Annotated in this window: 99 protein-coding genes and 1 tRNA gene (2 of these 100 running past the window's edge); 42 read left to right on the top strand and 58 right to left on the bottom strand. The window is 72.8% G+C overall.

Annotated elements, in window-relative coordinates; genetic code table 11:
• The 3 genes from NQZ70_RS41100 to NQZ70_RS41090 all read right to left on the bottom strand — a co-directional run.
• Window positions 1-294: the beginning of a hypothetical protein gene (locus tag NQZ70_RS41100; RefSeq protein WP_129579091.1), read on the bottom strand. 363 nt of this gene lie to the left of the window's left edge; 294 of the gene's 657 nt are visible here — the first part of the coding sequence; its start codon is at window positions 292-294; the stop codon falls past the left edge of the window.
• A 254-nt stretch (window positions 295-548) separates the two neighbouring features.
• A complete protein-coding gene (locus tag NQZ70_RS41095; RefSeq protein WP_129579090.1) occupies window positions 549-2,126 on the bottom strand; it encodes a protein kinase domain-containing protein in 1,578 nt (525 codons plus the stop codon).
• Complete coding sequence (locus NQZ70_RS41090) at window positions 2,120-3,052, bottom strand: hypothetical protein (protein ID WP_237244516.1); 933 nt, start codon at window positions 3,050-3,052, stop codon at window positions 2,120-2,122. Before NQZ70_RS41090 ends, NQZ70_RS41095 begins: the two co-directional genes overlap by 7 nt.
• Window positions 3,053-3,763: 711 nt before the next feature.
• Between NQZ70_RS41090 and NQZ70_RS41085 the strand changes: the two genes are divergently transcribed.
• Window positions 3,764-4,606 carry a hypothetical protein gene (locus NQZ70_RS41085; protein ID WP_129579088.1) on the top strand — a complete coding sequence of 281 codons (843 nt, stop codon included), beginning with the start codon at window positions 3,764-3,766 and terminating at the stop codon, window positions 4,604-4,606.
• Window positions 4,607-4,613: 7 nt separating this feature from the next.
• Here NQZ70_RS41085 and NQZ70_RS41080 read toward each other — a convergent pair whose 3' ends face one another.
• A complete protein-coding gene (locus tag NQZ70_RS41080) occupies window positions 4,614-4,901 on the bottom strand; it encodes a hypothetical protein (protein ID WP_129579087.1) in 288 nt (95 codons plus the stop codon).
• 143 nt (window positions 4,902-5,044) lie between these two features.
• The gene (locus tag NQZ70_RS53585) at window positions 5,045-5,353 is read right to left on the bottom strand and encodes a DUF6968 family protein (protein WP_129579086.1); all 309 of its coding nucleotides are present in this window, start codon (window positions 5,351-5,353) and stop codon (window positions 5,045-5,047) included.
• Between the two features lie 1,340 nt (window positions 5,354-6,693).
• Here NQZ70_RS53585 and NQZ70_RS41075 point away from each other — a divergent pair.
• The 3 genes from NQZ70_RS41075 (at window position 6,694) to NQZ70_RS41065 (ending at window position 8,563) form a co-directional block, all read left to right on the top strand.
• Window positions 6,694-7,536, top strand: coding sequence for a hypothetical protein (locus NQZ70_RS41075; protein ID WP_129579085.1), 843 nt, complete (start codon window positions 6,694-6,696; stop codon window positions 7,534-7,536).
• Window positions 7,537-7,702: 166 nt separating this feature from the next.
• Window positions 7,703-8,293 carry a Uma2 family endonuclease gene (locus NQZ70_RS41070; protein WP_129579084.1) on the top strand — a complete coding sequence of 197 codons (591 nt, stop codon included), beginning with the start codon at window positions 7,703-7,705 and terminating at the stop codon, window positions 8,291-8,293.
• Between the two features lie 132 nt (window positions 8,294-8,425).
• Entirely contained in the window at window positions 8,426-8,563 is a 138-nt protein-coding gene (locus NQZ70_RS41065; RefSeq protein ID WP_237244515.1) for a hypothetical protein, read from the top strand.
• 25 nt (window positions 8,564-8,588) lie between these two features.
• Here NQZ70_RS41065 and NQZ70_RS41060 read toward each other — a convergent pair whose 3' ends face one another.
• The 6 genes from NQZ70_RS41060 to dnaB form a co-directional block, all read right to left on the bottom strand.
• Entirely contained in the window at window positions 8,589-9,650 is a 1,062-nt protein-coding gene (locus tag NQZ70_RS41060; protein WP_129579083.1) for a hypothetical protein, read from the bottom strand.
• The gene (locus tag NQZ70_RS41055; RefSeq protein WP_129579082.1) at window positions 9,647-10,690 is read right to left on the bottom strand and encodes a hypothetical protein; all 1,044 of its coding nucleotides are present in this window, start codon (window positions 10,688-10,690) and stop codon (window positions 9,647-9,649) included. Before NQZ70_RS41055 ends, NQZ70_RS41060 begins: the two co-directional genes overlap by 4 nt.
• A gap of 29 nt (window positions 10,691-10,719) precedes the next feature.
• Window positions 10,720-11,481: a hypothetical protein gene (locus NQZ70_RS41050; protein WP_207217612.1), complete on the bottom strand. Its 762-nt coding sequence runs from the start codon at window positions 11,479-11,481 to the stop codon at window positions 10,720-10,722.
• A 480-nt stretch (window positions 11,482-11,961) separates the two neighbouring features.
• Window positions 11,962-14,814 carry a CehA/McbA family metallohydrolase gene (locus NQZ70_RS41045; protein WP_129579081.1) on the bottom strand — a complete coding sequence of 951 codons (2,853 nt, stop codon included), beginning with the start codon at window positions 14,812-14,814 and terminating at the stop codon, window positions 11,962-11,964.
• A gap of 38 nt (window positions 14,815-14,852) precedes the next feature.
• Window positions 14,853-15,281, bottom strand: coding sequence for a hypothetical protein (locus NQZ70_RS41040; RefSeq protein WP_129579080.1), 429 nt, complete (start codon window positions 15,279-15,281; stop codon window positions 14,853-14,855).
• 200 nt (window positions 15,282-15,481) lie between these two features.
• Complete coding sequence (gene dnaB / locus NQZ70_RS41035) at window positions 15,482-16,984, bottom strand: replicative DNA helicase (RefSeq protein ID WP_129579079.1); 1,503 nt, start codon at window positions 16,982-16,984, stop codon at window positions 15,482-15,484.
• Between the two features lie 342 nt (window positions 16,985-17,326).
• Here dnaB and NQZ70_RS41030 point away from each other — a divergent pair, with 342 nt between their 5' ends.
• Window positions 17,327-18,322, top strand: a complete 996-nt coding sequence (locus tag NQZ70_RS41030; RefSeq protein WP_261344325.1) for a PfkB family carbohydrate kinase — start codon at window positions 17,327-17,329, stop codon at window positions 18,320-18,322.
• Window positions 18,323-18,479: 157 nt separating this feature from the next.
• On the opposite strand, the gene rplI is transcribed toward NQZ70_RS41030, so the two are convergent.
• The 6 genes from rplI to NQZ70_RS41000 form a co-directional block, all read right to left on the bottom strand.
• Window positions 18,480-18,932 (bottom strand): 50S ribosomal protein L9, encoded by a 453-nt coding sequence (rplI, locus tag NQZ70_RS41025; protein WP_061629313.1) that lies wholly within the window; start codon window positions 18,930-18,932, stop codon window positions 18,480-18,482.
• Window positions 18,933-18,942: 10 nt separating this feature from the next.
• Window positions 18,943-19,263, bottom strand: a complete 321-nt coding sequence (rpsR, locus tag NQZ70_RS41020; protein WP_012239546.1) for a 30S ribosomal protein S18 — start codon at window positions 19,261-19,263, stop codon at window positions 18,943-18,945.
• A 2-nt stretch (window positions 19,264-19,265) separates the two neighbouring features.
• On the bottom strand, window positions 19,266-19,805 hold the full coding sequence (gene rpsF / locus NQZ70_RS41015; RefSeq protein ID WP_129579077.1) for a 30S ribosomal protein S6: 540 nt from the start codon (window positions 19,803-19,805) through the stop codon (window positions 19,266-19,268).
• A gap of 112 nt (window positions 19,806-19,917) precedes the next feature.
• Entirely contained in the window at window positions 19,918-20,589 is a 672-nt protein-coding gene (pth, locus tag NQZ70_RS41010) for an aminoacyl-tRNA hydrolase (protein WP_020740022.1), read from the bottom strand.
• A gap of 138 nt (window positions 20,590-20,727) precedes the next feature.
• Window positions 20,728-21,414: a 50S ribosomal protein L25/general stress protein Ctc gene (locus NQZ70_RS41005; protein WP_129579076.1), complete on the bottom strand. Its 687-nt coding sequence runs from the start codon at window positions 21,412-21,414 to the stop codon at window positions 20,728-20,730.
• Window positions 21,415-21,618: 204 nt separating this feature from the next.
• Window positions 21,619-22,563: a ribose-phosphate pyrophosphokinase gene (locus NQZ70_RS41000; protein ID WP_165374417.1), complete on the bottom strand. Its 945-nt coding sequence runs from the start codon at window positions 22,561-22,563 to the stop codon at window positions 21,619-21,621.
• 175 nt (window positions 22,564-22,738) lie between these two features.
• On the opposite strand from NQZ70_RS41000, the gene ribF reads away from it, so the two are divergent.
• The 3 genes from ribF to NQZ70_RS40985 are packed head-to-tail and all read left to right on the top strand — an operon-like array spanning window position 22,739 to window position 27,158.
• Window positions 22,739-23,740: a riboflavin biosynthesis protein RibF gene (ribF, locus tag NQZ70_RS40995; protein ID WP_129579074.1), complete on the top strand. Its 1,002-nt coding sequence runs from the start codon at window positions 22,739-22,741 to the stop codon at window positions 23,738-23,740.
• Window positions 23,741-23,789: 49 nt separating this feature from the next.
• A complete protein-coding gene (locus NQZ70_RS40990; RefSeq protein WP_129579073.1) occupies window positions 23,790-26,120 on the top strand; it encodes a tetratricopeptide repeat protein in 2,331 nt (776 codons plus the stop codon).
• Window positions 26,121-26,177: 57 nt separating this feature from the next.
• The gene (locus tag NQZ70_RS40985; protein WP_129579072.1) at window positions 26,178-27,158 is read left to right on the top strand and encodes a hypothetical protein; all 981 of its coding nucleotides are present in this window, start codon (window positions 26,178-26,180) and stop codon (window positions 27,156-27,158) included.
• 9 nt (window positions 27,159-27,167) lie between these two features.
• Here NQZ70_RS40985 and NQZ70_RS40980 read toward each other — a convergent pair whose 3' ends face one another.
• The 3 genes from NQZ70_RS40980 to NQZ70_RS40970 all read right to left on the bottom strand — a co-directional run bounded on the left by NQZ70_RS40980 (window position 27,168) and on the right by NQZ70_RS40970 (window position 30,532).
• Window positions 27,168-28,097, bottom strand: coding sequence for a hypothetical protein (locus NQZ70_RS40980; protein ID WP_129579071.1), 930 nt, complete (start codon window positions 28,095-28,097; stop codon window positions 27,168-27,170).
• A 31-nt stretch (window positions 28,098-28,128) separates the two neighbouring features.
• Window positions 28,129-29,553, bottom strand: a complete 1,425-nt coding sequence (locus NQZ70_RS40975; protein WP_129579070.1) for a protein-disulfide reductase DsbD — start codon at window positions 29,551-29,553, stop codon at window positions 28,129-28,131.
• Between the two features lie 64 nt (window positions 29,554-29,617).
• Window positions 29,618-30,532 (bottom strand): tetratricopeptide repeat protein, encoded by a 915-nt coding sequence (locus NQZ70_RS40970; RefSeq protein WP_237244513.1) that lies wholly within the window; start codon window positions 30,530-30,532, stop codon window positions 29,618-29,620.
• Window positions 30,533-30,722: 190 nt separating this feature from the next.
• Here NQZ70_RS40970 and NQZ70_RS40965 point away from each other — a divergent pair, with 190 nt between their 5' ends.
• From NQZ70_RS40965 to NQZ70_RS40935, 7 genes are all read left to right on the top strand, one after another.
• On the top strand, window positions 30,723-31,103 hold the full coding sequence (locus NQZ70_RS40965; protein ID WP_129579069.1) for a hypothetical protein: 381 nt from the start codon (window positions 30,723-30,725) through the stop codon (window positions 31,101-31,103).
• Window positions 31,091-31,435, top strand: a complete 345-nt coding sequence (locus NQZ70_RS40960; protein ID WP_129579068.1) for a hypothetical protein — start codon at window positions 31,091-31,093, stop codon at window positions 31,433-31,435. The genes NQZ70_RS40965 and NQZ70_RS40960 overlap by 13 nt, the downstream gene beginning before the upstream one ends.
• A 214-nt stretch (window positions 31,436-31,649) precedes the next feature.
• Window positions 31,650-32,756, top strand: coding sequence for a hypothetical protein (locus NQZ70_RS40955; RefSeq protein WP_237245731.1), 1,107 nt, complete (start codon window positions 31,650-31,652; stop codon window positions 32,754-32,756).
• A 79-nt stretch (window positions 32,757-32,835) separates the two neighbouring features.
• On the top strand, window positions 32,836-34,491 hold the full coding sequence (locus NQZ70_RS40950) for a DUF2254 family protein (RefSeq protein WP_129579067.1): 1,656 nt from the start codon (window positions 32,836-32,838) through the stop codon (window positions 34,489-34,491).
• Between the two features lie 195 nt (window positions 34,492-34,686).
• A complete protein-coding gene (locus NQZ70_RS40945; RefSeq protein WP_129579066.1) occupies window positions 34,687-36,387 on the top strand; it encodes a serine/threonine-protein kinase in 1,701 nt (566 codons plus the stop codon).
• Between the two features lie 609 nt (window positions 36,388-36,996).
• Window positions 36,997-37,569, top strand: coding sequence for a hypothetical protein (locus NQZ70_RS40940; protein WP_129579065.1), 573 nt, complete (start codon window positions 36,997-36,999; stop codon window positions 37,567-37,569).
• 203 nt (window positions 37,570-37,772) lie between these two features.
• On the top strand, window positions 37,773-39,350 hold the full coding sequence (locus tag NQZ70_RS40935) for a carboxypeptidase-like regulatory domain-containing protein (RefSeq protein WP_129579064.1): 1,578 nt from the start codon (window positions 37,773-37,775) through the stop codon (window positions 39,348-39,350).
• Between the two features lie 211 nt (window positions 39,351-39,561).
• Here the strand turns inward: NQZ70_RS40935 and NQZ70_RS40930 are convergent, their stop codons facing one another.
• Window positions 39,562-41,166: a helicase HerA domain-containing protein gene (locus tag NQZ70_RS40930; RefSeq protein WP_237244512.1), complete on the bottom strand. Its 1,605-nt coding sequence runs from the start codon at window positions 41,164-41,166 to the stop codon at window positions 39,562-39,564.
• Window positions 41,167-43,204: 2,038 nt separating this feature from the next.
• Window positions 43,205-43,642 carry a hypothetical protein gene (locus NQZ70_RS40925; RefSeq protein WP_237244511.1) on the bottom strand — a complete coding sequence of 146 codons (438 nt, stop codon included), beginning with the start codon at window positions 43,640-43,642 and terminating at the stop codon, window positions 43,205-43,207.
• A gap of 935 nt (window positions 43,643-44,577) precedes the next feature.
• Between NQZ70_RS40925 and NQZ70_RS40920 the strand changes: the two genes are divergently transcribed.
• Together NQZ70_RS40920 and NQZ70_RS40915 are read left to right on the top strand one after the other, a co-directional pair.
• Complete coding sequence (locus tag NQZ70_RS40920; RefSeq protein WP_129579062.1) at window positions 44,578-45,030, top strand: nuclear transport factor 2 family protein; 453 nt, start codon at window positions 44,578-44,580, stop codon at window positions 45,028-45,030.
• A 129-nt stretch (window positions 45,031-45,159) separates the two neighbouring features.
• Window positions 45,160-46,032 carry a sulfurtransferase gene (locus tag NQZ70_RS40915; protein WP_129579061.1) on the top strand — a complete coding sequence of 291 codons (873 nt, stop codon included), beginning with the start codon at window positions 45,160-45,162 and terminating at the stop codon, window positions 46,030-46,032.
• A 69-nt stretch (window positions 46,033-46,101) separates the two neighbouring features.
• On the opposite strand, the gene NQZ70_RS40910 is transcribed toward NQZ70_RS40915, so the two are convergent.
• The 4 genes from NQZ70_RS40910 to cobT are packed head-to-tail and all read right to left on the bottom strand — an operon-like array spanning window position 46,102 to window position 49,733.
• Window positions 46,102-47,235, bottom strand: a complete 1,134-nt coding sequence (locus tag NQZ70_RS40910) for an arginase family protein (protein ID WP_129579060.1) — start codon at window positions 47,233-47,235, stop codon at window positions 46,102-46,104.
• Window positions 47,236-47,257: 22 nt separating this feature from the next.
• Window positions 47,258-47,866 carry a histidine phosphatase family protein gene (locus NQZ70_RS40905; protein WP_129579059.1) on the bottom strand — a complete coding sequence of 203 codons (609 nt, stop codon included), beginning with the start codon at window positions 47,864-47,866 and terminating at the stop codon, window positions 47,258-47,260.
• Window positions 47,867-47,883: 17 nt separating this feature from the next.
• Window positions 47,884-48,651, bottom strand: a complete 768-nt coding sequence (locus NQZ70_RS40900; RefSeq protein ID WP_129579058.1) for an adenosylcobinamide-GDP ribazoletransferase — start codon at window positions 48,649-48,651, stop codon at window positions 47,884-47,886.
• The gene (cobT, locus tag NQZ70_RS40895; protein WP_129579057.1) at window positions 48,648-49,733 is read right to left on the bottom strand and encodes a nicotinate-nucleotide--dimethylbenzimidazole phosphoribosyltransferase; all 1,086 of its coding nucleotides are present in this window, start codon (window positions 49,731-49,733) and stop codon (window positions 48,648-48,650) included. The genes NQZ70_RS40900 and cobT overlap by 4 nt, the downstream gene beginning before the upstream one ends.
• Before the next feature lie 196 nt (window positions 49,734-49,929).
• Here cobT and NQZ70_RS40890 point away from each other — a divergent pair, with 196 nt between their 5' ends.
• The 3 genes from NQZ70_RS40890 to NQZ70_RS40880 are packed head-to-tail and all read left to right on the top strand — an operon-like array spanning window position 49,930 to window position 54,082.
• Window positions 49,930-50,670, top strand: a complete 741-nt coding sequence (locus NQZ70_RS40890) for a hypothetical protein (RefSeq protein ID WP_129579056.1) — start codon at window positions 49,930-49,932, stop codon at window positions 50,668-50,670.
• Window positions 50,667-52,766: a TonB-dependent receptor gene (locus NQZ70_RS40885; protein ID WP_165374416.1), complete on the top strand. Its 2,100-nt coding sequence runs from the start codon at window positions 50,667-50,669 to the stop codon at window positions 52,764-52,766. The genes NQZ70_RS40890 and NQZ70_RS40885 overlap by 4 nt, the downstream gene beginning before the upstream one ends.
• Complete coding sequence (locus NQZ70_RS40880) at window positions 52,763-54,082, top strand: hypothetical protein (protein WP_129579054.1); 1,320 nt, start codon at window positions 52,763-52,765, stop codon at window positions 54,080-54,082. Before NQZ70_RS40885 ends, NQZ70_RS40880 begins: the two co-directional genes overlap by 4 nt.
• A 156-nt stretch (window positions 54,083-54,238) precedes the next feature.
• Here NQZ70_RS40880 and NQZ70_RS40875 read toward each other — a convergent pair.
• A tRNA-Ala gene (locus NQZ70_RS40875) sits at window positions 54,239-54,311 on the bottom strand.
• A 177-nt stretch (window positions 54,312-54,488) separates the two neighbouring features.
• A complete protein-coding gene (locus NQZ70_RS40870; protein ID WP_129579053.1) occupies window positions 54,489-55,658 on the bottom strand; it encodes an acyl-CoA dehydrogenase family protein in 1,170 nt (389 codons plus the stop codon).
• Window positions 55,659-55,957: 299 nt separating this feature from the next.
• On the opposite strand from NQZ70_RS40870, the gene NQZ70_RS40865 reads away from it, so the two are divergent.
• From NQZ70_RS40865 to NQZ70_RS40850, 4 genes are read left to right on the top strand one after another with little or no spacing between them, the layout of a single operon-like run.
• Window positions 55,958-57,007, top strand: coding sequence for a RimK family alpha-L-glutamate ligase (locus tag NQZ70_RS40865; RefSeq protein ID WP_129579052.1), 1,050 nt, complete (start codon window positions 55,958-55,960; stop codon window positions 57,005-57,007).
• Window positions 57,004-57,759 (top strand): enoyl-CoA hydratase/isomerase family protein, encoded by a 756-nt coding sequence (locus NQZ70_RS40860; protein WP_129579051.1) that lies wholly within the window; start codon window positions 57,004-57,006, stop codon window positions 57,757-57,759. The genes NQZ70_RS40865 and NQZ70_RS40860 overlap by 4 nt, the downstream gene beginning before the upstream one ends.
• A gap of 2 nt (window positions 57,760-57,761) precedes the next feature.
• Window positions 57,762-60,953, top strand: a complete 3,192-nt coding sequence (locus tag NQZ70_RS40855; protein ID WP_272826594.1) for an AAA family ATPase — start codon at window positions 57,762-57,764, stop codon at window positions 60,951-60,953.
• A gap of 30 nt (window positions 60,954-60,983) precedes the next feature.
• Complete coding sequence (locus tag NQZ70_RS40850; protein ID WP_129579050.1) at window positions 60,984-61,556, top strand: AAA family ATPase; 573 nt, start codon at window positions 60,984-60,986, stop codon at window positions 61,554-61,556.
• 62 nt (window positions 61,557-61,618) lie between these two features.
• On the opposite strand, the gene NQZ70_RS40845 is transcribed toward NQZ70_RS40850, so the two are convergent.
• Window positions 61,619-62,359, bottom strand: coding sequence for a Uma2 family endonuclease (locus NQZ70_RS40845; RefSeq protein WP_129579049.1), 741 nt, complete (start codon window positions 62,357-62,359; stop codon window positions 61,619-61,621).
• 20 nt (window positions 62,360-62,379) lie between these two features.
• Complete coding sequence (locus NQZ70_RS40840; RefSeq protein WP_237244509.1) at window positions 62,380-63,579, bottom strand: AAA family ATPase; 1,200 nt, start codon at window positions 63,577-63,579, stop codon at window positions 62,380-62,382.
• Between the two features lie 59 nt (window positions 63,580-63,638).
• Between NQZ70_RS40840 and NQZ70_RS40835 the strand changes: the two genes are divergently transcribed.
• Entirely contained in the window at window positions 63,639-64,355 is a 717-nt protein-coding gene (locus NQZ70_RS40835; RefSeq protein ID WP_237244508.1) for an RNA ligase family protein, read from the top strand.
• A gap of 176 nt (window positions 64,356-64,531) precedes the next feature.
• Here NQZ70_RS40835 and NQZ70_RS40830 read toward each other — a convergent pair whose 3' ends face one another.
• The 3 genes from NQZ70_RS40830 to NQZ70_RS40820 all read right to left on the bottom strand — a co-directional run bounded on the left by NQZ70_RS40830 (window position 64,532) and on the right by NQZ70_RS40820 (window position 67,232).
• Window positions 64,532-65,287: an alpha/beta fold hydrolase gene (locus NQZ70_RS40830; RefSeq protein WP_129579047.1), complete on the bottom strand. Its 756-nt coding sequence runs from the start codon at window positions 65,285-65,287 to the stop codon at window positions 64,532-64,534.
• Between the two features lie 51 nt (window positions 65,288-65,338).
• Window positions 65,339-66,388: an RNA polymerase subunit sigma-70 gene (locus NQZ70_RS40825; protein WP_129579046.1), complete on the bottom strand. Its 1,050-nt coding sequence runs from the start codon at window positions 66,386-66,388 to the stop codon at window positions 65,339-65,341.
• A 145-nt stretch (window positions 66,389-66,533) separates the two neighbouring features.
• Window positions 66,534-67,232 carry a DNA-binding protein gene (locus NQZ70_RS40820; RefSeq protein ID WP_237244507.1) on the bottom strand — a complete coding sequence of 233 codons (699 nt, stop codon included), beginning with the start codon at window positions 67,230-67,232 and terminating at the stop codon, window positions 66,534-66,536.
• A gap of 305 nt (window positions 67,233-67,537) precedes the next feature.
• Between NQZ70_RS40820 and NQZ70_RS40815 the strand changes: the two genes are divergently transcribed.
• Entirely contained in the window at window positions 67,538-68,284 is a 747-nt protein-coding gene (locus NQZ70_RS40815) for a hypothetical protein (RefSeq protein ID WP_129579045.1), read from the top strand.
• Window positions 68,285-68,384: 100 nt separating this feature from the next.
• On the opposite strand, the gene NQZ70_RS40810 is transcribed toward NQZ70_RS40815, so the two are convergent.
• On the bottom strand, window positions 68,385-68,819 hold the full coding sequence (locus NQZ70_RS40810; protein ID WP_129579044.1) for a YciI family protein: 435 nt from the start codon (window positions 68,817-68,819) through the stop codon (window positions 68,385-68,387).
• A gap of 9 nt (window positions 68,820-68,828) precedes the next feature.
• Window positions 68,829-69,509, bottom strand: a complete 681-nt coding sequence (locus NQZ70_RS40805) for a dihydrofolate reductase family protein (RefSeq protein WP_129579043.1) — start codon at window positions 69,507-69,509, stop codon at window positions 68,829-68,831.
• Window positions 69,510-69,943: 434 nt separating this feature from the next.
• Here NQZ70_RS40805 and NQZ70_RS40800 point away from each other — a divergent pair, with 434 nt between their 5' ends.
• Complete coding sequence (locus NQZ70_RS40800) at window positions 69,944-72,445, top strand: glycoside hydrolase family 3 C-terminal domain-containing protein (RefSeq protein ID WP_129579042.1); 2,502 nt, start codon at window positions 69,944-69,946, stop codon at window positions 72,443-72,445.
• Window positions 72,446-72,490: 45 nt separating this feature from the next.
• On the opposite strand, the gene NQZ70_RS40795 is transcribed toward NQZ70_RS40800, so the two are convergent.
• Window positions 72,491-73,843 carry a sigma 54-interacting transcriptional regulator gene (locus NQZ70_RS40795; protein ID WP_129579041.1) on the bottom strand — a complete coding sequence of 451 codons (1,353 nt, stop codon included), beginning with the start codon at window positions 73,841-73,843 and terminating at the stop codon, window positions 72,491-72,493.
• Window positions 73,844-74,534: 691 nt separating this feature from the next.
• On the opposite strand from NQZ70_RS40795, the gene NQZ70_RS40790 reads away from it, so the two are divergent.
• The 5 genes from NQZ70_RS40790 (at window position 74,535) to NQZ70_RS40770 (ending at window position 80,795) form a co-directional block, all read left to right on the top strand.
• Complete coding sequence (locus NQZ70_RS40790) at window positions 74,535-76,367, top strand: serine/threonine-protein kinase (protein WP_207217611.1); 1,833 nt, start codon at window positions 74,535-74,537, stop codon at window positions 76,365-76,367.
• 7 nt (window positions 76,368-76,374) lie between these two features.
• Entirely contained in the window at window positions 76,375-77,292 is a 918-nt protein-coding gene (locus NQZ70_RS40785; protein ID WP_129579039.1) for a hypothetical protein, read from the top strand.
• On the top strand, window positions 77,289-78,251 hold the full coding sequence (locus NQZ70_RS40780) for a tetratricopeptide repeat protein (RefSeq protein ID WP_237244506.1): 963 nt from the start codon (window positions 77,289-77,291) through the stop codon (window positions 78,249-78,251). Before NQZ70_RS40785 ends, NQZ70_RS40780 begins: the two co-directional genes overlap by 4 nt.
• A gap of 459 nt (window positions 78,252-78,710) precedes the next feature.
• Window positions 78,711-79,781, top strand: coding sequence for a kelch repeat-containing protein (locus NQZ70_RS40775; protein WP_165374414.1), 1,071 nt, complete (start codon window positions 78,711-78,713; stop codon window positions 79,779-79,781).
• A gap of 78 nt (window positions 79,782-79,859) precedes the next feature.
• On the top strand, window positions 79,860-80,795 hold the full coding sequence (locus NQZ70_RS40770; RefSeq protein WP_129579036.1) for an alpha/beta hydrolase: 936 nt from the start codon (window positions 79,860-79,862) through the stop codon (window positions 80,793-80,795).
• 67 nt (window positions 80,796-80,862) lie between these two features.
• On the opposite strand, the gene NQZ70_RS40765 is transcribed toward NQZ70_RS40770, so the two are convergent.
• The 4 genes from NQZ70_RS40765 to NQZ70_RS40750 all read right to left on the bottom strand — a co-directional run bounded on the left by NQZ70_RS40765 (window position 80,863) and on the right by NQZ70_RS40750 (window position 85,879).
• The gene (locus NQZ70_RS40765) at window positions 80,863-81,465 is read right to left on the bottom strand and encodes a PDZ domain-containing protein (RefSeq protein ID WP_129579035.1); all 603 of its coding nucleotides are present in this window, start codon (window positions 81,463-81,465) and stop codon (window positions 80,863-80,865) included.
• A 197-nt stretch (window positions 81,466-81,662) separates the two neighbouring features.
• Entirely contained in the window at window positions 81,663-83,261 is a 1,599-nt protein-coding gene (locus tag NQZ70_RS40760) for an FAD-binding oxidoreductase (protein ID WP_237244505.1), read from the bottom strand.
• Between the two features lie 286 nt (window positions 83,262-83,547).
• On the bottom strand, window positions 83,548-85,161 hold the full coding sequence (locus NQZ70_RS40755; protein ID WP_237244504.1) for a SulP family inorganic anion transporter: 1,614 nt from the start codon (window positions 85,159-85,161) through the stop codon (window positions 83,548-83,550).
• Window positions 85,162-85,210: 49 nt separating this feature from the next.
• Entirely contained in the window at window positions 85,211-85,879 is a 669-nt protein-coding gene (locus NQZ70_RS40750; protein WP_129579033.1) for a carbonic anhydrase, read from the bottom strand.
• Between the two features lie 260 nt (window positions 85,880-86,139).
• On the opposite strand from NQZ70_RS40750, the gene NQZ70_RS40745 reads away from it, so the two are divergent.
• Window positions 86,140-86,325 (top strand): hypothetical protein, encoded by a 186-nt coding sequence (locus tag NQZ70_RS40745; RefSeq protein WP_129579032.1) that lies wholly within the window; start codon window positions 86,140-86,142, stop codon window positions 86,323-86,325.
• 213 nt (window positions 86,326-86,538) lie between these two features.
• Here the strand turns inward: NQZ70_RS40745 and NQZ70_RS40740 are convergent, their stop codons facing one another.
• From NQZ70_RS40740 to aroA, 11 genes are all read right to left on the bottom strand, one after another.
• Complete coding sequence (locus NQZ70_RS40740; protein ID WP_129579031.1) at window positions 86,539-86,964, bottom strand: HIT family protein; 426 nt, start codon at window positions 86,962-86,964, stop codon at window positions 86,539-86,541.
• Between the two features lie 135 nt (window positions 86,965-87,099).
• The gene (locus NQZ70_RS40735; protein WP_237244503.1) at window positions 87,100-88,041 is read right to left on the bottom strand and encodes a hypothetical protein; all 942 of its coding nucleotides are present in this window, start codon (window positions 88,039-88,041) and stop codon (window positions 87,100-87,102) included.
• An 87-nt stretch (window positions 88,042-88,128) separates the two neighbouring features.
• Window positions 88,129-89,076, bottom strand: a complete 948-nt coding sequence (locus NQZ70_RS40730; RefSeq protein ID WP_129579029.1) for a hypothetical protein — start codon at window positions 89,074-89,076, stop codon at window positions 88,129-88,131.
• 300 nt (window positions 89,077-89,376) lie between these two features.
• Complete coding sequence (locus NQZ70_RS40725) at window positions 89,377-90,843, bottom strand: AI-2E family transporter (protein WP_129579028.1); 1,467 nt, start codon at window positions 90,841-90,843, stop codon at window positions 89,377-89,379.
• Window positions 90,840-91,388: an HIT domain-containing protein gene (locus NQZ70_RS40720; RefSeq protein WP_129579027.1), complete on the bottom strand. Its 549-nt coding sequence runs from the start codon at window positions 91,386-91,388 to the stop codon at window positions 90,840-90,842. The genes NQZ70_RS40725 and NQZ70_RS40720 overlap by 4 nt, the downstream gene beginning before the upstream one ends.
• A gap of 167 nt (window positions 91,389-91,555) precedes the next feature.
• On the bottom strand, window positions 91,556-92,113 hold the full coding sequence (locus NQZ70_RS40715; RefSeq protein WP_165374413.1) for a hypothetical protein: 558 nt from the start codon (window positions 92,111-92,113) through the stop codon (window positions 91,556-91,558).
• A 194-nt stretch (window positions 92,114-92,307) separates the two neighbouring features.
• Window positions 92,308-94,113 (bottom strand): 30S ribosomal protein S1, encoded by a 1,806-nt coding sequence (locus NQZ70_RS40710; RefSeq protein WP_257792742.1) that lies wholly within the window; start codon window positions 94,111-94,113, stop codon window positions 92,308-92,310.
• A gap of 170 nt (window positions 94,114-94,283) precedes the next feature.
• Window positions 94,284-95,420 (bottom strand): hypothetical protein, encoded by a 1,137-nt coding sequence (locus NQZ70_RS40705; RefSeq protein ID WP_272826582.1) that lies wholly within the window; start codon window positions 95,418-95,420, stop codon window positions 94,284-94,286.
• Window positions 95,421-95,424: 4 nt separating this feature from the next.
• Window positions 95,425-96,390: a hypothetical protein gene (locus NQZ70_RS40700; protein ID WP_129579025.1), complete on the bottom strand. Its 966-nt coding sequence runs from the start codon at window positions 96,388-96,390 to the stop codon at window positions 95,425-95,427.
• Complete coding sequence (gene cmk, locus NQZ70_RS40695) at window positions 96,374-97,213, bottom strand: (d)CMP kinase (protein WP_237244501.1); 840 nt, start codon at window positions 97,211-97,213, stop codon at window positions 96,374-96,376. Before cmk ends, NQZ70_RS40700 begins: the two co-directional genes overlap by 17 nt.
• Before the next feature lie 32 nt (window positions 97,214-97,245).
• On the bottom strand, window positions 97,246-98,613 hold the full coding sequence (gene aroA / locus NQZ70_RS40690) for a 3-phosphoshikimate 1-carboxyvinyltransferase (protein ID WP_129579024.1): 1,368 nt from the start codon (window positions 98,611-98,613) through the stop codon (window positions 97,246-97,248).
• Between the two features lie 158 nt (window positions 98,614-98,771).
• On the opposite strand from aroA, the gene NQZ70_RS40685 reads away from it, so the two are divergent.
• Entirely contained in the window at window positions 98,772-99,674 is a 903-nt protein-coding gene (locus tag NQZ70_RS40685) for a nucleotidyltransferase domain-containing protein (RefSeq protein WP_237244500.1), read from the top strand.
• Window positions 99,675-99,741: 67 nt separating this feature from the next.
• Window positions 99,742-100,020: a cupin domain-containing protein gene (locus NQZ70_RS40680; protein WP_129579022.1), complete on the top strand. Its 279-nt coding sequence runs from the start codon at window positions 99,742-99,744 to the stop codon at window positions 100,018-100,020.
• Between the two features lie 40 nt (window positions 100,021-100,060).
• Here NQZ70_RS40680 and NQZ70_RS40675 read toward each other — a convergent pair whose 3' ends face one another.
• Entirely contained in the window at window positions 100,061-101,770 is a 1,710-nt protein-coding gene (locus NQZ70_RS40675; protein WP_129579021.1) for a CotH kinase family protein, read from the bottom strand.
• Window positions 101,771-102,012: 242 nt separating this feature from the next.
• On the opposite strand from NQZ70_RS40675, the gene NQZ70_RS40670 reads away from it, so the two are divergent.
• Genes NQZ70_RS40670 through NQZ70_RS40655 form a run of 4 tightly spaced genes read left to right on the top strand, consistent with a single transcriptional unit; the run spans window position 102,013 to window position 103,977 of the window.
• Entirely contained in the window at window positions 102,013-102,318 is a 306-nt protein-coding gene (locus NQZ70_RS40670) for a helix-turn-helix transcriptional regulator (protein ID WP_129579020.1), read from the top strand.
• 57 nt (window positions 102,319-102,375) lie between these two features.
• Complete coding sequence (locus tag NQZ70_RS40665) at window positions 102,376-102,849, top strand: ArsI/CadI family heavy metal resistance metalloenzyme (protein ID WP_129579019.1); 474 nt, start codon at window positions 102,376-102,378, stop codon at window positions 102,847-102,849.
• Entirely contained in the window at window positions 102,833-103,552 is a 720-nt protein-coding gene (locus tag NQZ70_RS40660; protein ID WP_129579018.1) for an MIP/aquaporin family protein, read from the top strand. Before NQZ70_RS40665 ends, NQZ70_RS40660 begins: the two co-directional genes overlap by 17 nt.
• A complete protein-coding gene (locus NQZ70_RS40655; protein WP_129579017.1) occupies window positions 103,549-103,977 on the top strand; it encodes an arsenate reductase ArsC in 429 nt (142 codons plus the stop codon). The genes NQZ70_RS40660 and NQZ70_RS40655 overlap by 4 nt, the downstream gene beginning before the upstream one ends.
• A gap of 56 nt (window positions 103,978-104,033) precedes the next feature.
• Here NQZ70_RS40655 and NQZ70_RS40650 read toward each other — a convergent pair whose 3' ends face one another.
• Together NQZ70_RS40650 and NQZ70_RS40645 are read right to left on the bottom strand one after the other, a co-directional pair.
• The gene (locus tag NQZ70_RS40650) at window positions 104,034-104,480 is read right to left on the bottom strand and encodes an MBL fold metallo-hydrolase (protein ID WP_165374412.1); all 447 of its coding nucleotides are present in this window, start codon (window positions 104,478-104,480) and stop codon (window positions 104,034-104,036) included.
• Between the two features lie 686 nt (window positions 104,481-105,166).
• A complete protein-coding gene (locus NQZ70_RS40645; RefSeq protein WP_129579015.1) occupies window positions 105,167-105,991 on the bottom strand; it encodes a hypothetical protein in 825 nt (274 codons plus the stop codon).
• 518 nt (window positions 105,992-106,509) lie between these two features.
• Between NQZ70_RS40645 and NQZ70_RS40640 the strand changes: the two genes are divergently transcribed.
• The 3 genes from NQZ70_RS40640 (at window position 106,510) to NQZ70_RS40630 (ending at window position 109,824) form a co-directional block, all read left to right on the top strand.
• On the top strand, window positions 106,510-107,481 hold the full coding sequence (locus tag NQZ70_RS40640) for a hypothetical protein (protein ID WP_165374411.1): 972 nt from the start codon (window positions 106,510-106,512) through the stop codon (window positions 107,479-107,481).
• The gene (locus NQZ70_RS40635; RefSeq protein WP_129579014.1) at window positions 107,475-108,896 is read left to right on the top strand and encodes a protein kinase domain-containing protein; all 1,422 of its coding nucleotides are present in this window, start codon (window positions 107,475-107,477) and stop codon (window positions 108,894-108,896) included. Before NQZ70_RS40640 ends, NQZ70_RS40635 begins: the two co-directional genes overlap by 7 nt.
• A gap of 436 nt (window positions 108,897-109,332) precedes the next feature.
• Entirely contained in the window at window positions 109,333-109,824 is a 492-nt protein-coding gene (locus NQZ70_RS40630) for a hypothetical protein (protein WP_237244499.1), read from the top strand.
• Here the strand turns inward: NQZ70_RS40630 and NQZ70_RS40625 are convergent.
• From NQZ70_RS40625 to NQZ70_RS40610, 4 genes are all read right to left on the bottom strand, one after another.
• The gene (locus NQZ70_RS40625) at window positions 109,794-110,969 is read right to left on the bottom strand and encodes a hypothetical protein (protein WP_129581871.1); all 1,176 of its coding nucleotides are present in this window, start codon (window positions 110,967-110,969) and stop codon (window positions 109,794-109,796) included. The two genes, NQZ70_RS40630 and NQZ70_RS40625, sit on opposite strands and share 31 nt — an antisense overlap.
• Before the next feature lie 65 nt (window positions 110,970-111,034).
• Window positions 111,035-111,556, bottom strand: coding sequence for a hypothetical protein (locus tag NQZ70_RS40620; protein WP_129579011.1), 522 nt, complete (start codon window positions 111,554-111,556; stop codon window positions 111,035-111,037).
• 25 nt (window positions 111,557-111,581) lie between these two features.
• Complete coding sequence (locus NQZ70_RS40615; RefSeq protein ID WP_237244498.1) at window positions 111,582-112,673, bottom strand: hypothetical protein; 1,092 nt, start codon at window positions 112,671-112,673, stop codon at window positions 111,582-111,584.
• A gap of 26 nt (window positions 112,674-112,699) precedes the next feature.
• On the bottom strand, window positions 112,700-113,240 hold the 3' portion of the coding sequence (locus NQZ70_RS40610) for a hypothetical protein (protein ID WP_129579009.1). It continues 134 nt past the right edge of the window; the window shows 541 of its 675 coding nt (coding positions 135-675); the start codon falls outside the window, past its right edge — the gene reads right to left on this strand; the stop codon is at window positions 112,700-112,702.

Genomic DNA, 113,240 nt, shown 5'->3' with positions numbered 1-113,240 from the left:
GGGATCGGGTGCGATGCACGTCAATCCGCCGAAGTCGGCAAAGTCGCCTTCGACCCACGGGCAAGCGCGCGCAAATATCCCGATAAGTGGCGGCGGGGTGAGCTGCTGCGAGGGCTCGCACCGGTGCGCCACCGCTGGCGGGTTGAGTGTGATTGAAGCGAGCTCCTCATCCGGGACGAGCGGATCGGCCTTGATGCACTCCCCTCGTTGGTACGTTGCGGTGTCGAACTTGACCGAGATCCCTTCGTCTGCGCATAGAGCCGCCTCGTGGGCCACAAACTCGGACGGCAACACGCATCGGGCAGGTCCACAGCTGCACGTCCCGCACTCTTCCTGAGGGCTCGCAGACACATCGGCCCATCCGTCCCAGTAGTCCAGCCGGCCCCGGGGACATGGTGGAGGGTTCGGGTCCGAACCAGACCAAAGCAGCACCGAGTGATCCTCGGTTCGGGGTACGGGAATTTCGAGGCCTTCACCGCAACCGAGCAGCGCAGCCGCACCGAGGGCAAAGTAAGATGTTGATCGCATCGTGAACCCCTCCCCCTCGCTCAGTATTGGTGCTTCCCGCAAACGAGGAACCCGTCACAGACATCGCCGTCCTTCGACGGCGTGTTCATGGCCTGCCGCGTGACCGCGTCCTTTCGGTTCGTGACGGAGCGAGGCGCGACGGGCGGCGGCGCTTGCGGTGCATCGGACGGCCGCGGGGGAGGCGGGATGGTGGCTCGGACGGCTGCGCCCTGAACGAGCCGCGCCAGGTGCGGCGCTGCGACGCTGCGGGGGGGCTGCTCCCACCGGAGGAGGAGCGCTCCCGAGCTCCCGAGCAAGAAGGCGAGCGCGAGCACGGCACCGAGCCGGCGCGCGGGGGAGCGTCGCTCAGGGGTGCCGCTTGAACGCGGAGGGGCCGAGGGCGTCGGCGCTACCGGCAGCACCGGAGAACACGGAGGGGTCGAGGGCGCCGGCGCTACGGGCGGGCTCGGATCGAGCAAGATCGGAGCGAGGTCCGGTAGGTCGGGCGCCGAGGGCAACGGCGGTGCGACTGGAGGCGCGTTGGTGGCGTGGTCCCGCGCGTCCCGCGGCGGTACGGCGCTCTTGAGCGTGTCGGGCGTGTCGGGAGGTCGTGGCGCGGCGAGCGGCGGCGCGCTGGTGACGTCGCCCCGCGGCGGCATCACGCTCTTGACCGTATCGGGCGCTTCGGAAGGGCGCGGCGTGGGGAATTCGCTGGCTCGTCCCCCCGCCTCACCCGAGGCGAACGGCTTCGCCTCGTCCTCCTCCACGGAGATCGGCGCTCCCTCGGCCGGCTCGCACCGAGCGCCGGACGGCTCCGCGAAGATGGCCGCGTGGGGAAGCTCCGGCGGTCCGCCGAGCTCTTCCCACGCGCGCGCGAAGGGAGCCAGGACAGAGAGCACCTTGCCGATGCTCGGCTGCCGCCGCTTGGGGTTTTCCTCGAGGGCCGTCTGGATCACGGCCTGAAGCAGCGGAGGGAGACCGCTGGGAAAGCTCGGGGGCATGGTCCACGGCGAGAGGGCGCGCTTGCACAAGAGCTCGTACATGAGCGTGCCGAAGCCGTAGACGTCCGCGCGGGGTCCCAGCCGACCCCCGGAGAGGAGCTCCGGCGGTGCGTACCCGTACGGGTCGTGACGCGCTTGTTCCGCGCCGAGCTGAAAGAGACGGACAAAGCCGAAGTGTGTGATCGCGGTTCGGCCATCGCCTACGACGAAGACCCGGTCCGGACTGAGGGCGCCGTGGATGACGGAGAGCTCATGAGCGCGCGCGAGGCAGCGCCCGACGTCGATCAGCACCTGGAGAGCATCCGGCCCGAGCTCGCTCCCGCGCGCAGCGTCGAGGAGCGGGACCGCGTCGCCGAGCACGGGCGACGCTGCCCACGCGACGGAGCCGCTCACCCCGCCGTAGAGCACGGGGACGACCTCCGGTACCTCGCCTGCGAGGCGCTGCAGGCGCGCGAGCTCCTCGGCGAACATGTCCTCGTCGAGGCGCGCGCCTTCGCGGAGGTGCAACCAGACGAGAGCTCCCGTGTCGCCGACCTGCCGCGCGAGGAAGTGACGGACAAGGCCGCGCTCCTCGTTGAGCAGCTCGTGGCCTTCCCAGAGCTCGCCGACGGCTACCATACGAGCTTGACCTCCGCGCCGGCGCCTCGCGGGCGGATCTCGGCCTTCCGCGGCCAGACGACGTAGACGATCGTCGCGGCGCCGAGCGCTGCGCCGGCGACGAGCGCAGCCGAGCCGAAGCCACGGAACAGGCTCGCTCGACTGTTGGCCGCGTGGGCGTCGTCGTGAAAGCGGCGGAACTGCGCGCTGCTCGGGCGCATCGAGCCGTCGGTCATGCGAGCCACCTTGGAGGCCGCTTCGCTCTCCGCGGCGTCGCCGGCGACGTGAAGCCCGAAACCCGCGCCGAGCAGGGCCGCCGAGGCGGCCGCGCCAGAGCCGATGATCCAGGGGTTCGACCTGGAGCGCGCCGGCGCGACCGGAGCCGGTACAGGGGCTCTCGAGGCGGCCGCCTTCGGGGTCTCGAAGGCGAGCGAGACGCGCCGCGAATCGCGCGCCGCCACCTTCACGAGCGCATGGGCCACCTGCCCCTGCTCGCCCATCGCCGTGATCTCGTGCTGTCCAGGCGTGACGAAGACCGGGCCGCCCGCGCTCACCTCGCGGCCGTCCACGAGCAGCCGCGCCGTGCCCGGCGGGGGGCTGATGTGGAGCTCGGCCACCCGCTGACGAACCGCCGCCAGGGCGGCGTGCCTCACCTCGTAGCGGCGGCGCTCGATGTCGCTGGTCGGCGCGGGCATCTGATCGACGCACGTCTCGAGCTCGGCCGCGGCCTCCTCGAGGCGGTCGAGGCCGAGATCGAACAAGCCGAGCTGGCAGACGGCCATGGTCATGGGCTTGAGCGCGTTGACCCGCGCCCAGAGCTCGCGGGCGCGAGCGAGATCGAGCCGCTTGGCGGCCTTCTCCGCCTCGTCGATGAGCTCCTGGACCTCACGGTCCCGCGCAGAAGGGTCCGCGGCCGCGGCCTGGAGGGGGAACGTGGAGGCAAGCAAGACGGCCAGCGCCGCCGCTTGCCGAAGAGGGTCCCGTAGAAGAGGAGCACGCACGGTTCACCTCGGCGCAAACGAGGGGGACCACGACGCCACGCTGGCCCATCCGGCGCGGCGTCGCCTTTCTACCACCGCGACGACACAGTCGAGCGCGCAGAAGCGCCGCGCGTTTCGCATGAGGGTCGCGCTGTGCATTGCGATGGCGCGCGGAAATTTCTCACCTTCAGTCGCGAAAAGCTCCGCGGCAGGAGCCGTCACCCGTCGCTGTCGTGCTCGCGCGAGGGGGCGTTGCTGTGCAAAGGACTCGAAGGCAAGCGCGATCGCGCTGGGCGCAGGGCGCACCGCACGCAGGGAGGCTCCCGCCCCGCGCGGTTCACAGCCGGTCGCTCGGATGCCCGCGGCGGGGTCTCGACCAACCGGGAGGCTCCTCGGGAGCCGGTGGACTGGTCGGGACCGCTTCGTTTGTATGAAAAAATTCAATTTCTTTGGTTGGGACCTTCATTCAGACCTGAAAAGATCCCCCCGCGATGGTTGGCGACCTCGCCTCGGCCTCGTAACGAGCGCCGGGATTGGTCGAGACCTCCGTGGCATCTCCTTTTGGGCCGGCCGGATTGGTCTCGAGCCGTCGGAAACCGGCGGGTCGCTTGACGGGCTCGTCCGCCTCGCCGTCTCCTTGCCGGACACGCTGTACCCCGGTCAAGGAGGTCGACTGCGATGTTGAAGCACCTGATGATCGAAGAGATGGTGGCGCTCGTGTCCCCGTGGGTCGAGAACGCGCAACGGAAGCGGCTGTTCCTCTCGATCCCCGAGATCACCGGCCTGCACCCCAAGGTGGTCTCGGCCCACGAGGCCGTGCTCGCGGTGCGGCCGAGCAAGGCGGGGCCGTCGGCCCAGATGAGCGCTTTGAACGACGAGCTCGGGCGAGTCGACGTGCGCCATGATCACCTCGCCAGGGCCGTGTGCTGGGGCATCGACGCGCACCGCGAGCATTGCCTCGGAGCGGACCCTCCGGAGAGAGAGCGCGCCGCGACCTGCGACCAGGTGCTGGCGAAGCTGTTTCCGGGCGGGCTCAACATCATCAAGGCGTCGCCGACCGCAGAGGCGGGCAACACCGCGCGGATCGCCCGGCTCCTCGACGAGGAGCCGTCGATCGGCGAGTTCCTGAAGGGGATCCCGGCGCCCGGGAAGACGACGCTGCTCCACACGACGCAGCGGTGGATCAAGGCGGGCAAGGAGCTCGAGGCGATCGAGCACCGCCGGGACGAGCTCGCCGCGAAGGAGAAGACGGCGCCGGTGACCAAGGCGACGATCGCCGCCGCACGCAGCCAGTGGTTCCGAGCCGTGTCCGCGGTGCTCGCCAACCTGGAGCTCTCCGATGCGCCGGCCGAAGCGATCGAGACGATCCGCGGGCCCGTGCTGAAGGCATCGGAGCGGGCAGGCAAGCGGTATGGCGGGGCGGCCGCGGGCGAGGGGGCGAGCCTGGAGGAGCCGGGGGAGACGGCGGCGGGTGAAGAAGAAGAGGAAGCGGGCGCCGGGGGCGGCGAGCTCGTGAGCTGAGCCGCCCCTACACGCGCGGGGCGAGCATGCGGAGCTTGATGCCGCGGATGTCCACAGGCTCCGCCAGCTCGGTGCACACGCTCTTGGTCGTGAGCGTCTGGGTCAGCACGAGATCGCTGCACGCCCGGTCGCTGTAGTACGAGAACTCCATCGAGCACGGCTCCCCATCGAACTCGCATTCGCACCAGCCGCAGCCGGAGACGCGCCTGTACATGCCGAGCTTCTCCGGGAACTCCGACGGACAGGAGTGAGCCAGGACGTCGTCCGGCCCCACAATCGCACCGTCGGCCGTCATGGCGACGCAGTGCCGAAAGCCGTCGGAGAGGACACGGGGGTCGACGAGGCACATGGGTAGGCCGGGGTAGCGCCCACAGCTGTACTCCAGAGGCTGGCGCGCGTTGCAGCGGCGTGCCTTCCGTTTCCAGGTCGCCCCCGGGCTCACGACTTCGAAATGTCGATCTCGGGGAACCCGACACAATCCATTTCGAACCGCGAGAGCCGGCCAAATGCTTCATACTTGGATAGCATCGTTGGGATCAAGTAGAGCGCGCCATAGAGCGCCTGAAATGCATCGAAGCCGGCCCCATGGGACTTATGGGTGTCCCCCGCCCCAGTGACCTCTACGTCAGCTTCCCAGCACAGGGCGGCTGGCCTGTGCTCGGGCGCCCAGACTCGTACCTGGATGTTTTCTTGGCTCCCGTTCGGTAGTGTTAGCGTGAGGGTGCGTTCTGCGATCGGGTCCGGCATGACGCCCCAGCTAGCGCACTCGTTGGCGGTGTCAAGTAGCCGAGCTCAGCAGGAGCTCAGGCACTTCTTCCGCCCATTGTCACGCGCCTGTTCACAGATGTTCCTCAGGAGGAAGGGCGAGCGCTCTTCACAGTAAAGATCCCATCGGCTCGATAGCGCGAGGCATGCAGCAGGGCAGCTGGAACGACACTTGTTGTGGCCTGCGGCTCGACCTTGCATGTGCTCCCGCAGGCACAGAATCGTGTCCCCGCGCGTCATGTACTCGGTTGAGCCAGCCGCTCCACACATGAGCTGCCAGATGTCGGCCCCATCGTCTACCGCATCTTCGCACCTCCCTCGTGTGGCTCGAATTTCCATGGGTTCAGCTGTGATACTACTCTCATTATCAAGAGCAGCCTCCGAGCCCGGTGTCGGGTCCAGCGCGCACGCGGAAATGGAACAGCAAACTATGGCGATGGTGATGGTGTCGATTGTTCGCATGCCGCGGCTGTTGCGATCGGCGTGCCGGGTTGAAATGTGCTTCCGTGAGGCGAACCCACAGGGCCACGCTTGGCCCAGGCATGAAAAGCTAGTCGAAGTCGAAATCCGCAAGAATGCCGGCCGCGGCGCCGGTGCTCCAGGAACTCGACACCGGGCCGCGGTGCTGGCGTTCCAGGAGCTCGACGGCGGGCCGCGACGCTTCTACCTGGCGGGGATGACCCTCTCGCGCTCCAAGAGCTCGACGGCGGCCGCGGCGCGCTGGTGCCCAGGAGCTCGCCGTCCACCTGGTCGAGCTCGGCTCGTCGGTGAGACGAGCAGCTCGAGGCGCGAACTCCGGGCGTCGCCATCCGGCGGCTGTAGAGATCGAGGCGCCCGTCGGCGCGAGCACGAGGCCGGTGACGTTCACCTGGTCCAACGGGTCATGGTCGGGCACATAGGCCGCAGGCCACGCGAGCGCGGCCACAGCGTCGACGTGCACGTCAGCGCGTTCGGGAACGACGCCTCGGACGTTCCTGACCCTCTCCGGCCGATCCTTCGGATGCCCCCGCATGGTCTCGAGCACGCGCGGAGGCTCTTCCGAAGCCGGCGGACAGGTCGAGACCTCACCATCTGTATGAAAAAAATCAAATCTTTTGATCGAGACCAATGCGGCCGGCCGAAAAGATCGCCCGCGGTCGATCGCGACCTCGCCTCGCCCTCGCAACGAGCGCCGGGATTGGTCGAGACCTCCGCGGCGCCTCCTTTTCAGCCGCCCGGGTTGATCTCAATCCGTCGGAAACCGGCGGATCGCTTGACGGGCTCGTCCGCCTCGCCGTCTCCTCGCTGGACATGCCGTACCCCGGTCAAGGAGGTCGACTGCGATGTTGAAGCACCTGATGATCGAAGAGATGGTGGCGCTCGTGTCCCCGTGGGTCGAGAACGCGCAACGGAAGCGGCTGTTCCTCTCGATCCCCGAGATCACCGGCCTGCACCCCAAGGTGGTCTCGGCCCACGAGGCCGTGCTCGCGGTGCGGCCGAGCAAGGCGGGGCCGTCGGCCCAGATGAGCGCTTTGAACGACGAGCTCGGGCGGGTCGACGTGCGCCATGATCACCTCGCCAGGGCCGTGTGCTGGGGCATCGACGCGCACCGCGAGCATTGCCTCGGAGCGGACCCTCCGGAGAGAGAGCGCGCCGCGACCTGCGACCAGGTGCTGGCGAAGCTGTTTCCGGGCGGGCTCAACATCCTCAAGGCGTCGCCGACCGCAGAGGCGGGCAACACCGCGCGGATCGCCCGGCTCCTCGACGAGGAGCCGTCGATCGGCGAGTTCCTGAAGGGGATCCCGGCGCCCGGGAAGACGACGCTGCTCCACACGACGCAGCGGTGGATCAAGGCGGGCAAGGAGCTCGAGGCGATCGAGCACCGCCGGGACGAGCTCGCCGCGAAGGAGAAGACGGCGCCGGTGACCAAGGCGACGATCGCCGCCGCGCGCAGCCAGTGGTTCCGAGCCGTGTCCGCGGTGCTCGCCAACCTGGAGCTCTCCGACGCGCCGGCCGAGGCGATCGAGACGATCCGCGGGCCCGTGCTGAAGGCCTCCGAGCGGGCCGGCAAGCGGTATGGCGGTGCGACCGCGGGCGAGGGGGCGAGCCTGGAGGAGCCGGGGGAGACGGCGGCGGGTGAAGAAGAAGAGGAAGCGGGCGCCGGGGGCGGCGAGCTCGTGAGCTGAGTCGGCCCCGCCAGCGCTGCGAGCCCGGGGCGCTGGCGACGGCCAGGGGCGGCGAGGGGAAGGGTCGACGCGCTGCGCCGCGTGCCCGGCCAGCGCGGTGCTCGCCGCGTGGCGCGACCGCCGTTGCCGCCTTGCCTGCCGGCGCGCCGCCGGGCAGGCTTCGCCCATGGGCGAGCCCGCCGAGAAGCAGCGCCGCGCCACATACGCCGACCTCGAAGCCGTCCCGCCGAACAAGGTGGCGGAGCTCATCGGGGGCGTGCTCCACGTCATGCCCCGGCCGGCGCCGCGGCATTCCAGGGCTGAGAGCGCACTGCAGGGGGAGCTCTTCGGCCCGTTCGACCGCGGCCGCGGTGGGCCCGGCGGCTGGACCCTCTTGGTCGAGCCCGAGCTCCACTTCCCCGATCCGGGCGCGCCGGGCGAGATCGACGCGGTCGTGCCTGACCTCGCCGGCTGGCGGCGCGAGCGCATGCCCGAGCTGCCCGAGACGGCCTACTTCGAGCTCGCCCCGGACTGGATCTGCGAGGTGCTGAGCCCGTCGACCGAGGAATATGACCGCGACGAGAAGTTGCCGATCTACGCGCGCGAGGGCGTGCGGTACGCGTGGCTGGTCGACCCGATCGCGCGGACGCTCGAGGTCTACGTGCTCGGCGCGGATCGCCGATGGGGGCCGGCGGTTGTCCACCGCGACGCCGCGCGCGTCCGCGCCCAGCCCTTCGCTGCCATCGAGCTCGATCTCTCGGTGCTCTGGGCGAAGTAGCTGACCGCTCCGCTGGCGGCGCGCTCGGGCAGCACCGCTGCCACGCGTTCAGCCGGAGCTGCTTCATGACGCCCTCTCCAACCTGGAGCTCTCCGACGCGCCGATCGAGGCGATCGAGGCTCCGCGGGGCCCGTGCTGAAGGCCTCCGAGCGGGCCGGCAAGCGGTATGGCGGGACGGCCGCGGGCGAGGGGGCGAGCCTGGAGGAGCCGGGGGAGCCGGCGGCGGATGAAGAGGAAGCGGGCGCCGGGGACGGCGAGCTCGTGAGCTGAGCCGCCGCTGCGGGCGCCGGCGAGATCAGCCGCCGAGCGGCTTGCAGCAGAACGTCTGGCCCCACCCGGGCTCGATCTTCTCGCCGAGCCCCACCCGCCCGCGATCGATGCAGTCCCCATGGCCCTCCGCGAGCAAGCGGAGCTTGATGCCGCCCATGGCCGCGGGCTCCGCCAGATCGATGCAGACGCTCTCGGTCGTGGGCGTATGGGTCAGCAAGAGCTCGCTGCACGCCTGGTCGCGGTAGAACGAGAACTCCATCGAGCACAGCTCCCCGTCGGACTCGCAGTCGCACGTGCCGCAGCCGGAGACCCAGCGGTACATGTCGAGCTTCTCCGGGAGCTCCGGGGGACAGGGGGCATCCGTGATGCTGGGCTCCGCGGGATTGTTTGTGACGTTCACGGCGGCGCAGAGCCGAAAGCCGTCGGAGAGGACACGGGGGTCGACCAGGCACGTGGGTACGTTGGGATTGCTTCCACAGCTGTACTCCCGAGGCTGACGCGCCCAGCAGCTGCGCGCCTTCCGTTTCCAGGTCGCCCCCGGCTGGAACAGGTCGTCTCTCGACGTGCACGCAGGAAGGACGTCGTACCAGGGGACGGTCACGCTGCTCGTCACGTAATCCTCCATCGGCTCGCACACGTCCCAGGGGGGGTACAGATGCCACTCACCCCGGTACTCATCGGCCTCCTCGCAACTGTCGGCGCTCCTCCTGAAGCGCACGGATCCACCGGCGCAGTCGTCGCGCTCGCACCGGCACGGCGGGCAGCTCGGGTCGTCCTGGAGATCCAGCCACCAGTCCAGCTCGTGCTCCAGCCCGTATTCCTCACAGCTGGGTTCCTCGCCCTGCTTGCCGACCCACACGATGTGCGTGGCGGCGACCCCGAGCGTGTCCACCACTTCGTCCTCGAGGCAGTGGCCGGGACACGGCTCGCAGCGCTCTTCGCTGAAGCACCTGCGCTCACGCCCGCAGCTCGACCCGAGCAGCGCGCCGGCGATCCCCAGCAGCGCGCAGACCGCCGTCGTCGGCAACCAGCGCCGTCGCGCGCGTCCTCGATTCCGGGCAGCAGGCTGGATGCTGGTCTGGCTCATGGCGTGATGGGCTCCTCGATGCAGCAATAGGTCAGGCGATCCACCGGCGTCCGGTCCCGCACGGGCTCACCTCCCGACGCCTCGCAGGTGCCGGGCGCGTTGGTGACCCACTCGGCGCGCATGCTGCCGAGCGAGAAACCAGCGCTCGGATCGGCGCAGCCGCCTTCTTCGTTGACGATGACGGAGGCGATCTCCCGGCCGCACGCCGCGTCGGCGTAGGTCGACACGAGCGCCTCGCACACGCTGGGCTCGGTGGCGGTACACGCGCACGGCGAGCAGACGCCGTCGTCGTGGCCCAGGTACCACGTGTGCGCCTTCGGGTATTCGTTCGGACACCGGAGCTTCTCGTCATCCGCGCCCGCCGTCACCTGGACGCACCTCTTGAACGCGGGCGTCGGTCGCTTGTGGAACCTGGGGAAACACACCTCCCCCGACCCATCCCCGCACGCGCCTTCGTAGAAAGAGCCCGCGCAGAGCTTGGCGTGGTGCTTCCAGGGCGACCCCAGGCTGCCGCTGCGGGGCACGATCGCCTCGACCGGCGCGCACGGGACCGCGGTGGCCGGCGCGACGGCGACGGATCCGACCTGCTCGGGCGGGATCGGGGCCGTATCCACGCAAGCGCCGTCCCAGCCGGCCGGGGCGTCGAACGGCGTCCGCGTCTCCGGAGCCCCGTCCTGGCACATGTAGAGCGAGCTGGCCGTCACCCCGGCCGGCAGCTCGCACGCCGGCTGCGAGCAGGCACACGGCGCGCAGCCCGGCGCCGGATCGAGGCCGCCGTACAGCAGCAGGCCCCCCTCGCTGGCGTCCGGCGGACACGGCGGCGGCTCCTCGTCGATGCTGCCCTCCCAGAGGAGAACGGGCTTCGGGTGGACCCTGCTCAGGTCGACGGGCAACGGCACGCACTCCCCGGCGCAGAACGCTCCCGCCGGGCCCTTGCAGGTCACCGTCTCGTCGCACGCCTCGCCGGTGTCGCCGCAGGCGCTCGCCAGCGCGAGTCCCGACACGGCCAACCCCATCCCCACGAGCACACGATGATGCATCCCCTCCTCTCCTTCCCGGCGCGCGGCGCCTACCAGACGCCCGCGACCGCCACGCCACCTCCGCCGGCCGCGATGAGCGGGCGCACGGCGACGCGGGGAGGCGAAGGCGGCGAAGGGGCCCACCAGAGCGACGAGAGCGCCACCGCGCCGAAGACCCCGCCCGCGATGAAGCTCGCCCAGGCCGCGCCCCGCAGCGTGTCGCGAGCCGAGAGCGTGTCCTCGAGCGCTTTGCACGGGAGGGTGACCTCGCTGGCCGCTTTGTAGAGGCAGCCGCCGCGCCCGTAGTCCCGCCGGATGGCGTCCGCCTGCGCCTCGGCCTCGTCGTCGCGCACCCCGGCGGCGACGGCGAACCCCGCCCCGAGCGCCGCACCGGCGAGCGCCAGCGACGCGCCGGCGATGCGGAGATTGCGGCCCGAGTGGTCGGGAGCCGGCGGCGTCGCGCGGACGATCACCACGGGCGGCGGCGGTTTCGGGAGGGGATGGAGCACCAGCGGGAAGATCGTCTCGGTGCCGACATAGTTTTCGAAGCGGACCGTCTGGGTGACATGCCCCTCGAGAGAGCCACGGGCCTCGTGGGTACCGGGGGTCACGTAGAACTGATAACTCGCCTGCCCACGGCCGATGAACTTGCCGTCCACGAAGATCTCCGCCTCGTCGTGGCTGACCATGATCTCGACGCGGATGGCGTCCTTCTCCGCCAGGCGTAGTCCTTCGTTGAAGCGCCGCTGCTCCGCAGGGGAGAGCGCTCTGGGATCGCGCAGCGCGCGCAGCAGATGGTTCGCCGCGTCCACAGGCCTGCGGAGCGCCAGCTCGCAAAGCCCGAGCTCCCCCTCGATGGCAGGGCGCGGCGCCGCAGCGAAGGCGGCGCGATACGCCGCCTCCGCCTCCCGCCATCGGCCGGCTCCGCGCGCGGCGCGTGCACGCCGAAGCGCGTCCGCTGCCGGATCAGGCGCCGCAGAGCGCGGCTCGGCGACAGGCTGCGCGGACGCCGCGGGCGCTGTGACAAGGAGGAGTGAGACCAAGGGAAACAGCAGGAATTGCCTTGGATCCATGCCGCGCGAGCCTAGGCATGCAGATGTCAGCGGAGCAACACGCCGCGGATGGATGGGGAATGATTCTTTTTGCGTGCCAAGAACGATTTCGAAGCGAAGACGGACCGATGCACGTAAGCCTGCGCATTCGGCTCAGTCGACGGCCAGTTGCAGCAGCGCGCGTAGCCCCTTCACGCGGGGCTACGTTGCCGTGCCGGGCGCGCCACGGAGACCGCCGCGCTACGGCGCCGCCGCTCGGCCGAGGGACCGGCCGTCGCCGTCGGCGTCGATCCAGAGCGGCGCCGTCATCGCGAACGGCAGGATCTCGCCCGGATCCCCGGTGAGCACCGGCTCGAGCGGCCGCCGCCCCCGGACGATCGCCACCACGAAGGTGTCCTCGACGACGGCGATCACACCGCGCCCGCCCTTCCCGCCCCGCCCGTCGCCGCCCGCCCCTCCGACGCGGGCGCCCGGCCGCGCCGGCCCTCGCCCGCCGCCGCCCGTTCCAAGCACCACCGGGATCTCGACCTCATCGACGAGCGCGCCCGCAGCCGTGGTGCGCGCGCCCTCCAGCGGAATCGCCTCGCCGCTCGCGACGCCGCCCACCAGCACATGCAGCTCGCGCGCGTCGACCCAGGGCGCGCGCTCGACCCGGATCGAGAGCCTCAGCGGCCCTCCGCGCGCCCCGCGCCGCACCGAGGCGACGCCCCCCTGGCGCGCCTCGCCGAGGCGCATCGTCACGAACGGCCCGTTCGTGATCACGACGTCGCGCCGCCGCCGCAGGCCCGCGACGAGGTCCCCCACGTCGAGCCGCCCCGGATCGTCGCTCCCCACCGCGACGTACGTGCGCGGCGCCCCCGCCTCCGCGCCGTGCAGCCCGTGCGTGTCGCTCGTCGCCGTCGGCGTGACCGGGCGGGACGCGCGGAGCAGCGCCCAGAGCTCCTCCAGCGCCCGGTCCCGCGCGGCCACCTCGCGCCCGGTCCACACCTCGAGCGCATCCGCGCCACCGCCGTCCCCGACGAGCTGCGCGAGCTGGCGCGCTCCCTCCTCCGGCGCGCCCTCCGGCGCTCCGGAGCCGTGCAGCGGCGAGCCGCCGCCATGGCGCCGGCTCACCTGGACGACGCGCTCCCCGGGCAGCGCGCGCACCTCGCGGAGCATCTCGCCCGCGGTCTCGTCGACCCACCGCAGCGCGCCCTCGCGGGGCGCGGCCGCCTCTCCGCCGAGCGGGAACATGCTGAGGCTCCCGAGCCCGGCGCCGCCCCGGCCGCTCGTGAGCTCCACGCCCGGCAGCATGCGCAGCTGCGCGTCGAGCTGCAGGGCGGCGACGTCCGGCTGGAGATCGGCGGCGAGGTTGTGCTCGGTCGCCACCGCGCACTCCACGCCCTCCGCCGCGCTCCAGGCGAGCCGCACCGCCGAGGGGACGCCCGCGTCGGCGCTCCGCGCCGTGTGCTGCCGCAGGTCGCACGCGATGTAGCCCGACGTGTCGACCACCCGCTGGAGCGTGAGCTCGAGCGGCGACCGCGCGCCTTCGGCGATGTCGACCGTCGCCTCGGCGAGCGCGTACTCGGGCCCGCGCGAGGCGACGACCCGGATGCGCCCGGGCGGCAGGGGCAGATGGAGCTCGCCCGCGAGCGCGAGCCGGGGCGGCGATACGGCCTTGCCGGTCGCGGCGTCGAAGAAGCCGACCTTCGCCGGCATGAGCGGGCCGAGGAGGCCCGGGGCCGCGGCGGGCGCCGGGGCCGCGGCGGGCGCCGGGGCCGCGGCGGGCGCCGGGGCGCCGCGCTCCTCCACCCGGAGATCGAGCTGGCCGACGCCGGACAGCGCGAGCCGCGCCGGGGCGATCTCGCCGGCGCGGATCCGGACCCGCGCGGTCCCCAGCGCGCGGCGGCCGCTCCCCTCGAAGCCGACGAGGTAGAGGCCGGGCGGCGCCTCGACGGCGAGCGGCTCGCGCTCGCCGGTCCGCATCCACAGGTCGAGCGCGCCGGCGGCCGGCGCGGCGCCCCCCTCGGCGACCGGCGTCAGCGTGGCCCGGCCGGCGATGGGCCGGAGCGGCGCGCCGCGGGCGTCCACGAGCTCGAGCGCGACCCCGCCGGGCGCGCCCCCGCCGAGGAAGAAGAGCTCCGTCGCGACGGCGAGCGCGTCGCCGCGCGGCGTGATCGCGAGGATCCGCTGGTACGCGGCGCGCCCGCCCGGCGGCAGCGCGGCCTGCCGCGCGAACGTCGCGTCGCTGAAGCCCGCGCCGCCGCGCGCGTGGATCAGCCCGCCGCCCGCCGGGACGAGCGCGTACGCGACGCGGGATCCGACGCCGGCCAGGTACGGCGCCTCGTGCTCGCCGCGGAGCCCAGGCGCCGCGCCGGGCGCGACGTGCTCCGCCGCGCCCCAGTGGACGACGTCGCCGAGATCGAGCGCCTCGCTCGGGCGGTCGCCGTCGTTCCGGAGCGACGTCGCGATCACGACCGCCCGGCCGCTCGGCGCGAGCGTGTAGCGGGTCGTGACGGAGAGCGCGCCGCCCTCGAGCTCGCGCCCGCGCACCACGCCGCGCGCCTCGATCCACGCCGCGCCGCCCTCGCCGGCGCCCGTCGCGATGTCGCGGTAGACGACCTGCCGCGGCGGCGCGCCGAGCCGCGGGACGATCTGCCCGAGCTCGTCGCTGCGCTCCCGCGCGTCCGCCGCGTCGATGAGGTGGCCGCCGCCCTCGGCGAGGCCCGTCCCCGGGCCGAGCTGCTCGATCACCACCGCGATCTCGTCGTTCTCGAGCACGTAGTCGCCCGGCCGCCCCGCCGCGAGCGGCCCCGAGAGCGCGTCCGCGGGCGCCGCGATCCGCCGGACGCGCGCAGGCCGCGCCGCGACCGCGTCGCCCGGGCAGAGCTCGCCCTGCTCGCCGCCGCCGTGCCCCCACCGGCAGAGCATGCCGAGCCGCTCGGCCGCGCCGGAGGACACGGCGACGCTGCCGCCCTGCACCGGCGGCGCGCAGGCGGCCGCGGCGAGCGCGAGCGCGGCGAGCCCGGTGCGCCGCGGCGCGCGGGGCGCGGCGCGACGAGCGCGCAGGAGGCTGGCAGGGGGGCGACGGGGCGTCTCGATCGAGCGGATCATCGGTGCTGTTCCGATGCGTGGCCGCGGCGCCGCTTGGGTCAGGAGCGCTCGGTGGCGAGGACGACGAGGGAGGCGATCCCCAGGCCGACGCCGAGCGCGCGGCGGGCGGTGAACGCCTCGCCGAAGAGCAGCGGCGCGAAGAGCGCGGCGAGCGCCACGCCGCCGGCGAACACCATCGGCCCGGTCGCGGACACCGGGCCGTCCATCCGGAGCGCGGTGAAGACGAGCGTGGTCACCCCGCTGATGAACAGGCCAGAGGCGCACGCCCAGAGCACCCCCGGCGCCGTCGGAGGCGCCTCCGCGCCCGGGCGGAGGACGAGCAAGACGAGGATCCCGGCGGCCGCGGTGCCCTCGACGCACAGCGCGCCGAGGGCGTCGCCGACGCGGCCCGCCGCCGCGCGCAGCATCAGGTAATGGCCTGCCATGCAGACCGCGGCGAGGAGGGCGGGGACGTACCAGACGGACATGCCGCGCACACTAGCGCGGTTTTCGCCCGTCGCTGGCACATGCGTTCCAGAGCGGCGGCCACCCGCTTCGGATACGGGTCCAGCTCGGCGTTTTCGGCGCGGAAGCGCACTCCGGTGCGCTGAGCACCGAAAACGTCGAGCTGGACCCGTATCCGAAGCGGGTGGCCGCCGCTCTCGCAGGAGGCCCTCCGGACGGCGGGCTACTCGTCGTCCACCATGTCCGGGTAGTCGCCGGGCGCGAGGTTGTCGAACCTCGTGCACGACGAGGTGAACCGCGTGAGCACCTTGCCCGTCGGCCCGTTGCGCTGCTTGGCGACGATGAGCTCCGCGATGCCTTTGCTGTTGGTGGTCTCCGGGTTGTAGTACTCGTCGCGGTAGATGAAGATGATGTTGTCGGCGTCCTGCTCGATGGCGCCCGACTCGCGGAGGTCCGACAGCTGAGGGCGCTTGTCCTTGGTGGTCCGGGTCTCGACCGCGCGGTTCAGCTGGGAGAGCGCGATGACCGCCACCTTGAGCTCCTTCGCGAGCTGCTTGAGCCCGCGGGAGATCTCGCTGATCTCCTGCTCGCGGCTGCTCACGCCGTCGCGCCCCTTCATGAGCTGCAGGTAGTCGATGACGACGAGCCCGACGCGCCGCCCCGAGTTGCCGTCGCTCGGCGGCCGGTCGTACTCGGCCTGGATGCGCCGCACCTTGGCGCGCAGCTCGAGCAGGCTGATCGCCGGCGTGTCGTCGATCCAGATGGGCAGGGTCGACAGGAAGGACGCGGCCTCGGTCAGGCGGCGCCAGTCGTCGGGCTGCAGGAAGCCCTGGCGGAGCTTGCCGACGTCGACGCGGCCCTCGCTGCAGACCATACGTGTGGCGAGCTGCTCGCGCGGCATCTCGAGCGAGAAGACCGCGGCGCCGAAGCCGGGCTCGTGCCGCTCGATGCCGTGCCCCGCCTGGTCGGGGCCGGGGGAGCTCACCGTGCGCGGCGACGCCACGTTCACGGCGAGGTTGAGGACGAACGACGTCTTGCCCATGCCGGGGCGCGCGGCGACGATCGAGAGGTCGCCGTCGTGCAGGCCGGCCGTCTTGGCGTCGAGCTTCTCGTACCCGGTCGAGATGCCCGTGATGCGATCGCCGCGCTCCGCGGCCGCGGTGATCTGCTCGAACGCGGCCTTGAGCACCTGGGCGATCGGCTGCGTCGACGTCCCCTGCGGCGTGCGCGCGAGCTGGTAGACCGCCTGCTCCGCCCCGTCGATGAACTCCTGCACCACGCCGACGTCGCCGTACCCCTCGGCCGCGACGCGCTGGCACGTGGCGATGAGCTGGCGCACGCGCCACTTCTCGTAGACGACGCGCGCGTGCGCGCCGACGTGCGCGACCGCCGGCGTCGCGTCCGCGAGCTGGGCGAGGTACGCGGCGCCGCCCACCTGGGCGAGGCGCTCCCGGTCGCGCAGCCAGGAGGCGACCGAGACGATGTCGATCGGCGTGCCGCCGGACGCGAGCTCCTGCGCGGCCTCGTAGATGCGGCTGTTCGCCTCGCTGTAGAAATGCTCCGCCTTCAGGATCTCGAGCACCCGATCGAGCGCGTCGCGGTGCAGCAGGATGGCCGACAGCACCGCCGCCTCGGCGTCGAGGTCGTGCGGCGGTACCCGTCCGGCGACGATGGGAGGCTCGATCCTCTGGGGCCGCTGGCCGCGGCGCTCCATCATTCTCATCATCCGTGCATCTCCTCCCCACCGATTGCCCCCATCCCGCCCCGAGCTTTTCCACAGGCGCCGAAATGGGCGACGCCCCGAAGGCGCAGCGGTCCTTCGGGGCGTCGGGTGCAGGGTCGAGTTCCGTCTATCAGAACATGGGCCGCGCTGAGAAAGATTTGTGTTTGCATTGCAGTGAGCGTTCGTGCGGTGGGCATCTCAATGCAGGTTCCACGTTCGAGGGGCGCTCCGCCGCGCCGCGCCGCGGGGGCGCGGCGCGGTGAGGCGCCGCCAGCGGCGGCGAGGTATGGAAATTGAGCAACCCCGGTCTCATCGCCATTTCCTTTCCCGCTTGACTCAGCTGCGATGACGCTTCGCGCCCGGGCATGCGCCGTCGCGGGAGCCGCCATTGTGGATCACAAAACGCGTCAAACAAGGATTGAACCCACCGAGGTGATCTGCGTGGGTGAAGCGCTGTGGGACCTGTACGCGCCGGAGGGCATTCCGCTCGAGCGGGCAAAATTGCTGCGCCGCGTACCGGGGGGCGGCGCGGTGAACACCGCGATGGCGCTCGCCCGGCTGGGCGTCCCGTCGGGGGTGTGCGCCGCGCTGGGCGACGACGCCCTGGGGCGCGGGCTCAGGGACGAGGTCGCCGCGGCCGGCGTCGATGTGGGGCGGCTCGCGCTGGGCGCGGCGCGCACCGGGCTCATGCTCGTGGCGATCGCGCGGGGCGAGGCGCGCTTCGCCGGCTACCGGCAGGGCGAGCTCGAGGCGCGCGAGCTCGCCGCGGCGCTGCCCGCGCGATGGCAGACCCGGGTCGTGCACTTCACCGGGATCGCGCCGGTGCGCGGGGCGATCGGCGCGATCGCGCGGGCGGCCGCGGGCGCCCGCCGCGAGGGGTGCGCGGTCTCGATCGACGTCAACGCGCGCCCGCGGATGTGGCCGCGCGGCGGGCGCGCCGCGGCGCCTGCGGGGGCGGGCGCCGGGACGGGCGACGGCGTGCGCGGCTGCTTCCGGCTGTTCGCGCAGGCGGATCTCGTGAAGTGCAGCACCGGCGATCTCGAGGTGCTGGGGACGACGGCGCGCGCGCTCCGCGAGCGGCTCCGGCCCGAGGCGACGCTGGTCGTCACGGACGGCGCGCGGGCGACGCTCGTGCTCGGCCCCGAGGGCGAGCGCGCGGTCGCGCCGCGCCCGGTGCGGCCGCTCGATCCGACGGGCGCGGGCGACGCGTTCTGCGCCGGGATGCTGGCGAGCCTCGCCTGGGAGGCCCGAGCGCGGTGGGCCGATCCGGCGCTCATGCTGCGCGCCGTGGCGCGGGGGCACGACGTCGCGCGGGCGTGGGTGAGGCGGAAGCGCGGGTGAGGCGGAAGCGCGGATGAGGCGGAAGCGCGGGCGAGCCGCGCGTAGCGGGCGAGGTGGAAGCGCGGGCGAGCCGCGCGTGGCGGGCGAGGCGGAAGCGCGGGCGAGCCGCGCGTGGCGGGCGAGGTGGAAGCGCGGGCGAGCCGCGCTTCCGGGGACGCTACTTCGCGGCGACCGTGACCTCGACCGACGCCGTGATGGACGGGGCGAGGCGGAGCGTCACGGTGTGGGCGCCGAGCGTCTTGATCGTGTCGCTCTCGATGCGGCGCCGGTCGACGCTGAAGCCCTGCGCGGCGAGCGCCTCTTCGATGTCGCGCGCCGTGACCGAGCCGTACAGCTTGTCGCCCTCGCCGACCGGGCGGCTGATGGTCAGCTTCACCTGGTTGAGCTTGGCCGCGAGCTGCTCCGCCTCGGAGCGCGTCTTCGCGGCGCGCGACTCGGCGACCCGCTTCTCGTGCTCGATGCGGGACACGTTCTCGGCGGTGGCGCCCACCGCGAGGCCGCGCGGGATGAGGTAGTTGCGCGCGAAGCCGGGGCGAACCTTCACGAGCTCGCCGCTCTTGCCGACGTTGTGGAGGTCCTCCGTGAGGACCACATGGATGTGGGTTGCCATGATCGACCTCCTACGCCGTCACGGTGAACGGCAAGAGCGCGATGTTGCGCGCGCGCTTGATCGAGAGCGTCACCTTGCGCTGATGGCGCGCGCAGTTGCCGCTGATGCGGCGCGGGACGACCTTGCCGCGCTCCGAGATGAAGTACTTGAGCGCCTGCGGGTCCTTGTAGTCGATGACCAGCGCCTTGTCCGCGCAGTAGCGGCAGACGCGCTTCCGGCCCGTGCGGCGGCGCCCGGGGGCGTCCGCGTTCAGGTCGGGCGTGCGCCCGAAGTCGCGATCGTCGTAGTCAGCGCCGCCGTTGCGGCCCATGTCGTTGTTGCGGCCGTTCATTGTCAGCTCTCCTCCTCGTCGGCGGCGCCTTCCGTCTCGCCCTCTTCAGCCTCGTCGAGGTCGCCCGCCGGGGCCGCCTCGGAGCTGCGGTCGACGCGGCGCTCCGGCTCGATGAGGCCGAGCTGCCGCTCGCGCGAGTCGTCGCGGTCGTCCTCGAGCGGCGCGAGCTCGAGGCGCTCGAACTTCACGTCCTCGTCGGCGACCGTGAGGCTCTGGACCTCGATGTCGTTGCGCACGAGCACCGTCTGGTACTTCAGCACACCGTCGGCGAGGCGCAGGTTGCGCTCGACCTCGGAGACGACCTTCCCGCCCCCGAGGTACTTCAGGTACACGTACACGCCGCGGCGGTGCTTGGCGATGTCGTACGCGAGGCGGCGGCGCCCCCACGTCTCGACCTTGGTCAGACGACCGGCCTCGCGGCTCACGACCTCGGCGAGGCGCGTCCCGATCCGCTCGGCGCCGTCGGCGTCGATGTCGGGTCGCAGGATGTAAATGGTTTCGTACTCTCTGGCGCGCCCGGGCGCCGTTACCTGTCGGCTCATTCTTCGATCTTCCCTCTCGGCCTGTGGCCCCGGGGCGACGCCCCGGAGCGAGGAAAGGAGCAGCTTGCCGAGCGGCGCGAGCGCCGGCTCGACAACCTGTCTCCGTCGAGGATCAGGGCTTCTGCGTCGGGGGGAGGGGACCCCTCTCCCCCTTCGCGGCAGGGGCCGGGTCTGTCGGCCCGTCCCCTTCGCCCTTCTGCCTCTTGCCCGGCTTGGGCCGGGTATTTCGAACGTTCATCGCGGCGTCGAAGCCGCGGGCGGCGACTTCTAGCACACTTTGGACAGCTTGCTTCAAGCAGTCGGGCAGGCCCGCGCGCTCGACCGCGTCGAACCCCGACAGCACGTAGCCCGCGACCTCGCCCCGGTAGCCCGGCGGCGGCCGCCCGATCCCGAGGCGGACGCGCCCGAAGTTGCCCGTCCCGCAGTGCGCGATGATCGAGCGCAGCCCGTTGTGCCCCGCGTGCCCGCCGCCGACCTTCAAACGAACCGTGCCGAACGGCAGGTCGAGCTCGTCGTGCAGCACGATCAGCGAGGACGGCGCGACCTTGAAGAAGGCCATCGCCGGCTGAACGCTGCGGCCCGACTCGTTCATGTAGGTCATCGGCTTGAGCAGGATCGCCGGCTGCCCGGCGATCTCCGCCTTCGCGTGCACGCCCGAGAACTTCTCGCGGAACGGGTCGGCCCGGACCTCGTCGGCCAGCGCGTCGATGGCCATGAAGCCGACGTTGTGCCGGTGAGCGGCGTATTCCTTGCCCGGATTTCCCAGGCCGACCACGAGCAGCATGGCGAGCGGGTTCTGCTGGCTCCCCGGAATCCTTGGGACAGAGGCGGGCTGCGATGCGCGGGGGCGCGGCGCAGGGCGGGGCGGGCCGCGCGCGCCTCGGGGGGCCGAGGCGAGGGGCGGCCCGCGCCCGGTCCGGGGCTACTTCTTGTCCTTCTTGTCGCCCGCGGGGGCGGCGCCGCCCTTGGCGGGGGCAGCCGCGCCGCCGGCAGGCGCAGCGGCCGCTGCCGGCGCGCCGGCAGCCGGCTTCGCCTCGTCCTCGGCGCCGGCCTTCTCGGGCGCGTTGACGACCGCGATCGTCTGCTCGTCGGCGAGCAGGGCCTTCACGCCCTCGGGCAGCGTCAGCCCGCTCGCCTTGTACGACTCGCCCATGTCGAGCTCGGTCACGTCGATCTCGATGAACGACGGGATCTTCTCGGGCAGGCAGCGCACCGGGATCGTGCGGAAGATCTGCTGGAGCACGCCGCCGGTGACCACGCCCTTCGGCTTGCCCACGGTGCGGAAGGGGATGTGCACGTCGACGGGCTGGTCGAGCTTCACCTGGATGAAGTCGGCGTGGACGAGCTCCCGCGAGATCGGGTGGTAGTCGTAGTCGCGCACCATGACGGTGAGCGTCTCGCCGTTCTCGATGGCGAGCTCGACCACGGAGTTCTTGCCGTGGTCGGAGCCGAGCACCTGAAGGAGCGCCTTCGGCGAGACGGCGACCGACAGCGGCGCGAGCTCGCGCCCGTAGGCGATGGCGGGAATCTGTCCGGCGCGGCGCAGGCGGCTCGACGCGCTCTTGCCGCTCTCCTCGCGCCTCGTGGCGTTGAGCTTGATGATCTCCATGACGACGGCTCCAGAAGTGATCCGGAGGCCCGCGGTGCGCGGTCCACTCCGGCGTAGGGTGCGGCGCTATAGCAGAACGAGAAAAGGAAAGTCGAGCCTTCGTCGCCGGGCAGCGGCGTTTTTTGTGGCGGGAGCGCGGGCGACCTGCGCCGCCGGGGTCCCTTTCGCAAGGTTCCGCCGGTTCCGCCGGACGCGCGCCGCCGGTCAGACGAAGAGCGAGCTCACCGAGTCCGAGTGATGGATGCGGCGGATCGCCTCGGCGAGCAGCCGCGCCACCGAGACGACCTTGAACTTACCGGACGCCCTCGCCTCGTCCGAGAGCGGGATCGAGTTCGTCACCACGACCTCGGTGAGGGGGGAGTCCTTGATGCGCTCGACGGCCGGACCGGACAGGACCGGGTGCGTGGCGCAGGCGGCGACGCTCCTGGCGCCCTGCTTCATCAGGGCGTTGGCGGCGTTCACCAGGGTGCCGGCGGTGTCGATGAGGTCGTCGAGGATGAGGCACTGCTTGCCGGCCACCTCGCCGATGATGTTCATGACCTCGCTCTCGTTCGCCCGCTCGCGGCGCTTGTCGATGATCGCCAGCGTGCCCTGGAGCCGCTTCGAGTAGGCGCGGGCCCGCTCGACGCCGCCGGCGTCCGGCGAGACGATGACCACGTCCCTGCCGTAGTGCTCGCGCAGGTGATGGTCGAGCAGCGCCGGCATCGCGAACAGGTGGTCGAACGGGATGTTGAAGAAGCCCTGGATCTGCCCGGCGTGCAGGTCGAGCGCGACGATCCGGTTCACCCCGGCGGCGACGATGAGGTCGGCGACCAGCTTCGACGTGATCGGCGTCCTCGGCGCGACCTTCCGGTCCTGCCGGGCATAGCCGTAGTAGGGGATGACCGCCGTGATCGAGCCGGCCGAGGCGCGGCGGAGCGCGTCGACCATGATCAGGAGCTCCATCACGCTGTCGTTCACCGGCGAGCAGGTGGGCTGCACGACGTAGGTGTCGACGCCCCGGACGTTCTCCTGGATGACGCAGAACGTCTCCCCGTCGGAGAAGCGCGACACGCGCGACTTCCCCATGGGCTGCTCGAGGACCTGACAGATTTCCTGGGTAAGTGCGAAATTGGCGTTGCCGGAGAAGATACTGACTCTCTTGAACACGGCGCGCCTCCAGCCCATTTAGGGGAGCGCGGCTCTATCAGCCGGACATGGGGCCGTCAAGCGGCTCTGTACATCGGACGCTTGGCTGTACATGCGTATCGTGCCGGGCGGCTCCCCTGACCCTGGCTTGCCCACCGGCTTTTCGTTGGGCGGTGCTTCGGGTTAGGTAGCGTCTGTGGAGTATTTTGCTGCCGCCGCTGGCGGGCAGGGCGGGCGCGCCGCGGTCGGGCCGCGGGGCAGCCTCGTCATCATCGGCAACTTCGACGGCGTCCACCGGGGGCACCAGGCGCTGCTCGCCGACGCGGCGCTCGACGCGGAGCGGCGGGGGCTCTCGCCGGTGGCGCTCACGTTCGCGCCGCACCCGGCGAGCGTCCTTGGCCGGACCCCGCCGCCGACGCTGACGGCGCTGCCGCGCAAGATCGAGCTCATCCGACGCGTGCAGCCGGCGATCCGGGTGGACGTGGTGACGTTCGATCGCGCGTTCGCGGCGCAGACGCCGGAGGAGTTCGTGCGGCGCGTGCTGCTCGATCGGCTCGCCGCGCGCGTCGTCCTGGTCGGCGCGAACTTCCGGTTCGGCCACGGGCGCGCCGGCGACTTCACGACGCTCGGGCGCCTCGGCGAGGATCTCGGCTTCGAGACGCGATCGCACCCGCTCGTGGGCGACGCCGAGGGGGCGTGGTCGAGCACCCGCGTCCGCGCGGCGATCGCGCGCGGGGATCTGGAGGCGGCCGAGCAGATGCTGTCGCGCCCGCACATGCTGTCCGGCGTGGTCGCGCAGGGGGCCAAGCGGGGCCGGACCATCGGCTTCCCCACCTGCAACCTCGACGAGATCGAGGAGGCGCTCCCGCCGTTCGGCGTGTACGCGACGCTCGTCGATCGGGTGGCGCCGTCGGGCCGCGCGATCGCGCTCGCCCGCGGCGTGGCGAACCTCGGCGTGCGGCCGACGGTCGAGCCGTCGAAGCAGGCGCGGCCGAACCTCGAGGTGCACCTGTTCGACATCGACGAGGATCTCTACGGCGCGGCGCTGCGGGTGCACCTCGTCGCCCGGCTGCGCGAGGAGCGGCGGTTCTCGGGCCTGCCGGAGCTCAAGGCGCAGATCGCGCGCGACGCCGAGGCCGCGCGCGCGCGGCTCGCGCCGCTCGCCGCGGATCCGGCGGCGGAGGGCGCCTTTCGCTGAGCGGCCGCGCGCCGGTGGGCGCGCGGCGGATGTGGTAGCGTCCACGGCGATGGAGCGCCGGGAGCTCGACGGGCTGACGCGGGAGGAGCTGATAGCGCGCGCCGAGGGGCTCGGGGTGCCGCGGCCGCGCGTGCTCACGAAGGCCGAGCTCGTCGACGAGATCCTGGCGCGCACCGCGCAGGGGGAGCCGGAGCGGGCCCGGCTGCGCGGCTTCCTCGGGCGGGCGCGCGATCTGCTCTCGCGCGTGGTCGAGCGCGGCCTGCACATGCCGGAGACCGCGCGCGCGCTGCGCGGCGAGGCCCCGCCCGAGCAGTGGCCGCCGCCCCCGCCGCCGCCGCGGGCCACGACGACGCTGGCCGAGATCTACGCGTCGCAGGGGCACACGGACCGGGCGATCGCCGTGCTCGACGAGATCCTGGAGCGCGAGCCGCAACACGAGGACGCGCGGCGGCTCCGGGAGCGGCTGATCGAGCAGGCGCAGCGCGCGCAGGGCGAGGGGACGGAGGCGCAAGGCGCAAGGGTGGGGGCTGCGGAGGCGGAGGACGCGGAGGCGGAGGACGCGGAGGCGGAGGGCGCGGAGGCGGAGGGCGCGGAGGCGGAGGAGGCCGAGGCCGAAAGCGCGGATGCGAAGGAGGCCGAGGCCGAAAGCGCGGATGCGAAGAAGACCGGCGTCGAGGCCGCGGAGGAGGCCGGCGTCGAGGCCGCGGAGGAGGCCGGCGTCGAGGCCGCGGAGGAGGCCGGCGTCGAGGCCGCGGAGGAGACCGGCGTCGAGGCCGCGGAGGAGACCGGCGTCGAGGCCGCGGAGGAGACCGGCGTCGAGGCCGCGAAGGACACCGGCGCGAGCGAGCAGCCCGAGGCCCCCATCCCGGGCGAGCAGGATCGTCAGCCCGAGCCCGTTTCCGCGGCTCCCGACCACGAGCCGGCACAGCCGCCGCGAGATCCCTCTCCCCCGGAGGCTCCGCCGCCGGCGGCCATCGCGGAGCGCGTCGTCGCGGGCGCGGCGCCGGGCCTCGCTGCGGCCTTGCAGGACGAGCGCGCGGAGCTCCCGGCGCGGTACGACCTCGACGAGGTCGTCGGCCTCGCGGTCGATCCGGAGACGCTCTACGTCTACTGGGAAGTGCGCCCGCGGACGCTCGCGCGAGCGCGCGCGCGCCGCCCGCGAGGGCAGCTCGTGATCCGCGTGGTCGCGGTGCTCCCGAGCTGGGAGAGGCCGGTGGTCGAGCAGCGGGATCTCGCGATCGACGCGCTCTTCGGCGACATGTTCGTGCGCGACATCCCGGCCGGCTCGCACCTGCGGATGTGCACGGGCTGGCTCGACGGCGACGTGTTCGAGCCCTTCGCGGTGGGCCTCGAGGTCGCTGCGCCGCGCGCGGTGCCGCTCGCGCCGAGGTCGCCCACGCCGGGGCCGGACGCTTCCGCGCAGGCGGCGCCGCAGGACGAGGTCCCGGCGGACCACCCCGCCGGGCCGACGCGCGACGCAGAGCCGCACCTCGAAGGCGCCGGCGGCCATGCGCCGTCCGCGGCGTCCGGCGCGCTCGACGCGGCAGCAGCGTCGCTGCCCACCTCGGGCGCGAGCGGTCAGGCTGGGGAGAGCGCCGCCGCGGCGTACGCTGGGGGCGCGGGCTCCGCGATCGCACCTCCGCCGGCCCCGAGCGCGCCTGCCGTGAGCGTCGCCGCGCCACCCGGGGCGGCCGAGGCAGCGCCCGTCGCCGGCACCGATGTGGCCAGGGCTGCCGCACCCGCGGCCCGCGACATCGCCGCGGAAGCTGCCGCGCCGGCCGCGGGCAGCGACGCCGCTCCCGAAGCCGTCGCGCCAACCCCGCTCGGCGACCCCGCGGCCGACGCCGTCTCGCCCGACCCCGGCGCGGCGATCGCCCCAGGACCAGCGCTCGCCTCGCCCCGCGAGGGGCCGCCCCGCTTCCCCTCGGGCGCGGCGCCGACCGCGGAGGCGCTCGCGCGGGCGGTCGCGGCGACCCGCGAGCAGCCCCTCGAGGGGCCGGCCGCGGCGACCCGCGAGCCGCCCCTCGAGGGGCCGCCCCGCTTCCCCTCGGGGACGGTGCCGACCGCGGAGGCGCTCGCGCAGGCGGTCGCGGCGACCCGCGGCGGGTCGAGCGACCTGCTCCGGGCAGGCGGCGGCAGCGCCTGGCCGGGGCCCGTCGGCCAGCCTCACGCCAGCGAGGCCCTCCGGCGCGCCGGCGCCGAGCGGCCACGGTCCCTCGGCGGTGCGAGCGAGCTGCGCGTCGGCGCCGACCGATCTCGGCCCCCCGGGGGCGCGAGCGAGCTGCGCGCCGGCGCCGAGCGCTCTCGGCCCCCCGGCGGCGGAACCGAGCTGTGGCGGAGCTTCGCCACCGCGGCGCGCCCGCGCTCGGGGAGCCGCTGAGCGAGCCGGACGACCCGTTCACGCAACTGGCGGCGCGCGGCGGTCGACCCAGCTCGCGTGCAACCGAACCACCGATCCCTCGCCACCCCCGTTCTCTCCCTCCTCGGCGCGCTCGCCTGCGCCCTGTCCACGCCCGAGGCGCGCGCCGAGCTCCCCTTCGACGATGAGCCGACCGCGCTCGACCCGCGCGTGGACCGCATCGACGCCGCGCCCCACGAGCTCTGGGCCGCATCCCCGGGGCGCGCGCAGCCGCTCTGGATCTCGCTCCAGCTCGGGCTCGCGCGGCTCGAAGGCGGCGAGCGCTCCCTCAGCGGCATGCTGCTCGCGAGCATCCCCCTGGAGCGGCTCTCCGATCGCCCTGGCGTGCCCCCTCCCTCCACCGTCGCCGAATCCGAGGCGCCGCGGCTGAAGCCTGCTCCTCCGAGCCCACCCCGCGCGGCGCCGGCGCCCGATCCCGCGGGGGCGCCCCCCGCGACGCCTCCCCCACCGCCGCCGGCCGAGGTCGAGCCCGAGCTCCCGCTGCCGGTCCGGGTCACGCCGGCGATGGCCCGCGCCGCCGTCGAGGCGGCGCTGCGGCAGTCGCGCCTGCTCGATCCCGAGGCGCGCATCGACGCCATCGCGTCGCGCGCCCGGACGTCGTCGCTGCTCCCGGAGCTCCGGCTCCGCGTCTCGCGCCTCGTCGACGAGGCGGAGAACCTGGCCCCCACCCAGTACGATCCGGCGCGGAGGACGGCCTCCGGCGGCACGAGCCTCTGGCTCGAGGCGCGCGCGACCTGGCGGCTCGATCGCCTCGTCTTCGCCGACGAGGAGATCGCCCTGGAGCGCCTCCGCCGCGATCGCGCCGAGCTGCAGGCCAAGCTCACGGCCCGCGTGCTCGACCTGCTCTTCGCCTGGCAGCGCGCCGTCGCGCTCTCGGCCGATCCGGGGCGGAGCCCCGAGGAGCGCCGCGCCGCCGCGCTCGCGGCCCTCGAGGCCGAGGCGTCCCTCGACCTGCTCACCGGCGGCTGGATGGCGCGCTGGCGCGCCGCGCGCGAGTGAGGCCGCGCGCTACAGGATGGCCTGCGAGAGCGTCACCTTGCGCCTGCCGGTCCCGGTGTCCCCGTCGGTGTCCGTGACGGTCACCTCGACGTCGACGACCTTCCCGAGCAGCTCGTCGATCGTCCGCTCCCCGTCGAGCCGGAACCGCAGCCCGGCGAGCTTGCAGAAGCCGCCCTCGTCCTGGTCCAGGGTGAAGATGACCCGGAGCGGCTCGATGGCGTAGTCGAGCTCGGGCACGGCGCCGTTCACCACCGTGATCGAGCCGGACTGCCGGAGGTTCTTGAGCCGGATGGCGACGAAGATGTGGTAGCCGCCCTGCGGTCCGGCCTCCACCTGGACCTCGTCGAGATCCTCGAGCGCGAAGTAGTCGGCCTGCCCCTCGCCGACGACGACGACCGGCGCGCCCCCGCCGGCCGGCTTGCAGGCGTCCGGCGCGGCGTCCGCCTTCCACGAGTCGCTGTACGGCTCGAGCCGCCGGGGATCCACGTCGGGGGCGCTGCAGCCGCCGGCCACGCAGGTCCGCGGCGCCGGGCACGTGGGATCCCCGGGCGCGACGACGCACTCCTGCTCGAGGCGCACGCGGAGCAGCAACGTGCGGCCGCCGATCACCCGCGTCGACGCGGCGCGGACGAGCACCGGCCGCTCCGCGTCCTCCGCCCCGAACGCCTCCAGGGAGATCTCCACCGCCGTCCCGTCCTCGAGATCGCGGAAGAAGAGCTCCCTCGGGAAGAACAGCTGCCCGCTCCCGTGCGTCAGCACGTCGTCGCGGAGCAGCTCGCCGCCGGCGCGCAGGACCACGCGCAGCCGATCGAGCTCGGCGCCGGCGCGCAGCTCGCTCGTCAGCCCGATCACCACGGTCCCGGTGGTCGGTCGCGGAGCGCCGCAGCCGGCGAGGACCAGGAAGCAGAGCGCGAGGGCGGCGAGCAGGGCAGGGCGCATCGGCGTGGGCGACCGGGCGGCGGGCGGGGCGCTACTCGATGCCCTCGAGCGCCGCCAGGAACACGTCCGGGCCGACGAAGTCGTTGAAGCGCTTCCGCTCGGCCCCGGTGGAGTCGTAGATCACCACCGTGGGCAGGCCGACGACCTTGTACTTGCCCTTCACCGCGTCGACCTGGGGATCCTCGTCGTCCGTCGCGTCGACCTTCACCGCGACGAAGTGCGCCGCCTTGGCCATGACGCGCGGATCCGAGAAGGTGTCCTTGTCGAGCTGCTTGCAGGCGCCGCACCACTCCGCGGTGAAGTCGACGAGCAGCGGGCGCTTCTCCGCCTTCGCCTTCGAGACGGCCACCGGCTCCTGGTGCAGCCACGTGAGCTGCCGCGGCGCGGCCTCGCCGGCCACCGCCGACGGCACGGGCGAGGCGAGCCTCGGCAGATCCAGGCTCGCGACGAGCAGGAAGCCGCAGGTCACCGTGAGCGCGATCCCGAGCCCCTTGCGGGCCTTCACCCCGACGCCGCCGTCGTCCCAGGACAGGTGCACCGCGCCGAGCACGAGGCCGACCACGACCAGCCCGGCCATCACCGCCATGAACTGCGGCGTGGGCTGCGCGAGCGACGACAGCGCCGGGAACGTCGTCTTCAGGAAATACAGCGCGACGATCAGCATCACGATCCCGAAGAACGACTTCACGCCGAGCATCCACTTGCCGCCCTTCGGCAGCGCGACCGCGAACGCGCCGACGAGCCAGAACGGCAGGCCGAGCCCGATCGCGAAGGTGGCGCCGACGAGCGCCCCGAGGCCGATGCTCTGGGTCTTCCCGATCCAGAGGATGATGCCGGTGAGGACGGGCCCGGTGCACGGCGCCGCGACGAGGCCGCTCACCAGCCCGAGCAGGAACGCGCCGCCGTAGCCGATGCCGCCGACCTGCGAGAGCCGCTGCATCAGCGAATCGGGCAGCGCCATGTCGAACGCGCCGAACATGGAGAGCGACAGCGCGATGAACACCGCCGCGATGCCGACGATGACCCACCGGTTCGAGAGCACGCTGCCGAACAGGCTGCCCGTGAGCGCCGCGACCACGAGCATCGTCGTGAAGAGCACGACGATCCCGAGCACGAAGCTCGTCGAGAGCAGCATCGCCTCGCGCCGGGACTTCGCCTCCCGCGCCCCGAAGATGCTCACCGTGATCGCGATCATCGGGTACACGCACGGCGTGAGGCACGTGAGCAGGCCGCCCGCGAGCGCGGCGAGCCCCGCGAACACCGGGCCCGCCTGGAGGCCGCGGGTGAACAGATCCGGCTGATCCGCGGCCAGGGCGAGCGCGGGGCACGCGAGCACCGAGAGCGCCACGAGCGCCGCGAGCGCGCGCCCGAGCGCCCCGGCCGCGCCGCGCGCGTCGCGTCGACGAACCGCCGGGGCGGCGCCGGCGCTTCCCATGAAACGAGTCGAAGCGGTCATCACGGAGGTTCTATAGCAAAGCGATCGCCCCCGTGCGGCGCGCGGCCGTCCGTTCAGGCCGGCATCAGCGCTTCGGGAGGGACGCCAGCGTCTGGCGCGCGGCCTCGATCTCCCCCGCGAGCGCGATCGCGACCGCGGCCCGCCCCGAGGTGCTCCGCTGGACGAAGGCTTCCAGGTATTTCTTGGCCTCGTCCCAGCGACGGTCGAAGTAAGCCATCTGCCCGAGCACGAAGCGGCCGTACCCCTGGCCCGCCGGCACCTCCGAGAGCCGGTCGATCAGCGCGCCGAGCCCCTCCACCGCCTTGCCGCTCTCGCACTGCACCACGGCGAGGTGCCCCTGGTAGAGCGGCTTGTCCCGCGTGCCCCAGCGCGCCGCGCGCGTGAGCGCGCCGATCGCCTCGTCGTACCGGCGCGCCAGGTGGTACACGCTGCCCAGCGTCCACCAGTGGAACGCCCGCCGGCTCGCCGGCCCCGTGCGCGCCGCCAGCCGGAGGTGCCCCACCGCGCCGTCGATGTCCCCGAGCGCCTGCTTCGCGCGCGCCGCGTCCTGGTGGGCGACGTCGCGCAGCACGCCGAGCGAGAGGACCTGCTCGGCCACCTCGGCCGCCCGCTCGAAGCGGCGCGTCTCGAAGTAGGCGAGGTAGAGCTGGCGCAGCAGCATCGCCTGCGTCGTCCGGTCGAGCGGCCCCCGGAGCGACAGGCCCCGCCGCGCCCAGAGCGCCCGGGAGCGCGGCGTCTCCGCGACCAGCGCCCGCCGCAGCATCTCCTCCGGCGTCAGCGTCTTCGCCGGCGCGCGCCGGCGCGGCGCATTGCTCGGCCGCTTCTCTCGTGGAGCGCCCCGCCCCGCGTCCTCCCCGCCGCCCGCAACGACGCTGCCCGCAACGACTTTCGCCGTCGACTTCGTGCGGCGCCCCCCAGAGCCCGTCCGGACGGATCGAGCGCCGTCCACGCTGTCACCGTGCTCGCTCGCCTTGCGCACAGAAAGCAATCGTAACAGACCTGCACACGCGTTCCAGCAAGACGCGAGGTTTCCATCTTGACTCGGGCCGGCGAGGCTCCGGCGGCCCATGGCCGGGCGTCGGGGCCGGCGGCCGTCGGTTTCCGGCTGGGTTCCGGCCGGGAGCTGGACCCGGTTGCGCCCCACCGGGCGTGGCGCCATCGTCGCGGCCATGCCTCGCCGCCCTGGCTCTACTTCCCTTCTGCGGAGGCGGCGTTCCGTCTCCACGGTCACCGGCTGTCCGCGTCGGGGCCGGGTCCTCTGGCTCGCGTCGTGTCTGGCCCTCGTCGGCGGCGCGTCGCTCGCGGCCGGGTGCGGGCACCCGGCGAGCCGCGACGAGTGCGAGGCCATCTTCAAGCGGAGCGCGGAGATCGAGCTCCGGGCCCAGAACGTCGTCGACCCGAAGGTCGTCGAGGAGCGCACGGCGGCGGTGCGGGACGCCCGCGGCAAGGAGCTCATCGACCGGTGCGTCGGGCGGCGGATCACGGACGCCGCCATGGCGTGCGTCCGGCAGGCGACCACCCCGGAGCAGGTCGATACGTGCCTGGAGTGACGCGGCCGGCGACGCGCGCCGACGTGATGGCGACGCTGGCCATCGTGCTGCTCCTGGTCGGGGTCGTCGCCGGGCGCGCCGCGCTCCGCCGCCTCTCGCCGCGCCCGACCCCCGAGGCGTGCGCCGCGCTCCTCGATCGCTATGTCGAGCTCGCGCTGCGCGCGGCCACGCCTGAGCCCGCCGTGTCCGAGGTGGCCGAACGGCAGGCGATGGCGCGGGCGGCCGCCGGCGAGCGCGGCTTCGTCCGCTGCGAGGCCGACCTCACCCAGACCGAGGTGGCGTGCGCCCTGCAAGCGGGCAACGCGGACGACCTGGAGCGCTGTCTGCCCTGATCCGACGGCCCGCCTCGCTCGGCGTGCGGCGCGGGGCGGAGCCCCGAGAGCGCCAGGCCAGCGGACGACCGGCTCCGACATGCGCCCCCACCGTGAAGGAACGGGGGGCACGTTGCGGATCGTTCCTGGCGCGCCGTGCTGTGATAGTCTCGGCCGTGGCGAGCGCTCCCCGGTGGCGCGATCTCCTCACCTCCCCAACCTCGGATTGCCTGTCGTGAAAGCCCCGTCGCCCTTGCTCGGCTTCAACAACAACGTCCGGCACAAGGGGCGGTTGTTCCACATACAGACCGAGGACTCGGGCATTCGCCACCCGCACATCATCACGCACCTCTTCGCCGACGGCGGGCGCATCCTCAAGACCACGAAGACGTCGTACGCCGAGCACGTCGGCCAGGCCTCGCTCGCCGAGACGGTGCGCGGCATGATGAAGGAGCAGCACAAGGCGATGTTCATCGCCCTGCGCGACGGCCACTTCGACTACCTCTTCGACGACAGCGCCGCGCCGCCCGTCTCGGCCCCCGCGGCCGCGGCGCCCGCCGCTCCCGAGCCGAGCAAGGCCGCGCGGCCGCCGGCCCCGTCGTCGCCCGAGGTCCCGAGCGCGCCGAAGCCGCCCCCGCCGTCCCGGCCCCTCGCGTCGCCCGTCGTGCCGCCCCTCGCGCCCGAGGCGGCGCCGCGCCCGAAGCCGGCCCCCGCGCCGACGCCGCCGCCGAGGCCCGCCGCGCCGCCCGCGAGGCCGGCGGTCGCGCCCGCTGCTGCGCCGCCGGCGCGCGCCGCGGCGCCCGAGCCGGCGCCCGCGCCGGCCAGCGCGCGCCCGCGGCTCGAGCTCGATCCGGTCGGGATCCAGGGGCTCGGCGGCGGCGGGCGCGCGGCCAGCCCGTTCACCGGCAGGGCCGTGCGCCCGGCGGCGCCGGAGATCAAGAAGTCCGAGCCGTCCATCGATCTCGATCTCGACGCGCTCGAGCGCGCCGCGGCCGAGGCGCAGACGCCGTTCTTCCAGCAGATCCAGGACCTCCCGCCGCCGCCCGCGTCGGTGATCGGGCGGCGGTCGGAGTCCGCGGCCTCCGGCGCCGGCGTCTACAGCAACGTCCACCCGGAGCAGCCCTCGCCGCCGCCCGCGGCCCCCGTCGCGGTCGAGCACTTCACGGGCAGCCCCGGCTCCGGCCGCTACGCGGCCTCGCGCCCGGCCAGCATCTTCGCGACGAACCGGCCGCAGGAGGGCGCGTCGATCTTCGGTGAGGATCTCATCAGCGAGAAGTCGCTGGACGAGGTGATCCTCAGCTACCTCGCGGAAGATCTCGACAGCCCGCCGGAGAAGAAATAATCGGGCTGCTGCCTTTCGTGGCGGACGCGTGGGGCAGGCGCGTGGGGGTCAGGCGCGTGGAGCGAGCGGCGGTCACCTGATGAGCTCGGATCGGACCGCAGGGGACGACGAGGGGACGCGCCGCCGCGGCGCGGCCCTGGCCCGCATCTGGCTGCGGCCGATGTCGTATCTGCTCGGCGTCAGCATGGCGACCCTGTCGGTCGTCTACCTGCTCGACATCGCGCGGCACGGGAACGAGCGCCTCCCGATCCGGGAGGTGCTGTTGCACATGTCGCCGAGCGACGCCGAGCACATCATGGGCGGCATCGGCGAGGTCATCGCCGCCATCCTCGGCATCGTCATCACGGTCGCCTCCATCATCGTGCAGCTCGCCGCGAACCGGTACACGCCGCGGATCACCGAGATGTTCTTCCGCGACCGGACGAACATGGTCGTGATGGGGTTCTTCGTCGTCAGCGCGGTGTTCTCGCTGTGGGTCAACTTCTCGATCCGCGTCGGCGAGGGCTCGACCGAGCACGCCTTCGTCCCGACGTACGGCGTCCTCGTCACCATGGGGCTGCTCACCGCGAGCCTGCTCATGATGGCGCCCTACTTCCTGTACGTGTTCGACTTCGTCGAGCCCGACAACGTGGTCGGGCGGATCAAGCGGAGCGGCATCGAGCAGGCGCTGCGCCCCGCGGATCACGAGAGCGACGGCGAGGTCGACGAGCGGCGGGTGACGGCGCTCTCGTCGCTGGAGCAGCTCGCCGACGTGGCGCTCAACGCGATCGACCAGAAGGACAAGGGCATCGCGTCGAAGACCGTCGACTCGCTGTCGGAGCTCGTGGTCGCGTACCTGCCGCACAAGGCGACGCTCGATCCGCGCTGGTTCCAGATCCGCGACCGCCTCGCCAAGGACGCCGACTTCGTGAGCATGAACGCCGAGGCGCTCGGCAAGCTCTCGGCCACGCGGACCTGGCTCGAGTACAAGGCGCTCCGCCAGTTCCTGATGGTCTACCGCGAGGCGCTCACGGCGATGCCCGATCTCATCACGCGCGTCGCGATCGACACGCGCTACATCGGGCAGACCGCCATCGCCGTGGGGGACCGGGCGGCCGTCGCGGTCGTCGTGAAGTTCTTCAACACCTACATGCGCCGCTCGCTCAACGCGAAGGACATCGCCGCGGCCTACAACAACCTGAACCAGTACCGCTACCTCGCCGAGGAGCTGCTCAAGGCGGGCTGGGGGGATCAGGTCCTCGAGATCGCTCGGCATTTCAAGTACTACGCGCAGACGGCCCACGCGATGGGGCTCGCGTTCCTGACCGAGACCGTCGCGTTCGACCTGTGCGTGGTCAACGAGCGCGCGTACGACCTCCACGCACCTGCCCGGGACGAGCTGCTCCAGCTCTTCCTCGAGGTGGACAAGGAGGCCGAGCTCGACCAGCAGGAGCCGTCGCTCCGCGGCGTCCGCAAGGCGCAGGTCAAGCTCGCCACGTACTACCTGCAGAAGGGCGAGGAGGCGCTCGCGCGGCGGATCTACCGCGACATGCGCGACGAGCGGCCCGATCGGCTGCGCTCGATCCGCGCGGAGCTCTTGGCCGTGACGAGCAACGAGTTCTGGGAGATCAACGACCGGGGCGCGGTGTTCGAGTACATCGAGCCCGAGCGGCGGCAGCTCATCCACCGCTTCTTCGAGTGGTTCCCGGCGACGACCATGCGGGAGCCGATCCGCGAGGAGCAGACGCAGGAGTGACGGGGCGTCCGGCGCGCTCGAGCCGGAGCCGGGGCGCTGTACACGCAGGCTGGATCCGCGCCGGGCATCGACGCGACGATTCCTGCGGCGCGCGGGCGGCGATAGGATCGGGCATGCGCTCCCTGCACCCCCTCGACCCAGCGCAGGAGGGCTAGCCTCGACGAACGCCGAGGTCCCGCGCCGCACACACCCGAGATGCCCGCCTCACGCCCGCGTCGCAAGCATGCCGCGTCCGATCCTCCGCCGGAGCTGTTCGCCGGCAAGTACCGGCTCGTCCGGATGCTGGGCAAGGGCGGCATGGGGGAGGTGTGGCTCGCCGAGCAGGAGCAGCCGCCGGGCTCCCTGCGCCGCGTCGCGCTGAAGCGGCTGGCCCCGCGGCCCGAGCTCGGCGACGTGGCGAGGGAGTCGTTCTTCGCCGAGGCGGAGGTGATCGCGCGGCTCGATCACCCGAACGTGGTGCGGCTGATCGAGCTCGGCGACTGCGAGGGCTCCGTGTACCTCGCGCTCGACTACATCGACGGGCCCGCCGTCGATCGCGTGCTCAGGAAGGTGGGCGCGCTCTCGCCGCGCGCGGTGGCGTACCTCGGCCGGGAGATGGCGAGGGCGCTCGAGGCGGTGCACAGCCTGCGCGAGGCCGACGGGCGGCGCTACGCGGTCGTCCATCGCGACGTCTCGCCCTCCAACATCTTGATCGCGCGGGATGGCCGCGTTTGCCTGACCGACTTCGGCGTCGCGCGGATCCCGGGCCTCGCGGGCGAGCAGGCCGACGGCGCCGTGTTCAAGGGCAAGCTCCCGTACATGCCCCCGGAGCTCGCGCGCGGCGAGCCGTTCGACGGGCGCGCGGACGTGTTCTCGCTGGGGCTCACGCTCCTCGAGGCGCTGCTCGGCAGCCGGGTGCGCAAGGCCGACACGCAGGCGCAGCTGATCATGCGCGTCGCGTCGACGCCGGTCCCGCGCGCGCGCGAGCTCTTGCCCGACCTGTGCGCGCCGCTCGCGGACGCGCTCGACGCGGCGACCGAGTTCCGCGTCGACAAGCGCATCGCCAGCGCGGGCAAGCTGGCCGAGGAGCTCGAGCAGGTCCTCCGCGGGATGGGGCAGGGCGCCGAGCACGAGGCCAGGAGCGAGCTGAAGGAGCACGTCGAGGCGTACATCGCGCGGGCGGGCTCGCTGAGCGGCGCCGGCTGCTACGCCTCGCCGTCGCTCCCGCCGGCGAGCGGGCCGGGGCAGAGCTCGCCGGATCTCCTGGGGAGGGCGCTGTCGGGCGTGCCGGACGCTGCGTCCGGGGATCGCCCGTCGGGCCGCCCGTCGGCGCCGGACGCGCGGCGGAGCGCGCCGTCGCTCCGCGGGAGCGGCGCCCCGCGTCCGCCCGGCGCCGCGAAGGGCTCGCTCTCGGTGCAGTACCTCGATTTCGACGGCCCGGAGGACACGCCGCCGCGCCCGCGCGCGCTCGCGGCGTCGACCACGCCGGAGGGCGAGCTCCAGCGGAGCCGCGCCGCGGCGGAGGCCTCGGGCGGCGCGGCGGCGGCGCAGAAGACCGGCAGGGCGAGCGCGGCGAGCAAGGCGAGCGCGGCCGGCAAGGCGAGCGCGGCCGGCAAGGCGAGCGCGGCGAGCAAGGCGAGCGCGGCGAACGCGGCGAGCGCGGCGAGCGCGGCGAACGCGGCGAACGCGGCGAGCGCGGCGAACGCGGCGGGCGCGGCGAGCGCGCCTGCGGGGGCGAGCAGCCTGGCCGGGGTGTCCGCGGCGCGCGGCAGCGAGGAGATCGCGCCGGACGTCGCGCCCGAGAGCGGCGGGCTCACCGCCGAGCAGCTGCGGCGCAAGCGGAGGATCTTCTTCGCGGGGCTGTTCGTGCTGGGGGCGATCGCGACGATCCGCCTGCTCGCCGTTTCCGGTTGCTAGAGCGCCGACCGATATCCAGGTGCGGTGTAGGTACTAGGGCACAAGGTCGGTTCGTGGTTCGGGCGGTTCCGGCGGTGTACCGCGCGGCCCGGAGACCCGCCCGCAACGTCGAGGACGTCGCGCAGTCACGTCGGTGCGGCTCACGCAAGCGGGAACATAGCTCGAGGTACGTACGCCGCGATGATTCCGACCGCCTACCACCTCACGTCACGCGCATGCGATCCGACCTCGGAGAAAGAAATTTGACCGCAGAGCCACAGAGAGCGCCAAGGACGCACAGTGTTTAATCGCTCCTTTCCTCGGTGCCCTTCATGTCTGCATCTCCAATTGTTTCTCGCTGTCTCTGCTTTTGGGCCGACAACGGCAGCTCTCGCGGGTAGTTGGGCCGATACGTCCGGACGTGATGCGGCGGTGTTACCGCGCGGTCGATTCCACATGACAGACGCGCCCATCGGCGACGGACACCGCACATCCCTGACAATCTTCGGGAAGTGACTATATTGGAAAGCGCTTCGAACGGGCACTTCGCGAAGAAAGCCCTTGCGCTGGATCGTCTGTGGAACATGATGGGCCTCGTTGTCGCCGGACTGGCGCTAATTGGAGGTAATCATGAAGAAGATCCTTTCTCTGTCGCTTTGCGTCCTCGGCACTGTTGCGATCTCCGGCAATGCCATGGCGATCGATGTCAACAGGGCGCAGAACGTGACGCTCAGCTGGGACGATATCGAGGTCGAGGTGGGGAGGCTCGAGTTCAATCACTCGGCCTTCCGCTATGTCGATCTCTCCGCGCAGATCGGCAGCGATTTCGAGGCGTGCGAGATCGCGGTCAAGTGGATCGACGGCGGCGCCGCTGCGTTCCAGCAGAGCACCACGCTCTTCGTTGCCGAGAAGCTGACCTCGGGGAAGTTCGACTGCAACAACGACTTCGCTCCGCAAAACAAGACCACCGTGATCATCCTCTCCCCTCTGCACCGTAACCGGAACTTCGGGTTCGACATCTCGAAGCAGGTCCAGCCTGTCCTGGCGCTGTTCGCGGGGGAGTCGAGGGTCAACGGCGCCCTCACCGGCGCGATCACAGAGCGTCTGGCTGCCGGCGTTCAGGTCGACTTCGACTTCTTCACCACGCCTGCGCCTCTCACCGGGACTGAGCCTTCCGAGCCGTCTGAGCCTTCTGAATCGTGATCGATGCCTTGCCCGGACCGAGGCGCTGCGTAAGGCGCCCTCGGTCCGGGCGCGCTTCCTTGCACCGGACGACAGGACTGCTCGACCCGAGCCGGTCCTGACGGCAGACGCCGCCGGCGATCGCCGGCGGCGCTGAGCATTATTTACCAGGCACAAGGCGCGCGATCGCGGCCCTTCCTGGGCACGTTACCTGGAGAGAACACATGCAACCATGCAGCGTAAGGGATAAGCGTTCGCGAAAGGTCCCTGGCAAGGCCTGGCTCCTCGGCGGGCTCGTGCTCCTGGCCAGCGCCGTCTTCCTCATGGCTTGGCGCAACGACGAAGCGGCCCCCGCCAGGGCGCACGCCGTCGAGGGCGCGAAGGGCCGCTCCACCTATCGCAATCGTGCCCTCTTGCCGCCTCCGCCCGCGCCCAAGCAGGCCTCGGCGCCGAAGCCGACGATCTCCGGGTACGTCTTCAGCACCGAAGGCGATCCGGTCGCGGGAGCGACGGTCATCGCCATGACCTTTCAGACTGCGGGCAATCTCCTGTCGACGGCGGGCTCCGCCCAGAGCGACGAGCGTGGGCGCTTCCAGCTCGCCCTCCCGGAAGGGACGTACCAGCTCAGCGCCACCATGGAGGGATATGGCTCGACCTCGGCCCCGGCGCACAGCGGCGCGACGGTGAGCCTGGTGCTCCCGAAGAGCGGGGCGGTCATCGGGCATGTCTACGATGAGCGCAAGGAGCCTGTACGCCGCTTCACCATCACGGCCGTCACCTCGCTTCCCGAGATGCTCCCGGCGCCGCCGCCGCTCTGGACCAAGACGTTCGATAGCCCTGACGGCTCGTTCCGCGCGGACCAGTTCCCGAACTGGGCGGTGTTCCTCAAGGTGACCGCCGCCGGTCGCGCGCCGTCGTTTTCTCCGGCGCTCACCGTGGAGCCCGGGGAGACCAAGGAGGTGGATATCTCGCTCTCGAGCGGGTGCACCCTGGTGGGGAAGGTGGAAGATAAAACGGGCCTCCCGCTGCCCGACGTGCTCGTCGACGCGGAGTCGCGCCTGGGCGCCGGCTCGAACAGCGAGCTGTCCATGGCGTCGGCAGACGCGGTGCAGCAGGCGATGAGCGAGATGGATGGCGGCTTCCGCCTGGAGCATGTTCCCATGGGCGATGTCCGGGTTCGCGCGTACGACGGCGCCAACGCGGTGACCACGCTCTCGCTGAAGATCACGGAGTGCGACAAGCTCGATCCGATCAAGGTGGTCATGTCCCCCGGAGGCGGCATCGCTGGCGTGGCGCGCCGGGCCGATGGTTCACCGCTCTCCGGCGCGCGGCTCGTGCTCCACGGTCGCGCCACCGGGTTCGTGGAGAACGTGAGCGACGCCGACGGGCGCTTCCGCTTCGAGGAGCTGCCGACCGGCATGGCGCGCCTCGAGCTGCGCTACGGCGAGCAGTCGATGATGCGGCCCGTCCGGGTCAAGGATGGGGAGATCACCGAGCTTGAGCTCAACCTTTACGAGGAAGGCACGGGCGAGATCCGCGGGCACGTCACCGCGCGGGACAAGCCCCTCGCCGGAGTCAAGCTCATGGTCACCGGCAAGCATGGGCAGAAAGGAGGGGTCAGCGTCTACTATCCGGTGACCGACGAGGCCGGCGACTACCGCGTGCCATCGCTCCCCGATGGGGGGTACGTGATCACCGCATTGTCCACGATGGAAGGCGAGGTGGCGCACGTCAACGCCGGCGGCGTGACGACGGTGAATCTGGATGTGTCGACGAAGCCTGCCTCGGGGGATACGAAGTGATGCGTTGCAGGACGCTCCACCGACGCTCTCCGCTCCGTCGCTCGCGCACGCCGAGCACGCGGCGCGAGCAGCGCCATCACCTGCGATACTGACGACGGCTGCGACCGCGGCGGCAATCGCGGTGCCGGGCAATGCTGCTATGCACGCCGCCGCGGGCGCGCTGCGAGCGCGGCCGGGCAGCGGCGAGGGCGTGAGCCGGCGTCGTTCCCCGTCAGCCGCTCTGCAGCGCGCGAAGCACGGCCGCCTCGTTCAGCGCGTGACGGCCGCCCTGGACCGAGGCGAATCCCGCGTGGGCGAGCGCGGCGAGCGCGCGCGCGGCGCGCCGGATCTCGACCTGGCTGCGCGAGCCGCCGCGCGCGGCGAGCTCCTCCGCGGTCAGCGCCGCGCCGCCGGCGAGCAGCTTCGCGGCCAGGGCGACGTGCGGCGCCGAGCGGGGCGAGCGCCGCCGCGCGTGGCTCCTCGCGGCGCTCACCAGCCGCTGGACGCCGCGCGCCTGGAGCAACGCCGCGGGCGGCATCGCGAGATCCCGGAGCGACGGCGAGGCCGGCCTCGCGGCGACCTTCACGGCCGTGCCGCCCGGCGCCGGCGCGAGCGGGGCCGCGGGCGACGCAGGGAGGTGGCTCCGCGGCGCGCCGGGAGCGGGAGTCGCCAGCGCGCGGGGCGCGGGCGCGGGGAGCGCGCCGGGAGCGGGCGCGGCGTGCGCGCTGGGAGCGGGCGCGGCGTGCGCGCCGGGAGCGGGCGCCGCCTGCGGGCGCGCGCCGTCGCTCTGGCCGGCGCGCGCCACGATCTCGTTCTGGATCACCACCTTGACCACGCCGGCGACCTGCAGCGCCGTGCGCAGCCGTCCGGCCTCGGCCTCGGCCGCCCTGCGCGCCTCGTCGGCCTGCTCGAGGTGCTGCTTGAGGCGGCGGATCTCGGCCCGCAGCGCGGCGCTCGGATCCGGCGCCGGCGGGCGCGCGAGCTCGCCCGCGAGCGCCTCGCGCAGCTCGTCGATGAGCGTGGTCAGCGCGGCGTCGGCGATCCGCGGCGCGCCGCCGGCCTCGCCGGTCCAGCTCGGCGCGTCGCCGCCGTGGGCGGTGTGGCGGGCGCGCCAGCGCTCGAAGCGGCCGGCGGCGGGCAGGTAGAACTCGCCGGACGGGAGCGCGCGGAACTCCTCGAACGGGTGGCCGTCGACGAGCGCCTTCACCGCGTCGTAGTCGCGCTCGATCTCGAAGCCGCCGATCGCCGGGAAGTTGAGCTGGCTCATGAGCTCCTTCGAGACGGCCTGCGTGCGCTGGCTCGCGACGACGAGGAGGACGCCGCGCTTGCGGCCCTGCTTGGCGAGGCGGTGCAGGATCTCCGAGGTGAGCGACGCGCCCGATTGCGGGGCGAAGAGGTGCACCTCCTCGACCACGACGGCCGCCGGCGCGCGGCGCTCGGACAGGAGCGCCCAGAGCCGCTCGAGGAACGGGAGCGCGGCCTCCTGCTGGGCGCGGCTCGTCGGCTGGTCGGACAGGTCGACGACGAGGCCGAGCCCTTCGTCGAGCACCCGCGCGAGCGCGAGCTCCGCCGCGCGCTCGCGGGGCGAGAGCGGCAGGTCCGCGTGGGCGCCGCCGAGGACGAGCGCGCGGAACCGCTCCCGCAGCGTGTGGAGCTCCCCCTCGGGATCGATCGCGACGACGGGGATGCCGGCCGCGAGCAGCTCCTCGCAGAAGACCCCGACGCCGAAGCTCTTGCCGCGCCCGGACGAGGCCCAGATGCCGACGCGCAGGCCGGTGCGCGCGTAGTCGGAGAGATCGAGTCGGTAGCCGTCGCAGAGGGAGAGGATGGGGCTCAAGGGGTCGCCTCCCGGGGGGGCTCGGGGCTGGTCGCGCTCGCGGGTGAACTGTAGGCGAGCGCGGCGGGGCGGGCGAGCCGGGCAGGCGGCATCGCACGGAAGCGGCGGGCGCGCGGCCGGGGCCCGCGGCCGGCATCCTCGAAGGGGCGACCGCGCGTTCGAGGCACGCAGCGGGCCGGGGTGGCGTTCCGGGGTGGCGTTCCGCCGTCGGCGCTGCCTCGACCGCCTGACCACAGCGGCGGTCCGAAGCAGCTGCGGCGCCGGCAGGGGGTCGCCCCCCCCGGGCGACCAGGCGCGATGCCAGGCGAGGCGGGGGGTCGCCCCCCCTGGCCAAGGAGCAGCGCTTCACGGAGCTCGTGAAGCACTGCGACGCCGCGATCGAGCACGACTTTGTCAATGGCAGTTCGCCCGTCCGAATGCTGCTGCGATGATGTTCGTGTGCGGCTCCGCTCCGCGGGCGCCTGCGCTCCCAGCGCCCGCGCCGCGAGGATCGAGCTCGCTATTCATCGGACTCCTGGGTGGGGCGCTCTCCAAGACGCTGGAGGCGCTGCCCCGAGGGGCCACCCACCACGACCCAGGGGGCCGCCGGGTCGTACGCCGTAGCGCCCCATACCGGCAGCGGCGGTCCTTGAGCGATCTCAGCAAGACCGTGTCGCTTTATTTCATCACCGATAGCCGTCAACCTATAGCGAGCCTCTAGCATAGGTGGCCTGTCCGTCCTATAGGGCACACTCTCCAGTGCGGCCTCAGCCCCACGGTGCTCGGCCCACTGGCGCAGCCGCATGGCAAAATAGCAATCGCTGATGCGTATCATCCAATAATTTAGCAGCTCTGCGCCAGCCGGCGAGCGGTGCATCAATACATCCACGGGCGTCGACCAGTCTTCGCCGAGACACGAGAATAAGAGCTCGTCAATCCGAGATGGGGTGAGCGTGCAGCCGTCCACCCGAGGAAAGAATGCCGCTTGGTGGGTGCCCAGCTCTACGAGATCCTTCCGTGCTCGAACTGCGTGCCCTCCCTCGGTGGACAGGACCGGAGACCGACCGGATACCTTTCGCCAAGAGCGCCCCATATGCTGGACGCGCGTCCGAGATAGAGCGCGCGCGTCGTCCAGACCGCGGCGCGCGTCAGCCGGCTTCACGTGGACGAACCCACGGCTAAACCCATCCTCCGGCGCATCTCCCAGGACGACGATGTCGAGATCCGGGCGCTCGGGCCGATAGCGGAGCCTCCATGCGCAGAGCGCCCACAGCATCAGCCTATCGCTCCACAACCCGGACGTCCATACGACGGTTCTCTGCCGTGATTTCAACGCATTCATAACATCGTGAAATCGTGAGCGAAATTGCGTTCTTTCCCGCCCTTGAAGGTTCCAATAATCGCACCGCAGCGCGCAATGGTCTTCGGGGTCGGACGCGCACGGCCCTTCCAGCATATTATCGCGCACGAAACGTACAGGAAGGCGAAGCCCGCGCCGCACCGCTCTCCGAATGTCCTCATTTGTGGCGATGTGTATCGTCATTGAAACCTCAAAATAGACACTTTTTGCAGTCCGGCGATGGAGGATCCCCGGACTCGCACCGCCTAAAGCAGGCCCGACACTTCGTGCCATCGCTTCCAGAGCCTGGTCTTGCACAAGACCACGGACCGTGGTTTATGCAATCCTGATACTTCTCATCGCAGCTGCGATTGCTTGTCTGCTCGCAGTCGGCCCGACAGCTCAAATAGGTTGCGTGCGCGCTGTCCTGACATGCCCGTCGTTGCGCTTCGTCATCCGTTTTCCCACACTGAGCCGATGCGTCCTCGTAGTCCGCCTGGCACTTCTCGTTGCATGGGCTCTCGGCCGCGATGTTGCAGACGGCAGGAGGTGCATCCAGGCCGTCTCGCGGCTCCGGAGGAGCATCCCCGAAGCCGCCGGCCCCGCTCGGGAGGATGATGCCGCCGCCGGCCCCGTCCGATCCCTCACCGCGGAGATAACACTCGCCCATGTCGAAATTACAAGCGATCAGGGCAAAACATGGAATGAGAAAGACTTTCTTCACTTGGAGCTCCCCCCGAATCTCCAGATGGGTCCAGCGGTGACCATCACGACCAAGCTGCCGGGAAGAACGAGGCTGCTCCCGCCGGCCCAGTCCACGTTGGCGCTCATGGATGCGCCGAACCGCCCGGCAAAGTACCAGTCGGATTGGGCGCGACCACCTGGAGCGATCCCCATCACTCGGTCGCAGAACACCGCACCGCATACAGGCATCACGTAAATCGACAGGGACGGGCCGATGCTGACGTTGCGTGTCTCCGTCACGTACCCGAGAGTGACCGCCGTCCGGTCGTAGAACCCTACCCGTGAGCCCGGAACGATGCTGAACATGTTGTGAACGTCGATCCGAAAGTCCTTCTCCCTGCGCCAGAGCACCCCGACGAACGGGCTCACCGCGAGCTTGGGCTCGGTCCCGATCTGGATCCCACCCACGCTCACGCCGCCGCTGAATTCGGAAGCCGCTGCGGGCGCCTGGGCAACGATGAGCGCGCAGGCGCAACCCCACCGTGCGAACGCGGTTGTTCGCGTGGACGACCGGAACCCCATGCTCCCCCCGACCGTTCTGGATGCTCTGATACGATCCTTGAGCGATAACGGGGCGTCAAGGGGGGGAAGGTTCGGGCGCTGACAAAATCCGCGGCGCGGTCATCACACCGTGCCGCTATCATTGTCGGGTACGCCGGCAGGACGGCCTACCTCGCGGTAGAGCCCGAGCGCCGGTGGGGCTCCGCGAGCGGCTGAGCTCCGGCGCTGTTCTGCCCTGCGATTGGTGGCGCGGGCGCCATTCGGGAACCCAGCAATTCCGGGTGCTTGGACGTAAAGGCTCGCAAGCGAGCCTCGTTCGCACGCCGTGGTGCCCAATCAAGATACCCAAACGAGGAACGAGGCCGATGGGTATGATGTTCTCCGGTTTTCGACGCCGCCGGAAGCGGGTGCTCCAGCAGCGAGCCCGCACGGCGCGGCATGAAAGCCCGCACGGCACGGCATGAAGCCCGCTGCGGAGACCGTTCGAATCCGCTGAGAGTGGATCCCGGACGGACACCGGGATGCATCGATCGCCGTCGGGTATCATCCTTGCCGGGGACGTCAGCAGAGCGACTCATCGAGCGGGGTCCGCCGCCGTCACTCGTCGACTGGGGCCGAGGTCGCGCCGCGCGCGCCGAAGGGCAGGAGCTACTGCATGTCAGAGCCAGCCTGCGATGGCTCATTTCCCTAGCCCAGAACGACCTTGATCCCGGCGCGCCGCCAGGGGTACGACGCAGGAACCCCCATGAGCGCGCCACCACGTCCCCACGACCGCCGACCCGGGCTGGCCGGGCGGTCCGTGCGAGTTGCACGAGGGGCGCGGCGCCTGCCGAAGAAAGGACCCGTCCATGTCCGAAGATCTGAAGGATGAGCGAGAGATCCGGAGCGTCATCACCCGTGTCGCTCACAACCTCGACCGGCGGCGCTGGGTCGAGCTCCGCGGCTTCTATGCGGATGTGGTATTGAACGATTTCTCGTCGCTCCTCGGAGGCGAGGCGCTCGCGCAGAAGGCCGACGACCTGCTGGCGTCCTGGAAGAAGTTCCACGGCGCCATCGATGCGTCGCAGCACTTCCTCGGCCCGATCGACGTCGAGGTGAGCGGGAAAGAGGCCTCCGCCGAGTGCCACGTGCGCGCTTACCACCGGTTCGCGCGCGCGCCGGGCGGCGAGGAGTGGATGGTCGCGGGGCACTACCGCTATGGGCTGATCCGGGAAGAAGGCGGCTGGAAGATCAAGCAGGTGACATTCGAATTCGCATACCAGAACGGCAACACGAACATGTTCGCGGAAGCGAGTCAGTAACGCCGGCTGCTCCGCGCTTCGCCGGCGCCGGGAGGTGGCCGGCCCGCGGGCGAGCGCGACCCGGCCACGCGCCTCGGGGCGCTCGATCGCGAGCCCCGCCGGCGGCCGCGCAGCGCTACCCTGCCGCGCATGCGCGACCCCCTCCCCGTGCCCCCAGGCCCCCTCGTCGATGTCCCCTGGCTCGCAGCGCACGCCGGCGATCCCCGCGTCCGCGTGGTCGACTGCCGCTGGTATCTCAGCGGCCGCCGCGGCGCCGACGAGTACGCCCGCGGGCACATCCCGGGCGCCGTCCACCTCGACGTCGACGCCGACCTCGCCGGTCCGGCGCAGGCCGGCCCCGGGCGCCACCCCCTGCCCGACGCAGCGGCGTTCGCGCGCGTGCTCGCCCGGATCGGCGTCGCGCCGGATTCGCTGGTCGTCGGCTACGACGACGCGGGCGGCGCCATCGCGGCCCGGCTCTGGTGGCTGCTGCGCTACTTCGGCCATCCGGGCGGGCGCGTGCTCGACGGCGGGCTAGAGGCGTGGACCTCGGCGGGGCACCCGCTCTCGACCGACGCGCCCGCGATCGCGCCGGCGCCGCCGATGGAGCTCGCCGGCGGCGGCGCCCCGGTCGCCGACAAGGCGGCCGTCGACCGGCTGCGCCGCGAGCGGTCGGCGGTGATCCTCGATGCGCGCGCCCGCGAGCGCTACGAAGGGCAGACCGAGCCCGTCGACGCGCGCCCGGGCCACATCCCCGGGGCGCGCTCGGCCCCGTTCGCGGAGAACCTCCGCGCGCCGTCCGGGCCGTTCCGCGAGCGCGCCGAGCTCGAGCGGCGCTACCGCGAGCTCGGCGCGCTCGAGGCGAGCACGGTGGTCTGCTACTGCGGCTCGGGCGTCACCGCCTGCCACGACCTGCTCGCGCTCGCGACGCTCGGCCGCGCGGACGCGATCCTCTACGAGGGGTCGTGGAGCGACTGGGCCCGCGACGCCGCCCTGCCCGCGGCGAAGGGCTCCGATCCCTGAGTCCCTGAGCGGCGCCCGGCGAGCGCGCGGCGCCCGGCGAGACCGCGGCGCCCAGGCGAGCGCGTCAGGTCATGCGAGCGCGCGGCCGACGACGGCCTCGATCGTCTCGCGCAGGTAGCGCACCGCGAGCGCGAGCGTGCGGGCCGCGCTCTCCGGCGTCGGCTGGAGCGCCGGCGCCACCTCCATGACGTCGCCGCCGATCAGGCCGACCTCGCGCCCGAGGCGGCGGATGAGCGCGACAACGAAATCGGGCGAGAGGCCGTCCGGCTCCGGGGTCCCGGTGGCGTCGGCGTACGCGGCGTCCGTGCCGTCGATGTCGTTCGAGAAATACACGCCCTTGACGCCGGTGCTCTTCACGTGCGCGACGATGGCGTCGAGCGCCGCCTCGGGATCGGCGCGGCACTCGGCCGCCCAGAACTGCCGCACGCCGTAGCGGCTCTCCCAGTGCTCGCGCGGCTTCTGGGAGGCGCGGACCCCCACCTGGGTCAGCCGGCCGCCGCGGCCGACCAGCTCGTTCGCGTGGTACGACCAGGTGGCGAAGCAGTACGCGACCCCGAGCCGCTCCTCGAGGAGATCGGTGTGCGCGTCGGGCTGCACGATGCCCCACGGCCGCCGCCGCGCGCCTCGCGCGCGCGCGGTCGCGATCGCGCGCGCGACCGGCAAGGCCGTGGAGTGATCGCCGCCGAGCACGATGGGCGCGACGTCCGGGTTGATCGAGAAGACGAGATCGAGCGCGCGCTCGGCGATGGAGAGCGGCGAGACCGGCAGCCGCGCGGCCACGGGCTCGGGCACGCCAGGGTAGAGGGCGCGGCGCGACGCGGCCTTCTGGGCCTCCGAGAGCATGTCGTCGTGCAGGAGCTGCGGCACGACGAACACGTCGCCGATGTCGACGAGCCCGATGTCGCGCGCCCGCTCGGGGAAATCCGGGTGAGCGTCGAGGAGCGCGGTCCGGATCGCCTGCGGGCCCATGTTGGAGCCGCGGAGGAACCCGGCGCCGACGTCGGAGGGGACGCCGAGCAAGACGGCGCGCGCGCCGGCGATGCGGTCGAACGACGCGCGGAACCGGGCGAGGACCTCGTCCTGGGTCGAGGCGCCGTAGAGCCGCCGCTGGACCTCGAGCTGCTGCGCGCGCCCGGTCGAGACGAGGTAGAGGCCTCCGGCCGCCGGGCGCAGCAGGAGCGCGAGCTCTTCGTGCGGGGTCATGCCCGACGAGGGTACGCGCCCCTCAGGAGGCCGCCAGCGAAAGGGCGGGCGCGGGGAGCGGGAAGCGCTCGGGCGCGAGGTGAGGCGCGGGCGCGCTCATCGCTTCGGGCCAGGTCGCGCCGCAGGCGACGACGCGCAGCGCCCGCAGCACGCCCGCGTGCGCGACCAGGAGGTGCGGGGACGCCCCGGACGCTGGCCCGCACGCCGGAGAGAGCGCCCGCCAGAACGACCGCACCCGGGCCTCGACCTCGATCGCCGACTCGCCCCCGGGCGGCCCGACGCGCTCCCAGCCGTCGAGCCACGCCGCGTACGCGCCCGGATCGCCGCGCTCGATCTCCGACCAGGCGCGACCCTCCCAGGCGCCATAGGCGATCTCGACGAGGCGCGCGTCGATCGCGTGCGGCACGCCGAGGCGCGACGCGAGCTCGGCCGCGGGGAGCGCGCAGCGGGAGAGCGGCGACGACCAGACCACGCCGGGGCGGAGGTCGAGGTCGCGGAGCGCGCGCTCGATCGCGGCCGCGGCGTCCCCGGGAGCGAGCTCCGCGGCGACGTCGAGGCGACCGTAGCAGACGCCGGAGAGCGCGACGGGGGCGTGGCGGAACGCGATGAGGGAAGGGGCGAGGGGATCCATGCCGGCGCGCCCGCGGCTCAGCCGCCCCGCGCGAGCGCGAGGGCGAGCAGCGCGGCGCAGTCGGCGATCTGCTGCGTCGCGCCGAGGAAGTCGCCGGTGATGCCGCCCGCGCGGGCGCGGAAGCGGAGGCCGCAGATCGCCGCGGCGGCGGCCGACGCGCCGAGCATGGCCGCCGCCTCGGCCGCCGAGACGGCCCCGGCGGCGTGCGCCGCGGCGAGCGAGAGCGCCGGCCAGAGCGAGCCGAGGAGCGCCTGCGGGAGCGCCGCCCGCGCGACCGGCCGGCTGCGCGAGCCGCCCTGGGTCACGTAGGGGAGCGCGACCATGAGCCAGATCGGCGGGGTGCGCGAGAGGCACTGCGTCAGCACCAGGGCGACCGGCGCGGCGGCGTCGAGCCGCGCGAGCAGGGCGATGCGCAGCACGAGGACCACGATCAGCGCCGCGGCGCCGAACGAGCCGATGCGGCTGTCCTTGAGGATCTCGAAAAGACGCGCGCGATCGAAGGCGCCGCCGAGCGCGTCGGCCGTGTCCGCGAGGCCGTCCTCGTGGAAGGCCCCGGTGAGGAGCAGGCCCAGCGCCACGACGACGCTGGCGGCGACGAGCGCGCCGCCCCGGTCGACGAGCAGCCACGCCGCGGCCTGGACGGCGCCGAGGCCGGCGCCCACGAACGGGAACCAGGCCGAGGCCCAGCGCCAGTCCGCGTCGGCGTACGGGAAGCCGCCGACCGGGACGCGCGTGAGGAAGGTCGTCGCCGCCCGGGCGCCGCGCAGGACCGGCGGCAGCGTCATGGAGTCCCGGGCGGCGCGCGGTCGGGCACGCTCGCGCTCGCGAACGTCGCCATGCCGGCGTGCAGGGCGCACGCGGCGTCGAGCAGGGGCAGCGCGGCCAGGGCGGCGCTCGCCTCGCCCAGCCGCATGCCGAGATCCAGCAAGGGGCGGGCCTCGAGCGCCGCGAGGACGTGGGCGTGACCGCGCTCGGCCGAGCGGTGCGCGAAGAGCATGCCCGCCCGCGCCCGGGCGTCCATCCGGACGAGCGCGAGCGCCGCGGTCGAGACGATGAAGCCGTCGACGAGCACCGCCATCCGCCGCTCGATCGCCCGCGCCATGGCGCCCACGAGCGCGGCGATCTCCTTGCCGCCGACCGCCAGCACGACGCGGCGCGGATCGGCGCGGAACGCGCTCGAGGCGGCCTGGACGCGCCGGGTCGCGTCGCGCACGACCTCGACCTTGCGCGACAGCGCGTCGCCCGCGACGCCCGTCCCCGCGCCGACGACGTCCTCCGGGGCGAGCCCGAGGAGCAGCGCCGCCATGGCCGACGCCGCCGTGGTGTTGCCGATGCCCATCTCGCCGAGCAGGACGACGCGCGTGTCGCCCCCGAGCGCGTCGATCTCGGCGGCGCCGGCGCGGAGCGCGCGCTCGTAGACGTCCTCCGAGAGCGCGTCCTCGACCCGCAGATCGCCGATGGGATCGTCGGCGACCGGATCGCGCCGCAGCCGCGCGCCGGCGCCGCCCGCGCGCTCGTACGGGTGGGCGACGCCGACGTCCACGACCCGCAGCTCGACCCCGAGGTGCCGGCAGAGCACGCTGGAGGCGGCGCCGCCGCGCACGAAGTTCGCGACCATCGCCGCCGTGACCTCGGCCGGGTAGGCCGACACGCCGTGCCGGGCGACGGGGTGATCGGCGGCGAACAGCACCGCGGCCGCAGGCCGGCTCGCGGGTGGACCGCCCTGGATGCCCGCGAGCGCCACGGCGAGATCCTCGAGCGCCCCGAGGCTGCCGCGCGGCTTTGTCAGCGTGTCCTGACGCGCGCGCGCCGCGCCCGCCGCGCCCGCGTCGAGCTCCGGGAACACCCAGGGAGGCGAGAGAGCCATGTTTCGGGTTTTCTACTCTCCCGCGGGAGGCCGGGGAAGCGCGTTGACCGTCCCGGAGGCCCGTGATAGCCGCCCGTGCGGCCGAAGAGGTCCCGTGCGCGGAGATGGAGAGACGCAGATCCTCGCGGGACCGAGGCAGGCCGGCTGGCGGCGACGTGGAGATGCCGCGGCGCGCGCTCGTTCGAACAGGTCCAGGATGTCGCTGCGTGCCCTCGTCGTCTGCCTCTGCTCCTCCGCGGCCGTCCTGTCCGGGTGCGGCGGCGCCGGCGCGCCCCCGGACGACGGCGCCGGCGAGCCCGCCGCCGCGGCGGGCGCGGGCGGCTCGTGCCTCTCCGGCGGCCACGGCGGCGCTCCCGGAGCGGACGCGGCGGCGTGCGACGGTCCGGGCGCGCGGTTCGCGACGAGCGTGGTGTCGGCCTGCTTCGGGCCGGGGCAGGGGTTCGGGCAGGACCGGTACCCGGACGTCGTCCTCGGCCCGCCGAAGGGCGGCGGCTGCTGCGGCGGCTCGCTGGACGTGCTCTCGCTCGGCGACGGCGGGTCGATCGTCGTGGCGTTCGAGGGCAACGCGATCGTCGACGGGCCCGGGGCCGATTTCCTGGTGTTCGAGAACGCCTTCGGGCGCGGCGACGACGCCGCGAGCGTGTTCGCCGAGCTCGCGACGGTCGAGGTGAGCGAGGACGGCGCCGCCTGGTCGGCGTTCCCCTGCGCCGCGGACCGCTATCCGTACGACGGCTGCGCCGGATGGCACCCGGTGCACGCCAACCCCGACGAGAACGACATCGATCCGCTCGACCCGCCGTCGGCGGGCGGCGACCCGTTCGATCTGGCCGAGATCGGGGTCCCGCTCGCGCGGTTCGTGCGGATCACCGATCGCGCCGGCACGCCCGACGTCTTCGACCTCGATGCCGTGGGCATCGTCCACGCGCTGTGCCCGTGAGGCGCCCCTGGGCGCTCGCCTGCGCGGCGCTCGTGGCCGCCGCCGGCCTCGCCCCGCGCGCGCGGGGCCAGGAGGCGGGCGCGGGCGGCCGGGAGGGCGCGGCGGGCGGCGGCGCGCGCGAAGGCGGCGCGCGCGAGGAACGGGGCGACGGCGTCGCCGCGCCGGCCGAGAGCGCGCCGGCCCGGCCGCGCCGCCGGGCGCTCGAGGTGCGCGTCGAGGGGCAGCGCGCGTCGACCGTGGCCGCGCGGGATCCCACCGCGGCGTCCCACGTGATCCGCGGCGACGAGCTCCGCGCGCCGGGCGCCGCGGCGTCCGCGGTGCTGAGCCGCGTCCCCGGCCTCCAGGTCTCCCGCACGGGCGCCGCGTCGGACCTCGCGACCGCGTCCATCCGCGGCGCGAGCAGCGCCGAGACGCCGGTGTACCTCGCGGGCGTCCGGCTCAACGACGACGTGACCGGCACCGCCGATCTCTCGACGGTCCCGCTCTGGATGATCCAGCGCGTCGAGGTCTACCGGGGCAACGCGCCCGAGCACGCCGATCGCCTCGGGATCGGCGGCGCCATCTTCTTCGAGCCGTCGCTGCCGCGCGCGCCCCGCGCCTCCGTCGGGCTCGGCGCCGGCAGCTTCGGCGAGCGCGCCGCGTGGGCGTCGGCCGGCCTCGGCGACGACCGCGCCGGCGCCATGATCGCGATCGGCCGGCGCGCCGCCGACAACGACTACCTCGTCACGGACAGCCGGACGGGGCGCGCGCTGCCCAGGCCGAACGCCGACGCCGACGCCTACGACCTCTGGAGCATCGGCCGCTACCGCCTGCCCGGCGGCGGCAGCGTCACGGCGATCGGCAACGGCTTCGCGCGCGACCAGGGCGCGACCGGCCTCTCGGAGACGCCGGCGCGGGCCGCGCGCGCCCACGTGCAGCGCTGGCTCGGCGCGCTCGCCGCGGTCGCCCCGTGCGCCGGCCCGCCGGAGGGCGGCGTCGATCGGTGCCGCCTCGAGCTCACGAGCTCGTCGGTCCTCTCGAGCCAGGTCGTCCGCGATCCGCGGGGCGAGCTCGGCCTGCTGTCGCCGCTCGTCGCCAGCCGCGGCGCGCGCGGCGCCGGGCAGGCCGCCGTCCGCTACCGCCCGGCCGACGACCTCGCCGTCTCGGCCTCGGCGGCCCACGAGCGCGAGCTCCTCGCCCTCGATCGCGTGGGCGGCGCGCCGCTCCGCGCCTCGCGCGCCACCTCCCGCGCGTCGGTGAGCCTTCGTTACGCGCCCATCCCCTCGCTCGAGGGCTACGCGCTCGGCGCCCTGGAGCTCCACCGGACCAGCCACGGCGGCGCCGGCGGTCCGCTCGCCTCGCTCGAGCCGAGCGGCCGCCTCGGCGCCCGGCTCCGCCTCGCGGGCGGCGGCGTCTCGCTCTTCGGAAACCTCGGCCGCTACGTGCGCGTCCCCGCGCTCGGCGAGCTCTACGGCAGCTCCCCGATCGTCATCGGCAACCCGGAGCTCGCCCCCGAGCGCGGCCTCTCGGCCGAGCTCGGCGTGCGCCTCGCCGCGGCGGCGCCGGCCGCGCGCGCCGAGGTCTCCCTCGAGATCCTCGGCTTCTCGCGCTTCGCCTCGGGGCTCGTCGCGCACCGCCCCGCCTTCATCGGCGTGCTGCGGCCGTACAACGTCGCGAGCGCGCGCGTCCTCGGCGTGGAGCTCACCGCGTCCGCCTCGGCGCTCGACCACCTCCGCGCCGGCCTCGCGCTCACCGCGCTCGATCCGCGGGACACCTCGCCGGGCCGCGCGCTCGCGAACGACCTCATCCCGTACCAGTCGCGCCTCGTGGCGGCGCCGTCCCTGGAGGTGTACGCGGAGCCCGCGCGGCTCGGCGTCGACCGCGCCTCGCTCTCGGCGCGGGTCTTCTACCGCGCCTCGCGCGCCGCCGACCCCGCGGGGCTCCGGCCGCTGCCGGAGCAGGCGACGGCCGACGTTGAGCTCGCGATCCTCGCGCTCCGGCGGCGGCTCTCGGCGCGCTTCGCGATCGCGAACGTCTTCGCCGCGAGGACGTTCGATCTGTTCAACCTCGAGCTCCCCGGGCGGAGCTTTCACATAGCGACGGAGGTGTGGTGGTGACGGCTTCTCGCATCGACCTGGGGCGGGGGACGGCGGCCCTCGGGGCCCTCTCTCGGACGATCCTCGCCGCGGGGGCGGCGGGCGCGCTGATCGGGTGCAACGCGCCGGAGCCGCCGCCGAGCACCGGCGGCACGGACGTCGTCGCGGGCCCGTGCGGGCGCGGCGCGGTCGTGGTCAGCAGCGACTACCAGTCCACGAACGTCAGCCTGGTGAGCTGGGACGGCGCGGTGCTCTCCGCGTCGATCGTCTCGTCGGGCTCGAGCTCGCCCGGCCTCGCCTCGCCGCTCTCGGGGGACGTCGTGGTCCCGACGACGCCGGTCCGTGGGGATCGGCTGGCGCTGCTCGATCGCTCCGCGTCCGTGCTCACGTGGATCGACGTCCGGAGCGGCGAGCCCGCGGGGCAGCTCACCCTCGCCACCGCGTTCCGCGCGAACCCGCAGGACTACGTCGAGGTCTCGCCGGGCAAGGCGTACGTCACGCGCCACGAGCCGAACCTCGACCCGGACGCCGCGCCGATCGACGGCGGGAGCGACGTGCTCGTCGTCGACCCCGGCGCCCGCGCGATCGTCGGCCGGATCGATCTCGCGCCCGCCCTGGCCGGGGAGGACCCGGGGTTCTACCCCCGGCCGGGCCGCGCGGTGCTGGTCGGCGACAGCCTCTACGTGCTGCTCACGGCGACCTCGCTCGACTTCGTCGCGTCGGCCGAGTCGCGCCTGGTCGAGATCGACGCGCGCAGCGACGCGATCCGGGAGGTCACGGTGCTCGAGGGGCTCCACGGGTGCGGGGGGCTTGCCGCGTCCGCCGGCGGATCGAGGCTCGCGGTCGTGTGCCCCGGGACGTTCGGCGGCGACGCCACGTCGAACGCCGGCGAGGCCGGCCTCGTCGTCCTCGCGCGCCGCGACGGGCGCCTCGTCGAGGAGGCGCGCTGGACGGCCGCCGAGCTCGGCGCGGGGACGCCCGGCTTCTCCGTCGCGTTCGCCTCCGAGGACCGCCTCCTGTTCTCGACGCTCGGCCGCGACGCGCTCAGCGCGGGGGGGCCGGTCGACGACACGCTCACGTCGGTCGAGCTCGCCGGCTCCGCGCCCGAGCGCGGCGATCCCGAGGTCCTGCTGCGCTCGAAGGAGCTCCCGTTCTCCCTCGGCGAGGTGCGCTGCGCCGAGGCGTGCGGGCGGTGCCTCGCCGCGGACGCCGAGACCGACGGGGGCGTCGTCCACCGCTTCGACGTCGGCGCCGACGGCAGCGCGCTCGTGCACGCGGGCGCCTTCCACGTCGACCCGCGGGTCGGCTTGCCGCCGCGGTACCTCGGCGCGTTCTGATCGGCCCCGGTGCCGGCCTGCTGCGCGGTCCGAGCCGCTGGTCGGCTTCGGGCCGCGCGCCGCGCGAGACGCGCGGTCAGAGGAGGTTCTGAAAAGGCACGCCGGCAGGCAGGCGCGGCGCGGTGGACTCCCGCGGGAGTCCTTCGGTCGTATCGGTGGAGCTGAGGGGGATCGAACCCCTGACCTCATGACTGCCAGTCATGCGCTCTCCCAGCTGAGCTACAGCCCCGGTCGTTGGGAGCGGCATATCTACAGCCTCTCGCTCCGCTTGTCTCTACTTTTTTTCGTCGGCGCGTCGTTTCCGTCCGGTCCCGTCCGCCTCACGCTCGCCGGGCCCGTTTTGCGGCCCCTGCGCCCCCGGCGGAGCTGCGCGCCCCGCCGGGGTGGCCGTTCGGGCGGGCTGCCCTCAGAAGTTCATCAGCTTCGCCAGGTAGTACTTCATCGTCTCGGTCGTCCCGCCGCCGATGCGGAGGAGCCGCTGGTCGCGCCAGGCGCGCGCGATCGGGAACTCCTCGATGTAGCCCCAGCCGCCGTGGAACTGCAGGCAGGTGTCCACGACGTCGTTCGCCACGTCGCCGGCCAGGATCTTCGCCATCGAGATGAGCTTCACCGTGTCGAAGCTGATCGGCACCTTCCGCACGTACCGCTCGTCGTTGTAGTGGTCGACGCACTTGTAGACGAACGCGCGCGCCGCCTCGCAGCGCGTGTACAGGTCCACGAACCTGTGCTGCCACGACTCGCGCTTGATGATCGGCTTGCCGAACGCCGTCCGCTCGCGCCCGTACTCGACCGACCTGTCGAGTGTCACGAACGAGCTCGCGATCGCGCCCACCGCGGCGACCAGCCGCTCGGTCTGGAAGTTCTGCATCAGGTACGCGAAGCCCTGGTCCGGCTCGCCGAGCAGGTAGCGCCGCGGCACCCGCACGTCCTCCAGGAAGAGCTCCGCCGTGTCCGACGACTTGTTGCCGATCTTCTTCAGCTTCTTCGCGACGTTGAAGCCGCGGAGCGCCGTCGGCACGAGGAAGAACGAGCAGCCGTGGGCCCCCTTGTCCGGCGACGTCTTCGCGAGCAGCGTCACGAAGTCGGCGCGCGTCCCGTTCGTGATGAACGTCTTCTGCCCGTTCAGCACGTAATCGTCGCCGTCCTTGCGCGCGGTGGTCCCGATCCCGGCCACGTCGCTGCCGGCCCCCGGCTCCGAGACGCCGAGCGCCGCGATCTTGTCGCCCGCGAGCGCCGGCCGGAGGAACTCCTCGATCTGCTCCTTCGTGCCGATGTCGCTGATCACCGGCGTCGCCATGTCGCTCTGGACGAGCAGCCCCATCGAGACGCCCGCCATCGTGCAGTGCACGAGCTCCTCGGCCTTCGCCGTCGAGAACCAGTAGTCGAGCCCGGCGCCGCCGTGCTCCTCCGGGAAGTGCGCGCCCAGGATCCCGAGCTCGCCGGCGCGCTTGAACACCCAGTTGGGGAAGCACTCCGACGCCTCCCACTCCTCCACGTGTGGAGCGAGCTCCTTCTCTGCGAAGGCCCGCACCGTTTTCCTGAACTGCTGATGTTCCTCTGTGAACGGCTGCCACATCGCGAACCCCTCCTCGCCGGCGGACCGAAAAAAATTCGTACACGAAACATTTTCCAGCGCAAGCGCCGCGCCGCCGCGCTTGCGCCCGCGCCCGGTTCGCCGTGTCGAGATCGAGCGGGCCCGCGCGTCGCCGCATGGAAAACGGGGGCCGATGGCGCGGCGCGCGACCGCGGCGCGGGCGGCACGGGCGGCGCGGACCGCTGGAGACGCCGCGTGGGCCGTTCGTCGAAGGCGCGAAACATGAATCGGCGCGCGCACCCATCCACGCAGTCTGCGGGCTCTGCTAGCCTCCGGGCCACATGCGATTCCTCGTCCTGTCACGCAACGCGTCCCTCTACTCGACGAGCCGCATCGTGCTCGCGGGGCGCGCGCGTGGTCACGACGTCAGCGTCATCGATCCGCTCGATTTCCAGATCGTGGTGTCGCGCGGTCGGCCGTCGCTGCTCGTCGGTGGTTCGGCGGTGCCCCGCTTCGACATCGTGATCCCGCGCATCGGCGCCAGCATCACGAACTACGGCCTCGCCGTGGTCCGCCAGTTCGATCTCATGGGCGTCCCGGTCCTGAACGGCGCCGTCTCGATCGCGCGGAGCCGGGACAAGCTGCGCGCGCTCCAGCTGCTCACGCGCCGCAAGCTCAACGTGCCGATCACCGTCTGCGCCCGCAGCCCGGCCGGCGTCGAGGCGGCGCTCTCGCTCGTCGGCGGCTGCCCCGCGATCGTGAAGCTGCAGCAGGGGACCCAGGGCATCGGCACCATGCTCGCCGAGACGCCGCACGCCGTGCACGCGCTGCTCGAGACGTTCTGGGCCATGGGCCAGGACATCGTGCTCCAGGAGTACGTGCGCGAGTCGAAGGGGCGCGACATCCGCGTCATCGTCGTCGGCGGCCGCGTGGTCGCGTCGATGCGGAGGGTCGCGAAGCCGGGCGAGTTCCGCTCGAACCTCCACCGCGGCGGCAAGGGCGACCGGGTGAAGCTGCCGCGCGTCTACCGGAGCGTCGCGATCCGCGCCGCGAAGGCGATGGGCCTCGAGGTCGCCGGCGTCGACATGCTCGAGGCGCGCTCCGGGCCCAAGATCCTCGAGATCAACAGCTCGCCCGGGCTGGAGGGGATCGAGCGCGCGAGCGGCGTCGACGTCGCGGGCGCGATCATCAGCTACGCCGAGCGGTACGCGGTGGAGCAGCGCGGCCTGAGCCGCCGCATGCTCGAGGCGCGGATCGCCGAGGTGATCCACGACGAGCGCATGCCGCCGACGCGGCGGCTCAGCCGCGCGGCGGAGAACGGGGCCGGCGCGAACCGCAGGAAGCCCGCGGTGCTGACGAACGGGAGGGGCGCGCGGAGGGCCGCCTCGTGACCCTCGGGGTCGAGGCGGCCGGCGACGCGGTCGTCCTGACCATCGATCGCCCCGAGTGCCGGAACGCCATCGACAGCGCCTTCGCGAGGCGCCTCGGCGAGGCGATCCGCCTCGCCTCCTCGGACCCGCGCGTGCGCGGCGTCGTGATCACCGCGGCGGGCGGCGACGTCTTCGTGGCGGGCGGCGACATCCGCGAGCTCCACGCGCTCGCCGAGGGCGGCGCGGCGGGCGGCGAGGTCCTCGCGATGTTCGAGGGCTTCTCGGCGTTCGAGGAGAGCGAGGTGCCGATCGTCGCCGCGGTGCAGGGCGACGTGCTGGGCGGCGGCTGCGAGCTGCTCCTGCTCTGCGATTTCGTCGTGGTCGAGGAGCACGCCGCGCTCTCGTTCCGCCACGTCAAGATGGGCCTGTCGCCGGCGTGGGGCGGGCTGACGCGGCTCTGCGAGCGGGTGGGGCCGCTGCAGGCGTCGCGGCTGCTCCTGACGGCGGAGCGGATCGACGCCGCCGAGGCGCTCCGGATCGGCCTCGTGAGCGAGGTCGTCCCGACCGGCGCGGCGCGGAGCCGCGCGATCGCGCAGGTGAACCGCATCGCCGACAGCCCGCGCACCTCGGTCGCGGCGATGAGGCGGGCGCTGTGCAAGGCGCGCGAGGCGCTGCGCGCCTCCGCGGTGGAGGTCGAGCGGCGGGCGTTCGCCGAGCAGTGGAACGGCCCCGAGCACCGCCGGGCGATGGATGCGTTCCTGAGCAAGAAGTGACCGTGGCGCAGGGCGGGGGGCGCGGAGCGGAGGACCCGGGCGGCGCCGCGCCAGCGCCGAGCGCCGAGGCAGCGCCGAGCGCCGAGGCAGCGCCGGGCGCCGAGGCAGCGCCGAGCGCCGAGGCAGCGCCGAGCGCCGAGGCAGCGTCGAGCGCCGAGGCAGCGCCGAGCGCCGAGGCAGCGCCGAGCGCCGAGGCAGCGCCGAGCGCCGCGCCAGCGCCGAGCGCCGAGGCAGCGCCGAGCGCCGCGCCAGCGCCGAGCGCCGAGGCGGCGCCGGAGAGCGCGCTGCCCCCGCTCGTGCCGCCGACGATCGCGCACTTCATCGGCCGCCGCCCGCACCTGCGCGCCCTGCGCCGCGCCGCCGAGGCGCTCTTGCTGGAGCGGCCCATCTGCGTGCTCGTCCGCGGCGGCGCGGGCATGGGCAAGAGCGCGCTGATCCACCACTTCCTGATGGGGCTCCGCCACGACAGGGGGCCGGTCGTCCTGCGGGGGCGCTGCGCGGTCGGGTCGACCGAGTCCTACAAGGCGTTCGGGGGCGTCATGGAGTCGCTGTGCCGCTTCCTCCGGCGCGTCTCCGCCGAGGAAGCCGAGCGGCTCCTGCCGCGCGACGTCCGCGCGCTCGTCCGGGTGTTCCCGGCGCTCTCGCGCGTGCCCGCCGTCGCGTCGGCGCCGCGCGTGAGCGAGTCGCCCGACGCGCAGGAGCTGCGGCAGCGCAGCTTCGCGGCGCTCCGGCAGCTGCTCTGGCGCGTCGCCGAGCGCAGCCCGCTCGTCGTGGCGATCGAGGACCTCCAGCTCATCGACGCCGACAGCGTGGCGCTCCTGCTCGAGGTCACGCGCCCGCCCGACGCGCCCGCGATGATGTTCCTCGGCAGCTACCGGACCGAGGACGTCGCCGCGAGCGCGCCGCTCCGCGCGCTGCTCGACGGGATGGGGGTCGCGTGTCCGGCCCCCGCCGCGGCCGAGCCCGCCTCCCTCGACCTCGATCGGGCCCCGCCGCCGCGCCGGGACGGCGAGCTGCGCCAGATCGAGGTCGGGCCGCTCTTGCCGCTCGAGGCGGAGGAGCTCGCGCTCGCGCTCCTCTTCGCGCGCGACGAGGGCACCCGCGCGCGGGCGGACGCCATCGCCCGCGCCTCCGGGGGCAACCCGCGGCTGCTCGGCGAGCTCGTCCGCGATGCGCAAGAGCCGGCGGGCGACATGGGCGCGCGGGGCGACGCCGCGTGGGAGCGGGCGCTCGGGGCGCGCCTCCACCGCTTGCCGGAGCAGGCGCTCCGGCTGCTCGAGGTGGTCGCCGTCGCCGGGGAGCCGATCGACGCGGCGGTCGCCGCGCGCGCGGCGAAGCTCGACGGCGAGGAGCGCGCCCCGGCGATGGCGCTCCTCCGCGCCGAGGATCTGGTCGTCGCGCGGCCCGCCGGCGAGGGCGAGCTCGTCGAGGCGTCGCACGATCTCGTGCGCGCGTCCGTGGTCGGCCGGCTCGGTCCGGAGCAGCTCGCGGGGCGGCACAGGCGGCTCGCGCGGGCGCTCGAGGCGCTCGGGACGGCGGACGCCGAGACGCTGTCGCGGCACTGGCTCGGCGCGGGCGACGGGGCGCGCGCGGGGCGGCTCGCGGCGGTCGCGGCCGAGCAGGCGGCCGAGGCGCTCGCGTTCGAGCGGGCGGCGCGGCTCTACGAGCTCGCGCTCGGCCTGCTCCCGCGCGGCGCGGATCTCCCGGAGGCGGAGCGGCGCGCGCTCGAGGTGCGGAGCGCCGACGCCCTCGTCAACGCGGGCAAGGGCGCGGAGGCGGCGCGGCTCTACGCGGCGGCTGCGGAGGGGGACGACAGCGCGCGGTCGCTCGATCTCCGCCGCCGCGCCGCGGAGCAGTACCTGCGGAGCGGGCACATCGACGAGGGGCTGGAGCACGTGCGCGCCGTGCTGGCGGCGGTCGGCCTGTCGTTCCCGGAGACGCCGCGGCGCGCGCTCGTCGCGCTGCTCCTGCACCGGGCGGAGCTGCGCCTCCGGGGCCTGCGGTTCCGCGAGCGGCCCGAGGCGGAGGTGCGCCCGGAGGATCTCGCGCGCATCGACGCCTGCTGGACGGTGACGGTGGGCCTGTCGGCGGTCGACATGGTCCGCTCGGCCGAATTCTCGGCGCGCGCCCTGCTGCTCGCGCTGCGCGCCGGCGAGCCGTACCGCATCGGCCGCGCGCTCGCGTTCGAGGCCTCGTCCGCGTGCATGATCGGGTCGCCGGGCCGGGCGCGCGCGGAGGAGCTCGTCGCCGCGGTGCGCGCGCTCGCGGAGCGGCTCGACAGCCCGCACCTCCTCGGCCTGTCGATGATGGTGTCGGGCATGCTCGAGGCGTTCACGGCGGGCCGCTGGAGGGCGGCGTCCGACTGGTACGAGCGGGCGGACGAGATCTTGCGCGACCGGTGCGCCGGCGTCGCCTGGGAGCTCGTGACGACGCAGCTGATGGCGTCGTGGATGCGGTACTACCGCGGGCAGATCGACGCGCTCGCGCGGACGATGCCGGCGGTGCTCCGGGGGGCCGAGCAGCGGGGCGATCGCTACGCGGCGGCGATCTTCGGCGCGCAGGCGGCGTGGGTCTCGCTCGCGTCGGACGACGTGGCGGGCGCGCGCAGCGCGGTCGCGGGGGCGCTGTCGAGGTGGACGACGTCGGGGTTCCACCTCGAGCATTTCGTGGGGCTGCTCGGCGAGACCTACGTCGACCGTTACGCCGGCCGCGCCGGCGCGGCGCTGAGGCGGCTCGCGGAGGCGTGGCCGAAGATCGAGGGCTCGATGCTGCTGATGATGCAGAACAGCCGGGTGATGGCGCACGTGGAGCGCGCGAGCACGGCGCTGGCTGCGGCCGAGGGCGCGGCCGAGCCCGAGCCGCTGATCCAGGCGGCGCTGCGGGACGCGGCCGCGCTCGCCCGGGAGAGGACGGCGTGGTCCGACCCGTTCGTGCCGCTCCTCCGGGCGGGCGCGGCGGAGCTGCGCGGCGAGCGGGACGAGGCGATCGCGCAGCTGGAGGCGGCGGCGGCCGGGTTCGACGCGGCGGACATGCCGCTCTACGCCGCGGCGGCGCGGCGTCAGGCGGGCGAGCTGCTCGGCGGCGAGAAGGGGCTGCAGCGGATCCTCGTGGCGGACGCGGTGATGGCGCGGGAGCGGATCAAGAGCCCGGCGCGATGGGCGGCGATGCTGGTGCCGGGGTTCGGGCGGAGGTAGTGCCGGGGGGGCCGAGGAGGATCGTCCGTCATGACCGCGCGTGGGAGCCTGCTGGAATCTCCGTCGATCGTCCTGATCACGGGGCTCATGGCCTCTGGAAAGTCGACGGTCGCCCAGCGGCTGGCCGAGCGGCTGCCGAGGAGCGTGCATCTGCGGGGCGACGTGTTTCGCCGCATGATCGTCGGTGGCCGCGCCGAGATGGGCTTCGAGCTCTCCGAGGAGGCCGAGGGGCAGCTGCGGCTCCGGTACCGCATCGCGGCGGCGGCGGCCGACCTGTATCTCGAGGCCGGGTTCACCGTCGTCCACCAGGACATCATCCTGGGCGCTGGGCTCGTCGAGGTGGTGCGGAGCTACGCGCATCGTCCTCTGCACGTGGTGGTCCTCTGCCCGCGTCCCGCCGTCGTCGCGGCGCGGGAGGCGGGGCGAGCGAAGCGCGGGTATCAGGACGCCTCGGCGGTCCTCGATTTCGACCGCGTATTGCGCGAGGCGACGCCGCGGCTGGGCCTGTGGCTGGACACATCGGATCTCACGGTCGACGAGACCGTGGACGAGATCCTGGGGCGCCTGGGGGATGCGCGCGTGGACGGTGCGGGCAGCTCGTAGCAAGGCGGGCGGACTGGACCGCAATGGCGCGGGCGCTGTGGGACAAGAGAGGGGCTCGTCTCTCAGTCCGAGCTGCTGCCCGGCAGCGGTCCGAAGCGCTTTTCGTACTCCGCGAGCCGAGCGGCGAGCCGCTTCGCCTCGTCGGCGGCGGCGCGGGCCTGCTCTTCGGCGGCGCGGGCTTGCTCTTCGGCCGTCGGCAGCACGCGCCCCTGGGCATCGAGCCAGCGCAGCCAGCCGGCCTCGAGGCCGAGATACGTGCCGTGGCGTACCCCGAGCCGCAGGCCGAGGCAGGCGCTCACGACATCGCCGTTCGCCTCGGGGGGCACCGGCGCGTAGGACCGCGTGGCCCGATCGAGCGCGTAGGCCTCGAGCGCGCCCGAGAACGGATCGAACAGGTAATACTCCGGTACATGCAGGAGCTTCGCGTAGACGCGCATCTTTTCGCCGCGATCGACGGCTTCGGTGCTCTCGGAGAGCAGCTCGATCACCACGTCGGGCGTCCTCCCGTCCTCCTGCCAGACGACCCATGATTTGCGCTCGCGTCGGTTTGTGTCGAGCACGACGAACACGTCGGGGCCGCGGAAGTCGTTCTTCTTCGCCTGCAGCTCGCTGAAGTAGATGGCCATGTTGCCGGCGACGTACACGTCGTCGCGGTCGTGCCAGAAGAGCTTCAGCACCTCGATGAGCATGTCCATCTGTGCGCGGTGGCGCTCGGACTCCATCGGCTCTCCATCGTCGTACGGGAGCTCGTCCTCGCCGGGCGGGGGAATCGGGATGGGAGAGTTCTCGCTCTGGAAGGGCATACGTCGCTCCGGACCGCAGCCTACCGCGTCGCGCCCGCGAGCGCAGCCGGCCGGTCAGCTCGGGAGTGCCCCCCGCGCGTCTCCCCCTCTCCGCGCACCGCCAGCACGACCTCGTGCGCCTCCGTCTTCCCCGGGATCTCCCACCGCTCGATCATCCGCCGGATCGCCGCCTCCGGCACCGCCGCCTCCCGCGCCCGGTTCTGCGCGAACAGCACCGTCCGAGGCACCTCCACGTAGACCACGCGGATCCTCGCCCCGTAGTCCGCCGCCATCTGCAGCACGGGCCCGCGCCGCTGCCGCGACAGGTTCGTCGCGTTCCACACGAACCGCTCCCCGCGTCGGAGGTGCTCCTTCGCCCGCTCGCGCGCCGCCTGGACCACCTGTCCCTGGGTGTCGGTCGGATCGATCTCCAGCTCGCTCCGCAGCGCGTCCAGCGAGACGACCGGCCAGTCGGCGAAGTGGCTCCGGACATACGTGTCCTTCCCGGCGCCCGGCAGCCCGCTCATCACCACGACCTCGGCGCGCGTGTCGTCATAGACCTCCACGTCCGGGGGGCGCCCGCCGGCGGGGTCGGAGCGGAAGTACACGAATCGCGTGTGATCCGAGGCGAAGGCGCGCGGCCCCCGGTAACACCCCTCCTCGCGGCAGAACTCGCGGAAGAGCTCGATATTGTCCACCACGCGGCCCATGTCCGCGCAGACGCGCCCCCGGATGTCGGCCTCGGCCACGAGCGCGAGCAGATCGCAGCGCGCGTGGAGGCTGATCTCGGCGGCCACGCGCTGCGCGTCGCCCCGCTCGATGAGATAGAACGGGATCTGGTGGTAGCGCACGAGCGCGCACACGTGCTCGCGCAGCGCGAACGGCGCGCCGAGCTCCCAGAGCAGGCGGCGCGCGAGCAGCTCCCCCGCGCGCGAGTGGCCCTTGGCCGTGATCCGACCGCCCTCCTCGCGCGTCGTCGCCGGCTTCGCCACGTCGTGGAGCAGGCACGCGAGATAGACGACGCGCTGCTCCTCCGCCGGCAGCGCCCGCCACTCGGGCAGCCCGAGGAGCGTCTCCAGCACCATGCGGGTGTGAATCCAGACGTTGCCCTCGGCGTGGTGGATCGGGTCCTGCGGGCAGCCCTCGAGCGCGCGGACCCAGTCGAAGACCTGGAGCTCGTCCCAGGGGACACGCGCCGGATCGGGCGTGAGGAGATCGAGGAGCGAGGACGCGGCGAACATGGTGGAGCACCCCCTGGCGAGCGCGCTGGACGCGGCGCGCAGCGCGCGAGGACCGTAGCATGTCCGCGCCTTTCGGCCGGTGCTACCCTGGCGCCGTCATGTCCGCCAAATACCCGCGCTCGTTCCACCTTCCGTGGTCGCCCGGCGGCACGTCCGACGACAAGAGGATGGCCGACGTGTCGGGCCTGCTCGGCGTGGAGATCGTCATCACCGAGAAGTGCGACGGGAGCAACCTCACGTACACGCGGAAGAGCGTCTTCTCGCGCTCGCACTCGGGCCCTCCGTCCCACCCGAGCTTCGACCTCGCGAAGGCCACCCACGCGCGTATCGCTCACCTGCTCTCGGAGGGCACGTCGGTCTTCTGCGAGTATTGCTATGCGGTCCACTCCATCGAGTACGAGGCGCTGCCGGGCTATTCGTTGGTCTTCGGCGTGCGCGACGACGCGCGGGGGCTCTTCTGGGAGTGGGACATGGTCGTGGTCCAAGCGAACGATCTGGGGCTCCCCACCGTGCCTGTCCTGTTCCGGGGCCGCGTCGAGGATGGGTGTGAGCTCGAGGCGCTGACGAGCGCGCTCGCGCGTGAGCCTTCGGCGTTCGGCGGCCCGCGCGAGGGGGTGGTGGTGCGGGTCGCGGGCGAGTTCCCGGACGCGGCGTTCCAGCGGTGCCTCGCCAAGTGGGTGCGGCGCGGGCACGTGCAGACGGACGAGCACTGGATGCACCAGGAGATCCGGCCGCAGCGGCTCTCCGCAGGGCCGGCGGGAGGACCGCTGCCCTAGACTGGGCCGCCGGCGCGGCTACCGCCGTGAGGCCAGCGCCGCGAGCCGCGCGCAGAGCCCTTTGCGGAGCGATCCGGCGCGTAACACGCTGCGGACCTCGCCGTCGTTGCGGCCGAGGACCCGGAGCACGGTCGAGAGGCTCATGGCCGAGGAGTCGCTCACTACCCCGCTGACGCTCAGCCGTCGAGGAACCGCTCCAGCTCCGGCCCGAGCAAGGCGGGCTCGATGTGGTGCGTGGCGCCCGCGATCGTCACCGCCCGTCCGCCGGGCAGCCGCGCGGCGAGCGTCTCGGCGACCTTTCGCATGACCGGCGCGCCCGCGTCGCCGGCGATCGCCAGCGCCGGCTGGCGGACCTCCGCGAGCGCGGCGGTGATGCGCCCGTCGGCGACGATCGTCGCGTCGTAGATCAGGGTGTGCGCCATCGCCTCCAGCGCGGGGCGGAACGGGGCGTGCCTGAGCTGGGCCACGACCTCGTCGGGGATCCCGACCATGCGCCGCTGGAAGTACTCCACGGCGTCGCCGCGACGCCCGGCCGCGACCAGCGACGCCAGCGCCTGCGCGTGCTCGGCGGGCTGGGCGGGCGGCGCCTCGTAGAGCGCAAGCCGCGTGATGGCCAGGCCGCGCGCCGCGGCGGCGAGCGCGAGCAGCGCGCCGGAGGAGTAGCCGAAGACGGCCGCGGCGCCGCCCGCGGCCTGGATCACCGCGTCCAGGTCCTCGATCTCGCGGTCGATCGCGTATGTCGCCGCGTCGCCGCTGTCGCCGCGCCCCCGGCGATCGTAGGCGATCACGGTGAACCGCCGCGCCAGGTACGCCGAGAGCGGCGCGCCCGTCGTCCGGTCGTTGAACGCGCCCATCACCAGGATCACCGGCGCCCCCTGCCCGGTCTGGTCGAACGCGATGGTGGTGCCGTCCCTGGAGGTCGTCTTCTTCATCTCGGGTCTCCTTTCCGCGGTCCTGCCGCGTAGACCCGAGGCGGCGAAAAACTAATCGGTGAGGCTCGCCGGCAGCCGGAACCCGGCGCACAGCTCGGCTGAAAACGTCATGATCTCCGCGATTTGGCCGTCAGAGACGCGCAGCACGTGGACGCCCGACAGCCGGAGCTCCGCCTCGCCCTGCGGGCGCAGGTAGGCCGCCGCCGCCGGCTGCCGGTTGGCGCCGACCGGCACCATCCTGAACGCGCGCCCCTTCCAGCGGGGCGGGAACAGCGCGAGCAGGTTGGCGATCGCCGCGCGGCCGTCGAACCAGAGCGGCGCGGGCGGCATCGCCCAGCGCGCGTCTTCGCGCAGGAGCCGGGTCAGCTCGGCGGTGTCCCCGTGCTCCCACGCGTCCATGAACACCTTGAGCGCGGCGCGCTCGCCATCCGTGGCCGGCGCGCCGGCGGCCGCGTCCGGCGCCCCGGCGGGGAGGCGCTCGCGCAGCGTCGCGCGCCCCCGCTGGAGCGCGCTGGTCACCGACGGGACGGTCAGCTCGAGCAGCGCCGCGATCTCGGCCGCCGACCAGCCCACCACGTCGGACAGGATGAGCGCGGCGCGCTGGCGCGGCGGCAGGTGCTGCAGCGCGGCCAGGAACGCCAGCGCGATGGTCTCGCGCGCCTCCACCGCGGCGTCGGGCGGCGGCCCGGCGTCGAGCAGGTCGTCCGGGAACGGCTGGAGCCACGGGACCTCCGGCGCCCACGACGGCGTGGAGCGCGCCTCGGACGGCGGCGTCGCGGCGGTGACCGGCGGCGCCAGGTCCTGCGGCACGACCCGCCTCGGGGCGCGCTCCAGCGCGTTCAGGCAGGCGTTCGTGGCGATGCTGTAGAGCCACGTGCGGAACAGCGAGCGCCCCTGGAACCCCTCGCGGCCGCGCCAGGCGCGGAGCAGGATCTCCTGCACCATGTCCTCGGCCTCGTCGAAGGAGCCGAGCATGCGATAGCAGTGCGCGCGGAGCCGGCGGCGGTAGCGCTCGCTCAGCGCGGCGAACGCCGCGTGGTCTCCGGCGCGCGCCGCGGCCAGGACGGCCGCCTCCTCGTCTTTGCCAGGGTCCGCCGGCATTCTCGTCACGTCCGTCGACACGTTCGACAACGAACGCCCCTTTCTCGGCAACAACAAGAACCTATCTCAATAACAACAACATCTTCGGTGAGATCCGAGCTGCCCTGAGGAGCGGGTATCGCGCTCGACACGCCGGCGGGCTCGCTCATTGCTCCACGAGGACGAGATCTCCTGCCCGGCGCGGCGCGACCTCGTAGGTCTCCTCGTACTGCGCGGCGAGGCCGGTCACCTCGATGGCCAGGCCGACCTCGAGCGACGTCGTGTCGATGACGGGCTGGCCGTCCACGACATGCACGTAGACCTGGACCTCGCCCGAGCCGTCGTCGATGTATACCTGGAAGCCGTAGGGCTGCTCGTCCTCCACGGCCGTGGTCACGCTGCCGCGCACGCGGACCAGCATCCCCTCGACGGGCTCTCCGACGTCGCCGGTCATCACGTCCGTCGGCTCGACGGATTCGGTCCCATCGAGCACCGTGACCGAGGCCGCCTCGGCGTTGAGCACCGTCTGCTCGGCCGTCTGCCCGAGCCGCCCCGTGACGCGCACCCGGGCATCGAGGCCGAACTCGAGCGCGTCGGGCAGGCTCACGTAGATCCCCCCGGTGGCGTCCTGGAGGGCGAAGCCCTGCTCGCTGGTCGCCGAGCTGAAGGTGCCGGGCGCGACCGTGGCGAAGCCCTCGACCGTCGCCGTCGAGCCCTCGGCCAGGGCGCGGGCTTCGGCGACGGTGACCACGGCGTCCTGGTCCGGAGCGGGGGACTCGTCTCCGCCGGAGCTGCAGGCCGTCGTCGCGAGGAGGCCTGTGACGGCGATCGAGGCGAGAGCGCGGATCGTTAGGTGTCGACGCATTCCCAGCTTCCTACTGTTGCCGCGCTCGGGGGACAAGACATCTCCCCATCGATGACGTACCTACACGTCCAATAGCTTACCTATGCATCTGCACCGTCAGCCCGAGCTGCCGGGCGATCCCATCGTGGATGCCCGAGCCGCCATGTCGTCCCCGAGGGCGACGGCGTGGCGCTGGCAAGCTCGGCGGCTGTTGCGGTCTCTCCCGTCCTCGTCCGGCGCATGCGAGCGCGTGCTCCTGCGGGTTTCTCTCGCGCTCCGCCCCCGGGGCCTCGACGTCCCCCGCCCGCGGCACGAGAATCACCCCGGTGAGCCGCCTTGCCGTCTCCTGGCTTTCTTCTCTCGCCGTCCTCGCCGCCGGATGCCATCCCGGCGGCGGATCGCGCAACGACGACGGGTTCCCGGCCCGCCTGGCGCGCGGCTGCCGGAGCGAGCCCGACTGCCTCGTGCTGGAGCTCGAGGCGCGGGCCCGCGTCGACCAGTGCGCGTCGTTCTGCGAGGGCGCCGAGGCCGATCTGCGGGCCGCGAGCGCCCTCGTGGCCCGCTACCGGCACGAGCGCGAGGCGCGCCAGGCGCGGATCGAGGCGCAGCGTCAGGCCGACGAGGCCGCGGAGGCCGAGCGCCGCCGCGCCGAGCTCGAGGCCGCCGAGGAGGCGCGCCGGCAAGAGGAGGCGGCCCACGCCGCCGAGCTCGAGCTCGCTGCGAGCGAGCTCGCCTGCGCCCAGCAGGGCGACGCCGCGGCCTGCGACGCGCTCCTCCGCCACCTCGCCGGCGCCGCCCCACGCGACGAGCGCGCGGCCCAGGTGCGCGCGTCGCTCGTGAAGGGCCGGCGGCTGATCGCCGAGCGCGAGGCTGCGATGGCGGCCGAGGAGCAGCGCGAGGCCGAAGGCGCGCCCGCCCCCGCGCGACGGGGCGGCGGGCCGTCTGCGCCGGCGCGACCGCGGCCGGCGTCCGAGGGCCGCGTCTGCTGCTGCGATGGCACGCTGTCGCCGACCTGCACCTACGTGAAGCGGGGTTGCTGCTCCCACCACGGCGGCGTCTGCGCATGCCCCTAGTCGCGGGCAGAGTCCCGCCAGGACGTTCGCTCGGAGGGCTAGGAGCCGTGAGCCGCGGAACGTCACCAGATGCGCGTCGTGGACCACGCGGTCACGGCGTTCAGGATTTCCGCTGCCGCTCGATCTCGGCGCGCAGGCGCTGCTCCTGCGCGCGCAGCTCAGGCGTGAACTCCTCGCCGAAGTCCTCTGCCTCGAAGATCGGTCGAATCTCGAGCTCCCATTCCCCGCTGGGCATATAGTCGGCGCAGCGCCTGGCCCACTCGACCGCCTCGTCCAGCGATTTTACCTGCCAGATCCAATATCCGCCGACGAGCTCCTTGGTCTCGGCGAAGGGACCGTCGATGAGCGTCTTCTTGCCGCCCGAGATGTGCAGGCGCTTGCCTTTGCTGCTCGGGTGTAGCCCCTCTCCGGCGAGCATGACACCGGCCTCGACGAGCTCCTCTTTGAACTTGCCCATCTCGGCGATGACCTTCTCGTCCGGCATCACCCCCGCCTCGGACTCTCTCGTGGCCTTGACGAACACCATGACTTTCATCGCGCTCTTCTACCTGGTTTGAGGCTGCTTCGTCAGGACGACATGGGTGGCGTGGTCCGTGGAGGCGTGCTCCGTGCACCTGTAGCCGAGGCTCACCGTATCGATGCCGGCGAGGAGGTGCTCGCCCCGGCCGAGGAGCACGGGGGCGATCACGAGGTGGATCTCGTCGAGCAGCCCGGCGGTGAGGTACTGGCGAACGGTGGCGACTCCACCGCCGAGTCGGACATCCTTGCCCTGGGCCGCCTCCTTCGCGCGCTCCAGCGCGGCATGGATGCCATCGGTCACGAAGTAGAAGGTCGTCCCGCCCTCCATCGTGATGGGCGCACGAGCATGGTGCGTAAGCACGAAGACGGGTACGTGGTAGGGCGGGTTCTTGCCCCACCATCCCTTCCAGCTGTCGTCGGACCAGGGGCCCCGCTCCGGCCCGAACATGTTGCGGCCCATGATCCAGGCGCCGATGTTCTCGAAGCCGCGCGCGGCGAAGTCGTCGTCGACGCCTTCTCGGCCGACCCGGTCACCGATCAGCGATCCAGCGAAGTCGGCGCTCATTCTCTGGAACGTCTTCGTGCCGAGGACCCACTGGTGCAGCGCCATCCCTCCGACGCCCATCGGATTGGCCAGATCTTGGGCGGGACCGGCGCCATGCCCATCGATGGAGATTGCAAATGCATTTACCCGAAGCCTCGACATGAGCCTGACCCCTTTCGGCACAGGCATCGCCTGCGCCCCTTCTGACCACGGTTCTTCTGAAGTGGCGACGAACGAGCCACGGCCGGATCGACACGCCGACGAACTTTTCTTTCGCCGGGCGGTCGTCACATGAAAGCACTGTCCTTTCAAAGATTTAGGGGGCCAGGCGGCGGACCGCCGCCCCCACGACCGCGAGCGTCGTGGAGCGGCAGAGGCCGCGGTGGGGCGGGCTCGCACCACCGCGGCACCCGCGCCTGCCCCAGCCGCCCTGCGCGCACCCAGGCGGGCTCTGCGCCTGCCCCTGCATGCCCGCCAACACGCGCAGTCGCGGCGCTCCTGTGAACCTGGTGTTTCCTTGATGTTCTACGTACCGTTCTGGCTCGCCGCCGCGGGCGGCGTCTCTGCGCTTCGTCTCCGCGCTCCCAGGAGGGTCCATGGCCGTCGCCGACTCGCAGTCCGCTCATCCCCAGAAGATCGATCACTCTCCCGAGGCCGTCGAGCGGCGGGTGGCGGACGCCCTCGCCGCGCTGTCGCTCGAGCAGAAGGTCCGCCTGCTGACGGGCGCCGACTTCTGGAGCACCTACCCCGAACCCTCCATCGGCCTGCGCCGCATGGTCGTCTCGGATGGCCCGGTCGGCGTGCGCGGCGAGCACTGGGACGAGCGCGACCCCTCGGTGAGCCTCCCCTCCGCCACCGCCCTCGCCGCCACCTGGGACGAGGCCCTGATCGAGCGCCTCGGCGCCCTCCTGGCCTCCGAGGCGCGGCGCAAGGGCGTCGACGTCGTCCTGGGGCCGACGGTCAACCTGCACCGCAGCCCGCTCGGCGGCAGGCATTTCGAGTGCTTCTCCGAGGATCCGCTGCTCACCGGCCGGATCGGCGCGGCCTACGTCCGCGGGCTGCAGGCCCACGGCGTCGGCGCCACCCCCAAGCACTACGTCGCCAACGACTCCGAGACCGAGCGGTTCACCGTCGACGTCCGCGTCGACCAGCGCACGCTGCGCGAGCTCTACCTCGCGCCGTTCGAGCGGATGATCGCCGGCGCGCGCGCGTGGCTCGTGATGGCCTCGTACAACGCGGTCAACGGGACCACCATGACCGAGAACGCCCTGCTCGATTCGCCGCTCAAGGACGAGTGGGGCTTCGACGGCGTCGTGGTCTCGGACTGGTTCGCGACCCGCTCCACCGAGGCCGCGGGCCGCGCGGCCATGGACCTCGCCATGCCAGGCCCGGAAGGGCCGTGGGGCCAGGCGCTCGTCGCCGCCGTCCGGAGCGGCGCCGTGCCCGAGCAGGCCATCGACGACAAGGTCCGCCGCCTGCTCCGGCTCGCCGCCCGGGTCGGCGCCCTCGAGGGCGTCGCGCCGGCCGCGCCCGCGCCGGCCCAGCTCCCCGCCGCCGAGGCAGCCCGCCTCGCCCGCGAGACCGCCGCGGCCGGCATGGTGCTCGCGCGCAACCACGGCGACGCGCTCCCCCTCGACGCGGCCAGCCTCCGGCGCGTCGCCGTGATCGGCCCGAACGCCGCGCAGGGCCGGATCCAGGGCGGCGGCAGCGCCAGCGTGCACCCGCACTACGCGGTCTCGCCGCTCGACGGGCTGCGCGCCGCGCTCGGCCAGCGCGCCGAGGTGCTCCACGCCGTCGGCGCCCGCATCCACGAAGGCCTCGTGCCCGTGGCCGGAGACCAGGTGCTCGACCCCGCGACCGGCGAGAACGGCGTGCGCGTGCGGCTCCTCGACGCGAAGGGCAACGTCGTGCACGAGGAGCATCGCGGCGTGGGGCGCCTCACGTTCATCGGGGACGAGCGCGCGAAGCGGGCCGCGACCATCGAGGTGACGGCGCGGTTCCGCGCCGCCGAGGCCGGCCGTTACCGGATCGGCGTGGCCGGCGTGGGCGCCTACCGCCTCACCGGCGGCGGGCAGGTCCTCGTCGACGAGGCGATCGCGCCGGACAAGGACGACCTCGCCGCGGCCCTGCTCGCCCCGCCGCACCGGGCGGCCGAGCTGTCCCTCGCCGCCGGCCAGGAGCTCGACCTCGCCCTCACGCACTTGGTCCAGCCGGGCGCGATCGCGGTGGCGTTCTCCCTCGGCGTCGAGGTGCCCGCGCCGTCCGACGACGAGGAGCTCGCGCGCGCCGTGGAGCTCGCGCGCTCGTCCGACGTGGCGATCGTTGTCGTCGGCACCACCGAGGCGATCGAGAGCGAGGGCTTCGACCGGAGCACGCTCGCGCTCCCCGGCCGTCAGGACGCGCTGATCAGCGCCGTCGCGGCGGTGAACCCGCGGACCGTCGTCCTGGTGAACTCGGGCGGGCCGGTGGCCATGCCCTGGCGCGACGAGGCGGCCGCGGTGCTCCTCACGTGGTTCCCGGGCCAGGAGTTCGGGAGCGCCGTCGCCGACGTGCTCCTCGGCGCCGTGGAGCCCGGCGGCCGCCTGCCCACGACGTGGCCGGCGCGCCAGGAGGACGTGCCCGTGCTGTCGACGAAGCCCGAGAACGGCAAGCTGATCTACGCCGAGGGGCTGAACATCGGGTACCGGGCGTGGGCCCGCGCCGGCGTCGCCCCGGCCTACCCGTTCGGGCACGGCCTGGGCTACACGCGCTGGGAGATCCTCGGGATCGACGCGCCGCCGAGCGTCGCCGCGGGCGAGGCGGTCGAGGCGCGGGTGCAGGTGCGCAACGTCGGGCCCCGCCGCGGTCGCCACGTGATCCAGCTCTACCTGTCGCGGCCGGGCTCCGAGGTCGAGCGCCCCGTGCTCTGGCTGGCCGGCTTCGCCTCCGTCGAGGCCGAGCCCGATCAGACGGTCGAGGTCGCCGTCACCGTCGAGCCGCGGGCCTTCGCGCACTGGGCGGCGGGCCGCTGGCAGGTCGAGCCCGGCGTGTTCACGCTGCACGCGGGGCGCTCGGCCACCGCCCTGACGCGGCAGACCGCGGTGAACGTGGACGCCTGAGCGCGCGCCGCCCGGCGCCGGCCCCGGCGCCGGGACGCCCGCGGATCACCCCTCCGCGTCGTCGTCGTCGCCGGCGATCTCGTCGGTCGTCGAGCGCCGGCCGAGCCAGCGGCGGAGCTGGGTCCGGTGCACGCCCAGCGCGCGGGCCGTGCGCGCCACGTTCCCGCCCTCGCGGCGCAGCACCTCCTCGATGACCTCGTCGGCGGGCAGCGACGCCGCCCGCCGCGCCGGCCGCTCGCCGGCCGGGGGCAGCGACGACCGCCGGCCCCGGTCCGAGGGGTGCTCCGAGCTGCCCGTCTGCGCCGGGGCGAAGGCTTGCCCCGCCGAGGGCGACAGGTGCCGCGCCTGGACCACCGCGCTCTTCTCGATCTGCGCCTCCTGCGCCGCCGCGCGGATCTCGGCCATCAGCTCCCGCACGTTTCCGGGCCACGCCCGCACGAGGCACGCCTCGATGAGCGACGCGTGGGCCACGGGCGGCGCGCCCGCGTTGCCGCGCTCGACGGCGGCGCCCGCGCTCCGCAGCGCCGCGTCCACGAGCCACGGGACCTCCTCGGGCCGCTCGTGCAGCCGCGGGATGCGGACCGCCGGCTGCGCGATGCGGAAGAAGAGATCCTCGCGGAGCTTCCCTGCGGCCACCTGCGCGCGCAGGTCCTTGTGGGTCGCCGACACGAGCGCGAAGTCCACCTGCACGGGCCGCGAGGCGCCGAGCGGGATCACCTCCTTCGCCTCGAGCGCGCGGAGGAGCTTCGCCTGCACCCCGAGATCGAGCTCGGCCACCTCGTCGAGGAAGAGGACCCCGCCCTGGGCGGCTTGCACGTACCCCTCGGAGTCGGCCGCGGCGCCCGAATACGCCCCCCTGCGCGCGCCGAAGAGCAGCCGCTCGGCGAGGCCGTCGGGGATGGCGGCGCAGTTCACGGGGACGAACGGCCCTCCGCGGCGCGGGCCGAGGGCGTGGAAGGCGCGCGCCGCGTGCTCCTTGCCGGTCCCGCTCTCGCCGGTGATGTGCAGCGCGGTCCCGAAGCGCGCCGCGCGATCGATCGCGTCCCACGCGCGGGCGAGGGTCGGCCCGAGGATCGTGCCCCCGGCCGTGGAGATCCCCGCCCGGAACGGCTCCACGTCGGCCTGGATCACGAACACCGACGAGCCGGTGCGCACGATGCGCAGCTCGCCGCCCGCGCGCGCCCCGGTCAGCGGGACGCCGTCGAGCGACGTTCCGTTCCGGCTATCGAGGTCTTCGACCTCCCACTGGCCCTGGTTCCAGCGCACGCGCGCGTGTCTGCGCGACATCCTCAGGTCGTCGAGGGGGACGCCTCCGACCTCGCCGCGCCCGAGCTCGAGCTCGCCGTCCTTGAGCGGGAGGACGTCGCAGCGAGGGCAATCCACGGAGAAGACGAGCACCAGCCCAGGCGTCGGCCTCCTGGAACGCAGGCGTTCCGAGGCCGTTCCGAGCGAGTCGTCCAGGGTTGTCCTGGGTGCAGTGGTGGACACCACGTCGCCGTCGAGTGTAGCGCGGACCCGCAGCGATGAGGAACCTCCTGATGGGAATCGTCCTCGGGACACGTTGTCCGACAGCGTAGAGCCCTTCCTACCGGAGAGCGCCCACAGGGCACGTCGTCCGACAGCGCAGCGCTCTCCCCACCGAGGAGCGGCCCCGGGGCGGGGCGTCCAACAGCATAGGAATCTTCTTGATGAGGCCGTCGTGGAGGCTGCTCCCGCGCCGGCGCTTTGACGTGCGCCGGCGGGGGGCCTGCCCGGTTGCCGGTGATGAGGAGTCGCGGGCAGCGCGCTGTCGCGGGGATCGAGTCGATGATCCCGGGATCGAAGCCCTGGAGATGGCCGGGCAGGGGGCCTCGCTCCCTCTTGCAATGTTCCGGTGCAAATTGCCCCAGCGTGACCGATGCGCGTGGCCGATTCCCCGCGAAAAATAAGGATTCTTGCTTTATTTGCCGCGAAAGGTCGCGGCCGAGGGCCGAGCTCGCCGCCGGGGGCGCGGGCGAGGGGGCATTGGCCGGGGATTTCGTCGATGCAGCGAAGGCTGAGGCCGGGGAACGGGGGATGGTTCGCCGCTTGCTTTCGTGGATGTCGACCCATGAACGGCGAGCACCGAGTCCCCGGCCAGAGCAGAGCGTTCGCCAGAAGAGGCGATGCGAGCACGGGGGGTGTCTCGTCCTGCGTCCGCGGGCTGCCGACGCGGGAGCGCGCCGTGGGCGAGGTCCTCGCCGGCAAGTACCAGATCGTGGGCCGGCTGGGCGCCGGCGGCATGGGCACCGTGTGGCGGGCGCGCAGCTTGTGGCTCGACGTCGACGTGGCGATCAAGGTGCTCCACGAGGAGCAGTTCGACGCGCACGCCGCAGAGCGCCTGCTCCGGGAGGCGCGCGCGACGGCGAGGCTCGGGCACCCGGCGATCGTGCGCGTGTTCGATTTCGGCGAGACCGACTCGGGCGAGCCGTTCCTGGTGATGGAGCTCCTCGAGGGCACGTCGCTCTCGAACTGGCTGGAGGCGAACGGCCGGATGCCGGCGGAGCAGGCGGTCCAGATGCTCTTGCCGGTGGCGTGCGCCCTCGCGGCGGCGCACGCGCAGAGCATCGTTCATCGCGACATCAAGCCTGCCAATATCCTCGTCGTGCCCGACGGGGCGGGCGGCCATGTCCCGAAGGTGGTCGATTTCGGCATTGCCAAGCTGGCCAACGCGGTGAGCCCCGCGATCACGCAACGGGGGATGATCGTCGGCAGCCCCGAGTACATGTCGCCGGAGCAGGCCGACGGCCAGCTGGAGGTCGGGGAGCAGACGGACGTCTGGGCGTTCAGCGTGGTGCTGTACGAGCTCATCACCGGGCAGCGGCCGTTCACCGGGGAGAGCCTCGGCGCGGTGATCTCGGCCATCTTCAGCAAGGAGCCGGCGCCGACGACGCAGCTCGGCGCCGGCGACGAGGAGCTCTGGTCGATCCTCCGCCGGGGTCTGGCCAAGTCGCCGGCCGAGCGGTGGCCCAACATGCGGTCGCTGGGCCGCGCGCTGGCGTCCTGGGCCGTCGAGCGCGGGGTCACGGCGGACGTGGCGGGCACGTCGCTCGCGCACCAGTGGCTCGCGCGGGGGCCGGAGTCGCCGCTCACCGCGGAGCGGCCCGCTCCGGTGTTGGCGACGACCGGCGTCGCCGGCGCCGTGTCCGGGCCGAAGGCGGCGCCGCGCCTGCCCGGCGCGGGGAAGACGCTTGTCGCGTCGCCGGCCGCGGCGGCCACGCCTGCCGGGCGCCGGGGCGGCACCATCAGGATGCCCGAGGCCCTGCGCGGCGCGCCGATGGGGCTCGCGCCCCCGCTGCGGCTCCAGAAGGCGCTGCTGGTCGGGGTGCTCGCCGCCTTCGTCGCGCCGGTGGTCGTCGTGATGGGTCTGAGCCTGCGGGGCGGAAGCGCGGGCGCCGCGCGGCCGGCGGTCGCGGCCGCAGCGCCGGTCCTCGAGCCGGGCGCTGCCTTGGCGCTGCCGGGAACGACCCCGGCCGCGCCTCCGGCCGACGTCGTGCCTGCCGAGGGCGGGGGGCCGCGCGCGAGCGCCATCGACGCGGCCGCGCGGGGCGCGCCGGCAGGCAAGCCGCCCGCGCAGCCGGCCGAGCCGGCCGATCCGTGGGACGATCCGGACGATCCTTGGGGCGAGCCGGCCGATCCGTGGGACGAGATCGCGCCGTCCTCGGCGCCGGCCGAGCTGCCCGTCCAGCGCGTCGAGGCGCTCCCGCAGCGGGGCGAGCCGCGCGCGCAGGGGCCCGAGGCGCGCCCGCAGCGGCCCGAGGCGCGCCCGCAGCGGCCCGAGGCGCGCCCGCAGCGGCCCGAGCCGCGCGCGCAGCGGGCCGAGCCGCGCGCGCAGCGGACCGAGCCGCCGCGTCCGGCGCCTGCGTCCACGGCCATGCCGCTGCCGGCGGCGCCCGATTTCTGAGGTGATCATGCGCAATCGTGGGGTGAAGTTCCGCGCCATTCGCGCCTCGGGCGACCTGCTGCTCCTGCTGCTCGCGCTCGCTGCGGCCCCGCTTGGAGCGGGCGGCTGCTCCGCGCTCATCGGCGCCGAGCTGTCCGACAAGGACGAAGCGGCCGAGGACGCTGCGGGGCGGGAGGATCAGGCCGACGACGGGAGCGGCGGTGGCGATCTCAGCAGGAGCAGCGGCACGAGCGCGAGCGGCGTCGGGAGCACCGGCGGTCCCGAGGGCGCGACGAGCAGCGCGAGCGGCGGCGGCGAGAGCGCGAGCAGCGGGAGCGGCGCGGGCGCGAGCGGCGGCGGCGGCGCGGGCGCGAGCGGCGGCGGCGGCGCGGGCGCAAGCAGCGGGAGCGGCGCGGGCGCAAGCAGCGGCGGCGATGGTGCGAGCAGCGGGAGCGGCGCGGGCGCAAGCAGCGGGAGCGGCCCGGGCGCAAGCAGCGGGAGCGGCGCGGGCGCAAGCAGCGGGAGCGGCCCGGGCGCAAGCAGCGGGAGCGGCCCGGGCGAAAGCAGCGGGAGCGGCCCGGGCGAAAGCAGCGGGAGCGGCCCGGGCCCGAGCGGCGGCGGCCCGAGCGAAAGCAGCGGCGGCCCGGGCCCGAGCGGCGGCGGCCCGGGCCCGAGCGGCGGCGGCGGTGCGAGCAGCGGCGGCGATGGTGCGAGCAGCGGGACCGGCAGCGGCGCTGGCGGCGCGAGCAGCGGGAGCGGCGAGGGAGGCGGCGCGAGCAGCGGCAGCTCGGGCGGCGAAGCGCACTGCAATGGCCATTTCGCCGATTGCGACGGGGACGCGGCGCACCATTGCGAGACCAACCTATGGAACAACGACAATCACTGCGGCGCTTGCGACAACCGATGTCCGGACGGCACGGACTGCCAGCAGGGGGAGTGTCGATGAGGGCGCGTTCTCCTGCGCGATCCGGGCGGACGCTCGCCTCTGTCGCCGCGGCGCTGCTCCTCGCCGCAGCCCCGCTCCCCGCGGCGGCGCAGGGCACGGGGGACGTGACTGCGGCGCGCGTGCTGTTCGTCCAGGGGGCGAAGTTCGCCCGGGAGGGGCGGTGGGAGGAGGCGCGGGCGCTGTACGCCCGGTCGCTGGAGATCAAGGCGACGCCCCTCACGCGGTACAGCCTCGGCGTCGCGCAGAAGGAGACCGGGCGCCTCGTCGACGCGCTCGCCAGCTTTCGCGCCTTCCTGGCGGAGCCGGCGACGCCGACGACCGAGCCCTACGTCGGTCCGGCGCGCGAGGCCGTGGCAACACTCGAGAAGCGCGTCGGCCGGGCGACCCTCGCCATCGAGCCGGGCAAGGTCGACGGGCTGGCCCTGGCCCTGGACGGCAAGCCGGTGCGCGCGGCGCCGGGCCAGGTGCTCGAGCTCGACCCGGGCGACCACGAGGTCGTGGCGAGCGCTCCGGGGTACCGCGCCGCGGCGGCCCGGTTCCGCGTCGCCGCCGGCGGCTCGGTCGAGGTCCCGCTCGCGCTCGCGCCGTCCGCCGCCGAGGCCTCGCGGCCCTCGGCTGCCGCGGGGGGTCTGCCTCCCCTGGCCGACGCTTCCGAGGGGCCGAGCCGGACGCTCCCGGTCGTGATGATGGGCGTGGGCGGCGCGCTCTTCGCCGGGGGCGCCGTCCTCGGCCTCGCCGGCTTGAAGCAGGCGGGCGACGCGCGATCGGGCACGGGCTCGGACGCGAGCTCGGCGCGGGCCAAGGGGATCGTCGGCGACGTGCTCGGCGGCGTCGGCATCGCGACCGTGGGCGTCGGGCTCTACTTGCTGCTCAACGAATCAGCGCCGAGCCCCCCCAGGGCGGGCTCCGTGACCCCGTGGCTGGGCGCGTCGGGCGCGGGCGTCGAAATGCGGCTCTGATCCGCATCGCCCCGCGCCGCGGGGCCGCTCGCTCTTCTCTCTTCCTTGCTCTGTGCCCGCTGTGCCTCTGTAGTTTCCCCCTCTTCTTCTCACGCCAGAAGACGCGTCCCTGGCGCGCTCGTCCGCAGGCCATCGCCGGCGCAATGCCCGAGCGTCGGAATCGTGCGCAAACCATTGTCCGGCCCCTCGGCGGCGCATTCGACGGGCGGTGCTCGATTCTTGTTTTGTGCGATCGATCTCCGTAGCCTGTCCTCGGCGAGATCGAATCAGCGGCCGCGGCGCGAATGTTTCGAGCGGTGTGCCATCGAGCGGACTCGCCGCTGGAGGGTAGGGGGTATGAGGAATTTCCTGGCACAGGGCGTGTCCCATTCCGTCCATGGGGAGCGCCCGGGCGGCCTGGCTCCTGACGCAGCTCGTGCGCGCAAGCCGTCGCGGCCCCTCGTCGTCGCGCTGGCGGCGATGACGGTCGTTCTGTTCGCAGCCGAAGCCTGGGCTTCCGGCACGTGGACCCAGCGGGTCACGTCCGGTCCGGCGCCGACGGAGCGCTCGACCCCCGCGGTCGCCGCGATCGGCGACGCCGTTTACCTGTTCGGCGGCATGAAAGACGACTTCTCGACCTTCGAGAACACCTTCTACAACGATCTCTATCGATTCGACACCGCGCTCGATGCCTGGGAGCTCCTCGATCCGGCGGGGGACCTGCCGCCGCCGCGCGTGTTCGCCGGCGCGGCGGCCGACGAGTGCAATGGCGTCATGCTCGTGTTCGGCGGGGCGACGTACAGCCCCGACTTCTCCGATTTCGTGGCCTACGACGATCTCTGGGCTTACGACGCCGACGCGGACGCCTGGGTCGAGATCCACCCCGCGAACGCCGGGCCGGTCGGCCGATCCCGCCCGAACGTCTGGTTCGCCGGCGGGAAGCTGTATGTTTTCGGCGGAGTGACCAGCGCCTTCGAGTTCATGAACGATCTCTGGGCGTACGATCTGGCGTCGAACCGGTGGAAGGAGCTCGTGCCGGCCGGCGCTCCCGGCTCGCCGCGCGGCCGGCACGAGGCGATGGCGGGGACGGCGCCGATCCGGGGCAAGCTGACGCTGTACGGCGGCGAGACGATGGGCGCCGCTGGCTTCGAGATGCTGGACGATACCTGGGAGTTCGACCTGCGCACCCGCCGGTGGACCGAGGTGACGCCGCGCGCGCGGCGCGACATCACGCCGCCGCGCAACTACGGCGCCGCGGCGGTCATCGGCTGGGACCTGTACCTGCAAGGCGGCGACGTGTCGGGCGGCTCGTCGGGGTGCGGCGCGCCGTTCGAGCAGAACCCCGTCGAGGAGCTCTGGCGGTACAGCCCGATCCAGCGGAAGTGGACCAAGCTGTCGCCGGGCGGCGATCCGCTGGTCAGGCTCAAGCGACATGTCGCCGCGGAGGTGAACGGCACCATGTACCTGTTCTCGGGGTGGGATTTCGCGTGTGACGGCGGCGTGGGCCCCGGTCAGCTCTGGAACCGCGACGTCTATTCGTTCGATCCCTGAGCGGGGCAGGAGACCGCCACGCCGGCGGCGGGCGCGCCGCGCTACCCGGCGGCGGCGCGGACATGGTACTGCGCGCTCATGCGCTCGCTCGCGATGGTGCTGTCCCTGGCCGCGCTCCTGGCCACGGGCGCGCCCGCTTCGGCCAGCGGCGACGGCGCCGACCAGCCTGCGGCGGACGCGCCTGCGCCCTCGCAGACCGCGCCCTCGCAGACCGCGCCCTCGCAGACCGCGCCCTCGCAGGCCGCGCCCCCGGCGGACGCACCTGCGTCGCCGCAGGCCGCGGCGGCGGCGCGGTGGTGCGCGCCGGAGCTCGCCGCGCTGCCCGGCGAGGTGTGCGCCTTCCTGCCGGCCGAAGCAGCGCCGGGCCCCCGCGTGCTCGTGATCTTCCTGCACGGCGTCGTTCAGCCCGATTCAGGGTGGCAGTGGGCGCAACAGCGGGGCGCGGCGCGGGCCGGCGCGCGGCACGGCGTCGCCGTGATGATGCCGCGCGGCCGCAGGGGGATCGGGCCGAAGACGATGGAAGACTGGTGGTGCTGGCCGACCGCCACCGCGGCGCAGGCGGCCCACGAGGACGCGCTGCTCGCCGAGTGGGACGCGGCGCGCGCGGAGCTCGAGCGGCGCGCGGGCGGGCGCTTCGAGCGGGTGCTCGTGTTCGGCTTCTCGAACGGCGCGTACTACGCGACGTCGCTGGCGATGCGCGGGCGGCTGCCGGTCGACGGCTACGCGGCGTTCGCGGGCGGCTCGGGCGCGCGCTACCTGGAGCGGGCGGGCGCGCAGACCAAGGCGCGCCCGCCGATCTTCGTCGGCTGGGGCGGCAAGGACCCGGCGCACCGGGACCAGGTCGCGCTCGCGAAGATGCTCCGCCGGCTGAAGTGGCCTTCGAGGTCGCTCGCCAAGCCCCGCGCGGGGCACGCGATGACCGACGATCAGGTCGACCAGGCGTTCGCCTTCCTGAGCGGCAAGCGAGGCGGCGCCACGGCGCCCGGCAGGGGTCGCGGCGCTCGAGCGCGCTGACGGACGCGCAGGCCGCCGTCCGGCGGGGGCCGCTCGACCGCGCCCGCGGCGGGAGGCGAGGGCGCGGTCAGCCGCCGCCGGGCCGGCCCTGCTCCGCTGCGCTGGCCGCCGCCGGCGCGTCGTCGGCCGGCACCTGGAGCATCGCGTAGTCGATCGTGGTCTCGTTGCGCAGCACGGTGAGCACCACCATGTCCCCGGGCGCGCTGGCGTGCAGGTAGCTCTCCAGCCCCGCCATCGAGTGGACCGGCCGCCCGTCGACGGCGAGGATGACGTCGCCCGGCTCCAGCAGGGGGGACGTGAAGCTGCGGATATCCATGCTCGCGATCCTCACGCCGTCGCCTGCGGTCGGCTGGATCGTGAGGTACCACGGCGCCGGGACGACGGTCGCCGTGGACGCGGGGCTCGACGGCTGCTCCCGTCGCGCGGTCTCCGCCGGGCTCGCCGACGCGCCTGCGCGCGGCTGCGCGGCGTCGGGGCGCGGGGCGTTTGCGCGCGGCTGCGCGGCGTCAGCGCGCGGCTGCGCGGCGTCTGCGCGCGGCTGCGCGGCGTCAGCGCGCGGCTGCGCGGCGTCAGCGCGCGGCTGCGCGGTGTCTGCGGGCTGCGTGGCCTCGACGCGCGGACAGTCGCCGCGGCACGCGGCGACCGCGAGCGGGACCAGCGGGGTGAGCATGCCCGAGAGCCGCCGAGCCCACCCGCACGCGTCGCGCGCACGGAACGGTCGATCCCGCTGCTGACTTGCATGCATGGCCCCTCGGCGCCCCCCCGCCTCCTGACTCCTACGATGCAAGATCCCCACCAGCGATTCTCCGCCGCTATCCGGGCCGATGCTGGAACGCAGGGAGGAGGTTCACCTCCGGCGCGCCGCGATCACGCGCGGGCGAGCCGTGGCGCCGGGACGAAGTGCGCGGGGAACACCCGCTCGAGGAACTCGTTGCGCAGGAGCCCGTCGGGGTCGACGAGCTGCTTCAGCCGGACGAACTCCGGGAGCGCGTGCGCGTACATCGCCTGGAGGTGCTCCGCTGTCGCGTGGACGTTCTTGACCAGGTAGACCCGGCCGCCGATCTCGAGGCTGTGCGCGCTGAGCTCGGTGAGCCGCAGGCGGATGCGGTGCACGCTCTCCTCATCGCTGCCCGTGAACGCGACCGTGACCGCGAACCCGTCCGTCCCGTGGTTCGCCGAGAGGAGGAACTTGTCGCCCTGGATGTGGAGCACGTCGAGCAGCAGCGGCGGGGTTCCGTCTCGGGTCGCGATCTCGTCGATCCTGCTCAGGAAGCCGGCGAGCCGCCGCAGGCTGTCCTCCCGGGCGCCCGGGTCGTAGGGGATCATGAAGGTCTGCTGCGCCGTGATCATCGGCGCGCCGAGGGCCTGCCCGATGCGGTTCGCGAGCACATTGCCATCCATGAAGAACAGATAGCCCATGAGCTCGTCGACGTTCGGGCGCGAGACGTCGAAGACGAAGCGGTCGATGATCGTCCAGACGGCCCGGCTCACGACGGACGCGCGCATCAGCCACTCGATCGGGACGCGGAGCGGGTAGTTGCGGCGATGGTTCAGCAGCGGGCGGAGCGCGTGGGACGTCCCCGCGACGTACCGCGACCGCAGGACCATGCTCCTGCTGCCTTCGAGGGTCTGGAAGGCGATGGAGAAGAGCGCCTCGGGGATCCACCCGTCCTCGGCCGCGCTCCCTCCCTCTTCGGGCAGGAGCTGCTCGGCGCGCGGGAGCAGCGTCGCGGCGAGCTCCTCGAGCGATCCGCAGCGCGTCGCCTCGGTGACGACCCGGATCGGGGTCCCCGCCGCCGCGACGCGCGCGACGCGGTACGTGACGTCGATCACCGCGCCGAGGTAGCCGAGGCCGCCGATCACCGCGTGGAACAGCGCGCTCGTCCCGTCGTCGCGGCCGAGGGAGAGCAGCTCCCCGTCGAGGGTGAGGAGCGTCAGCCGCTCGACATAATGTCCTTCCTTGCCGCCGGTGCCTGAAAAGCGAGAGAGGCAGTCTCCGGAGACCGTGCCTCCCGCGGTGGCGTGGCTCGTCGAGACCACGGTGTACGGCACGAGCCCGCGGGCGGCGAGCTCACGCACGATCGCTCCCCACGTGGCGCCGGCGCCCACGGTCACCCGCGCCCCCTCCTCGTCGATCTCGATGGAGGTGAAGCGCGTCATCGAGATCACGATGTCGTCGTTCAGCGCCTGCCCATCGAACGACTGCCCCCCGGCGCGGAACGTGATCCTGCGCCCCGTCCGCTTCGCCATGCGGAACAGCACCCGGAGCTCCTCGATCGACGCCGGCGTGTACAGGTCTCCGCACGACTGGTGCAGCCCGCTGTAGCCCTGGAGCAGGCAGAGCGGCTTTCGAGGGATCTCATCGAGCCTCGGCGGCGGCGGCGCGCCCCCGACGTAGGCGAGTCCAGCGTCCCCGGCCCCTCGCGCGGCTCGCCCGGGCGATCCGCTGACGAATCGAGCGACCACGATCAACCCGAGGAGGGCGGGAGGGGGATCTCGTCCATCGTGTCGACCGTCTCGAGGGCTGGGCGCATGCGCGCAGCGTCGCTCGAAACCGGCCAGGCGGGCAAATTCACGCCCCCCGCTGCGCTCCAGCGGTCCCCGCCCGACTCTGGCGCAGCAGACAAAGAGTGACGCTCACCCGCATAGGAGACGGGCCCAGATCGGCGTTTTCGGCGCGGAGGCGTACTCTCGTACGCCGAGCACCGAAAACGTCGAGGTGGACCCGTATCCGCAGCGGGTGAGCGTCGCTCTATAACCCGCGGATCTCGACGTGGATATTCCGCCGGGCCGCGGTCTGCTGGAAGCGGCGGATGAGCTCCGCGACGTCGTGGTCGACGTAGGACGCCCCCTGGGCGTCGACCACCACGTGGGTGTCGCTCGGCAGCCGCTCGAACAGCGCCACGAGCTTGCCCTGGGTGAAGAAGTAGGCCGCCTTGTTGAACCGGATCGTCACGCGCGCCCCCTCGTGGATCACGTCGAACACGCGGGACATCTGCGTCCTCAGCACGAAGAGGACGCCGACCGCGAGGCCGATCGCGATGCCCTTCAGGAGATCGGTCAGCACGATGGCCACGATCGTCACGACGAACGGGATGAAGTGGTTCCAGCCGAGCTTGCGCATCTCCGCGAAGATCGCGGGCTTGGCCAGCTTGTAGCCGGTGACGAGCAGGATCGTCGCGAGGCACGCGAGCGGGATGTGCGAGAGCAGCCCTGCGGCGAAGACCACCGCGAGCAGCAGCAGCGCGCCGTGCGCGAAGGCGGAGACCCGCGTGCGCGCGCCGGCGTTCGTGTTGGCGCTGCTGCGGACGATGACCGACGTGACCGGGAGACCCCCGGCGAACCCGGAGAGCATGTTCGCGACGCCCTGCGCGACGAGCTCCCGGTTCGGCGGCGACTTGCGGTGCCACGGGTCGATCCGGTCCACGGCCTCCAGGTTGAGCAGCGTCTCGAGGCTGGCCACGATCGCCAGCGTCACGCCCAGCACCCAGACCTCGGGCCGCAGGATCGCGGACCAGTCCGGCAGCTGGAGCGCGCTGGCCAGGTCGCCGGTGGGCAGCGTCACGAGGTGCTTCTGCTCGAGGGCGAGCGACGGGGCCGCCACCTTGAAGAGCTCGTTGCCGAGCGTGGCCACGAGCACGGCCGCGAGCGGCGCGGGCAGCCAGGAGATCTTCGCGAGGCGCGACTTCTCCCACCCGACGAGGATGGCCAGGCAGACGGCGCTGATGAGGAACGCGCCCCACTCGATCGCCTGCGGCGCCTGCGCCAGCATCGTGAAGGTGTTGCCGCCCTCGGCCTTGAACGACTCGGAGGCGAAGTTGTCCTTGTCGAAGCCGACGGCGTGCGGCAGCTGCTTCAGGATGAGCAGGACGCCGATGGCCGCGAGCATCCCCTTGATGACCGAGGAGGGGAAGAAGTGGCTGATCGCGCCGGCCTTGAGCACGCCGAGCGCGAGCTGGAGGGCGCCGCCGATGACCACCGCCAGCGCGAACGTCTGGAAGCTCTGCAGGCTGGTGATGCCCGCGAGCACGATGGCCGCGAGCCCCGCCGCCGGGCCGCTCACGCTGAGCTGAGAGCGGCTGATCAGCGGGATGACGAGGCCGCCCACGATCCCGGCGACGATGCCGGACAGGAGGGGGGCCCCGGACGCGAGCGCGATGCCCAGGCAGAGCGGCAGGGCGACGAGAAAGACGACGACGCCCGCGGGGATGTCGTACTTGAGGTTCGCGCTGAGGCGCGGATCCAGCGGCGGCGCGCTGTCCCCGTGCGCCTCCGCCCGGGGCGCGGCTGCGCCTTCTGCGCCGGCGGCGCGGGCACCCATGTGCTCCGACCCGGCGCTGACTTGAATGGCATTTTGAAGCTCCATCGAAAGGCCCTCTCTTCCAGTGAGTCTTGGGTCAGTGCCAGTGAGGCGCTCAGCCCGCGCGCCGGTAGACCGCGGTCTCCGGCAGCGCGGACGGGGGCGCCGCCTCGCAGATGGGCGCGAACTGGCCGCTGGAATGCTCGAACTGGAAGACCTGACCGGTCTCGATCTTGTAGACCCAGGCGTAGAGCGAGAGCTCGCCGCGCGCGAGCCGCGCGCGGATCGTCGGGTGGGTGCGGAGGTTCTCGATCTGGGCGAGGACGTTCTCCTCGACCGTGATCGTCAGGCGGTTCTCCCCCTCGATGTGCGGATAGTTCTCCTGCACCAGGCGGCGCGTCAGCTCCGCGTGCTGGAGCCACGACTTGACCGCCGGCAGCTCCTCCAGGCCGTTGGGATCGAGCAGCCCGCGCATCGCGCCGCAGTGCGTGTGGCCGCAGACGATGACGTGCTTGATCCCGAGGTGCGCGACCGCGAACTCGATCGCCGCGGCCTCGCTGCCGTTGCTCGCGCCGTACGGCGGCACGATGTTGCCGACGTTGCGCACGATGAAGATGTCGCCCGGCTGGGTCTGCGTGATCAGGTTCGGGTTGATCCGGCTGTCCGAGCACGTGATGAACAGCGCCTCGGGGCGCTGACCCCTCGCCAGGTGCTGAAAGAGATCCTGATACGAGCCGCAGATATCCGTCTGGAACTTGTGCAACCCGTCAGCGAGCTTCTGCATTTGAACAAACCCTCTCGTTGACCGCGCCGATCCGGCGCGGCAGTCGTCGTGAACACCTCCGGTTTCCAGCTCCTCCGCGCCAGGCCGCGAGCGGCCTCGGCCACGGAGCTAGCCGATCAATTCAGGAAACGTGGTGGAGGGCGACGGACGGGAGGGTGGGGGACGGGGGAGGAGATGCGGGCGGGCCGGAGATCGGCCACGAGGGCGGCGCGAGGACGCCTCGCGCCGTCGCCGGGCACCGAGCGCATAGCGCGAAGCCGGTGGGCACCGGCACGGATCGACGGCTGCAGTCCAGCGAGATCAACCTGGTCGATCTCGGCGGATCCGGTTCGAAACATCCCCGAAACATCGGAGTTGCTGGCTTCGATGATGCTGATATTCCCCCGCACCAGCGTAAGCGGCGCGAGGATCAGCGCGAAGAGCAGCGCGATCCGAGGGAGGAATGACCGGAGAACCAGCATCGTTCAGGGATGGATAGAGCGTCGGCCGTTGGAACCAGGGTCGAACGCCGTCTATTCCCTAACCTGGCAGCGGGCCCGGTTCGTCGCAAGACGCCACGCGGCCATACCATGTGCGGCAAAGTGTCGCGGTCGGGGACGGATGCCTCGCTCCTGAGCCAGGCCGGCGCCCCGTCCAGATAACCGTTACAGCGACGAGTTTCAACCGTTAGCCAACGCCGTCACGATGGCGTCGCGCAGGGCGACCATCTCGTGCTCACCCGCATATTTGTGACGCGGCCAGAAGAAGCCCTTGAGACCGTCCTTCCGACGGCGCGGGACCACATGGACGTGCAAGTGGGGGACGCTCTGACTGACGCGGTTGTTGATGGCGACGAAGAAGCCGTCGGCTGAGCACGCCGACTCCACGGCGCGCGCGAGGCGCTGCGCGGTCGCGAAGAGCGGTCCGACGAGCTCGGACGGAAGGTCGGTGAGCACCTCGTGATGGGCGCGCGGGATGAGCAGGCAGTGGCCGGGGAAGAGCGGGCGGTAGTCCAGGAACGCGATCGCCTCCGGCTCGTCGAGGACGACGTAGGCCGGCGTTTCGCCCCGGGCGATGCTGCAGAAGGCGCAAGGTCGAGCGGGCATGGCGGCCTCCCGGAGCGATGCCGCGCCGCCTGCCGGGCGTCAACGCCGGCCCGCGGCGAAGCGCGGGGGCGGGCGAGGGCCCGCGGGGGCGGGCGAAGGCCCGCGGGGGCGCGGCGCGGCGTGCGGCCGCCCCGATCAGTGGCTCGCGAGGATCTCCTCGATCGACCCGTGACCGGCGGGCTCGCGCGTCCAGTAGTCGAGGAGCCTCCCGCCGGCCGTCATCCAGGCCCGGTCGTAGCGGCCGTCCTGCGACGTGATCCGCACGATGTGGTCGCCGCCGTGGAACGCCCAGTGGCGGCCCGTGTTGTCGAAGTGATCGATGAGCGCCCCCTGCCGCGTCTTCACGTGCAGGGCGTCGGCCGGATGGTCCCAGGTCGTGTCGACGATGAGCTCGTAGACCTGCCAGAGGTTGCCGGACGGGAGCACGCCCCAGTCGACGTTGAGCCCGGCGTCGTTCGGGAGCCCGAACACGAAGCAGTGCGGCATGCGCCTCGCCGCGTGCCAGAGGTCGCCGTTGCGGCTCGGCTCGTGGTGGAGCGTCACGAGCGTGTTGCGCGCGAGGCCGAACCCGTCGTTGTCGCCCGGGCTGTCCCACACGCGGCGGAAGAGGTGCTGGCAGAGCTGGTCGGCCCCGGCGGAGAACCCGACCGTGAGCAGGCCCCGCTGCCGGCGCTCGTGCAGGATGCGCCCGAACTTGCCGGGCTCCCCCTCGAACAGGGCGCCGAGCTGCTTGTAGCGAGAGAGCCCCGTCGTGCTGTAGCCGCCGCCGAGGATCACCACCTCGGACGACCCGAGGAGGTGCCAGAGCACGTCGACGTCCTCCCGCCGCAGGTGGCTGGTCCAGTAGAACGGCACGTGCTCGAGGCCGAACCGCTCGTAGAACTGGAAGAACCAGCGGAAGCTCTCGTACGAGAACTCCTGCCGCTCGCGCTCGTCGCCGTCGCGGGGCGCCTCCGACATCGGCAGGAACAGGACGCGCTTGTTGTCCCGCCCGCGGAGGGCGCGCTGCGCGATGTAGTCGTTGTGGATGACGTTGCAGCGGCTGTGCGAGCTGTAGATCAGCGCGGTCCCTCTCATCAGGCCGCGCATCTCAGCGGCTCGGCGCGCCCTGCGTCAAGGGGGCGCGCGCTGCGCGCGGGCGCGGGCGGCCGCGGCCGGGCGCGCTCAGCCGCGCCGCACCTGCTGCATCTTGCGCGGGACGGCGCCGGAGCGCATCAGCATCTCGAACGCCTCCTTCTCGAGCATCGGGTGCACGCCGCGCGGCGGGACGCCCATGGGGCTCTTCTTCTTCGTGATGAACCCGCTCAGGTACTGCGGGTTGAGCGCGCTCAGGCTCCGGAGCGTGCTCTTCATCTGCTTCGTGTTGTTCGCCCACGCGTAGGCGAACGCCCGCGAGCGGAGCAGCTGCGGCTTGAGCTCGGCGAACGCGTCGTCGTTCGGGTCGAACGTCTCGAGCAGCTCGACGGCCTTCGTGGCCTGCCCGGTGCGGGCCCACGCCTCGCCGACGATGGCGGCCATCATGGCGCGGATCCTCGGCTCCTTGTGGCGGGTCATGTCGATCTTGTCGACGAGCGCCCGCGCCTCGTCCGTCTCGCTCAGGATGAGGTGGATCATGCCGCGCTGCGCGCGCGCCTCGTCGGCCATGGGCGCCATCACCTTGTCGAGGTTGATGGTCTCGAGCGTCCGGAGCGCGGCGCGCGGGTCCTCCTGCATCTGGAGCTGCGCCTTCGCGAACGTCGCGGCCGCGTCGTCCTTCTTGAACTCCGTGTCGAGCTTGGCGATCGCGTCCTTGCGCGCCTCGGCGGAGTCGGCGGTCTGCACGATCTGCGCGACGGCGCGCGTCTTGGTCGCGAAGCGCAGCGCCCACAGGATGACGCCCGCGACCACGACCGTCAGGACGCCGGCGGTCACCTTCGGCCAGACCCCGGGGATCGCCAGGGCGATGGCCCAGACGATGAGCGCCGGGATGCCGACGCGGAGGGCGAGCGAGCGCGGGTTCAGCTGGGAGAGGGGGTCGGCCGGCGGCTTTCCGCTGCGGAGCGCGGCGATGGCCTGCTCGCGCTGCTGCTTGGGGCTCTGCTTCTTCGGGGTGGGTTTGCCGGGGGTCTTCATCGAAGGTCGTGGATCTGGCGGATGTTGCGCCTCCGCGGGGCGCGGGGTCTCATAGCCGGCCTGCGGGAGAGCGGCCAGCGGAGGCGGGCGGACGAGCTGCCCGGCCCCCGGGGAGGGGGGCGTCGCGCGGGGCGCGCACGGGCTGAACTCGCCGGGGACGCCCTGTGCCCGGCGTGCTGCGCACGCCAGACACAGGGCGTCAATTGGGCTCAGACACCAGCCCGTGCGCGCCCCGCGCGACGCCCCCCCTCCCCGGGGGCCTACGGTCGTCGCAAGGGTGGGGGACGAGCTTGGGAGGCGTCAGCTCGCGGCGGCGTCGGGGTCGCCGGGGCGCGCGGGGGGGTCGCCCTCGGGGGCGGAGGCGGGGAGCGGGGTGACCGCAGGGCGGACGGTCTCGAAGCCGCGCAGCGGCGGGAGCGGCTCTATCGAGGGGGCGACGAGCGCGGCGCCGCGCGTCGGCGGGATCGAGGCCGTGGGGTCGGCGAGGCCGAGCGTGGACTCGCGGAAGTGAAGGAAGACCGTCTGCGCGATCGACAGGCACGGGACCGCGAAGAGCGCGCCGGTGATCTGGAAGAAGTGCTCGCCGATGAGCAACGCGAGCACCACGAGCACCGGATGGATCTTCGCCGAGTCGCCGATGATCTTCGGGTTCAGGAAGTTCGCCTCGAGCTGGTGGATGCCCACGATCCACGCGAGCACGCCGACCGCCGTGCCGAACGACTGCGTGAGGCCGATGACGACCGCAGGGATCGAGCTCAAGATCGAGCCGAAGATCGGGATCAGCGACATCACCGCCGCGAGGACCGAGAGGATCGGCCAGTACTTGAGGTCGAAGAGCCAGAAGCCGATCGCGGAGAGGACGCCGTTCACGAGGCAGATGAGGAGCTGCCCGCGCACGACGCCGGACAGCCCCCGGTCGAGCCGGCGCAGGAAGCGATCGAACGAGTCGCGCGAGCTCGGATGCCAGAGCTCGCGGAAGAAGCGCAGGATCTTCTCGTGCGTCAGGATGATGTACCCCGCGAGCATCAACGTCATGAAGAGGTTGAAGATGCCGCGCGAGATCGCGGTCGCGATGGCCTGGCCGATGCGCAGGACCGTGAGCGAGTTCTCCTTGAGGTAGGCGGCCGCCTTCTCGTAGCCCTCCTGGAGCATGTTCGCGCTCGAGAGCGGGTGCTTCGGGCGCGCCGGCGCGATCTGCCAGACGCCGTCGCCGGTCTCGCGGATCTCGACGTCCTCGGCGATGCGCACGTCGAAGGAGCCGTCCGGCCCGGGGACGATGCGGACAGGCGAACGCTCGGGGCCATCCTCCCCGGCGGCGAGCGCGCCGGGCGGCGCGTCGAGGTCGTCGAGCGCCGGGTCCGGAGCGACGTCGTGCGGCGCGGGCGGCGCTTCGGGCGACGCCGGCGGCTCGCGGCCGGACCAGCGGCGGAGCCGCGCGTCGAGCGCGGGCAGGTACTCCTCGCGGAGCCGCGCGGCGAGCCGCGGCGCCTCGGCGGTGAGCGCCTTCCCCTCGACGACGAGCCGCGGGACGCTGAGGGCGAAGAAGCTCGCGACGCCGGAGAGCACGAGGGCGTAGACGACGAGGATCGCGGCCCACCGCGGGACGCGCGCGCGCTCGAGCCGGAGGACCGCCGGCGTGAGCACGTAGGCCACGACGAGCGCGAGCACGAAGGGGAGCAGCACCGCGTGCGAGACGATGAGCAGCGCCGCCGTCAGGACGGCGCTCACCGTCAGGAACACGACGCGCCGCGAGGGCCCCTCGCTCACGGCGCCTCGCGCGCGGCCGGGCCCGGGACGCCGTCGTCGACGAGCGACGCGGGCAGGTCGGCGAAGAAGCCGAGCAGGTGGTCGCGCGTCGCCTCGAGCGCCTGCGGCACGACGCGCGTGTCGGCGAGCACGGGCATGAAGTTCGTGTCGCCCGGCCAGCGCGGCACGATGTGCACGTGCAGGTGCTCGGCGATCCCGGCGCCCGCGGCGGTGCCGAGGTTGATGCCGACGTTCATGCCCTCGCACCTGAGCGCGGAGCGCAGGCGGGTCGCCGACTCGCGCACGAGGCGGAAGAGCGCCTCGTGGTCGGCCGGCTCGAGCGCGTCGAGCGAGGCGACGTGCGCGTGCGGGACGACGAGGAGGTGCCCCGAGGCGAACGGGTAGCGGTTCAGCATGACGAACGCGCGGCGGGTCGCGGTCACGACCAGCCGGTCGCGCTGTTCTTGCTGGGTTGCGCGGGGGATGCCGCAGAAGATGCAGTCGGACTGGCCCTTCGGCGCAAGGATGTACTCGATGCGCCAGGGCGCCCACAGGGGGTTGCCCATGTCGCGGAGACGCTAGCACGGCGGCCACGCGCGCGGGACCACCGCCCGTGCTTCGCGCCCGCCGCGTCGCCCCATCGTCATCATCGCCGTTCGCGCCTCGCGCCGTCCTCGCGCGGCTCACTCGGGGATTGCCCGCCCGCGCTCGGCCGCGGGCCCCCGCGCGGACCTCAGAAGGCGACCGGCGTGGCGCCGAGATCGAAGCAGACCGAGAGGGCAAGCCCGGCGGACGTGCCGAGCGCGTCCCAGACGAGATCGCGGAGCGACGGGGTGCCGTACCCGGCGGCGTCGAACGCCTCCTTCACCAGGCCGGCGCCGAGCGCGACCGCGGCCCCCACCGCGATCCGTCCGTGGATGTCGTCGGTCGCGAGCGCGCCGAGCGCGTACCCGCCGCTGGCGAGGACGATTGACGCACAGAAATGGCGCGCCTTGTCATCGCCGAACCACGGGTCGGGGGCGCGCAGCGGCGCGTACGCGCGCGCGAGCGGCCGCTCCGGGAACGTCACACGGGGCAGGCCGACCGGGAGGCGGGCGAGGGGGTCGCCGGCCGCGGGGCGGGCAAGGGGACCGGCGGGGCCGGGGGGAGCGGCGGCGCCGGCAAGAGGACCCGCGGGGACAGCCAAGGGGCGCGGGCCGGCGAGGGGGCCGTCGGCGCGGGCGGGGAGCGCGCCGAGCGCCAGGGCGGCAAGGACCGGCGCGGCGAGGGCGGAGCGCGCGAGGAGGCTCATCGCGGCGAGATCGTCCGCGGCGCCCCGGAAAAAGCAAGAGGCGAGGCCCTGGGGAGGGCCTCGCCTCTCATCGACATCGGGTCCACACGGCGAGCCGAGCGGCACCGGGGCGCCCGCAGCCCGCCGTACCTTCGGTGCGGCGGAGTGAGCGCCTGGCGCGCGGCCGGATCAGGCGGGCCGCGCGCCGGGCAGCGTCACTTCAGGTCGAGCTTGCCGCCGAACTTCTCCTTGATGAGATCGCCGATCGTCCCGGCCACCGGCTTGTCGTCGTCGTCCTTGCGCTTCTGCTGCTGGCGCTGGACCGGGGCGGGGCGCTCCATGCCGATGTTCTTCATCGTCAGGAAGAGCCGGCGGTCGACCGTGTCGAGCGAGGAGATCTCGGCCTTGACCTTGTCGCCGACCTTGAGCTTGCCGTCCTCGGGCTCCTGCACGTCGCTCTGCGAGATGAGGCCCTCGACGCCCTCGCGCAGCCGCACGAACACGCCGTAGTCGACGATGCTCACCACCTGGGCGTCCTCGATGACGCGGCCGGGCGGGTACTCCTGCAGCATGGTCGGCCACGGGTCGTCCCAGAGCTGCTTGATGCCGAGGGAGACCTTCTTCTCGTCGTGGTTGATCGAGAGGATGATCGCCTCGACGTCGTCGCCCTTGTGGTACAGGTCGCTCGGGTTGTTGACGCGCACCGACCACGAGAGGTCGCTCTTGTGGACCATGCCGTCGACGCCCTCCTCGATCCCGACGAAGACGCCGTAGTCGGTGAGCGACCGGACCTTGCCCGCGATCTTGTCGCCGGGGTGGTACTTGTCCGTGAAGAGCATCCACGGATCCGGCTCCAGCTGCTTGAGGCCGAGGCTGATGCGCTTCGCGCGCGCGTCCACCTCGAGCACCTGGCACTCGAGCTCCTGGCCCACCTCGAGCAGCTTCGACGGGTGCTTGACCTTCTTGGTCCAGCTCATCTCGCTCACGTGGATGAGGCCCTCGACGCCCGGCTCCAGCTCGACGAACGCGCCGTAGTCGGTGATCGACATGACCTTGCCCCGGACCTTCTTGCCCGCGGGGTAGGCCTCCTCGGCGTGGTTCCAGGGGTCCTCCTGGGTCTGCTTGAGGCCCAGGGAGACGCGCTCGGTGTCGGCGTTGTACTTGAGGACCTTCACGAGGACCTCGTCGCCGACCTGGAACACCTCGCTCGGGTGGTTCACGCGGCCCCACGACATGTCCGTGATGTGCAGGAGGCCATCGATGCCGCCGAGGTCGACGAACGCGCCGTACTCGGTGATGTTCTTGATGGTCCCCTTGACGGTCATCCCCTCGGTCAACGTCTCGAGCGTCTTGGCCTTCATCTCGTCGCGCTCGCGCTCGAGGAGCACGCGCCGCGAGAGCACGATGTTGCCGCGCTTCTTGTTGAACTTGATGACCTTGAACTTGTAGGTCTGGCCGATCAGCTTGTCCAAGTTGCGGATCGGGCGGAGGTCGACCTGCGAGCCCGGGAGGAAGGCCTTCACGCCGCCGCGGATGGTGACCGAGAGGCCGCCCTTCACGCGCTGGCTGATCGTGCCCTCGATGAGCTCGTCCGCCTCGCAGGCGTTCGAGATCTCATCCCAGACCTTCATCTTGTCGGCCTTCTCCTTCGACAAGGTGACGAGGCCGTCGTCGTTCTCGCGGCTCTCGATGTAGACGTCGACCTTGTCGCCCGCCTTGACGGCGGCCTGGCCCGCGGCGTCCGCGAACTCGCGCAGCGCGATGACGCCCTCGCTCTTGCCGCCGATGTCGACCACGACGGAGTCGCGGTTCACTGCGACCACGGTGCCGGAGATGATCTCTCCTTCACGCGCGAAATCGCCCCCTTCCACGCTCTGTTCGAAGAGCGCGGCAAAGCTCTCCATGCTCGCCCCGGACGAGCCTGCCTCCATATGGATGTTACTAGTCATGTTGTTCGTTCTTGTTTCCTTTCCTTCCCTGGGATTCGCCGCGCGGGCGTAGGCGTGGACCCTTGGTGCCACGCACGAGCGGCGGAGGGGCAGGCACACGCGTACCGATGCACCCGGCCCCTCGGGAGAGGCGAGCCTGTAGTCTGAGGAGGGGCCTCTGTCAATGCAACGACCGAGCCACGGCGGGTTTTTGTCGTTTCCCTGAGAACCGTCGAGCCCGCCGGATCAAAGCGGCGCGATCGTCAGGGCGCGGCGCGCGGGGCGCTGCCGGCGGCGCTCGAGGCGGACAGCGCCCGCTGTGCGAGCGCGGAGCAGGCGCGATCGAGGCCCTCGACCGGCCATTTCGTCCGGATCTCGACGCGATCGCCCTGCGCTTCGGCCTGGGCGCCGTCGATCGCGGCCCCGGCGCCGGCGACGTCGGGGAGCAGCGCGAGCGCGAGCTTGAGGCTGCCGAGGAACGCCTGGGCGTCCCCGGCGAGCGCCGCGGCGGTGTCGCCCGAGACGGGCGCGAGGCGCGTCGCGAGCGCGGGCTCCGCGCCGAGCGTGAGCGTGCCCGAGGCGTGATCGATGCGCCGGAACAGTGCGCCGGCCCGCGGGAGCAGCGGCGAGACCGCGCCCGCGGCGCCCGACCAAGCGGCGCCCGTGAGCGCGAAGGCGACGGCGCCCTGCTCGGGCAGATCGAGGCGCTGCCACTCGTCCGACGCGGGCAGCGCGGCCTTCACGATCTCGACGTCCGTGCCGAGGACGAGCGTGCCGTCGTCGGCCTGCCCGATCACGGCCCGCGGGCGCGGGCCGCCGGCGCCGACGAGCAGGAGCTCGCCCTCGCGGCGGACGTCGGACCAGCCCTCCTCGCGGGCGACCTTCTCCATGCCGGCGACGAACCGGCCCTTCGGCATGCGCCCGCCCGCGAGCGCGACCCAGCTCGCGGCGTCGGTCGAGGCGATCACGATCTCGCGCACGTCCGAGAGGACGTCGACGCCGGTGGCCGCCTCGATGCGCGCTCGCCGCGACGCGCCCGAGGGCGCCTCCTCGACCAGCGGCAGGAAGTGCTGGCGCACGGGCCCGAAGAGCGCGAGCTCCGCGGTCTCGAGGCGGACCACGATGTTCGCGTCGCCCGGGATGTGGCGCCGGGCCGTCGGCTCGTAGCGCCAGAAGAGGAAGTAGACGCCGAGCGCGACGCCGGCGAGCAGCGCGACGCCGGCGATCGCCGCGGCGAGGCACGCGGCCCCCCGCGGCCGGCCGGGGCGCGGCGGGGCGGCGCCGCCGTCGGGCTGCGCGGGGGGCGCCTCGGCGGGGTCGGCCCCCGGGGCCGGCGCGGGCGCCGCGGCGTCGTCGATCACGGTCGGTCGGATCGGCTCTTCGATCAGGGTGTCGGGCATCGGTTCAGCCGGGGGAGCCCCGGGACAGCAGGGCGAGCACGAGGGGCGCCGGGAAGAGCCAGCGGAGCCGCACGGTGCGCTCCACCTGCTCGATCGAGAGCGCCTTCATCAGCTCTGCGTAACGCACATCCTCGACGTTGTCGCGCAGCACCTCGAGGAACCGCCGTGCGCGCCCGGCGCCGGCCGGGTCGACGCCGACGATCTCGGCGTCGAGGCGCACCCCCTCGTCGGCGAGGGACGCCACGGCGCGGACGCGCTCGACGCCGGCGACGAGCGCGAAGGCCGACGGGAAGCGGCGCGCGAGCGAGGCGGGGAGCCGGCGCGCGCGCAGGTCGAGGCTCACGAGCCCCTCGGCGGCCGGGTCGCCGCGGCGCTCGTCCGGGCCGTCGCGGAGGACGCGCGCGACGCTGCTCACCTCGGCCGCGGACACGAGCGCGACGGCGCGATCGCCGAGCGCGACGATCCGCGCCGTGTCGGCGCGCGCGGCGACGCCGTCGCCGCGGCGGTCGAAGACGGCGACGCCGCCCTGCACGCCCTCTGCCACGGGCGACGGCGCCCAGCGGTCGGGATCGGGCGCGAGCCCGGCCATGCGGCCCTCCAGGACGACGACGCGGTCGCCCTCCTCGAGATCGGCGAGCCGCAGGCCGAGCCAGACGACGTCGGCGCGCCGGAGGGCGCGCTCGAGCGCCTCGTCGGGCGCCTCGTCGAGCGCGCGCCGCGCGAGCTCGTCCGCGGCCGCCTGGCCGAGGCCGGCGCGCATGCGGGCGACGTCGACGCGCACCACGAGATCGAGATCGGCCGGGAGCAGATCGGCGGGCTCGATGCGCCGGACGATCCGCGGGCCGTCCGGGATCCTCGCGCGCTGCGCCTCGGCCCGCGGCGCCGCGCCCCCGCAGGCCGGGAGCGCGAGCGCGATCACGGCGGCGACGACGGCTGCGGCGGCGGCGCGGGCGTCACGCGCCGCGCGCACGGATCTCCACGAGGGACGCCATCTCGTCGACGATCTCCTGCGGGCTCAGGTGCCCGGAGTCGACCAGGATCGCGTCGTCGGCCTTGCGGAGCGGCGCGACGGCGCGCTCGCTGTCGGCCTTGTCGCGGCGGAGCACGTCGGAGAGCGTCGCCTCGAAGCTGACGGAGATGCCGCGCGCGACGAGCTCGTCGTACCGCCGCTTCGCGCGGATCTCGGCCGGCGCGGTGAGGAAGAACTTCACCTCGGCGTCGGGGAACACCACGGTGCCGATGTCGCGCCCCTCGAGCACGACCCCGCCGCCGGCGCCGGCCTGCCGCTGCATCGCGAGCAGCGCCTTGCGCACCGCGGGGATGGCCGAGACCCGGCTCGCGCCGAGGCTGATCTCGGGGGCGCGGATCGCGCTGGAGACGTCCTCGCCGTCGAGCAGCACACGCATGCCGCTGCCGCCCACGCTCGAGTGCGGCGGCCCGCCTTCCGGCGCGGCGTGCGCGGCGACGGCGTCGGCGTGCGCGGCGACGGCGTCGGTGGAGTCGGGCGGCGCGCCGCGCTCCAGCGTGATGCGCCCGCCGCTCGCGAGATCCTCGGCGAGGGCGCCGATCGCGCCGCTCTCGTCCCACACGAGGCCCACGCGGTGGGCCGCGAGCGCGACGACGCGGTAGATCGCGCCGGTGTCGACGAGGAGGTAGCCGAGCCGCTCGGCGAGCCCCCGCGCGACCGTGCCCTTGCCGGCGCCGGCCGGCCCGTCGATGGCGACGCGCAGCCGCCGGAGCTCGCCCTGGCCCGGGAGGTGGCGTGCGTCGTCCTGTCTCTGCCGTTCGGTCACCTGCGCTCCTCCTCGCTCGCCCGCTCGCCCGCTCACGCGGCGCGGGCGCCCTCGACCTCGATGCGCGCGCCCAGGGCGCGGAGCGTCCCGACGAAGAGGGGGAAGCTCGTCGCGATGCAGCCCGCGTCGCGCACGCGCGTCGGCCCGCGCGCGGCGAGCCCGAGCACGGCGGCCGTCATCGCGATGCGGTGGTCGCCGCGGCTGTCGACGTCGGCCGCGTCGAGCGGCCGGTCGGGCCTGCCCTCGACGAGGAGCCCGTCGGTGCGCTCCTCGCAGCGCAGGCCGAAGGCGCCGAGCACGGACGCCATCGCCGCGATCCGGTCGGTCTCCTGCGCGCGCAGCTCCCGCGCGTCGAACACCTCGGTGACGCCGCGCGCCCGCGCGGCGAGGCCGAGCAGGACGGGCAGCTCGTCGAGGGCGCGCGCGGCGAGCTCGCCGCCCGCGCGCCCGCCGCGCAGGCCGGACCCGGAGGCGATGTGGAGATCGCCGGTCGGCTCGCCGAGGGCCTCCCCCTTGATCTCGACGGCGACGCTGCTGTCCATGTCGCGCAGCACCTCGAGCAGGCCGGTGCGCGTCGGGTTGAGGCCGACGCGGCGCGCGGTCACGCGGCTCCCCGGCACGAGCTCCGCGGCGGCGAGGAGGAACGCGGCGGCGGAGAGGTCGCCGGGCACGTCGACGTCGAACGCCGGCAGATCGCCGGAGAAGCGGGCCGCGTCGAGGCAGACCATCGCGCCGACCGAGTCGACCGGGACGCCGAGCGCGGTGAGCATGCGCTCGGTGTGATCGCGCGAGACGATCGGCTCGCGCACGAAGGTGGGGCCGTCGGCGAAGAGGCCGGAGAAGAGGAGGGCGCTCTTCACCTGGTCGCACGGGACGGGGAGGTCGTACTCGATGGACGAGAGCACGTGCGGCTCGGGGAGCGGACCGACGTCGAGCGGCGCGGTGATCTCGCCGATCGTGCGCGGGTCGAGCTGCCCCTCGATGCGCCCGCCGCGGAGGCGGAGCGGCTTCGCGACGCGCTCCATGGGGCGGCGCGAGAGGGACGCGTCGCCGACGAGGCGGGCGGCGAAGCGCTGGGCGACGAGGATGCCCGAGAGGAGCCGCATGGTGGTCCCGGAGTTGCCGCAGTCGATGGGCCCGCCGGGGGCGCGGAGGCCGGAGAGCCCGGCGCCGCTCACGACGAGGTCGCCCGGCGACGGCTCCTCGACGCGGACGCCCAGGGCGCGCAGCGCGTCGACGGTCGAGCGGACGTCGCCGCCGAGCGTCCCGCAGCGGACGCGGCTCTGCCCGGTGGCGAGCCCCGCCAGGAGGAGCGCCCTGTGGGCGATGCTCTTGTCCGCGGGGACTGGCACGCTCCCGATGAGCGGCCGCTCTGCCGGGTGGACGATCAGGTCGGGCACGCGATGCCGTTTAGCAGAACGGCGGGCGCAGGCACAGCGGGCGGGGCGGGGTGCGGCGGGGGCGCGGCGCGGCGGCGCCCGTCCGGTGTCCGGGCGCCCGGGCGCATCCTGATGGTACGCTCGGCGCGCCGCGGGGAGCGGCAGGAGGCGGTGTGGACGTGAGCGAGGCACTGGACGTTGCGGCGCGCGTTGCGGCGCGGCTCGGCGCGGTCCCGGGCGTTACGGCGGTCGTGCTGGGCGGCTCGCGCGCCCGCGGCGCCGGCCACCCGGACTCGGATCTCGATCTCGGCATCTATTACGAGCCGGAGCGCCCGCCCGATCTCCCGGCGCTGCGCGCGCTCGCGCGGGAGCTCTGCGCGGGTGGCGCCGAGGGCGCCGTGGCGCCGCTCGCGCGGGAGCTCGTCGCGGCGGACCCCGGGGACGTGGTGACGCCGATCGGCGCGTGGGGACCGTGGATCAACGGGGGCGCGTGGCTCGAGATCGAGGGGCACCGCGTCGACTGGCTGTACCGGGATCTCGCCCGCGTGCGGCGCGTGATCGAGGAATGCCGCGCGGGGCAGGTGACGTGCGACTACCAGCCCGGGCACCCGCACGGCTTTTTCAGCTCCAACTACCTGGCCGACATCCACGACTGCCGGCCGCTCTTCGATCCGGCGGGCGTGCTCGCCCCGCTCAAGGCGCTCGTGACGCCGTATCCGCCGGCCCTGCGGCGGGCGCTCCTCGATCGGTTCCTGTGGGAGGCCGGCTTCGCGATCGACACCGCGAAGAAGGCCGCGGGGCGCGGCGACGTGATGTACGTGAGCGGCTGCCTCTTCCGCGCCGCCGCCTGCCTGGTGCAGGCGCTGTTCGCGCTGAACGAGCGCTACGTCTCGAACGAGAAGGGCGCGCTGCAGCGGACGCGGGCGCTCCCGCGGTGCCCCGAGGGCTTCGCCGACCGGGTGGAGGCGCTGCTCTCCGCGCCCGGCCACGGCGCCGAGGCGCTGCTCGTGAGCCTCGAGCGCATGGAGGCGATAGCGCGCGAGGCGCGCGACCTGTGCCGCCGGGACGCGTCGGGCTGCTAGCATCGGCCGCGGCGGAGGGCGCCGCGGGAGCGGGGCCCGGGGACACATCGAGCGAGGACGAGGAGCCATGGAGTCGATCAAGGTGGAGCACGGTCCGTCGGAGGAGCAGCTGGCGAAGCTCGGGGCGCGCGGCTGGCCCATCTGGACGAAGGAGGTGTCGACCTTCCCGTGGCGCTACGACGAGCCGGAGACCTGTTACCTGCTCGAGGGCGACGTGATCGTGACGCCGGCGGGCGGGGGCGCGCCGGTGCGGATCCAGGCGGGGGATCTGGTGACGTTCCCCGCCGGCCTGAGCTGCACGTGGGAGGTCCGCTCCCCGGTGCGCAAGCACTACCGCTTCGGCTGACCTGGGCCGCGGCGGGCGGCCGGCGGCGGCTCGCGCCGCGTCACGGCAAGTTGGCGTCGAGCCAGGCGAGCCGGGCCTTCAGGAAGTCGCGCATGACCTGCAGCTGCCCCTCCCACGTCGGCGCGGTGGGGCCGCCGAGGAAGCCCTCGCTCGACGCGATGATGTCCGACACCGGCCACCTGGCGAGGTCGCGGGCCGCCGCCTGCGCGAGCGGCGCGCTCAGCTCGTCCATGCGCTGATCGATCGCGGCCTCCGACAGGAGCGTCTGACGCAGCGCCGTGTAGCGCGCCTTCACCTGCGCCATGAAGGCCGGATCCGCGGTGAGCTTCTGGTACCAGTTGTTGACGTTCCTCGTGCCGTTGAAGCGGAAGCCTGTGTCGTTGTTCGACGCCGGCGTCGCGCTCTGGGCGCCCACGCCGCCGAGCGCGAAGTTGTAGTCCCAGAGCGGGCCGGCCTTGAGCTTCTGATCGCGATCCTTGTGGTAGAAGGCGCTCCGCACGTAAGCGTCCACGTTGAGCGTCAGCTCGCTGATGATCAGATAATCGATGAACGACGGCACGTCGACGTACGCCGCGTAGTCGCCGATCGGCGCCTGATGGAGGCTGTCGTGGAACTCCTGGATGTATTGGGTCAGCCAGGCCTCCTGCTCGTCGTTCAGGGGATCGGGATCCACGACCTCGAGATCGATCCAGCACGTGCCGCCCTCGCGGGGGCGCGGCCCGCCGCCGCCGCCGAAGCCTCCGAACGACGGGAGCGGATCCGAGCCGGTGCAGGTGAGCATCGGCTCCTCGGCGGCCGCCTGATCGAACTTGAAGATGTAGCCGCCGCTGATCTTGGGCGCGTCGCGGTCCTCCTCCTCGAGCTGCTTGAGATCGGTGCGGGCCTTGTTGTTCTTGATGGTCTCCGAGATCCAGTAGATGCCCTGGTAATCCGCTTCGCCGATGACGCGCGCGTCGTAGTTCAGATAGACCTCGGCGAACTCGTTGCGCGGCGCCTCCAGGCCCATGTCGCGGCCGAGGGTGTAGGTGAACGGATTGCGGATCAGCGTGCGGTCGTAATACGGGGGGATCAGCGCCCAGTCCGAATCGGCGGGCATGCCGAGCATCGGGTAGTCGAGGTCCTTGTCGTCGTTGCCCCACAGCTCGAGCTTGTACGGTGTCTGGGGGAAGTTCATCGAGGACTGGCCGCGCACGTGATAGCCCCCGCGCATCGCCATCGTGGGCAGCGAGGCGATCGAGGCGACGCCGTTGACCGGCTCCCAGATCATCACCGCCGCGTCGAAGTAGACCTCCTTGTCGGTCGGCTTGCCCTGGCCGTAGCCGTCGATGATCATGATGGGGAGGTCGGAGGTCGCGTCGACGGTGCGCGCGATGTAGATGCCCGTGCTCACCGCGCCGCGCGCGTCGCCCCCCACGAACGCCTGCGCGCGGACCTGCGTCGTGGCGGTGAGGGTCACGGGCTCGCCCGTGTACAGCGTGGAGGCCGAGGTCGGCAGCTGCCCGTCGAGCGTGTAGCGGATCTCGGCCCCTGCGACCGAGGTGGACATCTCCACCTGGATCTGATCCCTGAACGTCTGGCTCGGCGTGGAGAACGCGACATCCCCGCTCAGCGACGGGATCGCCTCCGGGGCGCCATCGCCGGGTTCGGTCGGCGCCTGGCCGCAGGCGACGCTCAGCGTGACGAGGGCGAGCGAGAGGGACCGGTGGAGCCCGGCGAAGCGTGCCCGTCGAACGATGGTGCTATTTTCCACTGCCAGCCTCATTGAAAGTTCAAGAAATCGTCATTGTACGGACACACAGGGCCGCCGCGCCACCCATTTCTCGAGCGGTGCTCTTGGCCTCTCGGTTCCTCTCTGCTTTTCGTGTTCCTCTGTGCCTCGGTGGTTCCTTCCTCTCTCCGGGGAGCAGGGACGACCCCCGGGGGACGCGGCACCGGCTCGGATTTCTTCGACGAGGGGCTTGCGCCGTACTTCGATAATGTTAGAAGTAGTGCGTGCCGTCGAAGCTCGACCGTCACGTCGAACAGCTCGCCGCGCTCGGTCACCCGGTGCGGCTCGCGGTGCTGCGCTTCGTGGTGCAGGCCGGGATCGAGGGCGCCCCCGCGGGCGACATCCAGGCGCATGTCGGGCTGGCGGCCTCGACCCTGAGCCATCACCTCAAGCGGCTCGTCGACGCCGGCGTGCTGAGGACGCGCGGGGAAGGGACGTTTCACTACTACAGCGCCGACTACGAGGCGCTCCGCGCGCTGACGGAGTACCTGTGGGAGGACTGCTGCAAGCGCGGCAAGTCGTGCTGCTGAATTTTTTTTGCCCGTCTATTTCGAAATTTTTGGAAGCAAGTGGAAGGAAGGTGTGCGATGAATGTCCTCAAGCCTCATCTCTCGCTCAACGTCTCCAACATCGACGCGTCGGTCGCGTTCTATGAAAAGGCCTTTGGCGTGCGCGCCACCAAGCGCCGCCCCGGGTATGCGAAGTTCGACCTCGAGGAGCCTTCGTTGAACCTCACCATGCAGGAGGCGCCGCGCACCGGCGTCAACGCGAGCCACTTCGGCGTCCAGGTGGCGAGCACGGCGGACGTGCTCGAGGCCAAGCGGCGCTTCGAGGCCGCGGAGCTCAGGACGTTCACGGAGGAGGACACGGCCTGTTGCTATGCGGTGCAGGACAAGGTCTGGATCGAGGACCCCGACGGCAACTCCTGGGAGGTGTTCGTGGTGAAGGGCGAAGCGGCCGTGATGGGGAGCCAGCCCGCGATTCCCGCGAAGACCGATGCCGCGTGCTGCGCGCCGTCGTGCTGCGTGCCATCCAAGCAGAGCGATGCCGCTGCGCGCTGATCTCCTCCGCAGGGCCGTCGCCGAGGCGCTCGGGACGGCCCTGCTGCTCGCGACCGTGGTCGGGTCCGGGATCATGGCCGAGCGCCTCGCCGGCGGGAACGTGGCGATCGCCCTGCTCGCGAACACGATCGCGACGGGGGCCGCGCTGGTCGCCTTGATCCTGACCTTCGGGGCCATCTCCGGCGCGCACTTCAACCCGGCCGTCACGCTCGCCGACGCGAGCCAGGGCGGGCTCTCCTGGCGCGAGGTGCCCGCGTATGTCCTGGCCCAGGTCGCCGGCGCCTTCGCGGGCGTCGCCGTGGCGCATGTCATGTTCGGAGAGGCCCTCTTCTCGGCGTCGCAGCACGAGCGCTCGGGGCTCGCCCAGCTGGCGAGCGAGTTCGTCGCGACGTTCGGGCTGCTCGCCGTCATCCGGGGCAGTGTCCGGCGGCGGGCCGAGTCGGTTCCCTTCGCCGTGGGCGCGTACATCACGGCCGCCTATTGGTTTACCTCGTCCACGTCGTTCGCCAACCCGGCCGTGACGCTCGCCAGGGCCGCGAGCGACACGTTCGCCGGCATCCGCCCGGCCGACGCGCCGGGGTTCATCGTCGCACAGCTCGCAGGGGCGGCGGCGGCGACGCTGGCATTCCGCTGGCTCGTCCCCGCCCTGCCCGAGGTCGCCGAGCGCGTGGTCGATCGCGCGTTCCCGGAGGATGCTCAATGAATATCGTGCTCTTTGCCTGCGTTCACAACGCGGGCCGCTCCCAGATGGCCGCGGCGTGGTTCAACGCCCTGTCCGACCCGGAAAAGGCGCGCGCCGTCTCGGCCGGCACCGAGCCCGGCCCGCGCGTGCATCCCGAGGTGCTCGCGGCGATGGCGGAGGAGGGGATCGACCTCTCGGCCGTGAAGCCCCAGCGGCTCACCGACGCGCTGGCGCGCCAGGCCACGCTGCTCGTCACCATGGGATGCGGGGAGGCGTGCCCCGTGGTTCCAGGGCTTCGCCGTGAGGACTGGCCCCTCGAGGATCCCAAGGGCAAGCCGGTGGCGCGCGTGCGGGAGATCCGCGACGAGGTCCGCGCGCGGGTGGCCGAGCTCGCGTCGCGCGAGGGGTGGGCCGCGGCGCGCGCGGCCGAGGGCGGCGGGGGATGAGCCGCGCGCCGGCGGGCGCAAGCGCGGACTGCCAGCGATCGCCGCCCGGCGGCATTTTATGTTATGCACTCCCCGCGGGTAGAAGCGGTAGACGACGGTTTCATCCACCATTGGCGCACGCCATCTCGCGACCACTGCCATCTCCTACGAAACACATACGCGTCGGGGAACCGCTCGCGGATGATCTCGAGCCCGAAGTGATGATCCGGATGCCCGTGGGTGATGTACACGGTGCTGAGCCGCTTGCCGGTCTTCTCGATGGCGTCGCAGAGGAGCCGCGCCTGGCTGCGGGTGAACTGCGCGTCCACGAGGATGGCGTCGCGCTCGCCCGAGATCAGGGTGGAGTTGACGTTGAAGCCGGGCTCGTCGGCCGTGAAGACCTGCAAGGAGAGGGGGCCCTTGCCGTCGCCGGCGCTCGCGTCGTCGCTGCTGCATGCGGACACGGACATCGCCTGCGTCGTCAAGAGCGCGCCACCCATCAGGGACTTCATGAGCGTGTTCATGCGTATCGTCTCCATGGCGAAAGGGCGCCGCGGACCGGCATGGCGTCGGCCGAGGCGCGAGGTGATGGGAGCGCTCGATCACCATTGCCACGGGCTCTGCGGGGGCAGGCGATCGATCGAGCGCTCCGTCGTTCGGCACGTCATGAATAGCCCGCCGAGGGCAGGCTGATTAGCCGGCGCGCCGCGCTCTGACCGTGTAGCCCGCACGAACAATCAGGGCGCGGCGGCCTCCCAGCGGGGGCGCGGCAGGCGGCGCCGGGCGGCGCCTCGGCGCGACCCGAACGCCGGCCAGCGCCGCTCGAAAGCGCATCGGCGTAAGAGCGCTTACGCGAGATCGCCGACCGGCGGCGCTCGGCGCAAGTCCACTGTCGGCGATCGCCGCCCGGGGGCGGATCGACGTAAGCTCTCTTCCACGCGATCGCCTCCCGGAGGCGTTTTGGCGTAAGGCTTCTTACTCGATGTCGCTGCTCGGCGGCACCTTGGAGTAAGATAACTCACCAAAATTGCCCCCCGGTACCCATTTCGGTCGAGTGGACTGTCGCGCACCCGCCGGCACGCGGTAGATTATGTAAGATTGCTTGCTTTGATGCGGTGGAGGGCAGCTGATCGAGCAAGCGGGCTTACTGGCTTGCGTCGTGTCGTCCCCCGCGGGGATTCATCGCGGCGCGGGGCCAGGGGCGCTCGGCTCAGGCGCCGTCGAAGGGATCGTCGTCGTCGCCGCCGGCGGCGGGCGGCGCGGCGTCGCCGGCCGGCGCGGGCTCGACGGCGCCCTCGGCGCCGCCCTTGCGACCGCGGCGGTCGGCCCGGGCGGACTCGCGGCGGAGCCGGCCGAGGAGGCGTTCGGTGATCTCTCCGGTCGCCGCCTTCTCGAGGGCGACGTTCGTCTCGATGGCCCGGACCACGCGGATCCAGCCATTGCGGGCGTTCAGCACCTCGCGCGGCGTCGCGCCGTCGGTGTTCGCCGGGGTATTCAGCGCGAGCTGCTCGCGTTGCGCCTCCACCTTCTCGATCTCGAGCGCGGCGGCGACCCAGGCGTCCACCACCTGCGAGAGCGGCCCCTCGGGCGTCTTCAGCTTCTTGAGCAGCTTCTCCGACGCATCGTTGAGCCGCGACGGGAGCAGCTTGGCGTCGCCGGCCTGGTCGCCGTAGCTCCGCGCGACGGCCTTGAGCCCCGCCGGCGCGAGCCGATCGCGCAGGTCGAGGAGCGCCGCGGCGAACGCGGGATCGTCGGTCATCTCGGCGAGCGCGCCGAGGTAGTTGTACCCCCCGCGCAGCTTGCGATCGTGGGTTGCGTCGAGCGCGAGGACCTTCTCCATGAGCGCTTTGGCCTGCTGCTGGAGGCTGGTGCCGAGCCGCTGCGTGGTGAGGATCCGGCCGTGCGCCTCCTCGACGGAGGGCAGCAGCGGCGCGAGCAGCGGCAGCGACGTGAAGATTTTCCGGTCCTGCTTCGGATCGAGCCATGGGCCCGAGATGTTGACCATCGCCTGGGGGCTGAGATTGCGATAACCCATGAGATAACCCTCCTTGGTCAGGGGCGCACCGAGTGTCGGTCCTGGGTTGACGGAATGCAACCTGCCGCGAGCCCGGGAGGGCGTCGCGGTCGTGCTCTGTGATCGGCGGGGGATCTCGTCGCGCTCGGCCGCCCCGGGCTCGCCGGCGTCCCCCCTCGACGCCCGCGGCCGCGGTGTCTCACCCCTTGTGGCGCTCGCGTCGAGCTCCACCGAGGCCGCGCGCGCCTTCGCGCTCGAGCGCACCGGAGTCACGGCGCAGCCAACCCCGCTTACGCATTCGTCAGGATGGCGAGCGCACCAGTCGCCGACGATGAGAATTTTGGGTTGCGAATTGTAATGCGTTCCTGGTCAGCAAATTGGATCATCAGGGATTCACAGCGCCAGGAGACCCGTGGTAACTCACCTCTGCGCGAGGAGAGGAATGGACGCCGCTCCGGCCGAGGCTGGGCGGAGAGAGGGATGCCGCGCCGGACTGGGCCAGCGCGGCATTCAGTCCTCGCGTCGGGCCGAGGTGAAGCTTGCTGCGTTCTGCGCTGGTCATCGGTGGGTCGAAGGCGGCGGCCGTCACGATGTTCCTCCTCGCGCTCCCGCTGGCCGCCGCCGCCTCGCCGCCACGACCACCGCCGCCACCCCGGTCGCCGCGCGTGGCCGCCTTGGTCAGGGAGGCGGAGGCGGCCCTCGATCGGCTCGATATCGCGCGCGCTCGCGACCTGTGGGCGCAGATCTACGAACTCGAGAGATCCACGGTGGCGATCTGCCAGCTCGGGCAGCTCGACCGCCGCCTCGGCCGCTGGGTGGACGCGGCGGGGGAGCTCACGCGCTGTGTGCAGGAGATGCGCCCGCCGGCCACGGCCATGGAGCGGCGGCTCCACGACACGCGGCACGCGGACCTGGCCGCGGCGCGCCGGCAGGTGGCGGAGCTCCGCGTGTTCGCGCCCGCCGGGGCGGCGCCCGTGCTCGTGGACGGCCGGATCGTGGACGAGAGCGGCCGGACCTACGTCGAGCCGGGGCAGCACGAGGTGACCGCGGCGCTGCCAGACGGCCGGAAGGCGCGCTCCACCGTGCGTGTCACCGCGGGAGAATCGCGAGCCGTGCTCCTGAGCCCGGAGCCGGCGAGCCTCCGCCCGGCCGCGCCGCCGCCGGCGAGGCCGGCGGGCGCGCCGGCACAACCGGCGGCTCCGCCGGCGCCGTGGCTTCTTTACGCGGGCTCAGCGGCATCGGGGGCGTTCCTGGTGTCCGGGATCGTGCTGCACATCGTGGCATCGCTCGAGGACAGCGCCCTCCAGGCCGAGATGTGCAAGCCCCGTTCGACCGGAAACCCGAAGTTGCTGGAAGAGTTGCACGCCGTCGAGGTACAGCAGCACATCAGCACGGCAGCCCTCGTCGCAGGTACCGCGCTGGGGGCCGCGACACTCGTGGTTGCCATGCTCCCGAGCGGCGCCCAGATCCGCGCGCACAGCGCTGGCGCGGAGGTGCGTTTCTCATGGTAGAGCCCGGTACCATCTGGGAAGGCCACCGGATCCTCAGCGAGGTTCACGATGGCATGGTCCGCACGTTCCTCGCCCAACAGGTAGGTGAAAAGGGCGCGACCGTCTGGTTGCACCTGCGCGAGGGCCAATCGATGGACCGGACGGCCTTCACTTCCGAGCTTCAGCGCCTTCAGGAGATCGCGCGAGCGGTGCCGCAGGTCGAGCCCGTGCTCTACGGCGACGCGGGCGGCCTCTCCGCCTGGGTCGCGTGCCGGCGAAGCCACGGGATCAGCATCAAGGACGCGACACGTGGGGCGGATCTCGGCGTCACGGCGCTGCGGATGGTGATCGATATCGCCAGCGCGATCCAGCGGTGCCACGCGTTGGGCTGGTGCCATGGGGCGCTCGGGCCGGATCGCGTGTTCATCACGTCGAAGCGGGACTACAGCATCAACCAGTTCGGCTTCGTCCGGCTGTTCCGGATCGAGCCGCACGAGGCCGCGCGGGAGCCGCTGGTGGCGCCTCCGGAGCTGCTGAGCGGCGACCGGGTGGGGCCACGGGCCGACGTCTATGGACTCGGGATCTTGCTCTATGAGCTCGTTTGCCGTCGCTCGCTCGACGCCGGTCAGCCCGGTACGCTCGGGGCGCAGCGGGACAGGCCTGTGATCCCGGTCGGTACACCGCGCGCTGTCGCTGCCGCCATCGAGATGGCCTTGGAAGAGGATCCGCGTCGCAGGTACAGGAACGTGGACCACTTCATCACCGTGCTCGAGGGCCTCGTGGAGGCATGGCCCACGCTGGACCTGGAACCGAGCAGCGGCGAGGAGCAAGCCTCGATCGCCGGTGGCGTGCCGTCGACCTTGCGCAGCTCCCATCTGGAGGGGCCGCGCTCGTCGGTGCCGGCGACGGAAGAGCCGGACGCCCGTTCATCCGAGGTCGAGCCGGCGGCTTCGCTGATGAACGACGATGAGCCTCAGCTGCTGGAGATCCCCTCTCTCGACGTGCCATCGTGGACGGCTCCCGAAGCGCAGGAGCTGGTCCTGCCGCCCCCGCCCTCCCTCGTCCGAGAACCCGGTCCAGCGCCGATGATGGCCCCGAGCAACGCTGCCGACACGCCGCCCCGGAGGCTGGCCGGTCGCATTGCCGTTTCGGTCGCCGCAATGGCTGTGCTGTGCGCGGATGTGCTCTTGACGCGTCCGGCTCGGATCGTGCTCCGCGCGGAGAAGCTCTCGGCAGCCCTGGCGCAGCAGGTCTCGGCGCTGCCGGAGGGGCGGCGCTCGCCTCCGCCGCCGGTTGTGGAGCCGACGCCCCCAAAGGAAGCGGACGGCCGCCCGCGCGGTGCGCTCTCGCGACGAGCAGGCGTGGCGGCGAAAGCCGAGCTGCGCCGGCCGTATTGCGAGGCCGGCGACGTCAGCTGCGGTCCTGCGTTGTACTAGGAGGGCTTCTGTCGATGCGATGCGTGCTCCTGTTCATCGGCGTGAGTGCTGGGCTAGGTTGCGCCCCCGATCTCGACTGCCCCGGCTCAGGCCCCCACGAGGGAGACCCGGCCGTGTGGCTCTGGGACGGCACGCAGAATGAGGCGCCAGGCTGCGCGGAAGCGACCGAGGTCCTCTGGGAAGGTTGGAGAAAAGGTTCTTCCACCGCCCCGGAGTCGCCGACATTCGCGCGTGCTTGCGCCGGCGTTGTCCGAGAGGACATCCCGGACGGGTATACCCTCTGCGTCATCCCGACCGAAGTGGAGGAGATTTGCTGGGATGGATACGCGGACCACGCGATCTACGTGGAGGAAGATGGCGAAGAGCATGTGATGTGCTGCACGCCTGCGGGTAACCCGCCGACGGTGCTCCCTCAGGGCTACGGCGGATGCACGAAATGAGCGAGAAGCTCGCTGCTGCCCTCGCAGGTGCGCTCTCGGCCCTGCTCTGGGTTGCCCTTGGCTCCTCGGCCAGCGGATGCGTCTCCCATCCCGAGGTCTCGGGCAAGGTGATCATCACGCGGGATGGCGAAGAGCTGGTGCTCGACACTGGCGGCAACGGAACGAGGGTTGTGGATGCGAGCGGCGAGGTCGCAGGAGGGTGCATCGTGCGCAATCAGACGGAGCTGAGCGTGACGGTGCAGAAGGAGGGAGTTGCCTTCTCGTTCTTCGACCTGGTGAACCAGGCCGGTCTGCCCCATGTGTCCGCGGAGATCGACGGTAAGCTGTACCAGGGGGCGTGCGAGATCATCGTCGAGGAGCAGCAAGGCGACCCGTACGAGGCCGACGTGGCGGCGGGGCCGTGCGACCTCGTCCGGCTCTTCGACGGCGCCAAGGCGCGCCTCGAGACGGCGGTCTTTCACGTCTCGGACTGCAGCGGGGCCGAGTAGACGGGCGGGCTCTCCCGCGGCCAGCGCGCCTGCTCCGGCGGCGCGTCGCCGGCCAGCGCCTTGGCGCGCGCTGCGCGGACCGCGGCGAGCCAGTGCGCCTGATCCGGGGCGCTGTCCCACGGCGGGAACTTCGCATAGAGCGTTTCCCAGAGCTCGCGCGCGGCCGCCTCGGCCGTCGCGAGCTCGCCCTCGCCTTCGGGCGCGTCCTCGACGCGGTCCGCGAACGCTCGCCAGGATTCCGAGGTGGCGTGGGTCAGCTGCGGCCACGGTCGGCCGGGCTCCCCGTCGAAGAGCCCGCCGCTGCTCTGGAGATAGCTTTCATAAGCGGTACACGCGATGGCGTCCCGCCGGCGGCGATTGACATGCGTCGTGCAGCAATCGCGAACCACCTGGGCCCATTCGCGGTCCTCCTCCGGCACGTCGCCTCGCCAGGCGCTCGCGTACAGGGCGCGAAGCTCCCGGTTGCGGGACAGCCACTCGGCCCCACCGGCGGAGATCGGCATGGTTCGGAGGGCGCGCTCGCGTGTGGCGATCGGTCCAGGGTACTCCGGCAGACCTGCCCCCCAGTACCACGGCGGCTCCAGCATCGGAGGGACGGGCATTCTCCTGGAGCTCGGCGTGCCGCGCCCGAGCTCGAACCCCCTCTGGAAGGCGCGGAGCGCCTCGGGACGGTGCGGCGCGGCCGCAGCGTCGGACGACAGGGTTCGCCAGAGATAGGAACGATGGAGGCGCGCTGCCGCATCGGCCGCGGCGCGCTCGCGCTCGCGGGCAGGTGGCACCTCGAAGACCCGGACGGACGCGAAGAACGCGCTCTCGACGGCGCCGAGCAGCATCGGCCACGGGAGGGTGAGCTCCCCGGGGACGGGCACCTGATCGCTCTGGAGAGCGCTTGCGCCGGACCTCGGGTCGGCGCCGTTCGGCCGCGGAACGTCGATCCATCTCCTGAATCTCTCGCGGTGCGCAGCAGCCCAGGCGCGGTCCGCCTCCGGCAGGTCATCGAGCCATGCATCGGCGCAGAGCGTGCCCAGAGCCTCGAAGTGCGCCGTCCAGGTCTCGGGATCCCTGGTCGAAAACAGCCGCTGCCCGAGGGACGCCTCGCAGAGGCTGCGGCGTATGAGGGGCTTCGGATCCGCGATCGAAGGCATCACCAATCGTCTCTCCGGGTTGGCCGTCCGGGTCGGTGGGACGTCCGCCCGTCAGGGGCTCACATCTACCAGAAGATCCGACCCGCCGCTGCCGGCTCCACGCTGACACCGGACCACGCGAGTGTATTAACGAAGCGGACGCAGCACGTCGCCACGATCGCCACGTGCTGCGTCGACAGGTAGGCTGCGCCGGCCTCTATCGCCGGGAATAATCCAAGATACCGCAGGCACAACCCCCACGCATTGCATACAGGGATGCGCCCGAAGTCGAGCCGGGCCGTGAGCTCGAGCGACAAGGGCGCGCGGAACGGCATGGCCCGGACGGCCGCCGCAGGCCCTCCAAGGACGCCGAGCCAGCGTGCGTCGCCGCCCAGACCGAAGAGCCCCACGTCGGCGCCGATGCCGATGTCCACGGCTTCGCGGATGGGCCATCGGCGCAAGCCGGTGATCGACGGCATGATGCCGCCCGTCGCGTGCGCAGCACTGGCCCCCTGCACGACGTAGGCGGCTTTGACGCCGATCTCCCATCGCGGCGGCGCGAGCCCTTCCGCTCGGGCGCCCGTGGATGCGAGCGACAGCGCGAGCATCCCGAAGCACTGCCCCGTCAGCGTGCTACGTGCCCATCTCCGGCGGACCATCGTCGGCCTGCGCCTTTCTTCGAGCAGCGCGGAGCGCCGCGAGCCAGTGCGCCTGGTCCGGGTCGCTGTCCCACGACGGCGCCTCTCGGTAGAGCGTGTCCCAGTATTCCCATACTGCCGCCGCGGCCGTCTCCGGCTCGCTCTCGCCCTCGGGGGCGTCCTCGACACGATCCACGAAAGAGCGCCATGGATCCGAGGTGTCCTGGCTCATGCTCCCCCACGGTCGAGCGAGCTCCCCGCCAAAGCGTCCATCGCTGCTCTGGAGATAACCTTCATACGCGCTCTGCGCGAGGGCATCTCGCCGGCGGCTGTTGACCGACATCATGCAAGCTTCACGATACGCCGTTGCCCAGATGCGGTCCTCCTCGGGCACGTCCTCCCGCCAAGCGATCGCATATAGCGCGTGCAGTTCCTGCTCGCGCTCCGACAACTCCTCTCGAGTGGCCGGAAACGGCAAGGCCCGTATCGCACGCTCGCGCGCTGCGCTCGGCCCGGGGTACTCAGGAAACCCGGCTCCTCCCCAGTAACGGGGCGGCTTTAGCATCGGAGGGATAGGCCTCGTCAGCGTCCTCGGTTTTCCACGGCGTCCTATGCGAAAACCCCTCTGGAACGCGCGGAGCGCCTCGACCCGGTGGTGCTCGGCCGTGTCGTCGGATGTCAGCGTCCGCCAGAGATAGCTCTTGTGGAGACGCGACGTCGGATCCTCCGCCGCACGCTCGCTCGCGCCGGGGCGCATCTGTTTGGAGATCTCGATCCTGGTAAAACATGCGCTTTTGACGGCTTCCAGCAGCATGGGCCAGGGTGGAGCGGGGCTCGCGTTGAAAGCAGGGCCCCGGACAGCGCCTGCGTTCGATCTATGGCCAATAGCAAGGTGCCCAGAATCATCGATCCATCGGCTGAATTTGGGGCGATGCGATTCCGCCCATGCACGATCTTCCTCGGGCAGGTCGCCTTCCCATGCTTCGGCGCATAGCTGGCCCAGATCCTGGAGGTACGATTTCCATGTCGCCGGATCCTTTGTCGTGAAGAGACCTTGTCCGCAGCCCGCTTCACGCACCTTGAGCATTCCAGGGGGGAACCTCGCCCACCATCTCATGGCCGATCTCCCGGCTGACCGCCCGTCGGGTTGGTGGGCTCTCCGCCTGCCGGATCGGTGGGGTTGGGAGGGCATCCCCAGCCCGGCCCAGCGCCGAGCGGGCAGAGGAGCGGAACGAGCTCGGGAAACGCCCATCCAGGAGGCGGTGCGGGTAGCTCGATCAAGGCTTGCATGATATCGTCGAAGTCGACCGCGCTAGGATCTGTCATCTCGGCCGGCAGCTTGTCGGGATCGTAGCGGAAATCCCACACAAAGCGGCATTCCACGGTGGCTCCGCCCTGGATCGGCAGACTGTTCAAGAGGTCGGTCTTCCTGGCTTGAGTCTCCACGGATTGCCATAGATCCTTCGCCATCACGTAGGTGATGTTCTTAGGTGTTCCAAGAAGAATATCGAGGATGTCGGCGACCGTACACGGCGGCTCCTGGTCGGCCCAGTTGGTCCACTGACCGCCAGCCTGGTAGCGGCATTGGAGCTTGCCGACTTGATCATTCTTATCCCTGGTCTGAAACCACTTGGTCGTCGCGGAGTCCATGCTC

This window comes from Sorangium sp. So ce836 (assembly GCF_028553905.1).
Taxonomy (GTDB): Bacteria; Myxococcota_A; Polyangia; order Polyangiales; family Polyangiaceae; genus Sorangium; species Sorangium cellulosum_D.
The sequence above is the reverse complement of the archived record's forward strand: the minus strand, read 5'-3'. Positions and strand labels throughout refer to the sequence as shown.

Coding starts and splice junctions, on each gene's coding strand:
- NQZ70_RS41095 (WP_129579090.1), bottom strand. CDS start 2,126: ATGGTAGCCGTCGGCGAGCTCTGGGAAGGCCACGAGCTGCTCAACGAG.
- NQZ70_RS41085 (WP_129579088.1), top strand. CDS start 3,764: ATGTTGAAGCACCTGATGATCGAAGAGATGGTGGCGCTCGTGTCCCCG.
- NQZ70_RS41080 (WP_129579087.1), bottom strand. CDS start 4,901: ATGACGGCCGACGGTGCGATTGTGGGGCCGGACGACGTCCTGGCTCAC.
- NQZ70_RS53585 (WP_129579086.1), bottom strand. CDS start 5,353: ATGCCGGACCCGATCGCAGAACGCACCCTCACGCTAACACTACCGAAC.
- NQZ70_RS41075 (WP_129579085.1), top strand. CDS start 6,694: ATGTTGAAGCACCTGATGATCGAAGAGATGGTGGCGCTCGTGTCCCCG.
- NQZ70_RS41070 (WP_129579084.1), top strand. CDS start 7,703: ATGGGCGAGCCCGCCGAGAAGCAGCGCCGCGCCACATACGCCGACCTC.
- NQZ70_RS41060 (WP_129579083.1), bottom strand. CDS start 9,650: ATGAGCCAGACCAGCATCCAGCCTGCTGCCCGGAATCGAGGACGCGCG.
- NQZ70_RS41055 (WP_129579082.1), bottom strand. CDS start 10,690: ATGCATCATCGTGTGCTCGTGGGGATGGGGTTGGCCGTGTCGGGACTC.
- NQZ70_RS41045 (WP_129579081.1), bottom strand. CDS start 14,814: ATGATCCGCTCGATCGAGACGCCCCGTCGCCCCCCTGCCAGCCTCCTG.
- NQZ70_RS41040 (WP_129579080.1), bottom strand. CDS start 15,281: ATGTCCGTCTGGTACGTCCCCGCCCTCCTCGCCGCGGTCTGCATGGCA.
- dnaB (WP_129579079.1), bottom strand. CDS start 16,984: ATGATGAGAATGATGGAGCGCCGCGGCCAGCGGCCCCAGAGGATCGAG.
- NQZ70_RS41030 (WP_261344325.1), top strand. CDS start 17,327: ATGACGCTTCGCGCCCGGGCATGCGCCGTCGCGGGAGCCGCCATTGTG.
- rplI (WP_061629313.1), bottom strand. CDS start 18,932: ATGGCAACCCACATCCATGTGGTCCTCACGGAGGACCTCCACAACGTC.
- rpsR (WP_012239546.1), bottom strand. CDS start 19,263: ATGAACGGCCGCAACAACGACATGGGCCGCAACGGCGGCGCTGACTAC.
- rpsF (WP_129579077.1), bottom strand. CDS start 19,805: ATGAGCCGACAGGTAACGGCGCCCGGGCGCGCCAGAGAGTACGAAACC.
- pth (WP_020740022.1), bottom strand. CDS start 20,589: ATGCTGCTCGTGGTCGGCCTGGGAAATCCGGGCAAGGAATACGCCGCT.
- NQZ70_RS41005 (WP_129579076.1), bottom strand. CDS start 21,414: ATGGAGATCATCAAGCTCAACGCCACGAGGCGCGAGGAGAGCGGCAAG.
- NQZ70_RS40990 (WP_129579073.1), top strand. CDS start 23,790: ATGGAGCGCCGGGAGCTCGACGGGCTGACGCGGGAGGAGCTGATAGCG.
- NQZ70_RS40980 (WP_129579071.1), bottom strand. CDS start 28,097: ATGCGCCCTGCCCTGCTCGCCGCCCTCGCGCTCTGCTTCCTGGTCCTC.
- NQZ70_RS40975 (WP_129579070.1), bottom strand. CDS start 29,553: ATGACCGCTTCGACTCGTTTCATGGGAAGCGCCGGCGCCGCCCCGGCG.
- NQZ70_RS40965 (WP_129579069.1), top strand. CDS start 30,723: ATGCCTCGCCGCCCTGGCTCTACTTCCCTTCTGCGGAGGCGGCGTTCC.
- NQZ70_RS40950 (WP_129579067.1), top strand. CDS start 32,836: ATGAGCTCGGATCGGACCGCAGGGGACGACGAGGGGACGCGCCGCCGC.
- NQZ70_RS40945 (WP_129579066.1), top strand. CDS start 34,687: ATGCCCGCCTCACGCCCGCGTCGCAAGCATGCCGCGTCCGATCCTCCG.
- NQZ70_RS40940 (WP_129579065.1), top strand. CDS start 36,997: ATGAAGAAGATCCTTTCTCTGTCGCTTTGCGTCCTCGGCACTGTTGCG.
- NQZ70_RS40935 (WP_129579064.1), top strand. CDS start 37,773: ATGCAACCATGCAGCGTAAGGGATAAGCGTTCGCGAAAGGTCCCTGGC.
- NQZ70_RS40920 (WP_129579062.1), top strand. CDS start 44,578: ATGTCCGAAGATCTGAAGGATGAGCGAGAGATCCGGAGCGTCATCACC.
- NQZ70_RS40915 (WP_129579061.1), top strand. CDS start 45,160: ATGCGCGACCCCCTCCCCGTGCCCCCAGGCCCCCTCGTCGATGTCCCC.
- NQZ70_RS40910 (WP_129579060.1), bottom strand. CDS start 47,235: ATGACCCCGCACGAAGAGCTCGCGCTCCTGCTGCGCCCGGCGGCCGGA.
- NQZ70_RS40905 (WP_129579059.1), bottom strand. CDS start 47,866: ATGGATCCCCTCGCCCCTTCCCTCATCGCGTTCCGCCACGCCCCCGTC.
- NQZ70_RS40900 (WP_129579058.1), bottom strand. CDS start 48,651: ATGACGCTGCCGCCGGTCCTGCGCGGCGCCCGGGCGGCGACGACCTTC.
- cobT (WP_129579057.1), bottom strand. CDS start 49,733: ATGGCTCTCTCGCCTCCCTGGGTGTTCCCGGAGCTCGACGCGGGCGCG.
- NQZ70_RS40890 (WP_129579056.1), top strand. CDS start 49,930: ATGTCGCTGCGTGCCCTCGTCGTCTGCCTCTGCTCCTCCGCGGCCGTC.
- NQZ70_RS40870 (WP_129579053.1), bottom strand. CDS start 55,658: ATGTGGCAGCCGTTCACAGAGGAACATCAGCAGTTCAGGAAAACGGTG.
- NQZ70_RS40865 (WP_129579052.1), top strand. CDS start 55,958: ATGCGATTCCTCGTCCTGTCACGCAACGCGTCCCTCTACTCGACGAGC.
- NQZ70_RS40850 (WP_129579050.1), top strand. CDS start 60,984: ATGACCGCGCGTGGGAGCCTGCTGGAATCTCCGTCGATCGTCCTGATC.
- NQZ70_RS40845 (WP_129579049.1), bottom strand. CDS start 62,359: ATGCCCTTCCAGAGCGAGAACTCTCCCATCCCGATTCCCCCGCCCGGC.
- NQZ70_RS40840 (WP_237244509.1), bottom strand. CDS start 63,579: ATGTTCGCCGCGTCCTCGCTCCTCGATCTCCTCACGCCCGATCCGGCG.
- NQZ70_RS40835 (WP_237244508.1), top strand. CDS start 63,639: ATGTCCGCGCCTTTCGGCCGGTGCTACCCTGGCGCCGTCATGTCCGCC.
- NQZ70_RS40830 (WP_129579047.1), bottom strand. CDS start 65,287: ATGAAGAAGACGACCTCCAGGGACGGCACCACCATCGCGTTCGACCAG.
- NQZ70_RS40825 (WP_129579046.1), bottom strand. CDS start 66,388: ATGCCGGCGGACCCTGGCAAAGACGAGGAGGCGGCCGTCCTGGCCGCG.
- NQZ70_RS40820 (WP_237244507.1), bottom strand. CDS start 67,232: ATGCGTCGACACCTAACGATCCGCGCTCTCGCCTCGATCGCCGTCACA.
- NQZ70_RS40810 (WP_129579044.1), bottom strand. CDS start 68,819: ATGAAAGTCATGGTGTTCGTCAAGGCCACGAGAGAGTCCGAGGCGGGG.
- NQZ70_RS40805 (WP_129579043.1), bottom strand. CDS start 69,509: ATGTCGAGGCTTCGGGTAAATGCATTTGCAATCTCCATCGATGGGCAT.
- NQZ70_RS40800 (WP_129579042.1), top strand. CDS start 69,944: ATGGCCGTCGCCGACTCGCAGTCCGCTCATCCCCAGAAGATCGATCAC.
- NQZ70_RS40790 (WP_207217611.1), top strand. CDS start 74,535: ATGAACGGCGAGCACCGAGTCCCCGGCCAGAGCAGAGCGTTCGCCAGA.
- NQZ70_RS40785 (WP_129579039.1), top strand. CDS start 76,375: ATGCGCAATCGTGGGGTGAAGTTCCGCGCCATTCGCGCCTCGGGCGAC.
- NQZ70_RS40780 (WP_237244506.1), top strand. CDS start 77,289: ATGAGGGCGCGTTCTCCTGCGCGATCCGGGCGGACGCTCGCCTCTGTC.
- NQZ70_RS40775 (WP_165374414.1), top strand. CDS start 78,711: ATGACGGTCGTTCTGTTCGCAGCCGAAGCCTGGGCTTCCGGCACGTGG.
- NQZ70_RS40770 (WP_129579036.1), top strand. CDS start 79,860: ATGCGCTCGCTCGCGATGGTGCTGTCCCTGGCCGCGCTCCTGGCCACG.
- NQZ70_RS40765 (WP_129579035.1), bottom strand. CDS start 81,465: ATGCTCACCCCGCTGGTCCCGCTCGCGGTCGCCGCGTGCCGCGGCGAC.
- NQZ70_RS40755 (WP_237244504.1), bottom strand. CDS start 85,161: ATGGAGCTTCAAAATGCCATTCAAGTCAGCGCCGGGTCGGAGCACATG.
- NQZ70_RS40750 (WP_129579033.1), bottom strand. CDS start 85,879: ATGCAGAAGCTCGCTGACGGGTTGCACAAGTTCCAGACGGATATCTGC.
- NQZ70_RS40740 (WP_129579031.1), bottom strand. CDS start 86,964: ATGCCCGCTCGACCTTGCGCCTTCTGCAGCATCGCCCGGGGCGAAACG.
- NQZ70_RS40735 (WP_237244503.1), bottom strand. CDS start 88,041: ATGAGAGGGACCGCGCTGATCTACAGCTCGCACAGCCGCTGCAACGTC.
- NQZ70_RS40730 (WP_129579029.1), bottom strand. CDS start 89,076: ATGAAGACCCCCGGCAAACCCACCCCGAAGAAGCAGAGCCCCAAGCAG.
- NQZ70_RS40720 (WP_129579027.1), bottom strand. CDS start 91,388: ATGGGCAACCCCCTGTGGGCGCCCTGGCGCATCGAGTACATCCTTGCG.
- NQZ70_RS40715 (WP_165374413.1), bottom strand. CDS start 92,113: ATGAGCCTCCTCGCGCGCTCCGCCCTCGCCGCGCCGGTCCTTGCCGCC.
- NQZ70_RS40705 (WP_272826582.1), bottom strand. CDS start 95,420: ATGCCCGACACCCTGATCGAAGAGCCGATCCGACCGACCGTGATCGAC.
- NQZ70_RS40680 (WP_129579022.1), top strand. CDS start 99,742: ATGGAGTCGATCAAGGTGGAGCACGGTCCGTCGGAGGAGCAGCTGGCG.
- NQZ70_RS40665 (WP_129579019.1), top strand. CDS start 102,376: ATGAATGTCCTCAAGCCTCATCTCTCGCTCAACGTCTCCAACATCGAC.
- NQZ70_RS40660 (WP_129579018.1), top strand. CDS start 102,833: ATGCCGCTGCGCGCTGATCTCCTCCGCAGGGCCGTCGCCGAGGCGCTC.
- NQZ70_RS40655 (WP_129579017.1), top strand. CDS start 103,549: ATGAATATCGTGCTCTTTGCCTGCGTTCACAACGCGGGCCGCTCCCAG.
- NQZ70_RS40650 (WP_165374412.1), bottom strand. CDS start 104,480: ATGAACACGCTCATGAAGTCCCTGATGGGTGGCGCGCTCTTGACGACG.
- NQZ70_RS40645 (WP_129579015.1), bottom strand. CDS start 105,991: ATGGGTTATCGCAATCTCAGCCCCCAGGCGATGGTCAACATCTCGGGC.
- NQZ70_RS40635 (WP_129579014.1), top strand. CDS start 107,475: ATGGTAGAGCCCGGTACCATCTGGGAAGGCCACCGGATCCTCAGCGAG.
- NQZ70_RS40630 (WP_237244499.1), top strand. CDS start 109,333: ATGAGCGAGAAGCTCGCTGCTGCCCTCGCAGGTGCGCTCTCGGCCCTG.
- NQZ70_RS40625 (WP_129581871.1), bottom strand. CDS start 110,969: ATGCCTTCGATCGCGGATCCGAAGCCCCTCATACGCCGCAGCCTCTGC.
- NQZ70_RS40620 (WP_129579011.1), bottom strand. CDS start 111,556: ATGCTCGCGCTGTCGCTCGCATCCACGGGCGCCCGAGCGGAAGGGCTC.
- NQZ70_RS40615 (WP_237244498.1), bottom strand. CDS start 112,673: ATGCTCAAGGTGCGTGAAGCGGGCTGCGGACAAGGTCTCTTCACGACA.